Raw genomic sequence first — 115,343 nt, forward strand, 5'->3', positions numbered from 1 at the left:
CGGCGAGCGCCGGGATCGGGCCCAGGACCAGGGGAAACAGCACGCCCGCGAGCATGCCCTGCGCGATCGGCCCGGGAATCCGCTGCACGAGACGCGTGAGGCCCGGCCACAGCCCGGTGAGCACGAGGAGGGCGCCCGTCACGAGGAACGCCCCCACCGCCGCCGGCCAGCCGCCCGCGACCGTTCCCGTCGTGATGAGCAGGGCCGCTCCCGGCGTGGACCAGGCCGCGGCGAGCGGCATCTTGAAGCGCCAGGACAGGAGCAGCGCGGACGCTCCCATGGCGAGCGTCACGGCCAGGAGCCCTGACGCGGCCTGCGCCGGGTTCGCGCCGACCGCGCGCAGCCCGCTGAGCAGGACCGCGAAGGTGGCGGCGAACGCGACGAGGGCGGCGACCGTCCCCGCACTGATCGGGGCCCAGGGGATCTCGCGCGGGCGCGGGGCGCTCGGGGGACGATTCATTTACGGAACGTACCATGACGGCGGGCCGGGGCGCGAAGTCCGGAGCGCGGTCGCGCCGGGCTGGCCACGGGCGGGACCCGAGCGGGGCCCGCTCGGGCCGCGGCGCGGAGGTGCGGGGCCGCTCCTCAGCGACCCTTGTTCTTGCGCTGCACCCAGAGCGCGACCCCGACGACGACGCCGGCGATGACGAAGATCGTCCAGGAGATGACTGCTGCGGTGACCACGCCCCAACGCTAGCAGGCGGCAGCGCCAGCGACGCGGGGTTATCGTGGTGACATGACCCGCGATCAGGAGATTCGGGCCGCGCTTTCGGAGTGGCGGGCGCAGGCCGACGAACGTGTTGCCCGGCTCGAACGCTCGCTCGCGGCGCTGCAGGAGGCGCGACGCGGCTCCTCCGACGATGACGAGCACGACCCCGAGGGGGTCACGCTGTCGGGTGAGTGGTCGATGCTCTCTGGCCTGCTCGGCTCGGCGCGCGAGGACGCGGCACTCGCGGAGGACGCGTTCCGCCGGCTCGAGCAGGGCGAGTACGGGATCTGTGCCGCGTGCGGGGAGCCCATCCCCGCCGGCCAGCTCGAGGTGCGCCCGGCGCGCGAGCGCTGCGTGGCCTGCACGCCCTAGCGCGGCGTGGGCGGACGCGCCGCCCGGTGGCGCCCCGCCCTGATCAGGTTTCGATCTCGCCGAAGCCGGTGAACTTCCAGCCGGGGCCGCCAGGCACCTCGTGGCGCTCGAAAACGGCGATGAACTCGTCATTCGTGTCGGCGTCGCGATAGCCGACCCCGAGCCGATCGCCGCGGAGGGCGACCGAAGACAGCTCGGCCTCTCCGGAGGGGACCGCGGCGAGGAGCGCCCCCAGTTCCGAGAGGACCTCCTCGAGCTCGCCTCGCGCCCCCTCCTCGAGTTCCTCGCGCGACTCGGCGAACACCGCGACATCGAGCTCGAGGGGAGTTCCCACGAGGAGACTTCCCGCCCACTCCGTCGCCCCGTCGGAGCTCTCCTCTTCGAGGAGATCGACCTCCTCGAACGCCGCCGCGTAGTCCACCTCGGGCTCGGGCATGCCGTCGTCCACGCTCATGATCCGCTCAACTCTCGCGAGATGCCGTCGGAGGCGAGCTGCGCCTCGGCGACGAGCTCCGCGTCACCAGCGCGCTCCGGATCGAGCCACTCGTCGTGGAGCTCCCGCGGCAGGACGAGCGGCATGCGCGGCCAGGTCTCGGCCGCCTCGCCGACGGCGTCCCGGGTGACCATCGAGTAGGACAGCCGCTCCGTGCCGTCGGGGAGCGTGACCGTCGAGGTGAGGGCCGCGATCCCGAACAGCTCATCCCCCGGAAGCGAGAACCGCACCTTCTTCTCCACGTACCAGGTGGCCGGCAGGATCGCCCGATGCTGGAACGGCCCCTTCCAGGAGCGCAGCAGCTTGTCGTCTCGGCTGTTAAACGCCGAGTACTTGACGGGGCCGCTGGGATCGCGCCACAGCCACCACCAGCCCAGATCGATGCGACGCTCGCCCTGAGGCGCGTGGATCAGGGGATTCAGATTGACCGCTCGGGCGCCCGTGATCGCGGCCCGCCCATCACGGGCGTCCGCCCACTCGGCGAGCAGTCGCTCGTTCGCGGGATCGCTCATGGGCGGCAGGTCGAGCGGGAGCGGCGCGCCGCTTCCGCCGCCGAGTCCATACGATGCGCACATGCCGCCAGGATACGTGGGACCGCTGACATTCGGGAGGGGCGGAACGCGAACGGTCCGCGCCGCGCCGCGCTACTGTCCCAGGCGCGAGGCGGCCGCCTCGTCGAGCAGCCAGATCACATCGGCGTGCCGGCGCAGGAAGCTCGCGGGGAGCGCCTCGGTTTCTGGGCCCTCGATCGCCGCGGCAACGGCCGCGGCCTTCGCGGCGCCCGTGGCGATCATGAGCAGCGCGCGCGCCTCAAGGATCGTCCCGATCCCCTGCGTGATCGCGTGCGTGGGCACCTGATCGGCGCTCTCGAAGAAGCGCGCGTTGTCCTCCCGTGTCTCCGGCGTCAGCTCGACCGCTCGCGTCCGGGAGTCGACGGCCGACCCCGGCTCGTTGAACGCGAGATGCCCGTTGCGGCCGATCCCGAGGATCTGCAGGTCGATGCCGCCCGCGGCGGCGATCGCGCGTTCGTACTCAGCGCCGGTCTCGGCCGCTTCGGCGACGGTGCGCGCGAACGGGACCCGCACGCGCTCGGGATCGAGGCCAACGACGTTCACCGCGTCGTCGCGGATCACGGCGTGATAGCTGCGCGGGTCCTCGGGGTCGAGCCCGATGTACTCGTCGAGCGCGAAGCCCCTGACCCGGTCGAGTGAAATTTCCCGGCGCCGGGCGAGCCCGCCCCACTCGCGGTATGCGACGACGGGTGAGGAGCCGGTCGCGAGGCCGATCACGGCGTCGGGCTTCCGCTCCACCTGCGCAACCAGGTGTTCCGCGGCGGCGTTTCCGAGGGCCTCCAGGTCGGCGAGTACGCGCACGTCCATTCGAATTCCTTCTCCCAGTTCGCGGTCAGCGGGGGTCACACGAGCGTATCGGGGTCCCGCAGCCGCTCCTCCCAGAACGCGCGCAGCTGCTCGCTCTTGCGGAACACGATCACGTCCCATTCCTCGTCCGTGGTCGAGGAGTCGGCGAAGTCCGAGGGCACCTTGAACATCTGCAGCGGCACACCGAAGCGATCGCACACGCGGGCGAACGCGTAGGCCTCCATGTCGACGAGCGTCGCCCCGAGCGCTGAGATGGTCGCGCGCTGCGCGTCGTCCTTCACGAAGACGTCGCCCGTTGCGATGACGGCCCGGTGCGACTCGGGCAGCACCTGCTCCCCCGCGGGCGCGAGTTCCGGCGACGGCAGCGAGAAGTCGTGCTGCACGACACCGCTGATCTGGTAGATCTCGTCGAGGCTCGGGCGTGCGCTCCCCTCGGTCCCGTCGCCGACGACGCCAGCGGTGCCGAGCACGAGCACCCGCCCGATCTCGCGCCCCTCGGCGGCGGCTGCGGCGAGCGCGGCCGACAGCTCGGTGGCGGCGTTGATCTTGCCGACGCCGGTCACGAGGTGGGGCACGTCGGCGAAGGCCGAGGCCTCGTCGCGGTGGGCGAAGACGATGAGCGTTTCGGTCACTGGCATGGGCCTCTCTCCGGGTCCTCGCGGCGCCCGAGAACGATGTCGCGCCGGACCGGCGCAAACTAAGACTAGCGTTTCTCGAAGAAATGTTCTAAACTGATGAGCTGAGCTTCGAAGGAAGCCTCGCGATCGCTGCCCAGGGAAGGGCGAAGCGGCTCAGGCCGCGCATTCCACGCGGGCGCCTCGAGAGCTCAGCAGCGCGACACCGCGCTCCCCGTGGAACACCCTGGATTCCGCACACACCGCGTCACCCGCGCGCGCCGGATCAGCCGATCCTGCTGCTCGCGGATCGGCTCGCTCGAGCCCGGCGACGCGTGCCATCATCGCCCCGGTTCGACTCCGCGGGCGAGGCGCCGAAGCGGCGCAGTAAGACTAAGGAACACCCGATGATGAATACGATCAAAAACAAGAACACCGACACGACCAAGCGCTTCGAGACCGCGGCTGCGACGGCGCCGTTCGCGGCGACGCCGATCGCCTCGGCCTCGCGCTCCACCGGCTCGACGCTCCGGACGCCCTACCACGCACTCGGAACCGACGGCGAGATGCGCGTCCCCGAGTGGGCACAGAGCCGCTCCGTGTACCGCACGGACGGCCGCACGCTCTACTTCGTCGAGACCGACGATCTCGACGCGGCCCGGCTCGACCTGGCGCGGCTCGACCGCTCAGGCTGGGAGGTCCGCGTGGCAGAGGACGAGGCCGGCGAGGGGGCGCGCATCGCGCTCACCCGTCGCGAACTCGCCCGCGCCGCCTGAGCGACGCCGGCCGGCGACACAGCCAGACCCCAACCGCGGCCCGGATCGACACCCTGTCGGTTCGGGCCGCGGCCGTCTCCGGCCCGCAGCGCGGCGCGGCATCGACCCGTCGCCGGGCGTCACACCCGCGCCCCTCCCGAAACCGCTCGCTAGGCTGATCGCATGAGCGATGTGGAACTTGCCGAGGTCGAGAGCTTCTCCCTGGATCACACGAAAGTGCTGGCGCCGTACGTCCGCCTGATCGGGGTCGAGCACGGCCCCAAGGGCGACGCGATCTCGAACTACGACATCCGGCTCGTGCAGCCGAACGAGCAGGAGATCCCCACGGGCGGCCTGCACACGATCGAGCACACGCTCGCGGCGCTGCTCCGCACCCGCTTCGACGGGCTCATCGACATCTCCCCGTTCGGCTGCCGCACGGGCTTCCACCTGATCGCGTGGGGGGAACCCACGCCCGAGGTGGTTGCGGCCGCGATCAAGGCATCGCTCGAGGACATCGCCGAGCGCATCACCTGGGAGGACGTGCCCGGAACGGAGGCCGTGAGCTGCGGCAACTACCGCGACCACAGCCTGCACTCGGCGCGCGAGTGGGCGCGCGCGGTGCTCGACCGCGGGATCAGCCTCGACGCGTTCGACCGCTCGCGGATCGCCTAGCCCGGATCGCCCGCCCGGGAACCCCGAACCGGGTCTCCTCCGAGAACGCAGAAGCCGGCCACGCGCACGAGTCGCGGGGCCGGCTTCTGCGCTTCGTGGCGCGCGACCGCGCTAGGACACGAGGACGTCGAGCGCGGTCGTGAGCGCGCCGTCCACGGCCTGCGTCACGATCTCGCGGTACGGATCGTAACCGTCCATCGAGTCGTTCTTCGCGGCGAGCGGGTTGCCGTCGATCGCGAACACCGCGCCCGACTCGATCCCGTTCAGGGAAGCGATCACGAACAGGGCTGCCGCCTCCATCTCGACCGCGACGACGCCGGCGCGCTGCCACAGCTGGTGATCGATGCCCGTGATGACGTCGCTCGGGTAGAACATGTCCCCCGTGAGCACGATGCCCGTGTGCACGTCGAGGCCGGTGCGACCGGCGGCCTCGCGGAGCGCGATCGTGAGATCCGGGGTCGCGATCGCGGGGAAATCGCTCGGCACGAGCTGGTGGCTCACGCCCTCCGCGCGCACCGCGCCGGTCGCGACGACGATCGCGCCGTCGACGACCTCGGGCTGGATGCCGCCAGCCGTTCCGGAGCGGATGATCCGGGTGACGCCGCCGCGCGCGAGCTCCTCGAAGCAGACCGCGGCGCCAGCAGCGCCCACACCGTGCGAGGCGATCGTGACGGGAACACCGCGGTAGCTGCCCGCGTACACGTGATACTCGCGGTTCGCGGTGAGCTGGCGGACGTCGTCGAGTCGCTCGGCGACGCGTGCCGCGCGGCCGGGATCGCCGACCACGAGCGCGCGATCGGCGAGATCGGACACGCGAGCGCGGAGCAGCGGGAGTTCAGCGTCGGAGGGGAGCCTCACGGGAGCCATGTGATGTGTGCCTTTCGATTGTGCGGTGCGGTGCGGGTCGCGCCGGGCGGGTGCCCGGCGGCGCGAGGGTCGGGATCGGGATCGGGATCGGGATCGGGATCCGGGCCAGTATCCGGGCCAGGATCAGGATCAGGAGTCGCCGGAGTGAGCGGCATCGGCAGCCGCGGCATCGGCGGCCGCCGAGAGCCGCTCCCGCGCCGTTGCCGCCCGCGCACGGATCGCGGCCGCGTCGAGGGTGAGGTGACGGCCGTTGGCGTAGACCTGGCGCCCGCCGACGAACACGTGGCGCACGTCGGCGCCCGTCGCGGCAAACCCCAGGTGCGAAACGAGCGATGCGGCGTCGAACGGCGTTGCCGCGGAGCCCCGCGCGTCGAGGGCGATCACGTCCGCGAGGCGCCCCTCCTCGAGCGCGCCGGACTCGGGGAAGCCGATCGCCTCGGCGCCGCGACGGGTCGCGATGTCGAGCACGTCGGCTGCCTTCACGATCGCGGCGTCCTGGTGGGCGCCCCGGTGCAGGATCGTGCCCGTCTTGACCTCCTCGAACAGGTCGAGCGTGTTGTTGCTCGCGACCGAGTCGGTGCCGAGGGTGAGGCGGACGCCCGACTCGAGGAACTCGGGCAGCGGGGCGATGCCGTTGCCGAGCTTCAGGTTCGAAACGGGATTGTGGCTGATCGCGACACCGTTCTCCGCGAAGAACGCAATCTCGTCCGCGGTGAGGTGCACGCAGTGGGCGGCGAGCACCTCGGCGTCGAAGAGCCCGAGCGAGGCGAGATGGTCCCCAGGGGTCGCGCCGTAGCGCTCGACGATCTGCGCGACCTCCGCCGCGGACTCCGAGATGTGCGTGTGGATCGGGATCCCGTTCGCCACCGCCCGCTCCGCGATGTCGCGCAGGAACTCGGGCGGGCAGGTGTACGGGGCGTGCGGGCCGTAGGCGATCCTGATCTGGGGATCATCCGCGTAACGCTGCGCGAGCTTCTCCGTGAGATCGGTGACCTCGGCGCCGTTCGCCTGCGAGACGCCCGGGAACCCGACGGCCTCCGGCGCGAACGACGCCGGCGCGACGAGCGCGCGCATGCCCGCGGCGCGGACGAGCTCGACGAGCGCCGCGTCCCAGTAGTACATGTCCGCGAAGGCGGTCGTGCCGGTCTCGATCATCTCGACCATCGCGAGTTCGAGACCCGTCTCGACATCCTCGCGCGTGAGGTGCTGCTCGAGCGCCTGGACCGCCGCAAGCCACGGCATGAAGCCCTCGTCGTCGGACACGGCCCGCAGCAGGGTCATCGCGGAGTGCGTGTGCCCGTTCACGAGGCCGGGCATGAGCACGTGGCCGGCGAGATCGTGAGTGACCACGGAATCCTTTCGGGCCGGGCCCGCGTAGGTGATGCGGCCGGTGCCGTCGAACGCGAGTTCCGCGTCGGCGACCGCCCCGTTCGGAGTGAGCATCGCGTCCGCCCGCAGCACGGTCTCTTGCTCCGTACCCTGACCGCTCGCTCGCGGCGTTTCTGCCTCAAGATCCATGGTGTCCCCCTCGGTTCTCTCTCTTCGCTGTCTCCTGAACGTACCGGATCACGGGCGAGCTACCAGCCCGGCGTCGCGAGCATGCCGCCGTCCACGGCGAGATCCTGGCCCGTGATGAACGACGCGGCGGGTGAGGCGAGCAGGACGCACGCGTTACCGATGTCCGCTGCCGTGGCGAGACGGCCGAGCGGGGCGCGCTCATTCCAGCTCGCGACGCCCTCCGGCCACGCCTCGGCGAGGCCCGGCCGATCGACGAGCCCGGGCGACACGGTGTTCACGCGGATCCCGTCGGGGCCGAGCTGGAGCGCCGCCGCGCGCGCGTGCATCACGAGGCCGGCCTTCGCCGCCGCGTAGTGGGCGTGAGCCATCCCGGGGCGGCTCGCTTCGATCGACGCGATGTGGGTGATCCAGCGGGCTCCGGTCCGGTCCTCGTCCTCCCGCTCCGCCTCGGCCGTCATCGCGGCGGCGGCCTCGCGCGACAGCTCGAACACCGCGCCGAGGTTCGTCGCGAGCACCGCGTCCCAGTCGGCCCGCGAGGTCTCGGCGAGCAGCTGCACGGGCTGGATCCCCGCGTTGTTCACGAGTCCGTCCAGGCCGCCCAGCGCGTGCACCGCCTCGGCGACGAGCGCCGCTGGCGCTCCGTCCTCGCCGAGATCGGCGCGCACGGCAACGGCCCTGGCGCCGCGTTCGCGCAGCTCCTCGACCAGGGCGAACGCCGCGTCGGCCGAGCCGCGATAGTGCACCGCGAGGTCGGCGCCGGCCGCCGCGAAGCGGCGGGCGATCCCGCCCCCGATGCCGCCGGAAGCCCCGGTCACGAGCACTCGCTGCCCACTCAGATCGGGAAGTCCCGTGTCGCGCTGCCGCATCAGCTAGCCTCCGAGTCGTCTCTGCCTGGTCGAATAGTCTCGCAGCGCGCGCAGGAAGTCCACCTCGCGCAGATCCGGATACAGCGCCTCGACGAAGTAGAACTCCGAGTGGGCGGACTGCCAGATCATGAAGTCCGAGAGGCGCTGCTCCCCCGACGTGCGGATCACGAGATCCGGGTCGGCCTGGCCGCGCGTCCACAGGTGCTCGCCGATGAGTTCGGGCGTGAGCCGTTCCCCGAGCGTCTCGATCGTTCCGCCGCCCGCGCGATGCTCCTCGACGACCTCCTGCATCGCTGCGAGGATCTCGCTGCGGCCGCCGTAGCCGACCGCGAGATTGACGTGCAGACCGGTGTGATCGGCGGTTTTCTGCTCCGCCGCGCTCAGAGCCTCGGCGAGTTCCTCGGGGAGCCCCCTGCACGATCCGACGTGTTTCACGCGCCAGCGCGGATTCGCCGCGAGCAGGCCTGCGAGCTCCGCGATGATCCCGAACAGGTCCTGCAGTTCCACGCTGTCGCGGGCCCCCAGGTTGTCCGAGGACAGGAGATAGAGGGTGACGACGTCAACGCCGGCCTCTTCGGCCCAGCCCAGGAACTCGGGAACCTTGCGCGCCCCTGCGCGGTGCCCGAAGGCCGCGCGCTCCTGCAGGCGCTGCTTAGCCCAGCGCCGATTCCCGTCGACGATCATCGCGATGTGGTGCGGGGTGCGCGCCGGGTCGATCTCCCTGCGCAGGCGCCGCTGATAGAGCCGGTAGAGAAACCCGGCGCGGGGTGGGGACGGCTGCGCACTCACCCTCAGAGTCTACCGGGGCGCGGCCCTCCGACGCCGGGGAGTTCCCAGCGGGATGCGATCAGGATCCTCCCCAGCGAGCACCCCGGCACCTGGGGGTTCCCTACACATATGCACCTGCGGTTCTGTGCGGTGCATACACTCGAGAGTATGACCGCCCCCGCAGCGCCAGAGCCCTCCTCAGCCCGCGGCACCGGCACGTTCCCTGAGCCGGACGCGCTCTCGCTTCCCCTGCTCGAGGATGCGCTCGAGCACGGGCCGGGCGGGCCGGGTTCCGGTCCTGACGGCCCGTCACGCAGCGAACCGGTCGATCCGAAGCCGAAGTGGCGCGGCTGGATCCACGCCGCGACGTTCCCCATCGCGGTCGCCGCGGGGATCGTGCTCATCTGCCTCGCCCACGGCGCCGTCGCGAAGTGGGCGTCCGCCGTGTTCACGCTCACGAGCATGCTGCTGTTCGGCGTTTCGGCGCTCTACCATCGCATCAACTGGAAGCCATCGACGAAGCAGCTGTTCAGGCGGCTCGATCACGCCAATATCTTTCTCCTGATCGCGGGCACCTATACGCCCATCGCGCTCCTCGCGCTGCCGCCGTCGAAGGGCGTGCTGCTGCTCGTGCTCGTGTGGATCGGGGCCCTGCTCGGGATCGGTTTCCGGGTGTTCTGGATCGGCGCGCCGCGCTGGCTCTACGTGCCGCTGTATGTGCTGCTCGGCTGGGCGGCGATGATGTACATCGTCGACATCGCGCACGCGAACCTCGCGTCGATGGTGCTCGTGGTGGTGGGCGGGCTGCTCTACACGGTCGGCTCTGTCGTCTACGGGATGAAGCGGCCGAACCCGGTGCCCGGAGTGTTCGGGTTCCACGAGATCTTCCACTCGCTCACGGTGCTCGCGTTCCTCTGCCACTGGACGGCGGCGCTGCTGCTGGCGCTCGATCCGGTGCCGCTGCGGTAGTCGCGGCGACCCCTATTCCGCGGGTGGTGGCGTCTCTCCCGCGAGCACGGCGAGCACGGCCGCGCCGTAGCGCTCGAGCTTGACCTGGCCGATCCCGCTGATCGCGAGGAGTTCCTCGTCCGTGCCCGGCGCGTGCGCGGCGAGCGCGGCGAGGGTCGCGTCGCCGAATACGACGTAGCCCGGCACGCCCTGGCGTCTCGCCTCTCCGGCGCGCCACTCGCGCAGCCGCTCGAAGACTTCTCCCTGCTCGGGGCTGAGGTCGGCGGCCGCGGCCGACTGCTTCGCCTGCCCCGATCCGGATCGGGATCCGCGGGCGCGCCCGCCGCCGCCCGCGCCACGCGCGAGCACTTCCTCGCGCATCCACACCTCTTCCGCACCGCGGAGCACGGGCTTCGCGGCTTCGGTGGGGGCGAGCACGCCCCACTCGCCGCGCGCCTCGAGCATGCCCGTTGCGAGGAGGTGACGGACGATGCCGCGCCACTGCGCGACCGACCACTTCGCGCCGATCCCCCAGGTGGTGAGTTCGTCGAGGCGCATCTGGGTGACGCGGTCGGAGGTGGTGCCGCGGAGGACGTCGATGTGCTGGCCCGCCGCGTAGGTGCGGTTGCGCTCCCGCTGCGTGCGAATGATCGTGGAGAGCAGCATCTGCGCGGGAACGGTGGCGTCCCACAACTTGGGCGGGTTGAGGCAGACGTCGCAGTTGCCGCACGCCTCGGCCGCCTCCTCGCCGAAGTAGCGGAGGAGGAACTGGCGGCGGCAGCCGACGCCCTCGCAGAGGCCGAGCATCTGGTCGAGGTGGCGGGTCTGGTTGGCCCGGGTGGCCTGGTCGCCGTCGCCGGACTCGATGAGCTGCCGCTGCTGCACGACGTCGGCGAGGCCGTACGCCATCCAGGCCTCGGAGGGCAGGCCGTCGCGGCCCGCGCGGCCGGTCTCCTGGTAGTAGCCCTCGACCGACTTGGGCAGGTCGATGTGGGCGACGAAGCGAACGTCGGGCTTGTCGATGCCCATGCCGAACGCGATCGTCGCCACGACCACGACCCCGTCCTCGCGGAGGAAGCGGTTCTGGGCGCGCTCGCGCACCTCCGGAGGGAGGCCAGCGTGGTAGGCGACGGCGTCGACGCCCGCGTCCTGCAGCGCCTTCGCCGTCTGCTCGACGCGCTTCCGGCTGAGGGCGTAGACGATCCCGGCCTCGCCGGAGTGATCGCCCCCGATGAAGGAGATGAGCTGGGCGCGCGCGTTCTGCTTCGGCTCGATGCGGTACCGGATGTTCGGTCGGTCGAAACTGGAGACGAAGTGCTCGGCGTCGCCGAGGTGCAGGCGCTCAGTGATCTCTCGGTGCGTCTCGGGTGTGGCGGTCGCGGTGAGGGCGATCCGCGGCACATCCGGCCACAGCTCGGCGAGCGCCCCGAGCCGCAGGTAGTCCGGTCGGAAGTCGTGGCCCCACTGGGAGACGCAGTGGGCCTCGTCGATCGCGAACAGCGCGATCTTGCCCTGCTGGAGGAGTTCGACGGTGCCCGCGGCGGAGAGCCGCTCGGGGGCGAGATAGAGCACGTCGAGCTCGCCCGCGCGATACTGCCGCTCGACCTCGCGGCGCTCGTCGAGGCTCAGCGCCGAGTTGAGGGCCGCGGCGCGCACTCCCGCGAGGCGAAGCGCCGCGACCTGATCGTGCATGAGCGCGACGAGCGGTGAGAGCACGATGCCCGTGCCCTCGCACACGAGCGCGGGGATCTGATAGCAGATCGACTTGCCGCCGCCGGTGGGCATGAGCACGACCGCGTCTCCGCCCCCGATCACGTGGCGAATGATCGCCTCCTGCTCGCCGCGGAAGGCCTCGTAGCCGAAGACCTCGGCGAGGACGGCGCGCGGGTCGCGGCCCTGCTGCGGGCCGGAACCGGCGGTGGAGACGTCGATCCCCGCGATTGCCTCGGCGGGAGCGGCGACCGTGGCGGAAAGCTCAGAGGCGCGCCCACCCGGGGGGTTCGCCCCACCGGTTCCCACGCTCCGGGTGGCGCCGTACCCCTCTGGCGGGGGCGCGCCCCACGCCTCCCCCGGCCAGCGCTCCTCGTCGCCGAAGGCGTCGAAGCCATCGAAGCCGTCGCCGCGGGAGCCGGGGTCGCCGTCGTACGGCGAGGACACGGGAGGCGCCATGCCCGGGATCAGTTCCGCGTTTCGCCGCCGGCGGCGCCGTCGGACCGATCCGCGGACTCGTCGGCGGAACGCCCGCGGCTCGCGGCGCCGGGGTTCCCGGCATCGCTTCCCAGCTCCTCAGCGATCTGCTCCTGCACCTCGTGCCGGTAGGCGTTCCGGCGCAGGCGGTTCACGAGGAGGAACCCGAGGGTGATGATCGCCGCGGCCATGAGGCCCGTGAAGATGAATCCCTCCACGCCCGGCGTGACCTTGGTCTCATCGAACTTGGTGTCCTCTGCCAGCTGGATGACCGTCGAAACGATCCCGATCATTCGTTCTCCTCCTCGATGCCCTGAAACAGGTCTGCCTCGAATTCACTGGTGGCGACCCGCGAGGCGGCGAGTCGGTAGTCCTCGAACGGCCAGGCTGCGCGCTGCAGCTCGTTGGGCCAGAAGAAGAACGAGCTGTCCGGCGGCACCTGGCTCGCGTGGGCCCGCAGCGCCTCATCCCGCCGCTCGAAGAAGCGGCCGACGTTGATCTTCGCGGTGCCCCGATATGCGCGGCGGGTCATCCACTCGCGCATCTCCTCGAACTGGCCGATCAGTCCGTTCTCCGGATCGTTGTCCAGAAGCCACTGATAGACCGTGTTGACGCGTTCGGCGTTGAAAATCTCTTCGTAGTACAGCTTCTTGATGGCCCAGGGCTCGCCGGCATCCGGGTAGGCGGCCGGATCGCCTGAGCGATCCCACGCAATCTTGCTGATCTCGTGGCAGCGGATGTGATCCGGATGCGGGTAGCCGCCCTGCTCGTTGTACGTGATCATGACGTGCGGGCGGAATTCCCTGATGACGCGGACGAGCACCTCGGCCGAGACCTCGGCGGGGATGTCAGCGAATGATCCGGGCGGAACGGCGACGCCCTCGGGCGGCAGCCCGGAATCCTGGTAGCCGAGCCAGCGATGCTCGAACCCGATGATCTCCTGCGCGCGCGCCATTTCCTCGCGGCGCAGGCCTGCGAGGTCGCGACGGCTCTTCGGGTTGCGCGCGACGAGTTCGTTGAGCACATCACCCCGCTCGCCGCCCGTGCAGCTCACGATGAGCACCTCGGCGCCCTGGTCGAGGTAGTGGGCGTAGGTTGCTGCGCCCTTGCTCGACTCGTCGTCCGGATGCGCGTGAACCGCGATCAACCTGAGCGTCATGCGCGTCCTTTCACACGTGCGTCCCGGGGGTTCCCGATACGCTGGCAACAGTCTGCAAGTTTACCCAGCCCTGATCGGAGGATTCCGTGTCGATGTCAATTCCTGGCGCAACGCCCGGTGGAGACGTCGCAGAAGGGCCTGTGGACGACGATTCGACGGCGGGGAGCGGCGAGATCGACCGAGATTCCGGGCCCCGCGGAGGCGCCGCGACCTCAGCGGCGCTCGAAGACCGCTACGGATCCGGCCGCCGGAATCGCTTCGACCGCCGTTTCGCCTGGTCGGCGGCCGGGATCCTGGTCGCTGCCGGGATCGGCTTCCTCGTGTTCAGCGGGTGGCAGAACCAGAATCAGATTTCTTTCCAGGACATCGGGCACACGGTGCGCGACGACGGCAGCGTCGACGCGAAGTTCGAGGTCAGCGCTCCGGCGAACACCCCCGTCGCGTGCGCGGTCGAGGCGCTGAACAAGGCGAAGGCGACCGTCGGCTGGAAAGTCGTCGAGCTGCCCGTCACCGAGGAACGCACCCACGTCGTCACGACGAACGTCGTCACAACGAACCCGTCGACGGCAGTCTCCACCCGGACGTGCTGGGTGCTCGAGGGCGACGCGGCGAAGCGCTGAGCGGCGGCTCACCGGCCCTGTCAGAGCCCGCTGATAGACTTTGTCCCGCGCCCCGAGAGCTTCGGGGCGTTGCCTGTACCTCCACTCCCGGCGCTGAAGCAGCCCGGGTCCCCACAGAAAACGAGGATCGACTATGGCCGAGCCCACCCAGACCTGGCTGACGCAGGAAGCCTACGACCGGCTCAAGGGCGAGCTGGATGAGCTCGCCGGCCCGGGCCGCAAAGACATCGCCGCCCGCATCGAGGCCGCGCGCGAAGAGGGCGACCTCAAGGAGAACGGCGGCTACCACGCCGCGAAGGACGAGCAGGGCAAGATGGAGGCGCGGATCCGCGACCTCGAGGAGCTGCTGAAGCACGCCGTCGTCGGCGAGGCCCCGAAGGCGAGCGGCGTCGTCGAGGTCGGCACGATCATCACCGCCGACATCTTCGGCGACGAGGAGCGCTTCCTGCTCGGCAACCGCGAGCTCGCGGACGGTTCCGACCTCGACGTCTACAGCGCCGAGAGCCCGCTCGGCGCGGCGATCGTCGGCCGCAAGGTCGGCGAGGAAGTCAGCTACGCCGCCCCGAACGGCAACCAGATCAGCGTCAAGATCCTGAACGTGGAGACCTACTCCGGCTAATCGCCCGGCCCCACGCGAGAGCCCCGCGCCCGACCCGCACTGCGCGGTCGGCGCGGGGCTCTCGACGCTTACTCGCTCATGCCGACGTTCATCGGCCCGGTCAGGTCTGGCGCGTTCGCCCGGAAGCAGCGCGTCTTCACGATGAGATAGAGAAGACCGATAGCGAGCCAGATTCCGCCGATGATCATGGAGATCCGGTCGAGGCTGAACCAGAGCCCGAGGTTGATCGCGACGCCGACCGCAGGGACGAGGACGTAGCCGAGCCACGTGCCGGTCGTGTGCCGCTTCATGAAGCGAAAGAACATGAAGATCACCGACAGGTTCACGAAGATGAAGGCGATGAACGCGCCGAAGTTGATCATCGAGGCGGCCTGATCGAGGTCGACGAAAACGGCGGTCAGCGCGATCGCCGCGACGAGAAGGACATTCCACACGGGCACGCCCGTGTTCGGGTTCACGCTCCCGAAGAGCCGTCTTGGCAGGGCGCCGTCGCGGCCCATCGCGTAGAGCAGGCGCGCTGCACTCATCTGCTGGGTGATCCCGCAGCCGAGCACGGCCATCATGTATCCGCCAACAAAGATCGCCTGGAATGCCGCACCACCGATGTACCTCGCGATCTCGGGTGAGGCGCCCACGATGTCGCCGAGCTGCGATACGTCCGGGAACAGGGTCTGCATGACGTAGGTCACGGAAACGAAGAACGCGCCTGCGACGGCGATGATGATGAAGATCGCTCGCGGAATGTCTTTCGTGGGCCGCTCGGCCTCCTCGGCGAGGGTTGAGACGGCGTCGAATCCCAGGAATGAGAGTGCGAGGATCGCGGCCCCCGCGGTGATCGCGGCGGCTTGCACGTCACTCGAGATGAACGGGCGGATCGTGAACGACGCTCCGTTCGCCCCGTTCACGATGTTCGCCACGGCGAGAACGACGAACACCACGGCGACGACGAGCTGGATCGAAACCAGCAGAACGTTCATCTTCGCGGCAAGTTTCACACCGACGAGGTTGAGGGCCGTACAGATTCCGACCGTGAGCAGCACCCAGACCCAGAACGGCACCTCCGGGAACACCGCGCCCATGTAGATCGCCGACAGGATCGCGTTGATCATCGGCAGGAGCAAGTAGTCGAGCGTCGCCGCCCAACCCACGAGAAAGCCGAGGTGCGCATTGATCGCCTCCTTCGCGTAGGTGTACGCGGACCCGGCGACCGGGAAGAAGCGCACCATGCGCGAGTAGCTGAACGCGGTGAACAACACCGCCACCATCACGACGAGGTAGGCGAGGGGGACGTGGCCGTGGGTGACGTCGGCGACGATGCCGAACATGTCGAAGACGGCGAGCGGGGCCATGTAGGCGAGGCCGATAAACACGAGGTGGCGGAGCTTCAGCGTGCGCTTCAAGCTTCCCTGATCGTGCGCAATTTCGTGCGCGATCTGATCGTCGCCCGCGGCGACAGCTGAGTGGGATGGCAATGTCGACATCGTTGTCTCTTCTTCGTGCGTTTCGGGTGCTTCGTGCGGTGCGCGGAGCGAGTGGGTTTGGTGGGAGTGAATCAGGATCGGGATTGGGGTTTTGTTCGGCCAGAGCGTTCAGCCGGCGGCCGAGCGGAGCGGCGGGGCAACCAAACCCCGCCCCTCCGACTCAGTGAGCGTGCGCGTGCCCGCCGCCGTGCGCGTGATCGTGGCCGTGCGCGCCGTGCGAGGCGTCGCCAGCGGGCTCGCCGCAGGACTGGCCGGCACCGCCCGGGTCCTGGGAGCGCGCCGCGACAGCGACGCCGCCCATCTCGCCGCGGGCGTCGTGGATCGCGGCGCCTCCGACGATGGTGAGGTCGGCCTGCTGCTCGAGCAGCTCGGCCGGCTCCATCGCGTAGAGGTCGCCCGACCAGACGACGAGATCGGCGAGCGCGCCGACCGTGATCGCGCCGAGCCCGCCCTCGTGGTGGAAGGCCTCGGCGCCGCCGAGCGTGTACGCCTGCAGCGCGCGGTCGAGGTCGAGCCGCTCGTCGGTGGTCCAGGCGTCGCTGCCGTCGAGGCGGGCGCGAGTCATTGCACTGTAAAGCCCGATCAGGGGATCCATCTCGCCGACCTGCCAGTCGCTCGAGAAGGTCACGCGCGCGCCGGAGTCGATCATCGACTTGAAGCGCCAGGCGCGATCCCAGCGGGCCTCGCCGACGTTCTCCATCCAGGTGCCGGCAACGAGGTCGGGCGAGGCGTGGCGGGGCTGCATCGCGGCGACGACGCCGAGCTCGGCGAAACGGGCGAGGTCCTGCGGGGCGAGGCACTCGACGTGCACGATGCCGTGGCGGGCGTCGCGCACACCGTTGGCGCGCTGCGCGGCCTCGATCGAGTCGAGCGTGAGCTGGATGCCCCAGTCGCCGGTGGCGTGCGTGTGCACCTGATAGCCGAGGCGATCGAGCTCGACGAACAGCTTCTGGAACTCCGTCGGCTCGAGGCTCGTGTGGCCGCGGTGGCCGGGGCGGTTCGCGTAGTCCTCGAGCATGGCTGCGGTGTGCGGCTCGATCACGTCGTCGGCGTAGAGCTTCACGGGGCCGAGCTTGAAGCGCTCGTGCTGCGGGGTCTCGCGAATCGCGTCGGTGATGCGGCGGCGGAAGTCGCCATCGGCGCCGACGGGGTGGTAGATCGCGGCGATCGTGCGGGAGGTGAGCTTGCCCTCCCGCTCGGCGCGGGCGAAGAGGTCGAGCTCTGCGAGCGGGACCTGCGGCTCCACGACCGTCGTAATGCCCGATCGTGCGGCCATTTCGAGGCTGTTCACGATCTTCCGGTAGCGCCGGTCGGGCGAGTACATGGGGATGTCGCGCTGGAGCTCCGCGAGGCCGTCGATCGTCATGGCGCTCGTGTAGAAGTCGGTCACCCAGCCGGTCGGCTCCCCCGTTGAGGGGTCGATCTCGGGGTTGCCCCAGGCGATGTCGCCGCCGTTCAGGATCCCGAGCTTCGCGAGCGCCGGGCGATTGAGCCACACCGAGTGCTGATCGTAGGTGGTGATGAAGACGGGGCGGTCGGTGACGCCCACGAGGTCGTCCGCGTTGGGGCGGCGGCCCTCGACCACGGAGTAGAGCGCGTTCTCGGCGCAGATCCAGTCGAGCTCGGGGTGCGTCTCGGCGAACTCGGCGATGCGGGAGCGCACGACGTCGAGGCTCTGCACCTGGTCGAGGCTCACGGCGAGGTCGTCGAAGCCGAGCAGGAGATGGTTGTGGGTGTCGGCGACGCCCGGGCTGAGGAGGCGCCCCTCGAGCTGGACCGTGCGGGAGGCGCTCGGGGCGTCGGCAGCTGGACCGGCGTAGGCGATCCGGCCGTCGGTCACCCCGACCGCCTCGACCCACGGGTTCTCCGGGTCGAAGGTCCGGATCGGTCCGCCCGTGAAGAGTGTGTCCACCGCCATGATTGCTCCTGCTTTTCCGCCCGTGCGGGCCACCTCGTCGAGTTCTTTTACTCCAGAGTAAATTAATTTACTCGAATGTCAAGAAACCTCTTTCTCCCGGTCAGCTCGCCGGACTGGGTGCGCAGCGGAAAGTGGCATACTGGCAGGCATGGCACGCCCGAGCACGCAGAAGCAGCGCCGCGCCGAGGTCGTCGATGCGGCGCTCGAGGCGGCGGCGCATCACGGGCTCCGCAACCTGTCCCTCACGGACGTGGCGAATCAGGCCGGCGTCACCAGAGGCGCGCTGCTCTACTACTACGAGGACCTCGACGCGATCCTCGTCGAGGCGCACGCCGCGGGCATGGAGCGCGTCGGCGCCGAGCGGGCGAAGCGCGTGTCCCAGGAGACGGGGGCGGCGGCGAAGCTGCGCGTCGCGATCGAGCACGGCCTTCCGAGCGGCCCGGACGACGCGCTCATGCGGTTGCTCTACGAGTTCGACGTGCTCGCGGGGAAGTCCCCGCTCCACGATGAGCTCGTGCAGCGCCTCTACGGCGAGCAACTGGGGCTCTACCGCGAGATCCTCGCGGAGGGCGCCGCGAGCGGGGAGTTCTCCCTGCGGGGCGCGATCGACGACATCGCGATGAACTTCGTCGCGCTCGAGGACGCGTACGGCCTGCACATCGTGGCTGGCGGCAGCATCACGGTCGCCGATGCCCGCCGGGCGATCGCGCTCTCCGCCGCGCAGGCCGGCGCGCCGCTCGACGAAACCGCCTGATCGCGGCCGTTACCGCGCGCCGCTAATACTTCTCGCCGACGCGGACCGTGTACCCGGCATCGCGCAGCGCCTGCGCGACCTCCTCGCCGTGCTCGTGCCCGCGTGTCTCGATGTGGAGCTCCAGCTCCACCTCGCTGACCGGGAGTTCCGTGGCGTGGCGGGTGTGGATCACCTCGACGACGTTCGCGTTCGCCTCGGCGACGATCGAGGCCGTGCGCACGAGCTGGCCCGGCACGTCGGGGAGCAGGATCCGGAGCTTCATGTAGCGCGCGGATGCCGCGAGGCCGTGACCGATGACGCGCTGCAGCAGCAGCGGATCGATGTTGCCGCCCGACAGGATCGTCGCGACAGGCCCCTCCGAGGTGATCTTGCCCGCGAGGATCGCCGCGACGCCCGCCGCGCCGGCCGGCTCGACGACGAGCTTCGCCCGCTCGAGCAGCATGACGATCGCGCGCGCGATGTCGTCGTCGCTGACGGTCACGACCTCGTCGACGAATTCCTGCACGACCTGGAAGTTGCGGACGCCGGGCCGGGCGACCGCGATGCCGTCGGCGATCGTCGAGCGCGTGCGGATCGTGACGGGCTCCCCCGCGGCGAGGGAGGTCGGGAACGGCGCGGCGTTCTCCGCCTGGACGCCGATGATCTTGACCTCGCGCCCGTTCGCGGCCGCCCACTGCTTCGCGGCAGCCGCGACACCGGCGATGAGCCCGCCGCCGCCGATGGGGACGACGATCGTCGCGATATCGGGCGCCTCGTCGAACATCTCGAGGGCGATCGTGCCCTGGCCCTCGATCACCGCAGGATCGTCGAACGGCGGGATGAACACCGCGCCCGTCTCACGGACGAACTCCTGGGCGGCCTGGTTCGTTTCGTCGAAACCGGATCCCACGAGCTGCACGTCCGCACCGTAGTTGCGGGTGGCCTGCAGCTTCGGCAGCGCGACGCCGAGGGGCATGAAGATCGTGGCCTTGATCCCGAGCTCGCGCGCGGCGTACGCGACTCCCTGCGCGTGATTGCCCGCGGAGGCGGCGACGACGCCGCGCGCCCGCTCCTCCTCCGTGAGGCGGGTGAGGCGGTTGTAGGCGCCGCGAAGCTTGTACGCGCCGGTGCGCTGCAGGTTCTCGCACTTGAGGTAGACGCGCGGAACTCCGAGCCCCTCGGCGAGAAATCGAGAGGACTCGAGGGGCGTGCGACGGGTGACCCGGTGTACGACCTCCCTGGCGCGCGCGAACTCTTCGAGCGTGGGGACCTGGTACTGCTCGCTCATCTACTTGTTCTCTTTCCGACGGAGGCGTGCGACGTTCTTGGCGCGGTGCTTGGCTCGCGAGTGGAGCTTCTCGTGTCTGTGGTATTCGGCGACGGGATCCACGCCGGGGTCCCATCCCTTGTTCACGAGGACGTTGACGATCGAGTTCGCGGCGGCGGTGAGCGGCACGGCGAAGAGCGCGCCGGGGATGCCCGCGAGGAGCGCGCCGGTCGACACGGCGAGCACGACGCCCAGCGGGTGCACGCGCACCGCGTTGCCCATGACGAGCGGCTGCAGGATGTGGCCCTCGATCTGATTGACGAGGATCACCACGCACACCATGATGAGCGCGTTGACCGGGCCGTTGTAGATGAGCGCGACGAACGCGGCGAGCGCACCGGTGGAGATCGCGCCGAGGAACGGGATGAAGGAGCCGAGGAAGACGAGGATCGCGATCGGGATCGGGAGCGGCACCCCGAGGAGCGCCGCACCGATGCCGATGCCCACCGCGTCGACGAAGGCCACGAAGATCTGCACGCGGACGTAGCTGCCGACCGACACCCAGCCGGCGCGACCGGCGGCGTCGACGGGGGCGTGAGCGTTCGCCGGCAGGAAGCCGAGCACCCAGTTCCAGATGCGTTTGCCGTCGATCAGCAGGAAGATCAGGGAGAACAGCGTCAGCAGCGATCCCGTGACGAGCTGGCCCGCCGTCGTGGCGATGCCCAGGGCGCCGTTCCAGATCTCGGACTGGTGGCCCTCAATCGTCTTGACGACCTGCTGCACGGCGTTGTCGAGCTGCTGGGCGGTGATGCCGATGCTGTTGCTCTCGAGCCAGTGTTTCGCCTCCCACCAGACCTCCTCGCTCCGCTTCGCGAGATCGTCGAAGCCGTTTCGGAGCTGCGTGACGATGAGGGTGATGAGCACCCACATCGCGGAGATGAAGGCCGCGAGCGCGGCGATGACGCCGACCGACTTCGGTGCCCCGCGACGCTCGAACCAGCGCACGATCGGCGAGAGCAGCGCGGTGAGGAGGATCGCGATGAAGACGGGGATCACGATGATCCGCACCTGGACGATCAGCCACAGGAACGCCGCGGAGGCGAGCCCGATCGCGACGAGGCGCCACGACCACGCGGCGGCGACACGGACGCCGAGGGGCAGCTCCCCTGCGGCGTCATCGACCGGCCGCTGCGTTTCCGGCAGCCCGTTGCCCTCTTTCCGCTGTTCCACGCGTCAATCCTAGCGACCGGCGTATGCCTGGCTAGAGCAGCTTCCCGAGCCAGCGGCGAACGAGCGTCTCTTTCGCCTGGGTATAGGGCGGCATGATGGTGGGGCCCAGCGTGTCCGGCGCAAGCGGTTTCGTGAGCACGGCCTTCTGGTGGCTGAACACCGTAAAGGAGCGCTCGCCGTGGTAGGCGCCCGAGCCGCTCTCGCCGACGCCGCCGAACGGGAGGCCGGGCACGGACAGGTGCAGCACGGGTGCGCCGAAGCCCAGGGCGCCCGAGCTCGTGCGCTCCTCCCAGGCGCGGCGCGCCGCGGGGTCGTCGCTGAACACGTACGCGGCGAGCGGCTTGTCGCCGGAACGCACCAGGCGGATCGCCTCATCGAGGTTCTCTGCCGGGATCAGGGGCAGGATCGGGCCGAAGATTTCCTCGTTCAGGATCGGGGAGCCCGGTTCGATGTCCGCGAGCACCGTCGGCTCGATGAAGCGCGTCGACCGATCGTGCGTCCCGCCGACCAACACCTCGCCTGCCGAGAGGTACCCGACGAGGCGGTCGAACTGGGCATCGTTGACGATCCGCCCGTAGTCGGGGTTCTGCGCGACGGCGCTGCCGTAGAGCTCGTGGACCGCGTCCGCGAGCAGCGGCGCGAGGCGGCGGAGCACGGCGCTCGGCCCGATCACGTAGTCGGGCGCGACGCAGGTCTGACCCGCATTGAGGAATTTGCCCCACGCAATTCGCTTGGCGACCTCCGCGAGCGGCGCCGTGCCGTCGACGTAGGCGGGAGATTTGCCACCGAGCTCGAGGGTGACCGGGGTGAGGTGCTCTGCGGCCGCGCGCGAGACGATGCGGCCGACACGGCCGTTGCCCGTGTAGAAGATGTGGTCGAAGCGCTGCGCGAGCAGCTCCGTGGTCTCGGGGACCCCGCCCTGCACGACCGAGACCGCTCGGCTGTCGAGCGCGTCGGGGACGAGCCGGGCGATCAGCGCCGAGGTGGCCGGCGCGAGCTCGCTCGGCTTGATGACCACGGCGTTGCCGGCCGCGAGCGCGCCGACCACGGGCGACAGCGCGAGCATGAGCGGGTAGTTCCACGGCGCGATGACGAGCACCACGCCGAGCGGCTCCGCCACGATCCGCGCCGAAGCCGGCTGCAGGGCGAGCGGCACGCCGACGCGCTTCGGCCGCATCCAGGACTCGAGGTGGGCCAGAGCGTGATCGATCTCGGTGACGACGAAGCCGATCTCGGTGAGCTGCGACTCCGTCGGTGCCTTCCCGAGATCCGACTCGAGTGCGCGCTCGAAGTCGGCGCTGCGATCGACGAGCAGCGCGCGCAATCGCGTGAGCTGCTCTCGCCGCCAGGCCGCAGGGCGGGTGATGTCGAGCCCGAAGCCGTATCGCATCCCCCCGACAATGCCCGCGATGCGGCGCACGTCGGTCGCCGCGAACTCCCCGCGGGGAAGCCCCTGTTCACCAGAGGATTTAGCAGCCGAGGCGGGCGACGGCGCGGAAACAGAGGGGGTGGAGGACGAACTCATGCGGCAAGACTAGTGCGGACCACCGACACGCGGCTGATCGAATACCGGGAACCGTGCAACGCGGATCGGCGCCGTCGCGGTCCCGTTCCGGATCACCAGAAGTGGAGCGCGGGGATGATCAGGAAGATCCCGACGAGCACCGCGACGACCGACAGGCCGAAGCAGAAATTCGCCGCGATCGTCGCCCACAGCGGACGGCCGGCGTCGTCGACGTCGTCGTCCTCGTCGTCACGCGACGGGCCGTTCGGCTCGAAGGTGCCGTCGACACGGCGCACGGGAGGAGCGGGAGTCGCGAGGAAGCGGATCCCGAAGGAGTAGAGCGCGACCACGAACACCGCGGCACCGAGCGCCGCGAGGAACACGATCAAAAAGGCCATCCAGTCGATGTTCATCGCGCACCCTCCCCGTGCTCAGCTGCGCCGCCGCGCCCGTCCGGCTCCGCCTGCTGCGAGGCCGCTTCGGCCTCGCGAGCGGCCTTCTCGGCCTCGCGGGCCGCGATATCGGCGCGGACGGCCGACTGTGCGACGGGCGTGAGCGGCGGGATCGTGCCCGTCTTGGTCTTGACCGACTTGACCTTGGACTTGCGGATCCGCACGGCGTAGCCGGACTCGGCGACGTCAGGAACCGGCACGGCCGGGATCGCGTTCGAGGCGTCAACCTGGTTGCGGCGCGAACGCCAGAAGATGAAGAGGATGAAGCCGAGGCCGAGCACCGCGTCGATGATCACGCCGACCATGCCCAGGTGGGCGATCAGCGCGGCGATCGCGCCGACGAGTCCGGCGGCCGGAAGCGTGAAGAGCCAGCCGGACGCGATCCGTCCGACCGTGCGCCAGCGCACGCTCGATCCGCGGCGTCCGAGGCCCGAACCGATGACCGAGCCGGAGGCGACCTGCGTCGTGGAGAGCGCGAAGCCGAGGTGGCTGGAGGCCAGGATCGTCGCCGACGTTGCGGTCTCGGCAGCGAACCCCTGGGCGGGCTTCACCTGGGTGAGGCCGGCGCCGAGCGTGCGGATGATGCGCCAGCCACCCGAGTAGGTGCCGATGGCGATCGCGAGCGCGCAGGCGATGACGACCCAGAGGTGCGGGCCGGTGCCGGGCTGCTGCATGTTGGCGGCCACGAGGGTCAGGGTGATGACGCCCATCGTCTTCTGCGCGTCGTTCGTGCCGTGCGCGAGGGCGATCAGCGAGGAGGACGCGATCTGGGCGTAGCGGAAACGACCGCGGCCGTCCTTCTTGCCGTCGTGGCGGCGCGTGATCGCATACGCGACCCGGGTGGCCGTGAACGCGACGAGGCCGGCGGTGACCGGGGCGGCGAGCGCCGGGATCAGGATCTTCGACAGGAACACCCCGCCGTTGATCGCGGAGATTCCCGCGCCCACGATCGCGGCGCCGATGAGGCCGCCGAAGAGCGCGTGGGACGAGCTCGACGGGAGCCCGTAGAGCCAGGTCACGAGGTTCCAGACGATCGCGCCGATGAGGCCGGCGAAGATCATCTCCGGGGTGATGAGCACCCCGCCGTCCCCCTCGTTGATGAGGCCGCCCGAGATCGTCTTCGCCACCTCCGTCGAGAGGAAGGCTCCGACGAGATTGAGGAGCGCCGCGAGCAGCACGGCCGTCTTCGGCTTGAGCGCACCGGTGGCGATGGGCGTGGCCATCGCGTTCGCGGTGTCGTGAAAACCGTTCGTGAAGTCGAAGAAGAGCGCCAGTACGATGACCAGCAGCACGATGAGAGTGAGTTCCACCGGCGTCTTTCGTTCGTGGGCTTAAGCGTGGTCCACCCGCGAGGTCACCCACTGTTCACCGAATAGTCGATGTGCAACGGTTGACACGCACGCGCGCGCCGGTATTCATGGTTCCACCTTGCTCTGATCAGGTCAAGCCGAGAGCGGCGCGTTCACTCTCCGTTTACCGAGCGGGCGCGGGCGCGGCGAACCGGCGGGGCGGGGCCCGCGGCGGAGCGAACCCAGCCGCGGCGCGGGGCCGCGCAGCGCGGGAGCGGCGCGGGCGCGGCGAACCGGCGGGCGACCCCGATCACCCGAAGTTGAGGCGCGCCTCCTGGTAGCGCTCGTGCGGCACCGTCTTCAAGCGGCCCACAGCGTCCCCGAGCGGGATCAGCTCGATCCTGTTGCCCTGCAGCGCCGCCATCGTGCCCCACGCCCCGGCGAGTGCGGCGTCCGCCGCGGCGATGCCGGAACGGGTGGCGAGCACCCGATCGAACGCGGTGGGCGACCCGCCGCGCTGCACGTGCCCGAGCACGGTCGCGCGGGTCTCGATCCCGGTCAGCTCCTCGATCAGCGGGGCGAGCACCTCGGCGATCCCGCCGAGTCTTGGTCGCCCGAAGCCGTCGAGCCCCGCGCGGGTCACGGCTTCCGAGGGCTCCGCCGAGCTGTCGTGCCCGGCGATCCTGAACCCCTCGGCCACCACGACGAGCGAGGACCGACCGCGGTCGCGCACCTCGGCGACCCACGCGGCGATCTGCTCGATCGACTCCGGATACTCCGGGATGAGCACCAGCTGAGCGCCTCCGGCGACGCCGGCGTGCAGCGCGATCCATCCGGCATCGCGCCCCATGACCTCGAGCACCATGCAGCGCCGGTGCGATTCGCCCGTGGTCCGCAGCCGGTCCACGGCTTCCGAGGCGATCGACACGGCCGTGTCGAAGCCGAAGGTGTAGTCCGTTCCGTCGAGGTCGTTGTCGATCGTCTTGGGCAGACCGACGACCGGGAATCCCCGGTCAGCAAGCATCTTTGCGACCGTCTGCGTGCCGTTGCCCCCGATCAGGAGCAGGCCGTCGAGCCCGTGCTCGGCGAAGCGCGCAGCGAACGCCTCCCACTCCTCCCGGCTCCCGGCGCGCGAGGGGAACGGCGGGACGCGACTCGTGCCGAGCATGACGCCGCCGAGCGGCGAAATTCCCCGCACAGCCGGGCGATCGAGGGGCACGGTGTCGCCCTCGTGAAACCCCCGCCAGCCGTCCATGAAGCCGACCATCTCGAAGCCGTGCACGTCGACGCCGCGCAGCACGGCGCCGCGGATCGCGGCATTCATTCCCGGGCTGTCGCCGCCCGAGCAGAGCACGCCGAGCTTCATGGCACTCCCCCGTTCCGGGCCGTGTCTCGGCGCCGTCTCGAGCCTAGCCGAGCAGGATCGGCGCCTCCACGTCGGCGGAGGGCAGCGCCCGCGCGAGCACGGCCATCAGGGCCTGCAGCTGGACCGAGTCCTCGTCCTCGCGCTTCGCCTCGGCTCCGTCGAGCGCGCGGGCCGCGAGGCCGGCCTTGCCGTCGATGAGCTCCGCGATCTTCGCGTCGATGGTCTGGGCAGCGATGATCCGCCAGGCCGTGACCGGCTCCTCCTGGCCGATGCGGTGCACGCGGTCGATGGCCTGCGTCTGCTCGGCATCGGTCCACGACAGCTCCGCGAGCACCACGTTCGACGAGGCCTGCAGGTTCACGCCGACGCCGGCGGCGGTGAGCGAGCACACCGCGACCGAGACCTCGGGGTCCGTGTTGAACGCGTCGATCTGCTCCTGCCGGAACTGCGCCGTCTGGTCGCCGCGGATCGAGATCGTCTTCAGGCCGGCCTCGGCGAGCTGCGCCTCCACCCGGTCCATGACGTCGATGTGCTTCGCGAAGAACACGACCTTGCCGACCGAGCGGGCGAGCTGCGCCGTGTAATCGGCGGCGAGCGAGGCCTTCGCCTGGCCGATCTGGCGCACCATCGTGAACACGTTCATGCCGTCGGCTGAGGCGTTCGATTCCTCGAGCTCCTGCGTGCACACCATGCGGATGATGGCCTCGTCGCTGAGCTTCTCGCCGAGCTTGCCCGTCTTGATCGCGGTGAAGCGATCGACGAGCTTCCTGGCGAGCTGCGCCTCGGCCTCGCGGATTCCGCGACCCAGCTCGTCGTCGAGCTCGACCGGGAGATCGACCACGCGCTTCGCGGGGAGATCGGCGGCGACGTCGATCTTGCGACGGCGCACGATGCCCATGTCGATGACCGACTGCCGAGCTTCCGGATAGAACGAGGAGTCCGCGGGTGTCCAGCCGTTGTTCTCGAGGCGCGCCATGAGCTCGTTCCCGGGCTTGTCGGCGTCGGTCCACCCGAGGAAACGCCAGATGGCGCGGAAATCATCGATGTCGTTGATGAGCGGGGTGCCCGTCAGCGCGATGAGCAGCGGGGAGACCCCTGGCGTGCGCTCGCGGATGCGCTCCGCGATGGCGAGCACGTTGCGGGAGCGCTGCGACTGCACGTTCTTGATCATGTGCGCCTCGTCGACGACCATGCCCTTGAAACCGAAGCGGCTGATCCAGTCGAGGTGGCGATCCAGGATCTCGTAGTTCACGACGAACACGTCGGCGAAGGCGTCGACGTCGCGGCCGTCGCCGTGGATGACCGTGACCTTGCGCTGCGGCGTCCACCGCTCGACCTCGCGCGCCCAGTTCATCTTCACGACGTTCGGGACGACGACGAGCAGCGGATACGCATCCGCGACGGATGCGGCGATCACGGACTGCGCCGTCTTGCCGAGACCGGGCTCGTCAGCGAGCAGGAAGCTGCGGTGCCCCTCGCGCACGCTCTCGAGGAAGCGTGCCTGGTGGGGCATGAGCTCGCGGCCGCGCGGCGCGAGCCGATCCGGGACCGGGGGCTCGGGGAGCGGCATGCACGCCGAGCCGCCACCGCCCTGCTCGAACGACTTCAGGAGCGGCCCGAGCAGCTCCCAGTTCGCGAGCCGCACGACCGGGGTCGGCTGCTTCGGCGGCGTGAGATCCGGGGCGAGGAACGGCCGCGACAGCATGCGAGCGTCGATCCCGCTCGGCTCGACCTGGCGCTCCGCGAGCTCCGGGGGCACGAACGCCTTCGCGGGCTCCGGAGCGACCGGCTCCTCGTCGGGGGCGACGAGGCCCGCCTGCACGAGCATCTTCCGCTTGAGCTGCCGCGTGGCCTCCGTGATGGGGGCTGCGGGCTCGAGCAGCGTGATGAGGCTCGTGTCCCTGGCCGCCGTCTTCGCGAGGATGGCGGCGACGCCGTCGAGCCGCTTCAGCGTCTCCGCGCGCTCAGCGTCCTTGACCGACTCGTCGGTCTTCACCCTGGCGCGCTCCTCGCGCATGAGCAGCGCGATCACGTGGAACTTGGTGCGATTCGCCGGGGTGGCCTTTCCGCGCTGGGCGGAGGACTCGACCTCGCGAACCGCGCGCGCGAGCAGCGGGATGATGCCCTCGTTGTGGGCGTGCTTGCGGCGCGACGCGCCGCGATTCTGCGCGCTCTCCCGCTTGGCGGACTGGCGTGCGGCAGTGGTGGGTGCCAATGGAACTCCTGGTCGGCGTGGTACGAACTCTGGTCGGGTACCTGGAACGCGGCCTCCCCGCTCGCCCGAGCCTGACCTCATGCTGCGCATGGGGCTCGAGACGCGATCGCGGGAGCGGCCTGGGGCCGATCCTATCAGTCACGCCGCTGCGACGCGCCCGGGAACGCGGAAGAGGGGCGGCTCAGTCGGTGTCGCCGAGCAGATCGCGGGTGCGCTGCACGTCCGCGTCCATCTGCTCGAGCAGCGCGTCGAGCGAGTCATAGCGCTCCATGCCGCGCAGCCGGTGCGCGAACTCCACCCGCATTCGCTTCCCGTAGAGGTCGCCGTCGAAATCGAGCAGGAAGGCCTCGACGCGGGACTGCCCCTCGGGGGTGAACGTCGGGTTGTTGCCGACGGAGATCGCCGCGATCCGGCGCTCCCCCTCGATCGTCGTCCAGCCGGCGTAGACGCCGTCGGCGGGGACGAGCCCCTCGATCCGGCCGCCGAGATTCGCGGTCGGAAAACCGATTTCGCGGCCGCGCGCGTCGCCGCGCACCACCTCGCCGCGCACCGCGGGGGCCCTGCCGAGCATGCGGGCGGCGGCGTCGACGTCGCCCGCGGCCACCGCGGCGCGGACGCGAGACGAGGACACCTGATCATCGCCGTGACCGACCCAGTCGACGACCTCAGCAGTGAAGCCGAAGCGCTCGCCCAGTTCGGCGAGCAGCTCGCCGTCTCCTGCGCCGCGGTGACCGAAGCGGAAGTCGGCGCCCATGATCACGTGCTTCGCGCCGAGCCGGCCGACGAGCACGTCGGCCACGAAGTCCTCGGCGGGGATCCTGGCGAAGTCGGCATCGAACTCGACCATCACGCAGAGGTCGATCCCGGCCTCCTCGAATGCCTCGAGCCGCTGTTCGGGGCTCATGAGCGGCTGCGGGCAGGCCTCGGGCTTCAGATAGCTCAGCGGGTTGTTGCGGAAAGTGACCACGACGGTCCGCAGGCCATCTGCGCGGGCCTCCTCCACGAGCCGCCGGAGAATCGCCTGGTGGCCGAGGTGCAGGCCGTCGAATTTGCCGATCGCGACGCAGCTGCCCGCGCCCGTGTCGGCGGGGATCAGCTCGAGCGCGTCGACCACCTGGGTCACGCCTGCGCCGCCTTGCCGGTGCGGCTCAGCCAGATCAGGCCGAGCACGGGGAGCACGAGGGGGATGTACAGATATCCGCTGCCGAAGCCGGACCACACCGAGGGGTGGGCGAAGAGCTGCGGGGCGAAGATGCTGAGCGCCCCGACGATGAGCACGCCCGCGAGCTCGAAGATGAGCGCTCCCCACGCGATCCGGCGCCAGACGCCCCGGCGCTTGATGAGCGCGATCGAGGCCACGATGTAGACGATGCCCGACAGCGCCGACAGCGAGTACGCGAGGGGCGCCTCGTTGAACTTCGAGATGATCTGATAGATCGAGCGGAATGTGGCGCCGAGCGCGAGAACGATGTACACGGCGATGAGCACGCGCCCGAGGCCGCCGAGGCGGTCGGCTCGGGTCTCGGCGTCGGTCTCCGCGGCGACGGCGGTGGCGTCGCCCTCGGAGGGTGCTGCTGCGGGGCGCTGTGGCGCGGTGCGTTCGGAATTCGACACGCCCTCCAGTGTACCCAGCGGCGCCTCGGCGGTCGCCGGGTGGGTGACTCAGGCCCCGACGGTCGCGAGGAAGACGTCCCCGTGCCCGGTCAGCACGATGGGCTCACCGGCCGAGACGTAGAGGGACTGCCCGCGGCGGGCCGTCGCCACCTCCGCGAGCGCGGCGGACGGCCGCTCGATGCGGACGCGGCCGGAGACCACCACGAGCACGATCGGCCGGTGCGCAGGCACGACCACCTCTTCCGCGGCGTCTCCTGGGCCGATCCTGCGCCACTCGTCCTGCTCGGGTTCGAGCAGGCGGGCGCGCATGAGCTGGAAGTCGGGAACGTCGGGACGCCAGGCGACGAGGCCGGGGGCGAGCACGATGGGGAAGAGCCGAGGCTCGGCGAGCTCGGTGGGCTCGACGACGCGGCACAGCTCGTCGATATCGACGTGCTTGCGCGTGAGCCCGGCGCGGAGGACGTTGTCCGACGCGGCCATCGCCTCGACGGCGACCCCGCCGAGGTAGGCGTGCAGCTGCCGCGGTCGCAGGTAGATCGCCTCGCCCGGAGCGAGGCGTACGACGTGGAGGAGCAGGGAGACGAGCAGCCCGGGATCCGCGGGGTGCGCGGCGACGAGCGCGCCGAGCGCGCGGGCGCGGTCCGCGTCCCAGTCGTCGCAGCCGTCCGCGATGGCGGCGGCGCGCTCGGGATCCCCGTCCCCGATCACGCGGCAGATTGCGGCGAGCGCCGCCGGCACGATCGGGTCCTTTCCGAAGGCCCAGCGCAGAAAGTCGAGGCGGCGCTCCGCCGGGTCTCCCCCGGCGAGGCGATCGCCGCACGCCTCAATCGCGTCCGCCCCGGCCTCGTCGCCGGCGGCGCGCGCCGCGGCCGCGAGCCGCGTGAGATCGCGGCGCGCGTCGGAGACGTCACGGAAGCCGCTCAGCGCCATCACCTCGCCGAGGGCGACGAGCAGTTCCGGCTTGTGGTTCTCGTCTCCGTAGTTGCGGCTCGGATCCTCGAGCGGGATCCCCGCCGCGTCCTCGGCCGCGTAGCCTGCGCGGGCCTGATCCCGATCCGGGTGCACCTGCAGGGACAGCGGCGCCCCGATCGCGAGCACTTTCAGGAGGAACGGCAGCTGCCCGCCATCGACGCCCCACCGCTCCGGATCGCTCTCGATCAGGTCGATGAGGGTGCGCGGCGCCGACGTCGCCTTGGCCACGTGAGCCGGGCTGCCGGGGTGCGCGCCGAGCCAGAGCTCAGCCTGCGGCTCGCCGGTGGGCTCGATCCCGAGCATTTCGGGGAGCGCATCCCGCGATCCCCAGGCGTAGTCACGCGGGGTGTTCTCGATGAAGATGAGCACGTCTCTCCTCGCAAGTGCCGCGCGCTGCGTCCCGTCCAGGGCATGAACTACCATACCCACTATGGCGGAGAGCAAGACCAGACTCGGGATCAGCGCGTTCGCGATCTGCGTCTTCCTCCTCACCCTCGGAGGCAACGCGGTCAGGAACCTCGTGGGCTGGCCCGGCTTCGTCGCGGCCGCGGTCCTCGCGACGGTGGTCGGGATCGTGATCTTCGTGCGCGAGAAGCCGGCTCGCTTCCGCTGGTACCGGCTGCCTGCGCCGATCTACTGGTTCCTCATCCTCGCGGTGCTGTCGATCACCTGGTCCCAGTACCGGCTGGAGAGCGTCCTCGGCGTGGTGGCGCAGCTCGCCACGACGCTGGTCGCCGTGGTGCTCGCGTTCGTGCTCACCTGGCACGAGGTGCTGCGCACCCTCGGGACGGCGCTGCGCTATCTGATCGGGCTCTCGCTGCTCTTCGAGCTGTTCGTCGCGATATTCGTGCGGCATCCCGTGCTGCAGAACTTCATCCCCGAGCCCGAGCCCGGCCAGAAGGTGTCGAAGCTGCTCTACTGGAGCCGTGATCTGCTGTTCTCCGGCGGACCGATCCAGGGGCTCCTCGCGAGCTCGATTCTGCTCGGCTTCGTGGCCCTCCTCGGCGCGATCGTGTTCGGGATCCAGCTCCGCGCCGGGCTCGTCCGCCCCCTCGCTGGCTGGTTCTGGCTGATCCTCGCCGCGATCACGCTGCTCCTGACGCGCGGGGCGACGAACGGGGTCGCCCTCGTCGCCGCGGCATGCGCGCTGGTGTTCGCGATCTGGGCCCGCAGGCTCGGGCAGGAGCGGCGCGTGCCGCTGTACGTGACGGGCGGGGTGCTGCTCGCCGGGGTCGCGGGCCTGCTGCTCTTCGCGCGCGACGTCCTCTTCGGCTTCCTCGGCAAGAGCGGGGACCTGACGGGACGCGTCGAGACCTGGGAGAAAGTGATCGAGCTCGCCCAGCAGCGGCCGTGGTTCGGCTGGGGCTGGGTGAGCTACTGGGCGCCGTGGGCCGAGCCGTTCGCGTCGCTCGACACGAAGGCCGGCATCCAGGTGATGAGCGCGCACAACGCCTGGCTCGACGTGTGGTTCCAGCTCGGGATCGTCGGCGTCCTCGCCTTCGCGCCGATCGTGGTGCTGACGCTCTGGCGCGTCTGGTTCCGCGCGGTCGATCCGCCCCGCCGCGGCTTCGGGCCTCCGCTCCCCTACGCGACGAGCGCGCTGTGGCCGTTCCTCGTGATGGTGGTGCTCGTGGTGCAGTCGTTCACCGAGAGCCGGCTGCTCATCGAGGGGAACTGGGTGCTGCTCATCCTCCTCGCCGTGAAGTCCCGCTTCGATTTTGCCCTGCCCTCCCTCGACGCCGAGCCCAGGCACATCCCGTGGAGGCAGGCGCCGATCGTGCACGAGACCGGCCAGACGGGACTCGTGCGGTGAACACGGGCGGAGCGGTCCCGTGCGCCTGAGCACCGATCGTCTGCAGCGGCTCCGCGAGGACGCCGAGCTGGAGCGCATGACCATGCTCGAGCACCGGGTCAGGAACGGGCAGGATCCCGCGACCGCGTACGCGGAGGTTCCCGAGATCGATGATCTCGTGGTGCGGGAGCTGCGGGACGAGCTGCTCGAGGAGCGCGGGAGGCTCGCCGAGTTCGGGCTCGCACGGCTCGCCGCGCGGGCGGGCGGCGAGGACGCTGAGGCGCACCGCCGGAACGCCGATCGGGTGGAGTTCGAACTGCTCAGGGAGATCGCTGAGTTCGCGCCGGGGCTCACGCAGGCCGTGTGGCGGGCGAGCGCCACGCTCCGCCCCGCCGAGTGAGGATCTGTTCACCCGACGTTTAGCTTCGGCTTTCCCGCTGATTGCGGCGAGACTTCCGAGCATTTTCAGGGCAGGCGCCCCGTTTGCGGGAACCTCCCCGCCTCGCTCCCAAGCCGCGCGGATAGACTGGAAATCCGTGCTGTCACTCCCGGAAGAGGCCCTATCCCGATGCCGACTACGCTGCAGACCGTCGTGTTCCCCGTCGCGAAGGATCCCGACGTCCTCCCGCTCTACGCGGATGCGGAATCGTGGACAAAGTTCGGCCGCAGGGAAGTGCGCCTCTCGCAGAACGCGAGCGTCGACAACGTCCTCTCGCGCACGAGCGCGCGCGTCCGCGCCGGCCAGCGCGTCTCCTACGCCAGCTACTTCAACGCGTTCCCGGCGTCCTACTGGCAGCGCTGGACGGTGGTCGAGCGGGTCCGCCTGACCGTGCGCACGAGCGGGCCGGGCACCGTCATCGTCTACCGCTCCAACTCCGGCGGCACCCAGCAGCGCGTCGACTCCCAGCGCGTCACGGGCAGCGCCGTGTCCGAGTTCGACCTCCCGCTGAGCGCCTTCAGCGACGGCGGCTGGTACTGGTTCGACCTCATCGCGAGCACCGACGACCTCGTGCTCGAGAGCGGCGAGTGGTCCACGGAGGCCGAACCCGTGGTCGAGGGGCTCCTCAGCCTCGGCATGACCACCTACAACAAGCCCGACTACTGCGTCGCAACCCTCGAGAACATCGCGGGATCCCCCGAGCTGCTCGCCGGGATCGACCGCATCTTCCTCGTCGACCAGGGCACCCGCAAGGTGAGCGACGAGCCGGGGTACGCCGAGGTCGCGAAGCGGCTCGGCGAGAAGCTCGCCGTCATCGAGCAGGGCAACCTCGGCGGCTCCGGCGGCTTCTCCCGCTCCATGGCCGAAACCCTCGAGCGCGAAGACACCGACTTCCTCCTCCTCCTCGACGACGACGTGGAGTTCGAGACGGAGAGCGCGCTCAGGGCCCTCCAGTTCGGCCGGTTCAGCCGCGAGCCCGTCCTCGTCGGCGGCCACATGTTCGACCTGCTCGACAAGCCCGTGCTGCACGCCTGGGCCGAGACCGTGCGACCGGATGTTTTCCTGTGGGGCCCCTCCTTCCACGAGCAGCACCGCCACGACTTCCGCGAGCAGAACCTGCGCCAGACCCCGTGGATGCACGCGCGCCTCGACGCCGACTACAACGGCTGGTGGATGTGCATGATCCCGAAGAAGGTCATCCAGGAGATCGGCCTCTCCATTCCGGTGTTCATCAAGTGGGACGACGCCGAGTACGGCCTGCGCGCGAAGGACGCCGGTTTCCGCACCGTCTCGCTCCCCGGTGTCGCGCTCTGGCACGTGTCGTGGCTCGACAAGGACGACTCGCAGGACTGGCAGGCCTTCTTCCACACGCGCAACCGGATCGTGGCCGGCCTGCTGCACGCGAACCCCGCGGGCGGCGCCGGCATGCTCAAGCACATGCAGCGCCAGAACATCAAGATGCTGCTCAACATGCAGTACTACGCGGTGCAGCTCGCGGTCGAGGGCATGGAGTCCGTTCTCGCCGGGCCGCGCGCGCTGCACCGCTCCATGCCGAAGGACATGCCGAACGCCCGCGCCACCGCGGCGGGCTTCCCCGAGACCCGCGTCTACAAGCCGGGCGACCTCGACACCCCCGTGTCGCGGAACGGCCGCGCCCTCCCGCACATCGGGGCGCAGGCGCGCCCGCTCACCGGCCTCCGGCTCGCCCTCTTCACGGCGCGCATGCTCCCGAAGGCCTGGCTCGACCGCTCGAATGAGGCGGACGCCGCACAGCCCGAGCTCGAGTACGCGAAGCGCGAAGCGAACTGGTGGAAGATCCCCCACCACCGCAGCGTGCTCGTGGGCGCGGCCGACGGCTCCGGCAAGATGTGGTACCGCCACGACAGCGCCAAGTTCCGCCGGCTCCTGCGCGAGTCGAACCGCCTCAACCGCAAGATCGCGAAGAACTGGGATCGACTGGTGGATGCCTACCGCGAGGCGATGCCCGAGTTCGTCTCGGTCGAGGAGTGGAAGAAGACGATCGAGGGGCGCTGACCGCCGCGCGCATCGGGCGCGCACTGGGCACGCACCGGGCGCCCACCGGTCGCGCACCGGACGCGCCCAGCGCTCCCGGGGGTAGGCTGACCTGAGGTATTCGCCTCGATCACCCCCTCTGGAGGACCCCCTGAGCTCGCTCTCGGAAACGGCACAGCGGAGTGCCACGCGGGTGCCCTCCAAGAAGCGCGCGCTCCGCACCGACATCCAGGCGCTCCGCGCGATCGCCGTCGGCCTCGTGATCCTCAATCACCTCTGGCCGGAGCGCCTCACGGGCGGGTACGTCGGCGTCGACATCTTCTTCGTCATCTCCGGCTACCTGATCTCGGCGCACCTGCTCAGCGAGTTCACCCGCAACGGTCGCATCCGCTTCGCCACGTTCTACGCCCGCCGCGCCAAGCGGCTCCTCCCCGCGGCGCTGCTCGTCGCGTTCGTGTCCCTCGCTGGCGTGGTCCTGCTGATGCCGTCGGATCGCTGGGCGCGCACCGCCCAGGAGACCTTCGCGGCGAGCGCCTACTTCGAGAACTGGCTGCTCGCGGCCAATTCCGTCGATTACTCTGCGCAGGATCTCGACGCGACGACGGTGCAGCACTACTGGTCGCTCTCCGTAGAGGAGCAGTTCTACCTGCTGTGGCCGCTCGCCCTCACGGGGCTCGTGCTCCTCGCGACCTGGCTCGTGCGACGGGGCGTCGGGCGCGGGCACGGCCCCGACGGGACCCGCACGACGAAGACGGTCCTCGCGGTCGGAATCGCGGCAATCGGGATCGCCTCATTCGCCTTCGCGGTGCTCCTCACCGCGGAGGAACGCTCGCTCGCCTACTTCCACACGCTCGCGCGGGTCTGGGAGTTCATGTCCGGCGCGCTTCTCGCGCTGCTCGCCCCGACGCTCGCCCGGCTCTTCGTGCGCTGGCCCGCGGTCGCGCCGTGGCGGGGCCTCGTCCACTGGCTCGGGCTCGGCGCAATTGCCTGGTCGGCCCTGCGCTTCGACGCGGAGACGCCGTTCCCCGGCCCGTGGGCCGTCGTTCCCGTGATCGCGACCGCCGCAATCATCGCGACGGGAGAGCAGGAGCCGCCCTGGTCGCCGCTGCGCCCGCTGCGCTGGCGGCCGATTCAGTACGGGGGCGATATCTCCTATTCCCTCTATCTGTGGCACTGGCCGCTCATCGTGCTCGCGCCGTTCGCGCTCGCGCGCGAGCTCGGCTTCCTCGACCGGGTGGCGATCATTCTCATCACGGTCGCGCTCGCGGCAGCGACGAAGCGCTACGTCGAGGATCCCGGTCGCTCGCGCCTCCTCGCATCGGCGAGGCCGCGGACGACGCTGCTCGTCACGGCAGGCACGATCCTCGTGGCGGGCGCCCTCGCCGCCACGACCGTGTTCGGCGCCGGCGTGATGCAGCAGCGCGAGGCCGACGACGCCGCGGCCTACGCATCGTCCGAGTGCTTCGGCGCCCAGTCGTTGAGCGCGAAGGGTCAGTGCGATCCCTTCATCCCCGCGGAGATCACGCCGCAGGGCGACCACAACTCACCGTGGGTCGTGCCGAAGGAGTGCGCCCACGCGGAACGCCAGATCATCGGGAACGGCAAGCCGTCCCTCTACGAGTGCGATTTCTCGCCCCGGGACAAGAACCCCGAGGACTCCCCGCTCATCTGGCTGGTCGGTGATTCCCACGCCGATCACTGGAAAGCCGCAGTGTACGATCTCGCGCGCGGGAACGGCTGGCGCGTCAACGCGGTCATGCAGGGCGGGTGCCCCATCGTCGACACGCCCCGGGTCGAGTTCAAGGGACGCAAGGACAAGAACAGCAAGAAGGCCGACGAGTGCCGCCGCTGGAGCAACGAGGTGACCGAGCGCATCTCCGAAACGCACCCGGCCCTGATCCTCGTCTCCACATTCGGTTCGCAGGCCGTCCTCGACGACGGAACCGGCCGCCCGCAGCAGGAACAGTACGACACCGCGGTTCGCAAGCGCTTCGCCCAGTGGAAGCGCTCCGGCGCGAAGATCTCCGTGATCAGGGACATCCCCTACGCGAAGCGGGCGCTCGGGCCGGACTGCGTGGTGCGCGAGGGGAAGAACGAGAGCGCCTGCACCGCCCCGCAGGAGCAGGTGCTCGCGCCGGATCCCGTCGCGGTCGCCGCCAAGCGCCTCAAGGACTCCCGGGTGAGCGTCACGGACCTCACGGACCGTTTCTGCCTCGACGGCCAGTGCCACGGCATCATCGGCGGCGTGCCCGTCTATTACGACGGCGACCACATGGCGCGGAGCTACTCGCAGTCGCTCGCGCCGGCCCTCGGCGAGGCTCTCTCGAAGGCGGCAGGCATGGAACTGGCGCCGCCCCGCAGCAGCGGGGCGACGCCAGTGAAGTGACGGGCGGGAGCGGCTAGAGCAGCTCGCTCAGCTTGTTGTCGTACATCGACAGCGCCGAGCCGATCGCCATGTGCATGTCCAGGTACTGGTAGGTGCCGAGGCGGCCGCCGAAGAGCACGCGATCCTCGCCAGCGGTGAGCTCCCGGTACTTCAGCAGGCGCTCGCGGTCCTCGGGGGTGTTCACCGGGTAGTAGGGCTCGTCGTCGCGGGTCGCGAAGCGGGAGAACTCCCGCATGATCACGGTCTTGTCCGCGGGGTATTCGCGCTCGGGGTGGAAGTGGCGGAACTCGTGGATGCGCGTGTACGGCACGTCCGATCCGGCGTAGTTCATCACGCTCGTGCCCTGGAAGTCACCCGTGGGCAGGACTTCCTGCTCGAAGTCGAGCGTGCGCCATGCCAGCTCGCCCTCGGCGTAGTCGAAGTAGCGGTCGACGGGGCCCGTGTAGACGACGGGCACCTTGCCGACGACGTCGCGCTTGTTGAGCGGCTGCGACTCGTCGAAGAAGTCGGTGTTCAGGCGCACCTCGATGTTCTCGTGATCCGCCATCCGCTCGAGCCACGCGGTATAACCGTCGACCGGCAGGCCCTCGTGGGTGTCGTTGAAGTAGTGGTTGTCGTAGGTGTAGCGCACCGGGAGGCGGCTGATGATCTCGGCCGGGAGCTCCGTCGTGGGCGTCTGCCACTGCTTCGAGGTGTAGTCGCGGATGAACGCCTCGTACAGCGGGCGCCCGATCAGGGAGATGCCCTTCTCCTCGAGATTGCGCGCCGACTTCGACTCGAACTCGCCCGCCTGCTCCGCGATGAGCGCCCGCGCCTCGTCGGGGCCGTAGGCCGCGCGGAAGAACTGGTTGATCGTGCCGAGGTTGATCGGCAGCGGGTAGACCTCGCCCTGGTAGTTCGAGTACACCTTGTGCTGATAACCGGTGAACGAGGTGAAGCGGTTCACGTACTCCCACACGCGCTCGTTCGAGGTGTGGAAGAGGTGCGCGCCGTACTTGTGCACCTCGATACCGGTCTCGGGATCGGCCTCCGAATAGGCGTTGCCACCGATGTGCGGGCGGCGGTCGATGACGACGACCTTCTTCCCCGCGCTGGCCGCGCGTTCCGCAATCGTCAATCCGAAAAGTCCTGAGCCCACGACGAGAAGATCCATGAGCCCCAGTGTATCCGCGGGCACCCGTGCCACAGCGCAATGCGGCCCTTTCACGCGTGAACCACCCGTGATCGGGAGTTCCCGTGAGCCCCACGGCGCGGCTGCCGGTAGGCTAAGGAAATCCCCAATGAACTTCTCGTGAACTCTCGGACCGAATGCAGACAGCAACCTCAACGAATCATCTCGTCGTGCCCGAGCTTCCCGCGCGCGTGGTGTCGATCGATGTCTGCTTCGACAACCGCAGGATCTGGTCGCTCGATCTCAGCGCCGCTCCGATGCCCCGCGACCGCCGGGTGCCCTGGCCGGAACCGCTGCTCCCCTATCTCAAGGGCCGCACCGAACTCGTGATCCGGGACTCCGGATCGGGCGAGGAGTTCGAGCGCCGCGAGGTGCTGTTCGACGCCGGGCCCGGACGACCCGAGGTGGTCGACGACGACGGGATCCCGCTCGCCATCAACAAGTGGGGACGGCTCGGCAAGACCCTCGAGGACGGCAACGCCGGCGTGCAGGATCGCATCCTCGACCGCAGCGAGGAAGTGATCGAGCACCTGCGGGACATGGGGCTCCGACCCTTCGTCGTGGGCGGCACCCTGCTCGGCGCGGTGCGCGAGGGCGCGCTCCTCCCGCACGACGACGACGCGGACATCGCCTACCTCTCCGAGCACACCAACCCGGTCGATGTCGCGCGCGAGGGTTTCGACGTCGGGCATCGCCTCCAGGCGCTCGGCTACGAGCTCGTGCGCCACAGCGCCACCCACATGCAGCTCTACTTCCGCGACGCCGCGGGGACCGCCGACCACTACGTCGACGTCTTCACCGCGTTCTTCACCGACGACGGCTGCATCAACCAGCCCTTCCACGTGCGCGGCCCCTTCCGGCGCGAGCAGATGCTGCCCTTCTCCACCGTCGAGATCTCCGGACGCAGCTTCCCCGCGCCCGCGGATCCGGAGGGATGGCTCGTCATCAACTACGACGAGAACTGGCGCACCCCGATCCCCGGCTACCGCCTCGACACCCCGAAGGCGACGGTTCGCCGATTCCAGTCCTGGTTCGGCTCCTTCCATTTCCGCCGCGACTTCTGGAACGACTGGTACACGGAGTACGGCGAGCACGCCGACGACGACTGGGCCACCGGGCGCGCCTGGATCATGAGCCGCGCCGAGGAGCTCGGCTCACCCGTGATCCTCGACCTCGGCGGCGGCAGCGGGATCCTCGCCTCAACACTGGCGGAACGCCTCCCCGATCGGCGAGTCATCTCGGCCGATTTCGCGCACGACGCGACCGTCCTTGCAGCGCGGCGCGCCGAGACCGCGGGCTTCGAGACCGAGCACATCAACCTCTACCGCACGCTCTCACTCGCCGCCCCGGCGCAGCTCGGCATCGACGGCAGCTTCGACGTCGTCGCCAACCACCTCTTCGAGCAGGCCGGACATCTCGCGCGCGCCAACGCCCTCCGCCTGATGCGGATGGCGCTCCGCTCCGGCGGCACCGCGCTCGCGACCCTGTACGAGCAGCACGCCGAGGACGTCTCGTTCCGAAACCCGACGACCTGGCACATGGACAAGCTCGAGGTCGCGCGCGAAGCCAAGCGCCTCGGCCTCGGCTGCGAGTTCTTCGAAATCCCGGTTCCCGCCACCAACGGCGAACTCGATCGACGCCCCTACGGCGTCCGCTTCACGCTGACCGCCCGCCCCTTCCCACCCCAGGAGGACTCCATGCGCCAACGAATCCGTCGACTCTTCCTGCGCGCCCGCCCGAGCACCACCCGCGAGGCCGTCGACACCCTCACCGCACGGGTTTCCGAGCTTGAACGGGAACTCGACGAGTACCGTAGGGACAGTCTGCGCGTCGCCGAGCTCATGGACCTCGCCGAACAGCGCTTCACCCCCGGCCAGGAGGCACCGAGCGACGCCTCCCAGAAACAGAGTTGAGAACCGAAGCCCACATGTCGAATTCCAGCGCCCGAAATCCCAAGTTCCTGTCGGCGCTTCCGCAGGACGCACGCGTCGCGGCAGTCGTCGTCACCTACAACCGGCTGCCGAAGCTGCCGCACACGCTCGAGACCGTGCTCGCTCAGACGCACGCTCCCGAGTGGGTCGTCGTGGTCAACAACAACTCCACCGACGGAACCCAGGAGTATCTCGACGGGCTCGACAACGAGAAACTCGTGATCCTGCACCTGGACGAGAACCTCGGCGGCGCGGGAGGCTTCGAGCACGGCATGGCGCACGGCGTCAATCTCGGCGCCGACTTCGTCTGGATCATGGACGACGACTGCTACCCGGAGCCCGAAGCGCTCGAGATCCTGCTCGATCAGCGCGAGCGCACCTCCGAGGCGCTGGACCGCGACGTCCCGTTCGCGTGCTCCCTCGTGAAGTTCATCGACGGATCGCTCTGCGAGATGAACAACCCGATCACCACGTGGGACTGGCCGCGCGCCTACCTCACGGGCATGAACTCGATGCTGATCGTCGAGTGCACCTTCGTCTCCGTCCTCGTGCCCCGGTGGGCGATCGAGAAGGAGGGCCTGCCGCTCGGCGAGTACTTCATCTGGTTCGACGACAAGGAATTCACGAAGCGCCTCACGCGCGCCTTCGGGCCCGGCATCATCTCGATGGACAGCGTGGTCGTGCACGACATGGGCGTCAACGCCGGCGTCAATTACCGCCAGGTCGACGAGAGCAACATCTGGAAGTTCGAGAAGGGCACCCGCAACCAGGCGTCCTACCGGCTCCGCTTCGAGGGTCGCGTGGCCTACCTCATGTACTTCCGCCGCGTCTTCCTCCAGATGCGCGAGGGCCGGGTCGCGAAGCCGATCAAGAAGCGCATGTACCGCGCGCTCAGGACCGCGCGGAAGTTCAACCCGAAGCCCCGCTTCCCGAAGGACGCGAAGTACTCGCGGCTCGGGACGACCCGCGTCTGATTCGCGAGCCGCGCGTCAGGCCGCGACCGCGTCCCGAACAGCAGAAAGGCCCTGATCCGCGTCGGATCGGGGCCTTTCTGCGTACCGGGCTGGCGGCTAGTTCGCGCCGATGACGATCCGGGGGACGCCGGTCCAGCGCGCCGGATCGGTCGCGTTGCGACCGTCGGCGAAGAGCTTGATGCCCGGGAAGTCGGCGGGGCCGAGCTCCAGATAGTCGCGGTGATCCGCCTGCAGGATCGCGACGTCGACGGGATCGCCGATCGTGTGCGCCTGGAAGCCGTACGCCGCCAGCTCCTCGTCCGTGAACAGCGGGTCGTGCACCGTGACGACCGCGCCGCGCGCGACGAGCTCCTCGACCGTGGGGAAGACGCCGGAGACCGCGGTCTCCTTCACGCCGCCGCGGTAGGCGGCGCCGAGGACGACGACGCGGCTGCCCGCGAGGTCGCCGATCGTCTGCTCGACCCGATCGACAACGTACTTCGGCATGGTCGCGTTGTAGTTGCGGGCCGTGCGGACGATATCGGCGTCGGGGTCCGTCGACAGGTAGAGGCGCGGGTAGACGGGGATGCAGTGCCCGCCGACCGCGATGCCGGGCCGGTGGATGTGGCTGAACGGCTGCGAGTTGCAGGCCTCGATGACCTTGTAGACGTCGATCCCCGCGGTGTCCGCGAAGCGCGCGAACTGGTTCGCGAGGCCGATGTTGACGTCGCGGTAGGTGGTCTCCGCGAGCTTCGCCATCTCGGCGGCCTCGGCGGTGCCCATGTCCCAGACGCCGTTCGGGCGGGGCAGATCGCTGCGCTCATCGAAGGTGAGGACCGCGTTGTAGAACTCGATCGCCTTCTGCGTGCCGGCCTCGTTCAGGCCGCCGACGAGCTTCGGGTACTTCTTGAGGTCCTCGTAGACGCGGCCCGTGAGCACGCGCTCGGGCGAGAACACGAGATGGAAGTCGGTGCCCTCAGCGAGCCCGGAAACCTCCTCGATCAGGGGCTTCCAGCGGCCGCGCGTCGTTCCGACGGGGAGCGTGGTCTCGTAGGAGATGAGTGTGCCGGGAGTGAGGTGCTCCGCGAGCGAGCGGGTCGCAGCGTCCATCCACTTGAAATCGGGCTGCCAGGTCTCCTCGTCGACGAGCAGCGGCACCACGATCACCACGGCGTCGGCGCCGGGGACGCCTTCCGCGTAGTCGGTCGTGGCGCGCAGCTTGCCCGCGGGGACCTGCTCGGCGAGCTTCTCCGCGAGGCCGGTCTCGCCGGGGAACGGCTCCTCCCCGCGGTTGATGCAATCGACGAGTGCCTGATTGACGTCGATTCCGACGACCTCGTGCCCCATCGACGCGTACTGCGTGGCGAGGGGGAGGCCGATCTTTCCAGTGGCGACAACTGCGATCTTCACGGGGATCAGTCTATCCGCGGCCGACTGCGATTTCGCCGTCCCCGCGCGCCACACTGCTCCGGCGGAAACGCCGCCCCTCGGCGCGCGAAGGCCCCGGGGAGGCCCAGCGCTCAATCGGGGACCGCGCTATAGGCTTGCAGGGTGAAGATCATGAGTGTCGTGGGCGCGCGCCCGCAGTTCGTCAAGCTCGCCCCGATCGCATCGGCCCTGACCGCCGCGGGACACGAGCACATCATCGTCCACACCGGCCAGCATTACGATCCCATGCTGTCCGACGTGTTCTTCCGGGACCTCGGCATTCCCGCCCCCGACGCGCACCTCGGCGTCGGCTCGGGATCGCACGGCGTCCAGACGGGCGCGATCCTCGCCCAGATGGACGAGGTGCTCGAGCGCTTCGCACCCGATTGCGTGCTCGTGTACGGCGACACCAACTCGACGCTCGCCGCCGCGGTGAGCGCCGTCAAGCTGCACTACCCCGTCGCCCATCTCGAGGCGGGCCTCCGATCCTTCAACCGCGCGATGCCCGAGGAGCACAATCGCGTCCTGACCGATCACGCGGCCGATCTCTGCCTGGCGCCCACCGAGGTGGCCATGCGTCACCTCGCTGACGAAGGGCTCGCGGAGAACTCGGTCCTCGTCGGCGACGTGATGACGGACGTCCTGTTCAGCGTGCGCGACCAGGTCATCGCGGCGGGTTCCGGCTATCCCCTGGAGGACGAGTTCGCGCGGGGCGAGTTCTACGTGGCGACGATTCACCGGGCGGAGAACACGGACGATCCCGACCGTCTGCGCGAGGTCGTCTCGGCGCTCGGGCAGGCGGACAAGCCGGTCGTGCTGCTCGCCCACCCCCGGGTCCGCGCGAAGGCCGAGGAGCACGGCATCTCGCTCGACGAGGGCGCGCTCACCACCCGCGACCCGCTCGCCTACCCCGAACTCATCGCGTCCGCTCTCGCGAGCGCCGGCGTGATCACCGATTCCGGCGGGCTCCAGAAGGAAGCCTTCCTCCTCCGCGTGCCCTGCACGACCGTGCGTCACGAGACGGAGTGGGTGGAAACCGTGGATCTCGGCTGGAACGTTCTCGCGAACACCGCTGAGGAGATCACCGCGGCCATCACGAGGCCCGCGCCCGCAGCGACCGACGAGGCGCCGTACGGTGACGGGCGCGCCGCCGAGGCCGCGGTGGCGGCCATCGCTGACCGGATCGGCTAGGCCCTCCGAAGCATCGGGAGTTTCTGAAGTTTCGGCGTCTCTGACGCCACAGAGGAGCGTTCACCACGGCTGCAGGCCGAGGCGGACGCTCCTCCGCTGTTACTCGGCGTGGAGCCAGTGCTCCTCGAGCACCCTGGCGCTGAGCCGGCCGTCGTGGACTGCGCTCGCGAACTCGGCGCTCCGCCGGCCGATCTCGCTCGCGCGCTCCGGATCCGCGATGAGTCCGCGAAGCACCTCCTCGAGCGTGTCCGGCGTCGCTTCGACCACGGGGAGCTCGAGTCCGCTCACCTCGCGGATGTGCTCTCGGACGCTCGGCAGGACGTGGGCGACGACGATCCGGCCGGCGGCCATCGCCTCGATCGCGGTCGTCGCGTAGATCCCGAGCCTGAACTGCTCGAGCACGATATCCGCGGTCCCGATCTCGCCGGGCATCTCGGCGAACGGGATCCCGGAGAGCTGGCGGTACTCGACGAGGCCCTCGTCGGCGAGGCGGGTCATCACCGGGTCGATCAGATCGGTGCCCTTCAGCCAGCCGCGGCTCGGAATATGCGTCACCCGGGGAACGGGTCGCTCGAAGAGCGGCCGGCTCGCGCGCTGCCACCGCTCCTGCTCGACCACGATCGGGCACCAGACGGCGTCCGGGAGATCGTGCAGGAGTTCGGGCGTGGGCACGAAGGACGGCAGGCCGGAGGCGCGCACGAGCTCCCGATTCCGATCCGAGAGCTTCTGCAGGATCTCGACGTCCGGGTTCGCGTCCTTGAACGGCGACCACTCGGTCAGCGTCCGGTGGTTTCGCGGGTTCCGCGTATCCGAGCCGTGCGTGATCAGCGCGACCGAGACCCCAGCGCTGCGAAGCGCCGCGATCTCACGCCGGACGTCGTACCCGAATTTCCGCCCGAACAGGGGGCGCTCGGCCTCGACGAGCACGTGCGAGAACTGGGTGACTCGCTCGAACTGGGCGTCCTGCCAACGCTTATTGAGGTGGAACGCGCCAGCGGGCACGAGCGTGTCAGCCGCGAAGCCGTACCCGCCCGGCGCGTCCACCGCCATGTTGCGCGCGCCCGTGCGCTTCCCGAAGCGCTCGAGGGAGCGCGCCCACAGAAAGCCCTGACCGGCGTAGTTGGCCGGGGCGATATACACGCGCGTCTCGGCGTCGGGCAGCTGCGTCGGCGCGGGCGCCGGATTCGCGCGGTAGCCGGAGGCGCGCAGGATCAGCCGGTACACCGGGCTGTTCGGGTTCCGGCCGACCGAGTCGATCGTCCGCCGGATCGGCGCGGGCAGCGCCTCCTTCTGCTTGATCGCCCAGTTCAGCGGGCGTCGCAGCATCGCCGAGAGGTTCATGCTCCGCCTCCGTCCCGCGCGGCGAGCGCGTCGATCGGTCGCTTCCATCCTTGCACCTGGACATCGGCGGACAGCCGCCGGGCCGCGCCCGTCGACGCCCGCTTCCAGGAGCGCACGAGCTCGGGCGTCAGGCGTTCGAGCTCGGCGGTCAGCCCGGCGACCCCGAAGTCCGCGCTCACCGCGCCGAATCCCTCGCGTTCGAGAATCCGCTGCATCTCCGGTGACGGCCCGATGATGAGTCCGAGGCGCGCCTGCACGTAGTCGAAGAACTTGTTGGGGAGCGCCCACGCGTTGTTGAAGCTCGTCGGCGGCAGCACGTGAAGGCCGACGTCGTAACCGTTCAGCGTCCGCACGAGTTCCGCGTTCGGCACCGGCGGGCGCACCCGGACGCGGCCGCCGGACGCTGCGGCGAGCGCCTCGAGCTCGGCAAGATAGGCGCGGTCGACGGGCATGAGGAACAGGTCGAGCCCCACGGGAGCCGTCGTCGACGTTGCCGCCTCGATCAAGATCTCGAGCTGACGCTCGCGCGCGGCGATGCCGGAGTGGACGAGCCGGATCTCCGAGCCGACCTCAGTGGGTTCGAGATCCTGGTAGGGGCTCGCGTTCGTGACCGTTTCCGCTGCGATCCCGAAGCGGTCCCGATACTCGCGGGCGATCCCCTCCCCCACCGTGGTGACGGAGTCGGCGCGGGTCACGAACTTCTTGCACATCCAGCGCACGAACGGCGCGAAGAACCAGCGCCACCGGCGCAGCTCCTCCTTCTGCCGCGGCGAGTACTCGTGCAGATCGGCGTGGACCCCGAGTCGCGGCCGCAGGCGGAGTGCGAGGCCGACGCTGTCGATGTCGTTCGCGAGCACGATGTCGAAGTCGACGCCGCGCAGCAGTTCGAGCGCCGCGCTGACGGCGGGGTTCCCCCAGTACGCGCGCGAGTACTGGCGCAGCATGATCGGCACCCGCGGATACAGCCAGTATCCCGCCTCATCGGGCACTTGATAGTGCTCTCGGATCCCCTCGGGGGTTCCTCCGTAGCCGCAGGTGATGACCTCGTAGTCCTCCGAGAAGAGCCGCAGCTGCTTGAGCACGCGAGCGTCGTTCTCGAAGTGGGAGAACGAGAGGATGAGCAGTCTCGGTTTCGACACGATCGCGCCTACTTTCCTGCGCGCCGACCGCGCGCTCGGGATCTGAGGGTCCGGCTCAGGAGCGAGTCGGGATGGAAGAGGAACCGCGGGCTGCGCGGCAGCACGCGGGAGAGCAGCGGGGTGGCTCCGCGGCCTCGCGCCGCCAGCAGCGCCCGCGACTCCGCGCTCCGGCCCGCGGCGATCGCCTCGCTCGCGGCCGCGTCCGCCCGCGACAGCAGGCCGGAGACACCGGGCGCCGCGTCGAGCAGGGCGCGCACGACGGGGGCGATGCCGGCGAGATCCTCGTCCGACAGCCCCTCCTCCGCCGCGAGCCGATCGTAGTGCCCGAGAATCTGCACCCGGAGGAACTTCACCGCCGCGCTGCGTCGCCTCGACTCGGGGAGCTCGCGGAACCACGGGAGTTCGAGGAGACGCAGGATTGGGCCGAGCAGGATCGCGGCGGGCAGACGGTCCCCGGTGACCCGCCCCTCGGCATCCGAGTGGATCCGGTAGCCGCCCGCGGCGTCCGAGCGCGTGATGCGCTCCGGGACGTTCCACAGGAAGACGCCGGCCTCCATGTCCTCGCCGACGCGGACGCCCTCGGTGAAGCCGGGCCAGCCCGCTCCGCGGAGTCGGGTGGCGATGACCGCGCCGACCGGCGAGGTCCGGTAGTCCAGGAGGTCTCGGACCGGATCGAGGCCGGTGGTCCTTCCCGTGCGCGCGAGCGGGGCCGGGATCTCCTGCCCGCTCGGCCCGAAGAGCCGCCCGACGTGGACATCGGGCCGCAGCGCATCGACCTCGGAGAGCCAGGCGGCCGCCGTTCCTTGCGCGAGCTCATCGTCGGAATCGACGAAGGTAAAGTAGTCCGCCGTCGTGGCGCGCACCCCCGCGTTGCGCGGGCCGGACGGGGAGGCGATCCCGTCTTCGAATGGCATCACGATCAGCCGTTCATCGCCCGCCAGCTCGCCCAGCATCCCCTCCACGGTCTCCGCGTCGATGTTGTGCGCAACGACCCTGACCGCGATCCTGCGATCGTCGCAGTCCCCGAGGACGCTCCGGACGGCGCGCTGCAGCGGCCTGCGCGCGTCGTGCACCGGAATGATGACCTCGATGAGGGGTGAGGGCGTCTGCATGGGGCGGAACGGTCCTTTGCGTGCTGGGTCGGAGGAAACGGGGAATCTAGCGGAGGAACAGCGAGGCCGTGATGAATCTGAGCGGAGCCTCGCGATCGAGAATCCTTCCGATCCGCCGCGGGATCAGGGCGTCGATCGAGGCGAATCGGCGGCGCGCCTCGCCGAGCGCCCGCAGCCGCGCGGCGTCGGCGTCCGGCCCGAGGATCGCGTCGAGGAGATTCCGATCCGCGCGCGAGAGCGGGCCTTCGGGTCGATCGGCCGCCGCGATCAGCCGCTCTGCGATTCTCCGGAGCGACGCCAGGTCCTCCGGCGCCCAATGATCCCGGTTCTGGCGACCGTGCACCGCGCCGAACACGGAGACCCTGAGCGCCTTGGTCGCGAACGCGCGCCGTACCGGCTCGGGGAGGCCGCGGAACCACGGGTCGTCCAGGATCCGCTCGATGTGCTCGAGGTCGTCTCGGACCGGGGCCTCGGTAAACGTGATGCGGTCCCCGGCGTCGTCGTGCACGAGGTAGGCGGGGCCCCGCCGGTCGAACGCGATCTCCTCGCCGCTCGCCCACAGCCGTAGGACGTAGGAGACGTCTTCTCCCGTGCGGAGTCCCTCGGCGAATCGCAGCTCGCCGAAGCGCTCTCGCGATACCAGCCCGAGCGGCGCGCTCCGGTAGTCGAGCCGGTCGCGCACCGGGTCCAGCCCGGTGGTGCGCAGCGGCCTCGCCACGGGGGTCATCACGCCGCCGCCGCTCGCGTGCCGCTGCCGGGGAATCACGGCGGCGGCGTTCCGCCGATCGGCGAGGCGCAACCACGAGGCGATCGCCCCAGGCTCGAGCTCGTCATCCGAGCCCATCACCGAGGTGAACCGTCCCGTCGCCTGATCAAGGCCGAAATTGAAAGGCCCGGTGGCGCTGCGAATTCCATCGGCGAATTCAAGGATCCGAACGCGCCGATCCGAGGAGAGCGCCCCGAGCCTCGCCGCGATCGGTTCCGGATCGGTGTTGTGCGCGACGACCGTGATCCGCACCGAAGCATCGGACCGCAGCGCGGACCGCACCGCCCGCTCGATCGGCCGGGTCGGCGTGTGCACCGGAATGATCAGGTCGACCTCCGGTGCCGACCCCTCGTTCAGCGCCACAGGGTCACCTCCCCGCCGGCGGTTCGTCGCCGATCAGCCCGGCGAGGCTCGCCTGGATCGCGAAATCTGGCACGTCCGCCACCACCTCTTCGAAGCGGCCGCTCCCGAGGATCCGGCCGGCATCGAGGTAGCAGAGGCGATCGTAGTCGCGAATCGTGGCCAGCCGGTGCGCGATCGTGATGAACGTGACCTCGCCCTGGAGCGACTTCATCGCCTCGGTGACGCGGTTCTCCGTGCGGGTATCGAGAGCGCTCGTCGCCTCATCGAGCACGAGGACGAGCGGATCGCTGTAGAGGGCGCGCGCGATGCCGAGCCGCTGCTGCTGGCCGCCCGAGATCGCGACACCGCGCTCGCCGATCTTCTCCTGGAGGCCGCCAGGGCGGTCGAGGAGCTCCGACAGCTGCGCGCGCTCCAACGCCCACGCGACGCGCTCCTCGTCGTAGTCATCGCCCCAGGTCAAGGCGACGTTCTGGGCGATCGACGCGTCGAAGAGCGCAACCCGCTGCGGCACGTATCCGACGCGGTGCCGCCACTCGGTGAGGAAGCTCTGAATCGGCTCGCCATCGATGCTGATCGTGCCGGAGCTCGGGGTGCTCAGGCCGAGGATGAGATCGATGAGCGTGGACTTCCCCGCGCCGGAAGGCCCGACGACGGCGAGGCTCGAGCCGAACGGGACGTCGATGCTGATGTTGCTGAGGACGTTCTGCTCGCTGCCCGGGTAGCGGAAGCTCACGTCCGCAAGCGCGAGCGACTTCGGGCGCTCGGGGAGCGGGCGTTCCGGCGCCGCGACCTCCGCGTGCTCCGGGGTCCGCTCGACCCGGCCGAGCTCGCGGATGATGTCCTTCGCGAACACCTCGTTCGCCGACGCCTGCGTGAAGCTCGTCTGCACGGCGTTCATCGCGGGGATCATGCGGAACCCGGTCGCCGCGAACAGCGACACCGCGACCACCGCGGCCGCCTGGCCTCCCGTCAGGTAGGCCGCACCGCCGATCAGCAGGAAACCGCCGATCAGCGCCGCTTCGAACGCGTACTTCGGAACGATCGAGAGGAACGAAATGTTCGCTCGGGCACGCGTGGCGATCTTCCGGTTCTCCGTGACGACCTTCCCGATCTCGTCGAGCTTGCCGCGGAGCGTGACCTCCTTCAGGGCCTCGACCATCTCCGTCATGATCGTGGCCACGCGGTAGGCGTACTCCCGATTGTGGCGGCCCGCCAGCTGAGACTTCCTGGTCACGACGAGAAGCATGACGCCGGAGATGAGCCCGAGGTACACCAGCGCGATCAGCGCGGACAGCGGCTGCGCCACCACCAGCACGGCCAGCACCGACACGAAGGTGAGCGCGTTGCCGGGGATCTGGGACAGGGGAAGGATGAACCCGAGGTTCGTGTTCGCCATCGAGCTGTCGACGATGCGCGTGATCTCGGCCGTGCTGAGCTGGGACCGCTCCTCCCAGGAGGAGTGCGTGTAGCTCCGGAACAGGCGATCGCCGACCTCGAGTTCGTAGCGGGCGAAACGGCGCGTCGCGACCCAGTGGAGCATGACCGCGAGGACGCCCTTCAGGACGAACAGCCCGCACACGATCACGACGATCCACACGGTCGCCGAGGCCGGCAGCTCGCCGACGAACGGCAGGGTGATCGGCTGCCCCGAGACCATCGGCGTCACGATCATCGCGATCAGCGCGAGCGCGACCGTGTCGAGGATCGCGAGCATCGAGGTGAGAATCGAGTACCCGATGTAGAAGGGCGTCGCGCCCTTCGGGAGCAGCGGGAACAGCTGCGTCAGTGTGCGCCAGATGCTCTTCATGCTGCCCTCTTCTTCCCGCCGCGCTGCGCACCGGCGGCGAGCCTTCTCGTCATGAACTCCCGCACGCGCGCGGCCACTCCGCGCAGCGTGACGTGCTCCCCGGCCCACGCGGCGACCTCGGGGCGGGGCTCCGGCGACGCCGCAAGCGCTTCGCGAATGGCCGCGGCCGCCGCGGAGGCGTCGAACGGGACGGCGGCGCCGAGCATCGGTTCGCTCCTGAGCGTGTCACCGGCCGGCCCCGGACCGGCGTAGACGACCGGGGTGCCCGTGGCCCACGACGCGAACACCTTGGTGGGGTAGGCGAAGTCGTAGCCCGCACCCGGCCGCATGCTCGCGAGGCTCGCACGGGCCCCGCGCAGCCAGGTCGCCGCTTCCGCTGCGGGAACCGAGGGCACGAAGTCCACTCTGGCGCCCGTGGACTCCGCGAGCTCGCGCAGCTCCGGCCAGGCGCTGCCCTGCCCGAGGAACACGAGTCGCGCGTCCGGAATCTCGTCTCTGAGCTCGGCCATCGCGCGCACGAACACGTCGGCGCCCTGCCACTCGGACGCGGTTCCCGTGTAGATCACGTACCTGCCGTCATCGCGCCGGGGCCCGTCGGGATTGAACACGTCATCGTCGACACCGTTGCCGACCGTCTCCACGACGGCGCGATCCGCGATCTCGGAGACCCGCGCGGTGACGCCGTCGTTGACGGAGAATACCCCGCGTGCGCCGTTCCACGCCCAGCGCTCCATCCCGCGGACCACGCGCACCACGGCACCGCCAGCGCTCGTCCCTTCGGAGGCGTCGGACCAGACATCGGCGGCGTACGGGAAGAACGGGATCCGCCGCAGCCGGCACACGAGGGCCGTCACACACGCGCTCGTGGGCGGCGGCTCAACGATGACCGCGTCGGGGCGCCTGTGGAAGAGGAGCCGGAACGCGAGCGGGATGTCAAAGGACAGATACTGCAGATACCCGCGCACATACCCCGAGCGGTCCCGGAGCACCGGGAAGCGGCTCACCCGGTACGGGAGCGGGGTCTCCGCCACCCCCTTCGGCGGGCGCACCGTCAGCATCGTGACGGAGTCCCCCGCTTCGACGAGGTACCGCGCGAGAGCGTCGAGGCGGAAGCTCGCGGCCGAGGGTTCGGGGAGCGAGATCCGAGTCGCGATAGTGATCCGCACGTTTACGCGCCGGCACCCATCACCGCGTGCATTGCCGTGACGATCCGGTCGAGGTCCACCTGCGTGAGCGACGGGTGCACGGGCAGCGACAGCACCTCGGACGCTGCGCGTTCCGTCTCGGGGAGGTGCAGCCCCTCGGCGAAGCGGGCGAGCGAGGGCAGGCGGTGGTTCGGGATCGGGTAGTACACGCCGGATCCGACCCGATGCTCGTCCTTGAGCGCCTCGCGAATGCGGTCGCGCTCGGCGGCGTCGACGCGAATCGTGTACTGGTGGTAGACGTGCACGGCGCCGTCGCGGACGACGGGGGTGACCACGCCGTCCAGGTCGGCGAGCCCCTCGTCGAGGGCGGCGGCGTTGCGCTGGCGCTGCGCCGTCCAGTTGTCGACCTTGGTGAGCTGGACGCGGCCGATCGCCGCGTGGATATCGGTCATGCGGGCGTTGAAGCCGACGACCTCGTTCGCGTACTGGGTCTCCATGCCCTGGTTGCGCAGGAGTCGGACGTTGCGGGCGATCTCCGCGTTCGCGCAGCTCACCATCCCGCCCTCTCCCGAGGTCATGTTCTTGGTGGGGTACAGGCTGAACATGGCGAAGTCGCCGAGCGTGCCCACTTTCCGGCCGTTCCAGCTCGCGCCGTGCGCCTGGGCTGCGTCCTCGTAGATCGCGATGCCGGCCTCCGCGGCGACCGCGGAGAGCTCGTCCACCATGAACGGGTGGCCGTAGAGGTGCACGGGCATGACGCCCTTCGTGCGCGGGGTGATGGCCGCACGCACGGCCTCGGGGTCGAGGGTGAAGGTGTCCGGCTCGATATCCACGAACACCGGGGTGGCGCCGGTGAGCGCGACCGAGTTGCCCGTCGCAGCGAAGGTGAAGGAGGGGACGATGACCTCGTCGCCGGGGCCGACGCCCGCGGCGAGGAGGCCGAGATGCTGGCCGCTCGTGCCGGAGTTGACGGCCACGGTCTCGCGTCCGTCAACGAAGTGGGCGGCGAACTCCTGCTCGAAGGCTGCGACTTCGGGTCCCTGGGCGATCATGCCCGAACGCAGCACCCGGTCCACGGCTTCGCGCTCCTCATCCCCGATCAGCGGACGTGCGGGCGGAATGAATTCGAGCTGGCTCAACTGAGTACCTTTCACTGGGCGTTACGCCGCGGCGGCGGCGCACAGGACTCCCGGTCCCGCTCCTGCCGTTACCGTGCGGGATCAAGTTTAGCGAATGGAGAAAACGCCGCCCTTGATCTCACCGATCCCCTTCTGGAACTTCATGGTGCAGGTGCTGCCGGAGCAGCTCGCCTTGCCCGCTGGCCAGCCGAGCGGTCCGGCAGCCCCGCCAGTCTTGACATACCCCTCACGGAACGGGCCGTTCTCCATCGCATACGAGCCCAGCGGAGAACTCCACACGGTCCCCCGCGTGAACTCCTGCACCTCGCCGCCACCATTCGCCGACAGCTTCGACGGCGTCTTCGTCGGATACCCGATCGAACCGTTCACAACCTTCCACATGTCGAACGACGCCTGCGACACCAGCACCATCCCCGTATCAGAGGACCACATCCCGATCCCATGCTGGAACGGCATGTAACAGCCCCCACCGGGCAGACCGCACGCGGCCTTCCCCGCAGGCCAACCCCACGAACCCGCAGGACCGCCGGCCTTCAGATACCCCTCACGGAAGGCGCCGGACTCCATGCCGTAGATGCCCGCCTTCGACAGGTACATCGTGCCCCGCGAGAACTCGAGCGTCTCGCCGCCGCCGTTCTGCGGCACGGCGACCGAACCCGCGACGGGGAGGCCGATCCCGGCCTTGACGCCTCCGAGGTCGCGCCAGGCCTGTGCGTAGGCCGCGCCGAACACGCGCGCGCCGCCGGACGGGGTCCAGGCGAGCATCGTCTTCTGGAACTGCTGGACGAGACCGACGCCGGGAACGGTCTCCGCCGAGGCGGTGGGGTAGCCGTAGCTGCCGCTCGCGCCGCCGGCGCGGTTCCACTCGGCGACGAGCTCCTTCGCGATCAGTTTGGCGCCGGTCGCGGCGGAGTAGGCGACGGTGCCGTTCTGGAACGGCATCGTGCAGCCGCCCCCGACGAGCCCGCAGCTGGCGTTGCCGACCGGCCAGGCCCAGGAGCCCTGCACGAACCCTGCTTCTCGGTAGGCGGTCAGCAGCGGACCGTTCCCCAGTCCCGCGCCCTTGCCCGTGCGGTTCTCCGCGAGGATCACGCCGCCGGTGAATTCCTGGACGTAGCCGCCGCCGTTCGCCGCGACGTACTTCGCTTCCGCCTTCGGGGCGCCGAAGCTGCCGTTCACGCCGCCGAACTGATCCCACACCTGCTTGATCGCGCCGTTCACGGGGATCCCGCTCGGGGATCCGAACCAGGTCGTCCAGAAGTTGTAGAAGTTGCGATTCCCGTACGAGGAGCAGGCATCGCCGGTTCCCCAGCCGGCGTTCAGCGCGGCCTGGTTGGGACGGTACGGCGTGTAGATGTAGAGCGAGGCGGTGGCCCAGTTCTCGAGGTACACGTTCGAGGTGCCGCAGCCGGCGTTCGGATGCCACTGGATCCGGTTGGTCTTGAACGGCTGATAGTTGTAGTCGTTGATCCTGGCCTTGTAGACCTTGAGCTGCCAGGCGGCCCGGTAGATCTGCGATACGAAGCCCGTCTGGGAGGGATCGCAGTTCGCGGAGTTGTTGGGGCCGGAGTCCGGGCAGGCGTATCCCATGGCGACGTCGAACTGGCGCACGGTGGGCCAGGTGTCGGTGACGAGGCTCTGCTCCTTCTCGAGCATGACGAGGAGGGTGCGCGGGCTGATTCCGCAGGCGCGACTCACCTTGGCGAGGATCGCGGCTGCTGACTCGTTGCTCGCGCCGGCGTATGCTGCGCAGTAGGCGTTCGCGGCGCGGCTCGGGGTGTTCGCCCGGAAGTTTTTCAGGCACTGGGCGGCGATCCGCGTGTTCCCCCAGACCATTCCGGCGGTGCGGCCGGGGTCGCCGATGGTGCAGCGCGGCACTCGCTGGTTCAGGAAGTTCTGAATCTCGGTCGCGGTCATGGCGTTGCCGTCGTAGAACTGCGAGTCGTCGATGATCCGCCCGGCGTTGAATCCCGCCGAGGGGTTGTCAGCGGCCTCGGCCTCGGCCGCCGGCGCGGAGAGGAGGGCGATGCCCACGCTCGAGATCGCCACGAGGGCGAGCGTGAGTACCCACAGGAGGCTCCGGCCCCGTTTCCCCATGCGCAAACCTTCACCTTCCAGTTGAAGTCAATCTTCTGTACGTTAGCCGACCCGCAGGTCCCGCACAATCGACCCCCCGGTATCGGAATTCAGGCGACACCCGCTGTTCACCCGACCGTCTGCAAGAATGGGGACATGAACTCTGCCCACTCTGGCGAACCCGGGCCAGGCCCTCGACAGGCCGATACCTGGGTTGTGATCCCCCTGTATAACGAGGCACAGGTCATCGGTGGTGTGGTCGAGGAGCTGATCCCGTTCTTCTCGAACGTGGTGTGCATCGACGACGGATCCCGCGACGGATCGGGCGACATCGCGCGCGCCGCCGGCGCGAAGCTCGTCAGGCACCCCATCAACCTCGGACAGGGCGCCGCCCTCCAGACGGGCTTCGAGTACGCGCTGGAGCGGGGCGCGAGATACGTCGTGACGTTCGACGCCGACGGTCAGCACCGCGTCGTCGACGCCCTCGAGATGCTGCGCCGCGCGCGCGACGAGGATCTCGCCATCGTCTACGGATCCCGCTTCCTCGACGACCGGACGAACCCTGGGGCACTGAAGAAGATCGTCCTGAAGACGGCGGTGTGGGTGACGAACATCACCACCCGCACCCGCCTGACCGACGCGCACAACGGCCTCCGCGTGATCCGCGAGGACGCGCTCAGGCAGATCAAGCTGCGCCAGGACCGCATGGCGCACGGGACGGAGATCGTCGTCCAGCTCGGCCGCACCGGGCTTCCCTATGCTGAGCAGCCGGTGGAGGTTATCTACACCGACTACTCGAAGGCGAAGGGCCAGTCGCTCCTCAACTCCGTGAACATCCTCGTCGACCTCATCATCCGGTAGGCACCATGCTCATCATTCAGCTCCTCCTGATCGCCGGCGTCATCGTCGTCGCGCTCCTCGCGATGCGCTTCGTTCCCGGCGCCCGCTCGCTCGCGCTCAAGCGGATCTTCGCGCTGCTCTTCGTGCTCGCGGCAATCCTGGCGATCATCTTTCCGAACGCCCTCACCGCGCTCGCCCACATGATGGGTGTCGGGCGCGGAACGGACCTGCTCCTCTACGGGCTCGTCATCGGCACCCTGCTCTTCGCCGTCGCGACGATCCGTGCCAAGGCACGCAGCGACGCCCGCGTGACCGACCTCGCTCGAGCGGTCGCCCTCATGGAAGCCCGGATCGCAGAGCGCGACGAGGCGCGAGGCACGACCGGCGACCCCTCGTGAGCGCCTGGCTCAGCCTGCTGCCGCCGCTCCTGACGGCGCTCGCCGTGCTCGCGGTGCTCGGCCTGCCCGTTGCGGCGGCGCTGCGCCTGCGCGGCTTCATGCTCGTGGTGGTGGCCCTCCCCGCCGCGTTCGCCGTGATCGCGATCTCCGCGATCATCGCCCCGCTCGCGAAGCTCAGCTGGAGCGTCCTCGTTCCGCTGGGGGTCACGGCGGTTCTCACCCTCGTGCTGCTCCTCCTCGGCCGCTGGCTCGGCCCGCGCGGCCGCTGCGACCGGCCGCATCGCGCCTGGATTCCGCTCGTGTCCGCCGCGCTCGGTGGCCTCGCCATCGCTGCGACCCTCATGATGAGCCTGAAGTCGGCCGACGCCGTGTCGCAGACCTACGACGCGAACTTCCACCTCAACGCCGTCAGGCAGATCCTCGAGACGGGGAATGCCTCGCCCTTCGCCCTGAACCTCTCCGCGCCGGGCACGCAGGTCTTCTATCCCGCGCTCTGGCACGGTTTCGTTGCGTTGATCGTCCAGGTGTCCGGCGCCTCGATCCCGCTCGCCACGAACGCGCTCGTGTTCGCGGTCGTGTGCGTCGTGTGGCCGATCGGAATGGTGGCGCTCGGCCGCGCCTTCGCCGGCCCGAGCACCCGCGTCTCGCTCATCTCCGGCGTCCTCTCGGTCGCGTTCCCGAGCTTCCCGCTCGCCCTGGTGGGATACGGGGTCCTCTACCCGAACCTGCTGTCGATGGTGCTCGTCCCGTTCGTGCTGCTCGGCATCCTGCAGCTGCTCGGACTGGCGCAGGCGCGACGCAGCGAGCGCAGCAGCGCCGGCGTCGCCTGGCTCCTCTTCCTCGGCGCGCTCGGTGCGGCCGTCCTCGCGCACCCGAACGCGATTCACATCACCGTCCTGTGGCTGATCGCTCCGACCATCGCCGTCGCCGTCGCCGCGCTCACCCGCCGCCGGGTGCGCGGATGGGACGGGACGGTGCGCGCGCCGAAGCTACCGACCGGCCTCCGCAGCGTGCTCGCCGTCCTCTCGGTCCCCGCGCTGGCTGTGGCCATCGCTGGCGCCTGGTACCTCGGACGCACCAGCGACAATCCGTGGCGCGGCCTCAACACCCCGACGGGATCGTTGATCGACGCCCTCGGAATGACCCCGCACCTCGAGGGCCACTCGTGGCCGGTCACGCTCCTCTTCCTCATCGGGGTCGTCGTGGTCTGGCGCGCGCCGCGATACCGCTGGCTGTTCGGCACCTCGGCGCTCTTCCTCGTCATGTACGTGATCGCCGACGGCATGCCGAAGTCGGGTTGGCGCACGGCGATCCTCGCCCCCTGGTACAGCGATCCGTGGCGGATTTCCGCACTCGTCTGGATCGGAGTGTTCCCGATCGTCGTGTACGGCGCGAGCGCGATCTGGGCGATGCTCGCGCCCGGCGTGCTGCGCGCGGCGCGCCGATCCTCCCGCCCGCGCGGTTTCCGCGTCGTCGCCGTGGCGGTCGCCGCCGTCATGCTGCTGGCCGCGACGCAGGGGGCAGGAGCGTTCTCCGGGACGCGCTACGTGAGTTCCAAGTACGAGACGGCCAATGAGCTCGCTCCCCTGCTCAGCCAGGACGAGCGAGCGCTGCTCGAGCGGCTCCCGAAGGAGCTCCCGAAGGACGCCGTGATCATCGACAACCCGTGGAACGGTGGCGCGCTCGCCTACGCGATCTCGGGCGTGCGCGTGCTCGTCCCCCACACGGGAGGCACCTACGACCCGCGCATCCAGGAGATGACGCAGGACCTCTCCGAGGGAAGCCCCCAGGCGTGCGCCCTGGTGAAGGAGTTCAAGGCCTACTACGTCCTCGACTTCGGCGACCACTACGTGTTCCCCGGCACGCCGCGCGCAAAACCGTACGCGGGCATCACCGACGTCGAGGACTCCCCGGTGCTCACCGAGATCGACCGCGAGGGCGACGCCGTGCTCTACCAGGTCACCGGCTGCTGAGGCCGCCTCCTACACTTGTCCCAATTCCCCAGATCAGACCACACCCCCGCGAAGGAGATCACATGACCCTCAAGTACGGACTCATCGGGCTCGGAATGATGGGGCGGCACCACGCACGCGTGATCCGCGAGACCGAGGGCGTCGACCTCGTCGCCGTCGCCGACGCGATGGGCGATCCGCACGGGGTCGCGGGGGACACCCCCATGTTCGACTCGGTTGAGGGGCTGATCGGCGCCGGGATCGACGTCGCGGTCGTGGCCGTTCCGACGAAGTTCCACGAGGAGGTCGGCCTCGCGCTGGCCGCCGCGGGCGTGCACACCCTGATCGAGAAGCCGGTCGCCCACGACCTCGCGGCCGCGACCCGCCTGGTCGAGGCGTTCGAGGCCGCGGGCAAGTTCGCCGCGGTCGGCCACGTCGAGCGCTTCAATCCCGCGCTCGTGAGCCTCCGTCAGCGGATCGCCGCAGGCGACCTCGGCGAGGTCTACCAGATCCAGACCCGCCGGCAGGGTCCGTTCCCGGCTCGCATCGCCGACGTCGGCGTCGTGAAGGATCTCGGCAGCCACGACATCGACCTCACGGCCTGGCTCGCCCAGTCCCGCTACGCGACGGTGGGCGCCCAGACGACGCATCGCAGCGGCCGCGAGCACGAGGACATGGTCGCGATCACGGGCAAGCTGGAGAACGGCATCATGGTGAACCATCTCGTGAACTGGCTCACCCCGTTCAAGGAGCGTCTCACCCTGGTCACGGGCGAGAACGGCGCGTTCGTCGCCGACACGCTCACCGCGGATCTCACCTTCTACGAGAACGGGACGCACGGAGCGGCCTCCTGGGACGCCGTTTCGGCGTTCAGGGGGGTGAGCGAGGGCACCGTGACGAGGTTTGCCCTCGAAAAGCGCGAGCCCCTGAAGAGCGAGCACGAGGCGTTCCGCGACGCGATCCTCGGCGTCCGGCAGGACGCGGTCACCCTGGGCGAGGGCCTCGAGACCCTGCGCGTCGCGGAGACCGCGATCGAGTCGGCCCGCATCGGCGAGACGATCCACCTGGATCCGGAGCGCCGCGCGTGACCGACAGCGCTGCCGCGATCAGCCCGCTCGCCTGCATCGGCGAGGGGGTCGAGATCGGCGACGGCGTCGCGATCGGGCCAGGCGCCGTGATTCTCGGCCCGTGCGTGATCGAGGACGGCGTCTGGATCGGACCCGGGGCGCAGATCGGCGCCCCGCCCGAGATGTCGAGCCTGCCGCAGAACGCGGCCTGGACGGGCGAGCTGCTCCACGCCGGCGTGCGGATCAGGGCGGGCGCGGTGATCCGCGAGGGCGCCGTGATCCACCAGGGCTCCTACCGGGAGACGACGGTCGGCGCGCGCAGCTGGGTGCTCAACCGCGCCTATCTCGCGCACGACGTACTCCTCGGCGACGACGCGACGGTCTCCGCCGGCGTGAGCATCGGCGGCCACTGCGTCATCGGCGACCGGGTGAACATCGGCATGAACGCCGTCGTGCATCAGCGCCGGATCATCGCGCCGGGCGCGATGGTGGGCATGGGCACGCCCGTCACGCGGGACGTTCCCCCGTTCGCGAAGGTCTACGGGGCGCCGCCCCGCCTCACCGGCGTCAACGCCGTCGGAGTGGAGCGAGCGGGCCACGCCCCCGAACTCGCCGAGCGCCTCCATTCGCTCTACGCGCGGGGCGAACTCCTCGCAGGGGAGACCGCGCCCAGCCCGGAACTCCTCGCTGAACTGGGAACGCTCGCCGAGCCGATCGCCTGGTGGCGCTCGCACGAGAGCGTACGACCCGTATCCGTATCGACCTCGCTGGGCCCGAAACCGGACCCCGCTCACCGATAGGAAGTAGACTGCTCGATCGTGACGTATGAAGCTGCGAGGACCGATCCGGAGTTCGATACTCCCGGAAAGGGCCAGGGACTGATCGGAGTATTCCGGAACCGGTACCTGCTGTCCCTGCTGCAGAAGAAGGGCCGCACCACCCGGTACCACGGCTCCGTGCTCGGCTGGGTCTGGTCGTATGTGCGCCCCGGCGCGCAGTTCCTCATGTACTACCTCGTCATGGGCGTCATCCTGGACCACAACCGCGAGATCCAGTTCTTCCCCGTGTACCTCTTCGCGGGCATCGTCGCGGTCAACCTCTTCAGCGAGGCGCTCCGCAACACGACGAGCGCGCTCACCGACAATGCCTCGCTGATCAGGAAGATTTACCTGCCGCGTGAGCTGTTCCCCGTGTCAGCGCTCGGCGTCGCCCTCGTGCACTTCCTGCCGCAGGCCGTCCTCCTGTTCGTGGTGGCCCTGTTCTGCGGTTGGACCTTCAGCTGGATGGGGATTCTCGCGTTCATCATCGGCATGCTGCTGATCCTTGTCTTCGCGCTCGGCCTCGGCCTGTTCTTCGGCGCCATCAACGTCGGGTATCGGGACGCGCGCAACTTCGTCGACCTGATCCTCATGTTCTCGACCTGGGCCTCCCCGGTGCTCTACGCGTGGACGATGGTGCACGAGCGCGCGCCGCTGTGGCTCTACAACATCTACATGTCCAACCCGATGACGGCCGCGGTTGAGATGTTCCACACCGCGTTCTGGCTGCCGCTCGCGCCGAATTCGCCCCGCCCGGAGCACCTTCTCGTGTTCGCGCTCATCGGCGGAGCGATCGCAATCTTCACGCTCATCATCGGCCAGTTGGTCTTCCGGAAGCTGGAGGGGACCTTTGCCCAGAACCTCTGATCAGGTGTCGCAGGAGAAGCCTGTGATCGTCTTCAGCGACGCGCGCAAGACCTTCAAGATCAAGCACACGAACTCCATGAAGGAGACGTTCATCGCGTCGCTTCAGCGCAAGGAGCTCTCGAGCGACTTCAACGCGGTCGACGGCGTCAGCTTCGATGTCAACGCCGGCGAGTCGGTCGCCCTCATGGGCAGCAACGGCTCCGGCAAGTCGACCACGCTCAAGATGCTCTCCGGCGTCCTGCAGCCCGACGGCGGCTGGGTGCGCACGCGCGGCAGGATCGCCGGCCTGATCGAGGTCGGCGCCGGTTTCCACCCGAACCTCACCGGCCGGCAGAACGTCTACCTCAACGCCGCGATCCTCGGCATGTCGAAGGAGGAGACGGACGCGAAGTTCGACGACATCCTCGAGTTCTCCGAGATCGGCGACTTCATCGACACCGAGGTGAAGCGCTACTCCTCTGGCATGTACGCGCGCCTCGGCTTCGCCGTCGCCGTGCACACCGAGTTCGACGTGCTCCTCGTGGACGAGGTCCTCTCCGTCGGCGATGCCGCGTTCCGCGAGAAGTGCAACGACCGCATGCAGCAGCTGCGCGAGCGCGGCAAGACGATGTTCATCGTGAGCCACAACTCGGGCCAGGTGCTCCGCCTCTGCGACCGCGGGATCGTGCTCGAGCACGGCAAGGTCATCTTCGACGGCCCGATCGAGGACGCCGTGCAGGCGCTCGAGGTGTCGCAGCGCGGCGAGGGCGCGAAGCCCGCGCATCCGATCCTGCACCCGATCAGCACCGTCTACGATCGCAACCCGTCCGGCTTCGGCGCGCCCACCTCGGCGCAGATCGATCTTCCCGGCGCGGAAGGGTCTTTCTATCAGGAGTTCGAGCGCGGCATCATCACGCACGCCCCCGAGCTCGAGGGGGATCGCCAGACGATCGGCCTCACGAAGGGCATTTTCCTCTCCGCCTATCGACGAGCGGGCGGCCCCGAGGGCCCCTGGGGCGTTGTCGCGGGCTCGCCGAAGGGCCAGATCGAGAGCTTCGACATCCGCGCGATGCCGTTCCAGAACGGCTACGCCTGGTATTCGATCGACGAGGGTCTCGGCTTCGCGGAGCCCGGCTCCCCCGACTACGAGCGCGTCGTCGCAGCGTACGAGCGCACCAGGTAGCACACTCTCGCGTGCCGTACGCCGCTGGGCGTCCGCCGCGGGGTAAACTACCGGGGGCGTTCATGCGCCCACGCTAGTATGCTCCGCCGCCCACAGACAGGGGATCCATGCAGTCCCGCTCCGTGACGATCCTCGTCCCCGTGTATAACGAGCAAGAGGTCATCGAGCTCTTCCTTTCGACGCTCTCCGCAGAACTCGCGGCGATCAGCGATACCGCGTTCGAGATCCTCTTCGTCAATGACGGGAGCAGCGACGCGACGCTGAGCATCATCCAGAACCTCGCGAGCAGCGACCAGCGCATCTCGTATCTCAGCTTCAGCCGCAACTTCGGCAAGGAGCGGGCGATGATCGCCGGGCTCGACGCGGTGACCACCGACGCCGTCATCATCATGGATGTCGACCTCCAGGATCCTCCCGGCCTGATCGCCGAGATGATCGCGGAGTGGCGTAACGGCTACGACGACGTCTACGCGAAGCGACGCACCCGCAACGGTGAGACCTGGCTGAAGCGCACGACGGCGAAGCAGTACTACCGCATCCTCCAGAGCACGACGAGGATCCAGGTGCAGCAGAACACGGGCGATTTCCGGCTGCTCGATCGCAAGTGCATCGACGCCCTGATCCGTTTCCGCGAGAGCGAGCGCTACACCAAGGGCATGTTCAGCTGGATCGGGTTCTCGAAGAAGGAGATCCTGTTCGATCGCGATCCGCGAGCCGCGGGCGAGACGAAGTGGAACTATCGGAGCCTCGTGAATCTGGCGATCGACGGGATCACCTCGTTCACGACGGCGCCGCTGCGCATCTCGACGTTCCTCGGCATCTTCGTGTCGCTCGCGGCGTTCGTCTACCTCGTCGTGATCGTTGCGCGCACCCTCATCTGGGGAAGCGACCTCCAGGGCTACGCCTCGATGATGGCCGTGATCCTCTTCCTCGGCGGCGTGCAACTCCTCTCCCTCGGCGTGATCGGGGAGTATGTCGGCCGCATCTTCAACGAGAGCAAGAACCGTCCGCTCTATCTGATCCAGCACGAGCACCGCGGTGTTCCGCAGTAGCGGCTTCCGGTTCCTGCTCATCGGCGGGATCAACACGGCGATCGACTTCGGCCTGCTGTTCCTGCTCACGTGGGCGGGGCTTCCGGTGTGGGCCGCCAACATGATCTCGACGGGCGTGGCGCTCACCTTCAGTTTCTTTGCGAACCGCTCGTTCGCGTTCCGCTCGACGCAGCGCGGCGCGCTGCAGGCTGTCAAGTTCCTCGGGGTGACACTGTTCGGGTTGTGGGCCCTGCAGCCGCTCGTCATCCTGGGCGCTGAAGCCCTCCTGCACGGACTCCTTCCCGCGCCGATCGTGCTCGGCATCGGGAAGATCGCCGCGACCGTTGTGAGCATGCTGTGGAACTACTTCCTCTACCGACATTTCGTCTTCCCCGACGGCCAGAAAGGTGCCGACCGTGAATCGTGAGACTGCGCTCCCCGCGCTCAAGCGAGGCCTCCCGCTCGCCGCCGCTTCGGCGACTCTCTCGGCCGTGTTCCTCGTCTTCTTCTCGTCGACGACGAGCTTCCTGAACCCCTGGTACGGCGGCGATAGCGGGATCTTCCGGCTGATCGGCACCGCGATGGCCCACGGCAAGTCGCTGTACGTCGACATCTGGGATCACAAGGGCCCGGCGCTCTTCGCGATCGAGTGGCTCGCGCAGGTGATCTGTTCGGGGCGGAACGGGATCTTCCTGGTTCAGCTCGTCAGCCTGTCGGTGGCCCTGTTCCTGCTCGGTCTCATTGCGCGACGGTTCCTCGGCCCGGTTCTCACCGTCGTCGCGCTCGTCCTCTTCCTGGCGCTGCTCTCTCCGCTGTTCGAGTTCGGCAATCTTTCCGAGGAGCTCTCGCTCCCCTACACGATGTTCGTGCTGTGGGCGCTCACTCGGCCGTTCCACGACCGCAGGGGCGAGGTGCCGCTGCCGCTGCTGGCGCTGTCCGGGGGCGCGCTCGCCTTCATCTTCTTCCTGCGGCTGAACAACGCGGCAGGCATCATCGCGGCCTTCATCGCGTATTTCATCTACGTGCTCGTCATGCGGCGCCGGTTCTGGGTTCCGATGCTCGTGTCCCTGGCCGGGTTTTTCCTGGTGTGCGGCTTGTTCCTCGGTTATTTCGCGCTCGCGGGGTCGCTCCAGGAGATGATCCACGCGACGTTCATCTTCAATTTCGAATACGCGAAGGAGTCGCCGTCCGGCTACGCGAAGCTCCTCGCGAACGGGTATCTGTTCGTCACGATCGGCTTGGCAGCGCTGACCGTCCTGGGCGGGCTCGTGGATGCCCAGCGCAATCGCCGGTACTGGTACGTGCTCCTCACCGCCGCGCTCGCCGTGGTTGGCTGCACGGCCGTGCTGTCGTCGACCACCGGCTATTTCCACTATCTGCAGCTCCTCGTTCCCGGCGCCGCGATCGGCGCGATCCTGATCCTGCAGCTGTTCACCGAGTCTCGGGTGTGGCTCGCCGCGGTCGCCGCGCTCGCGCTGTCGGCGATGCTGCTGGTGCCGTTCGGGGCGAGTACGGCTCAGCGGAGCGTCGCGGGGAACGAGGCGCCCTTCGCCGCGAACGTCCACGCGATTCTCGACCGTGTGCCGGAGGCGGAGCGCGGAGAGGTCTTCACCTGGGATCTCCCGTCCACGTACTACCTCGTCGCCGACACCCTCCCCGTGCATCGCTTCTTCATGCTGCAGGAGTGGTGGGGGAACACGGATCCGATCGTCTATTCCGAGCTTCGCGAGTTTTTCGCGAAGACGCCGCCGAAGTGGGTCGTGACGCCGGCCAAGGGGATCGAGCAGCCCGAGTTCAGCGCGCTGCTCCAGGCGGAGTACACGCCGGTCGCGCGCGAGGGCGGCATCGTCCTCCACGAGCGCAAGCCGTAGCGCCCGGCCCGAGCGCAAGCCGTAGCGCCCGGCCCGAGCGCGCCCGAAACGGGGGAGCCTTCGCGAGATTCGATCCTCGGGGGATCGTGGACTGCTAGATTGACGAGCACCGTCTCCTGCTGTTCATCCAATCTTCATCTGGAGTTCAGCACAGCACTCCTCGAAGGAACAGATGCTCTCCCGACTGAAGCGCTCAACCAAGGAACTCCTGACGCAACAGCGGCGTCGGCAGGGGCGACTCGACCGGCTTCGCGCCCTCGTCGACGAGCACGGAGCACAGGCGGAGTCCTTCCCCGAGTTCGAGGAGCTGTGCGCTGAGATCGAGCGGCAGCTGCGGCGCTACCCCGAGCACGCCTTCGAGTACCTGGTGCTGCTGAGCCGGGTACTGCCGCAAACCCGAATGTTCGATCGGGCCCGCGCCCTGGAGGCCGAGCACTCCGACAGCGTGCAGTGGATGACCCAGCTCGGGGAGTTCTGGTTCTCCCTGGAGGAGTACCGGGACGGCGATCGGGCCCTCGGCCGGGCGAAGGTGCTGGATCGCGACTACCTCCCGATCTATCTCGAGGACGCCGCGGTGCAGCGGATCCGTCGGAACTACTTCCGGGAGCGGCAGGCGCTGGAGACGATCCTCAAGCTCGACGCGCCCCCGCAGGAGCTGCGGCGAGCGGAGATCCGGCTCGCCAAGCTCGAATACGAGCGCGGGAACTTCGCGGGGGCCGCCGCCGCTTTCGAGCGGGCGGATCTGGCCGGCGCGCCAGACGCCGCACTGCTCGCGGCGGCGGAATCCGCACGCCGAACGGGGGCTCTCCCGCGGCGCGAGGAACTGATCCTCGCGAGCGACGCAGGCCGGGCGGTCGCGGCCGGAACGGATCCGGGCGCCGTGGTGCGCGAGTATCTCGAGCTGGGCGATCCCGAGGCGGCCCGGTACGCGCTGCATGATCTCCCCGAGTCGGATCCTCTGCACGCGTGGTACGCGCTGCGTATTGCCTACGATCAGGGAAAATGGGCCGAGGCCGCCGAGCACGGCGACCGCTTCGCTGATACCGCGAGCGATCCGTCCGCCAAGCAGATCGCGGACGTGGCGCTCCTCGCCGAGATCCGCGGGGACCTCGCCCGCGCGGCGGAGCTCTTCTCCCGCGCCGCCGGGATGCCCGGCGCGAACCCGGACTTCGCGTATCGCGCTGGCGCCACTCTGCATCGCCTCGGCAGGCACGAGGAGGCCGTGCCCTTCTTCCTCGCCGGTTCCGTCGTCGATCCGCGGGCCTGCCGGAACGAGCCGAGTTACAGCCCGATCGCTGGGCTCACGAACGAGGAGATCGACGCGCTGCCGACCGAGACGCTCGAGCGCGCCGTGTACGGCGTTTCGGCGCAGCTCGGCATCGCGCAGGTCTGCCGCGAGCTCGGCCGCCGGTACGCGGACGCCGGGCGGTTCCGCGAGGCGTGCGAAATGCTCACGCTCACCTCGCTCCGGCGTCCGCCGGGGCTCCCCCGCTTCGACCTCGACGTCCACACGCCTCCCGGCCGCTGGCACCAGCTGTTCTCGGAGGCCGTCGACATGTTCGACATCGATCCGGATCTGGTCATCTACGAGTCCTTCCACGGCGCCTCCACGTCGTGCAACCCGCTCGCGATGTGCCTGCACGCGCTCGAGTCGCCCGAGAACGCGCACCTGCGACACGTGTGGATCATGCAGTTCGATGGGGTGATCGACCCGCGCCTGCTCGCAGATCCGCGAGTCACCTTCGTGCGGCGCACGAGCGCGAACGCCGCCCGGCTGCTCGCGACCGCGGGCACGATCATCAATAATCTCAGCGTCGAAGTCGGGTACTACCGGCGCGAGGGGCAGCGATACCTCAACACCTGGCACGGGATCCCGTGGAAGCACCTCGGACGGCACGAGCGCCAGGAGACCTACGCGTTCGGCAACATCACGCGCAACCTCCTGCAGGCGAGCCACATCATCGCGCCGGACGACCACACCATGCGCGCCCTGCTCGAGGACCATAACGTGGGCGAGCTCGTCCGTCCAGGGGTCGCGCGCCTCACGGGATACCCGCGCGTCGATCTCACGCTGAACGCGTCGGAAGCGCGCAAGGCCGCAGTGCGCGCCGCGGTCGGAGCGCCCGAGGACTCCCGGGTCCTCCTCTACGCTCCGACGTGGCGCGGGAAGCGCGACGTCGAGCACCTGGACCGCGCGGCGACCCTCGAGACACTGCGCGTTCTGCAGGAGAGCGGGGCGCACGTGGTGCTGCGCGCGCACCAGTTCGTCGAGACCGCCGTGCGGGCGGATCCGCGCTTCGCCGACATCACGTTCGCACCGGGGAATCTCAACACCAACGAGCTCCTCGCCATCACCGACGTCCTCGTGACCGACTTCTCGAGCGTCCTCTTCGACTTCGTGCCGCTCTCGCGGCCGATCATCACGCACATTCCGGATCTCGCCGAATACGAGTCCGAGCGCGGACTCTACTTCGCGCACACCGAGGTGCCGGGGCACGCGACATTCACGCTCGCCGAACTCGCGGACGCGCTCGCGCGCACCGCGAGCGATCCGGAGTTCGCTGTCCCCACGGACGCGGACCGGCAGCGCTTCAGCCCGCACGAGGACGGCCGGGCGACCGCGCGCGTGTGGGAGTGGCTGGCGCAGGATATCGATGCGGATCGCCCCCTCGACCCGCCGCGCGGCGATCGCCCCGCGCGCGCCCTCTTCTCCGTTGGCGGACTGAACCCCAACGGCATCACGCGCGCGCTGACGAACCTGTTCCTGAAGCTCGATCCGAGCGAGGTGTCGGCCTATCTCCTGCTCCACAAGAGCCACCTCGAGTTCGCGGAACCGGAGACGAGCGCCGCGATCGTCGAGCACGCGCGCGTCATCCCCACCGTCGGCCCCAACGCGGCCACGCGCCTCGAACTCGACGCCCTCGACCTCGCGTCGCAGCGGAACCGCGTGATCAGCCCGGAGATCGACGAACTGCTCACCGCCGGGGCGCGCCGCGAGGCGATCCGGATGACGGGCCGGGACCGCTTCGACATCGCGATCGACTTCGACGGCTATTCCCTCCCGAGAACGACCCTGTTCGCGAGGCAGAAACCCGCGATCGCGCCTCGCAACGCCCAGTTCCTGCACAACGCGATGCGGGCGGAGCAGCGCATCAGATTCACCTGGCTCGACTCCGCTTTCGCCCACTACAAGCACTTCGACGCGCTCGTCTCGGTGAGCGACGGCGTGCGCGAGCAGAACGCGCACGATCTCGCCGAGTCTCACGGCGTTCCCGAGCACCTGCACCGGGTGATCGAGAACCTCGTGCGCGCGGACGAGGTGCGGGAGCGGGCGCGCGCGCCACTCAGCGCCGATGCCGCGGCCTGGCTGGACGAGGGCGGCCCGCATCTCGCGACGGTCGCGAGACTCTCGCCGGAGAAAAACCACGAGGCCCTGATCCGCGGGCTCGCCTCCGAACCGCAGCGGTTCGCGGACGTACGCCTCGGGATCCTCGGCGACGGCCCCTTCCGCCCCGCCCTCGAGGCGCTCGCGGCCGAGCTCGGCGTCGCATCGCAGGTGCGATTCTTCGGGCACGTGTCGAATCCGTACCCGATCATGGCGGCCTGCGACGCGCTCGTGATGCCCTCGCTCCACGAGGGACAGGGGATCGCGCTGCTCGAGGCGTTGACCCTCGGCCTTCCGGTGGCCGCGAGCGACATCCCGCCGTTCCGCAGCGTCATCCCCGATGCGCGCTACGGCTTTCTGTTCGAGCCGGACGCTGCGGGCGCGGCGTCCGCGATCGCGCGGGCCCTGGATGACGCACTCCCCCGGGAGACGCCGTTCGATGCCGAGGCCTACGAGGCGGCCTCGCTGCGCAAGTACGTCGAGCTGATCGTGGGCGAGGAAGCGGGCTAGCAACGCCGGCGGCGTGGCGCTCGGCGTTCCCGGGCGCCCCCTCCCGGCGGTCAGCCGCCGACAGGCGGGTACCGGCGTAGGGCGAGCCTCCGCATCGGGAACGCGTGTATCATCTTGGCCCGGATGAACCGGTTTCGGGTGCACTCGGGCCGCATCGACAGTGTCGATCGAGGCTTGAGGGTCGCCCACCTGATCAGCGGCGGTTTTGAAGTCGACGGTCTCAGCGCAGGCGCACTCGCACTTGGCGTCGAGCAGCGGAGGCCTCGAGGCAAAACCCCCTGACCCCGGGGCAACCGGAACGATTTCCTCCCCCGTTTGGGGTGTTTGCCACGTTGCGATTCGGTGAATACGGAACTGCCAGCGGCTGAATTGGCGGACTTTCCTGGAACCAGCATTTAAACTACACCCGTTGTTTTGTGTGCTTTCCTAGTCCGTCTCCTTCGCCGCCCGCAGACAGAGGTTCTATGCCGTCCCGCTCCGTCACGATCCTGGTCCCGGTGTTCAACGAGGAAGAAGTCATCGAACTCTTCCTCGAAACGCTCTTCACCCACCTGGCAGAGATCGAAGCCACCGAATTCGAGGTCCTCTTCGTCGACGACGGCAGCCGCGATGCGAGCCTCAGCATCATTCAGAACCTCGCCACCCGAGACTCCCGCATCTCGTACCTCAGCCTGAGCCGCAACTTCGGCAAGGAACGCGCCATGATCGCCGGGCTGGACGCCGTGACCACCGATGCCGTCATCATCATGGATGTCGACCTGCAGGACCCGCCCGGCCTGATCTCGGAAATGATCCAGGAATGGCGCAACGGCGCCGACGATGTCTACGCCAAACGACGCACCCGGCACGGCGAGAACTGGCTCAAACGCACCACCGCCCACGCCTACTACCGGATTCTCCAGCGCACCACTCGAATCGAGGTGCAGCAGAACACGGGAGACTTCCGACTCCTCGACCGCAAGTGCATCGACGCCCTCACGCTGTTCCGCGAGAGCGAGCGCTACACCAAGGGCATGTTCAGCTGGATCGGGTTCACCAAGAAGGAAATCCTGTTCGACCGCGACCCGCGCGCCGCCGGACGAACCAAGTGGAACTACGGCGGACTCATCAACCTCGCCATCGACGGCATCACCTCGTTCACCACCGCGCCGCTGCGCGTTTCCACGGTCCTCGGGATCCTCGTCTCCCTCGCCGCCTTCATCTACCTCATCGTGATCGTGCTCCGTACCCTCCTCTGGGGAAGCGACCTCCAGGGCTATCCCTCGATGATGGTCGTCATCCTGTTCCTCGGCGGCGTGCAGCTCCTCTCCGTCGGGGTCATCGGCGAGTACATCGGCCGCATCTTCAACGAGAGCAAGAACCGGCCCCTCTACCTCATCGGCCAGCAGCACCGGGGCGCTCCGCACTGATGTCTCCCACCTCCTCGGCGCCGACGAGACCGACACCGCCGCGCGCATTTCTCCCAGAAGACACGAACTTGTCAGCACAGAACGGGCACCACCAATGACTCCGAGTACGACCAGGGCAACCCTCAGGCGAACGGTCCCGCTCGTGGCAGGTTCGACCGTCCTCGCGACAACGTTCCTGATCTTCTTCTCCTCCACGACGAGCTTCCTCAACCCCTGGTTCGGCGGCGATAGCGCCATTTTCCGCATGATCGGCACCGCCATGGCCCACGGAAAGTCGCTGTATGTCGAAATCTGGGACCACAAGGGCCCCGCGATGTTCGCGATCCAGTGGCTCGCGCAGGTGATCTGGCCCGGTCGCAACGGGATCTTTCTGATCCAGGTCGTCAGTCTCACCGTCACGCTCGTGCTGTTCGGTCTCGTGGCGCGCCGTTTCCTCGGCCCCGTGCTCACCAGCGCGTCGCTCGTGGCGTTCCTTGCGCTCCTGGTTCCGCTCTACGAGTCCGGGAACCTCACGGAGGAGTACTCGCTCCCCTTCACCATGTTCGTCGTCTGGGCGCTCACGCGACCATTTCACGAGGGGCAACCCGAGGCGTCCCCCCTGCTCCTCGCACTTTCCGGGGTCGCGTTCGGAATCGTCGTCTTCATTCGCCTGAACAATTCGGCGGGGATCATCGCCGCGTTCGTCGCGTACTTTATCTTTCTCCTGGTCACACGACGCAAGTTCGTGCTTCCGCTCCTCATCTCCATCGGCGGCTTCGCGGCCGGGTGCGGCATTTTCATCGTGTGGTTCACCCTCGCGGGATCACTGCCCGAGATGATCCACGCGACCTTCACCTTCAACTTCGAGTACGCGAAGCATCACGTTCCCGACGGCACCACGATCCTCAAGAACGGGTACCTGTTCCTGGTGCTCGGGTACGCGGCGCTCACCATGCTCGGGGGTCTCGTCGACGCTCAGCGGAACGCCCGAACCTGGTATCTCATTCTCTCGGCATCGTTCGCCGTGATCGGGTCCTTCGCGGTGCTGTCGTCGACGACCGGGTTCTACCACTACCTGCAGCTCCTCGTGCCGGGAACCGCGCTCGGCGTGGTGCTGATCCTGCAGCTGTTCACCGGACCGCGCGCGCTGATCGCCGGTATCACCGTGGTCGCGCTCTCCGCCGGGGTGAGCGTGCCCTTCTACAAGCTGGATGCCCAGAAGACAACGGCCTATGACAACGGCGAACTGGCCAGGCAGGCCAAGCACCTCCTCGAGCACGTCCCGGTCTCGGAGCGCAATGAGATCTTCACGTGGAACCTGCCGGCCAACTACTTCTTCGTCACGGACACCCTTCCCCCGCACCGATTCTTCATGCTGCAGGACTGGTGGGCCTCCGTCGATCGCGTCGTCATCCACGAGCTTCGCGAGTACTTCGACAAGACCCCGCCCAGGTGGGTGCTCACGCCGCGCGAGGGCTCCAAGCTTGCCGAGTTCAATGTGATGCTCGCGGAACGCTACACCCAGGTCGAGGCGACCGGGAAGCTCGCGCTCCACCGTCTCAAGGAGTAGCTCGGCGCTCTCGTGCCCGCGCGAGGATCGGGCGCCCGCGGATCGGGCGCCCGCGGATCGGGCGCTCGCGGATCGGGCGCTCGCGGGTCGGGCGGCACCGCGGCCGTCCCGCCAGCGTCCTTCGAGCCGACGCTACCGATCCCCCGGCAGCCCGCCGCCGATCAGCCGCCGGAACAGCACCTTCTTCACACCCGAGGGCAGCAGCCGGTAGGCGCCCTTCATCGCGACGTTGCGCAGGTACTCCCCCGTTGAGATGAAGCCCATGCGGCGCAGCTCACCCTGCAGCCGGATCTCCGTGCGAGCCTCCGCAAGCCCGCCCCTGCGCGCGAACGCACCGGATCCGACCCGGTAGCGCAGGAGCGGCTCAGGCAGGTTCTCCACGCGAGCACCGTCGGCGATGAGACGCACACCGAGCCAGTAGTCCTCCATCCGGCCGAAGGGTTCGTAGCGGCCCACGCGATCGAGCGCGGCGACCCTGTACATCATCGTCGGGTGGTTGAACGGGTTGTGGGTGCGCGCGTGCGCGCGGATCCGATCGGGGCCCACCGGCGGAATCCGCCTGCCGACCACCTGATCGGGATCGGTTTCAAACTCGGTCATCCCGGTTCCGACGAGGTCGAACCCCGAGTCGATGAGCGGCCACTGCCTGGCGAAGCGCTCGGGAGCGGAGACGTCGTCCGCGTCCATGCGGGCCACCACGGGGTACGCGACCTCGTCGAGGCCGCGGTTCAGAGCCGCGGTGAGGCCCTGATTCTCGGGCAGGCGCACCACGCGGACCGGCACCGGGCTCGCCCCCTCGATCCGCGCGAGTTCTGCGGCGAGCGCGTCGGGAACGGGGCCGTCCTGCACGATCACGGCCTCCGCCGGTCGCAGCGTCTGCCGGTCGACGGAGCTCTCGAACGCGAGCCGCAGCGCCCTCGGATCGTCTCCAGCGTAGACGGGAAGCAGGAGGGAGAATCCCGCGCTCGGGGCGCTGGGCGATCGAGTATCCGTCATGATCATCGAGCCTAGCGATGACGCTCGTGAATTCGATCCTGGACCGCTGTCCGAGGACCGCCGATCAGCGATTCGAGGCGCGCGTGAGGCGGTCGATCTCGATCTTCACGTCGACGGGAACGCCCGCGTTGCGGAGCACGTCGCGGTCGGGGCGCGGCGCGGTGCGCCAGCCGTCGCGCCAGCCGCGGCGCAGGCAGCCGAGGAGCTGGCCGCGGTCCGAGGAGGCGCGGAGCGTGCGCAGCCAGCGGCGGGCGGTCGCGCCGATGTAGAGCGCCTTCTCCCAGCCGCGCAGCGCGGGGCTGAGGCGGAATACCCAGAGCTTGTTCCTCACCTCGTAGTAGAAGCGGGGGCCGGGATCCTGGTCGCTCGATCCGCGCTTGGCCGTCTTGTGGGCGACGACGGAGGCCGGCACGAAGAGTCCGCGCGCGCCGCGGAGCATCCGGGCCGAGAACTCGAAGTCGTCGTTCCAGAGGAAGTAGTCGGCGATCGGCAGTCCGAGCTCCCGCACGCGCGAGGCCCTGAGGAACGCGGAGACGAATGAGATCGAGCGGATCTCCATGCAGCCCGCTTTCGCGGCGCGATCGCGCTCCCACTGCGACGCCCCGATCTTCGGCTTCGGCGTGTTCATCGGGTGATCCTCGCCGTCGGTCCAGACGACGCGGGAGCCCATGACGGCGAGATCGTCCTGGCCGCTCTCGAGGTAGCGCTGGTGCGCGTCGAGCGCGCCCGCGAGCGCGTCCGGGCCCGGCACCGTGTCGTCGTCCATGACCCAGATCCAGTCCGTGGACTCCTCGACCTCGGCGGCGGCGATGCCGACCGCGAAGCCGCCCGCGCCGCCCGTGTTCTCGGTGAGGCGGATGAGCCGGCCGCGGCCCTCCCAGGCCTCCAGCATTTCCGCGGCGACGTCGCCGGAACCGTCGTCGGACGCGTTGTCCACGACGACGATGCGATCGACGGGACGGCTCTGCGCGGCGATCGCTTCGAGCGACTCGCGCAGCAGCTCCCGCCGGTTGTAGGCGACGAGCACGGCGGTTACGCGCATGCGTGCACACTCCTTCACGAGAAAACCCTGTCAGTCTATCCGGGCGCGCCAGGCCTCCCTGACGCCAGAAAACAGGCGGGCTAGCCCTTCTGCTTCGGGGGCGAGGCCTTCGCCACGCCCTCATCGACGAGCTGGCGCGCGACCGCGTAGTCGGGCGCCTCCGGGTCGAACGCCGGCGGAACGAGCTCGACGCTGACGGGCTGATGCTCGCGGGCCTTCGTCGCGAGATCGACGAAGCGGCCGAGCATCGAATCCGGGAGATCGGTCTCCACGAGCTCGTTCCCCGCCTTCGCGACCTCCTGGAACCGGAGCAGCACATTGGAGGGGTTCATCTGGGCGAGGATCGCGGCCTGCAGCTCCCGCTGGCGGGCCATCCGGTCGTAGTCCCCTCCGGTCGATCCGTAGCGGGATCGGGCGTACCACTGCGCCTCGTAGCCCGTGAGCTTGCGCTTGCCCGGCTCGACCCAGCCCGTGATGCCGTTGCCGTACTGGTCGCCGCCGATCGGGAGCCGCTCCTTCACGTCGATCTCGACGCCGCCGAGGGCATCGATGAGCGACTCGAAGGCGTCCATGTTGACGAGGACGTAGAACTGGGGCTTCAGGCCCGTGACCCCCTCAACGGCGTCCTTCGTGGCTTCGAGGCCCGGCGACGAGCCGTTCTTCTTCGCGTTCGGGTACAGCTCGGGATAGAAGAGCTCCGCCTCGGCGTAGACGCCGTTGAGGATGCAGTGCCCCACCTCGCAGCCGCCGCCCTCGCCGTACTCGTTGGGCGCGACGCCGAAGCCGTTCGGGTGCATCTTCGCCATCGGCGACTTCTCGGCGAAGGGCACGCCCTCGAGGTCGCGGGGAAGGCCGACGATCGTCGACTGGCCGGTCTCGGCGTCGATGCTCACGAGCGAGATGCTGTCCGGGCGAAGGCCCTCGCGATCTGCGCCGGCGTCGGTGCCGAGGAGGAGGATGTTGTACCGGCCGTCGATGGGCGCGACCGCCGGGGCGCCGCGGAAGAGACCGCCGAGCAGGTTGCGGCCGGCGTCGACCGTGGTGCCGGCCCACGCGGCCCCGAGGGCGGGGACGAGCGTGAGCACGATCGACAGGATCGCGACGGGCAGCCGCCAGCCGCGCTGCACCTTGACGATCCGGGTGAGCCGCAGGGTGTCGAGCCCGAGCACGACCCACAGGATCGCGTATCCGAACAGCAGGATCTGGATGATCAGCAGAACGATCGAGTTGGTGAAGAACGTGAGCGTCGCGACGCGCGCGAACAGGAACCCGAGCAGCGCGAGGATCAATCCCGCGATCAGGGCGAACGTGGCGCCCAGCCCGAAACGGCCGAGCCGCTTGTTCCCGGAGAGCACCTGGGCGCTTCCCGGCAGCAGGAATCCGAGCACGACGAGCCAGCGGGCTCGCTTGCTCATGAGCGGCGGCGAGTCCTGATCTGGGTTTCTGAGCGGCCGCTCGAGGTCAAGACTCATCCGGCGTATCCGCCGGGGTTCTGCGACTGCCAGGCCCAGGAGTCGCGGCACGCCTCGGCGAGGCTGCGCGTCGTCCGCCAGTTGAGCTCGGCGTTCGCGCGGGCGGGGTCGGCCACGACGGTCGCGACGTCACCTGCGCGAGGCGCCACGACGTCGTAGGGCACGGGGCGGCCTGCGGCCTCCTCGAACGCGCGGATCACCTCGAGCACGCTCGAGCCGGTTCCCGATCCGAGGTTGTAGACGGAGACGCCCTGCTCGGCGGCTTCGAGCGCGGCAACGTGACCCTCTGCGAGGTCCATCACGTGAATGTAGTCGCGCACGCCGGTGCCGTCGGCGGTGGGGTACGAGTCGCCGAACACGCTGAGGCGCTCGCGCTTGCCGACCGCGACCTGCGCGATGAACGGCATCAGGTTGTTGGGGATCCCCGACGGATCCTCGCCGATCCGTCCGGACGGGTGCGCGCCCACCGGGTTGAAGTACCGCAGCAGCACGGCCGCGAGCTCGGGCCTGGCGCGCTGCGTGTCCGTGATGATCTGCTCGATCATGAACTTCGACCAGCCGTAGGGGTTGGTGAGGCCCACACCCACGGGCTGGCCCTCGTCGATCGAATCGACGGCCGGATCGCCGTAAACGGTCGCCGAGGAGCTGAACACGAGGCGGTCGACGCCGCGCTCGGCGAGGAGATCGAGCAGCACGAGCGACGAATCGATGTTGACGCGGTAGTAGCGGGTTGGCTGCGCGACCGATTCGCCGACGGCCTTGAGCCCGGCGAAGTGAATCACCGAGTCGAACTCGACGCCCTCGAGCGCCGCGCTCGCTGCCGCCCGATCGGCCAGATCGACCTCGACAACCGGGATCGTCGCCCCGCTGAGCTCCTCGACGCGCCGCACCGCCTCGGGGCTGCTGTTCGAGAAATCGTCGAGCACCACGACGTCGTGCCCGCGGGCGATGAGGGCCAGAGCGGTGTGGGTGCCGATGTATCCGGCGCCGCCGGTCAGAAGAACGCGCATGGATCAAGGATAGGGCGCGTCTCCTGGGGGCCACTGGAGCCGGCTCCGCGGGTCTCATTTGACTGAGTAATCTGCGATTCTGAGAAGAAAAGCCCATTCAGGTGCCTCTTCAGGTCCCGAATTGAGAACATTTCGGACTCACGTTCAGCAAGTGGGAAACTCACACCTGAGGATTCCATAGAATATTCACCAGAAGACTGTCGGCGCGTGGGCGCCGCGACGAGCGAAAGGGGCGAGATGGCCACCCTGACCCTGATCGCAGAACCTTTTCCCGATTGGGAAGCGGCCGTGCACTCCGCCGCCTGCCGTGATCTCGCCGAAGCGGTCGCCCAGAGCGCCCCGCGCAGTTGCAGCGTTCGCTACCTCGTCGCCCGCGGCACGGAGGCCCCCGCCTTTCAGTCACCCGTGCTCGACGTCGAAAGCCTGCCGCTCCGTGCCGGAATGCTCCCAATCGTCTGGCAATCCGGTGCGACCGCGCGCCCGCTCGACGGCGAGTTCGTCCACGCGACCACCCCCATGATCCCGCTCCGCTCCCGCGGCGAGGACGATGGCAGCCAGACCTCGGTCATGATCCCGAACAGCATCGCGTGGGATCACCCCACGCTGCTGCCCGGCAATCAGGCGCGCCTGTTCCGCTCTTTTGCGAAGCGCGCCGTCCGTCTCGCGGACGTCATCCTCGCCCCGACGCACGCCACCGCGCGCGTTGTGCAGGAGCACTACGGCCGCGACCTGCCCATTCAGGTCATGCAGCTCGCTCCCCCGCGCGAGTTCCGCCGGCAGGAGGACAGCGCCGACCGCCGCGCCGCGCTCGGGCTTCCCGAACGCTACGTGCTCACGACCGCGACGGCGACCGAACTCGGCCGTCTCGACTGGGTCTTCGACGCGATGCGCAGCGACCCCGGCCTCCCGCCCCTCGTGGTGCTGGAGGGCTTCGACCCGGTGCCGGCGGACAGCGCGAGCGGCGCGAAGTCGCGCGGCCAGGCCGGAGCAGCGGCACAGGCCCCCGGATCCGAGGGCGCTCCCGCGCCGCACGGAACCCACTCGGCTGCGGACCCCGCTGGGGCCGCGGCAGGCAGCGACGCTGGCGACGTGCCGGCCGAGCTGCGGGGACGGGTCGTTGTGGTGCGCCCGCGCGAGCTGGCCGATTTCGGCGCGATCATCTCCGGCGCCGGCCTCCTGCTCACGCCTCAGAGCTACGCCGGAACGGGCTATCTCGTGCTCGGAGCGCTCAAGGCCTCGGTTCCCGTGCTCCACTCAGGCCACCCCTCGACCGCCGAGCTCGTGCTCGACGGCGGTATCGCGGCCGAGACGCCCGAGGCGTTCGGCGCGGAGCTGCGCCGCCTCTTCACCGAGCCCGGTGCGCTCGCGCGGCTCTCGGTCCTCGCCAGGGACCGCAGCCGCGGTTTCAGCTGGGAGGCCGCGGCCTGGCAGCTCTGGGAGACCCACGCGAACCTCTGATCGAAGCCTGATCAGGATCTTTTCCGCCCGCGGGCAGCGCTCACGGACCCCGGACTACGCGCGGGGAGGACTACGCGCGGGGAGCGTCTGCCAGCCTCGGACCGCCGTTCGCGAGCGCGAAGCCCAGCGACGCCGCCGCGGCGATGAGCACCGCGCACCCGACGAAGACGGCGGTCCCCGGCCAGCCGGCCGCAGCGAAGGCGACACCGCCGAGCCAGCCGAGCAGGCTCGACCCCGCATAGTAGGCGAGGGTGTAGAGCGGAGGCGCGAGCGTGCGTCCCGCACCCGCACGACGCTCGATCAATCCGCTCGCGATCGTATGCGCCGCGAAGAATGCGCCCGTGAAGAGGACGAGGCCGATGATCACCCAGGGCAGCGATGGGAGCAGGGTGAGGGTGAGACCCGCGATCATGATCCCGGCGCAGACGAGCAGGGTGATCGTCGGTGGAATGCGCCGGGTGAGCGACCACACCCAGCGCGAGGCCGCCGCACCGGCGAGGTACGCGAGAAACAGCCAGGACACCTGGCCGAGCGAGAGCTGGAAGGGCGGCTCCTGCAGCCGGAACGCGAGGTAGTTGTAGGCCGCGACGAAGCCTCCCATCAGGAGGAAAGCCTGCAGAATCAGTACGACGACGCCGGGCCGCGCGAGATTGTCCCGGATCGCTGGCAGAGCACGTTCGCCCCGCCTCGCCGGGAGCGCCGGCCGCGGGATTCTGGCGAGGAAGACGATCGTGGCCGCCGCGGCAATCACCGCGACCGCGCCCATGCCCCAGCGCCACCCCAGCTCCTGCGCCACGGTGCCCGCGATGATCCGGCCGAGCAGCCCGCCGATCGTGGTGCCGGCCACGTATGTGCCGACGGCGGGACCGAGCGCCTCGGGACGCACGGTCTCAGCGATCGCGGTCACGGCGATCGCCGGCAGACCGGCGAGCGCGAGGCCCTCGACACAGCGTACGACGGCGAACGCGGGAAACTCCGGGATCACTGGCGCGACCAGGCCGATTGCCAGCGCTAGGACCATCGCGACCCGCATGGCGGGGATGCGGCCGAAGCGATCCGAGACGAGCGCCCACGGGATGACCCCGATCGCCACGCCGATCGTCGTCGCGCCGACGGCCCACGACGAGGTTCCGGCTGACACCCCGAACTCGCGGGCGAGATCGGGAAGAATGCCCTGCGGGGAATACATCTGCGCGAAGGTCGCGAGACCCGCGCAGAAGAGCGCAATGAGCGCGCGCCGGTACGCGGGACTTCCCGCTGCCGCCCGCGGATCCTGCGCGGGGGCCTGCGCCGTCTCCCCGCTCACCTCAACCCGCCGTGCGTCACGCCTCCTCGGCCGCGGCGTCCTCCGCCACGCGCGCCTGCAGGGCCCGGTTCTTCTCCTCCACCATCTCGGTGAGGCCGCGCGCGTACTCATCGAGACGCGCGGCGAGCTCGGGATCGGCGCTGCCGATGATCCGCGCCGCGAGCAGCCCGGCGTTCTTCGCTCCGCCGATCGACACCGTCGCCACCGGGATTCCGCCCGGCATCTGCACGATCGAGAGCAGGGAGTCGAGCCCGTCGAGCTTCGCGAGCGGGACGGGGACGCCGACCACGGGAAGGGTGGTCATCGAGGCGACCATCCCGGGCAGGTGGGCGGCGCCACCCGCGCCCGCGATGATCACGCGCAGCCCGCGCGCGGCAGCCCCGCGCGCGTAGTCGACCATCTTCTCGGGAGTGCGGTGCGCGCTCACCACCTCGACCTCGTGCGGGATCCCGAAGTCGCGCAGCACCTGCACCGCGTCGCTCATCACCGTGAAGTCGGAGTCGGAACCCATGATCACGCCGACAATGGGCGTTGCGCTCTGTGCCATGACCTCCATCGTAGTGCCGGAGGGCCGCCCGCGGCTGCGGCGATTAGTCGAAGACGGCGGCCGCGGCCACCGCCTGAGCGCGCACCTCAGCGAGGTCGTCGCCTGTCACGGTGACGTGCCCCACCTTGCGTCCGGGGCGAGGCTGCTTGTCGTAACTGTGGAACTTCGCCCGAGGGTGCGCGGCGAGCGCCTCGGCGTAGCGCACGGGCATCGGGCCCTCGGCCGGCCCGCCGAGCACGTTCACCATGACCGCGGCGGGGGCGGTCATCGTCGTGTCCCCGAGCGGCAGATCCGCCACAGCGCGCAGATGTTGCTCGAACTGGCTGGTCACCGAGCCCTCGATCGAGAAGTGACCGGAGTTGTGGGGACGCATCGCGAGCTCATTCACGAGCACCCTGCCGTCCGCGGCCTCGAACATCTCGACCGCGAGCACGCCCGTCACGCCAACGCCCTCGGCGACGGCCGTGCCGATGCGGGCGGCCTCCTCGAGCGTCGCGGGATTCTGCACCGGAGCGGGGGCGAGGACCTCGGCGCACACGCCGTCCCGCTGGATCGTCTCGACGACGGGCCAGGTGCGCATCTCGCCGCTCGGGCGGCGCGCCACGAGCTGCGACAGCTCCCTCGTGAAGTCGACGAGCTCCTCGACGAGGAGGCGGCCGCCGTGACCGTCCTCGTCGAGGGCCGTGAACCAGTCCTGCGCCTCGACCGCGCTCGAAACGACCCGCACGCCCTTGCCGTCGTAGCCGCCGCGAGCGGTCTTCACGACACCGCGCCCGCCGTGCGCGTCGAGGAAGCTCTGCAGCTCGGCCTCGTCGGCCACGGCGGCCCAGTCGGGAACGGGAACACCCAGCTCCTCGAGCTTCTCCCGCATCAGGATCTTGTCCTGGGCGTACTGCAGCGCGTCGGGGCGCGGGTGCACCTGCACGCCGCGCTCCTCGAGCTCTCGCAGGATGAACGAGGGCACGTGCTCGTGATCGAAAGTGATCACGTCGACGGTGTCGGCGAAGGCGTGCACCGTGGCGGCGTCGCGGTAGTCGCCGACGGCGTCTGCGGCGCGGGCCGCGCTCGACCCCTCTGCCTCAGCGAGCACGCTGATCCGGAGCCCGAGATGGATCGCCGGGGGCACCATCATGCGGGCGAGCTGCCCGCCACCGATGACGCCGATCGTGATGCTGCCGTTCTCCAGACCCATGCCCTCTATTCTGCCGTACCCGCGGGGCCAACGGCTTCACTCCGCCCGCCTGCACTGATCAGGGATTCGACCGCGTGCTTCTCGGGCGCACGCGAAGGGCCCGGTGCGTGGATTCCTCCTCGCACCGGGCCCTCGCCGTGCTTCCGGGTTCAGGGCGTTGACACGCCCCTACCGGATGGGCACCGGGCTACTCGCCAGCGGCCTTGCGACGCACCAGCAGCAGCACCGCACCACCGATCAGCAGCGCACCGGCCACCGCGCCGAGCATCCAGCCCGCACCAGCACCCGTGATCGGGAGCGTCGGCTTCGCCGGGACGCCGGGCTCGCCGGGCTCGGTCGGGGTGACCGGCTGGTCGACCTTCGTCGCCGTGTTGGTCACCGTGAACTCCGCCGTCTGATCCGCCACGACCGTCGCGTCCGTTGCCGAGTACTCGACGCCCGTCCACTTGTAGTCCGCGCCGTTCTCAGGCTTCTGCTCCTCGATCGTCACCACAGCACCGGCCGGAACCTGCTCCGACTCCACCGCAGCACCATCGGCCGTGACCTTCACGTCACCCTCGCCCGCCTCGTAACCCGGGCCGGCAGGGTAGGTGTAGTGCACCGTGAACTGGGCATCCTTCGCCACGCGATCGGCGCCGTCACCGGCAACCTTCTTCGCAACCGCGATCTTGCCGTACGCCAGCTCGATCGGGTTCGTCACCGTGACCACGACACCCGAGCTGAGCGCACCCATCTCGATCGTGTCCGTCGACAGCTCCGGATCGCCCCACACCGTGTTCGCGATCGCGGCAGGAGCCTGCTCCTGCAGCGTCACCTTCGCGCCGTAGGGGATCTTCGGCGAGGTCACCGCAGTTCCATCGGCCGTGATCACGATCTCACCCGAGCCCGCGGCGAAGCCCTCGCCAGCGGGGTACGAGTACTCGACCGTGAACTCCGTGTCCGCGGGAACCACGCTTGCGGCCTCACCCGTCAGCGCCTTCTTCACATCGAAGGTGCCGTAGAGCATGTCGAGCTGGTTGGTGACGGTGAGCGCGGGCTGCGCCTGATCACCCTCGATCGTCACGTTCTCCGAGGAGTACGTCGGATCGGCCCACACCGTGTTCGCGATCGGGGCGGGAGCCTGCTCCTTGATCGTCACGACCGCGCCGTGCGGGAGCTTCGGCGACGTGGCGGCGGTCCCGTCGGCCTTGACCTTCAGCTCGCCGTTGCCCGCGGGGAAGTGCTTCCCTGCCGGGTAGGAGTACTCGACCGTGAACTCGGCATCGGCGGGGACGAGGCTCGCGGCCTCACCCGTGATGGCCTTCTTCACCGCGAAGGTACCGAAGGTCGGCTCGATCGGGTTTGTCACCGTGACCTCGGTCAGCTGGGAGCCGTTCGTGATCGTGAAACCGTTCTCCGAGTAGGTGGGGGTGCCCCACTTCGCGCCGGCGATCGCGGCGGGAGCCTGCTCCTTGAGCGTCACGACTGCGCCGACCGGGATCTTCGGCGACTCGACCTGCGTGCCGTCGGCCTTGATCTTCACCACGCCCGAACCCGCGGGGTAAGCGGCTCCGGCCGGATACGAGTAGTCGACCGTGAACTCGGTGCTCGCGGCAACCCACGATGCGGCGTCGCCGGTCAGGGCCTTGTCCAGGTGGAACGTGCCCATCGGGACGAAGAAGCCGCCGTCGCGCGCAGTCGTCTCACGCGACTTCACCGTGAACGTTGCCACGTTGTTATCGAAGTCGGAATCGACCTTGTCATCGCTGCCCGTCTTCGGAGTGACCTGCGTCATTCCCGCAGGCGGGTTCACGATCGTCGCCGTGTACTCGCCTTCGCGCAGCGTCGAACGCGCGCGGCCCTTGTCATCCGTGGTCACCATGGTGTCCACGTCAGCGCCGGTGGTCGTCTTCCCGGTGATCTTCACCTGGATATTCGGCAGAACCGTGTCGGTGCCCTCGTCGTAGACGTTGTTCCCGTTCATGTCCTGGAACATCAGCGTTTCAAACGCGCCAGGGGGGAGCTGGCTCGAGGAACCCGAACCCGTTGAACCCGGACGGGCGTTACGGCTCTCATACTTACTGGTCACGTTATTCTGCGTTAGGTCAAGGTACGCGAATACCGCATCGTCGACCTGCCAGGAGTCATCACCGTTTGCGATGCGTTTAATGAACATCCGGAGCACCTGCCCCGACTCAGCGTCCGCGCTCGTCCACGACGACGCCGGCATCTCAAGAGTAAAGGACTGTTTGTCACAGGTGAACTTGTACTTACTCGGATCCAAGAGATACTCAGACGTCGGCACCGATGCGGGCGCCGATCCAATATCAGTCAAGCCGATTCCATAACGCTGGCTCGGATCCTGGCTCAACGCCGAGGCGCAGTCAAAATCGTAACCTGGCCCGGCATAGACGTCCATCTTCACTGCACTCTGGCCGTTCCATGACGGCTTCGAACGCACCTCTACAGTCCCGTTCGGCGTGTTCGCATCGCCACTCCAGGACCCGTAAATCGCCGGAGCAGTCCAGTACGCCGGCGGGATGTGAAGCTTAAGGTCCACGAGATTTTGTCCGCTCCCCGACACGATCGGGGCAACGTAGTCTCCAGCGGGACGGTTCCGATTCGAGTACTCCTGCGCCTGAAAGGAGAAGGACCCTGCCAAGTCAACTCGGTCTTTCACGAAGGCAGTCAACGTGAAAGTTACCGTGCGATTCCCATTCGAGATCGAACTCGTTGCGATCGTGTTCCCGGAGGCGTCAACGAGATTCGCAAAACCCTGTGTTCCACGCACCTTCCAGAACTCCGGAAGAGTGATCGAGAAAGCCTGTCCCGGCTGCGCGCCATCGGCAATTGCCACATCAAACGAGGGAATCACGAAGCCGCCGGCACCCTCAGCGGGGGCACCCGGATTCCAAGTGTTGAACTCGGCGGTGTTGCTCGCAGCCATGTAACCGTCAGCATCGAGCGGCCGGTTGCCCTCGTTTACCCTGACGTTTGAGAACGTAACGCTCGCGGTATCAGCCGCGTGGGCCGCGGTGGAAGCGGCCATTGGCATAGCCGGAAGCGCCAGGGCGGATGCCAGCACGAGCGCTCCAACTTTCAAAACGGTACGCCAATTCAGCCGTCTACGCGGCTTGTCCACACTCTCGTATTTCTGTGTCATGCTCCCTCAATCCATGAAAGGCCTCGGTTCCGCGAGCCGCGGAATAGAGCCACGGCCATGAAGCTCTAAGTAATGCAAATCTGTAAATTCACTCAGTTACATGCCCCAGGGTACCCGGAAATCGTTACTTAGTGTATTTATAGGTTTTGACTATGCGCGACAACGAACCAGACAGTGCCACTTCACCAAGAGCAAAGCACGAGACATTTCTTTCCTCGGCACATTTATGGAGCGAATCGCCAGTCTCGCAAACTCTACTCCAGAAACGTTACTCTACGCAACGTAAATTCACATGGGGCTCAACCCTTCCATTGATTGACATCAATCAACCATTTCCCTATAGTTGATCTTCGTCAACGATGGACCCCAAACCGGGTCCCCGCCCAGACCGCGATGACGGCGCACCGGGCGTTCCGCCTCTGCGGGCCACTCGCCCGCACCGCTGAGCTCCCGTCCCCGCATCACCCACCCGTTCCACCACAGACCCCGAAGGATCCCGCCTCCGATATGTCACGGACCCGCACCGACGAGAAACCGCAGCAGAGCAGCGCCGCCACCGACGAGGGCATCCTCCACGGCCGCGCGAAGAATCTCGCGCTCACCGGCCTCTTCTTGAGCATGGCCGTCTCCATGCTCTCCATGACCGTGGTCGGCACCTCGATGCCGATCATCATCGCCGACCTCGGCGGCAACCAGGCCGCCTTCACGTGGGTCGTCACGGCGACCATGCTCGCCTCGGCCATCTCGACCCCGATCTGGGGCAAGCTCGCCGACCTGACAAGCAAGAAGGTGCTGCTCCAGACCTCGCTCGTCCTGTTCACCGTGGGTTCCGCGCTCGCCGGCATGGCGCAGGATCCCGGCTGGCTGATCGCGTTCCGCGTGTTCCAGGGCCTCGGCGCCGGTGGCCTCGGCGCGCTCGGCCAGATCGTCCTCGCGGAGATCATCAGCCCGCGCGAGCGCGGCAAGTACATGGGCATCATGGGCGCGATCATGGCGGTCTCGACCGTGGGCGGCCCCCTCCTCGGCGGCGCGATCACCGACGCGATCGGCTGGCGCTGGAACTTCTACGTCGCGGCCCCGATCGCGGTCGTCGCGATCATCGTGCTGCAGCGCACCCTCCACCTGCACACGGTGAAGCGGAAGGTGCAGATCGACTACCTCGGCGCCGCGCTCATCTCCGCGGGCTTCGCGAGCCTGCTCATCTGGGTGACGCTCGGCGGATCGCAGTTCGACTGGTGGTCCTGGGAGACGCTCGCGATGGTGGGCGGCGGCATCCTGCTGCTCCTGATCGCCGTGTTCGTGGAGCTCCGCGTTGCAGAACCCCTGATCCCGCTGCACCTGTTCAAGAACCGCACCTTCACGATGTCGGTCATCGCGAGCATCGCCGTCGGCCTCGCCATGTTCGGCACCTCAGTGTTCCTCGGGCAGTACATGCAACTCGCGCGCGGGAAGACCCCGACCGAGTCGGGTCTGCTCACGATCCCGATGATGGCCGGCGTGCTCATCTCCTCCACGCTCGTGGGACAGATCATCTCGCGCACGGGCAAGTGGAAGCGCTACATGGTGGCGGGCTCCTTTATCCTGCTCATCGGCCTGATCATGATGGGTCAGCTCCGCTACGACACGTCGTTCTGGTACGTGGGCGTCTCGATGTTCGTGCTCGGCACGGGAGTCGGTCTCTGCATGCAGAACCTCGTGCTCGTCGTGCAGAACACGGTCTCCCCCAACGAGCTCGGCGTCTCGAGCTCCGCGGTCACCTTCTTCCGCACGATCGGCGGCACCGCTGGCATGTCCGCGATGGGCGCGATGCTCGCCTCCCAGGTCGTCACGTTCATCAAGGACGGCATGACCGAGCTCGCGAAGACGAATCCGGCAGCGCTGGCTGGCGCGGGATCGCTCGAGGGCGGCACGATCCCGAAGCTCGCCGAGCTCCCCGGGCCGATCCGCCTCGTCGTCGAGTCCGCCTACGGCCACGCGATCGGGGACGTCTTCCTCGCGGCCTCCCCCGTCGCGATCGTCGCGATCGTCGCGATCCTGTTCCTGCCGAACATCCCGCTGAGCTCGAAGAGCGCGGCGCAGCAGCGCGCCGAGCTCGAGCGCCGCGAGGCGGCTGCGGCCGCGGGCCTCGAGGGTCCCGGTGCCGCGTCGCTCATCGAGTCGGTCGAGTCGGTTGAATCGGCCGAGTCCGCCGGCGAGGCCGCAGCGGCGAAGACATCCGTGAGCGGCGAACGATCCGGGCGCACCGCCGCGAGCGCGGCGGCCTCCCCGGGTTCTCGCCGGGACCACGGGTCGAGCAACTAGGATTTGAGATCGTGCACGACGACGCATCCGCCGCTGGCGGGCCCATCTCGCCGAAGGACGCGAGGATTACCGAGATCATCTCGGAGTTCTCGGAGATCTTCACCTTCGCGCGTACCCGCTGGGCCCGCTACGCGGAGGGCGTGCACCCCGAGCTCCGGGGTGTCGGCCTCATGGTGCTGCAGCTCATCCTGAAGAAGGGGCCCGTGACGGCCACCGAGATCAGCCAGATGCTCGACATGGACAAGGCCACCGTGAGTCGCCAGGTCGCGAACCTGCGCGAGATGGACCTGGTCGTCGCCGAACCGGCCGCCGAGGACAAGCGCGTCACGCTCCTCACCCCGAGCCCCCTCGCCCAGGAGCAGTTCGTGAAGATCCGGATCGCCTGGGCGGAGTCCTACCACGAGCGGTTCTCGGACTGGTCGATGGACGACCTCGAGGTGCTGAAGCTCGGCCTGCACCGGTTCAACACGGCCTCGACGGATCCCGCCGTCGACGGCCCCGCCGCACGCTGCTCCCGGGAGCAGAATCACGGTCTGGAGGCTCCGCCCCGGAGCGAGCCCGACGCTCCCGCCGCGTAGCCCTCGCGGGCGCACGCTGTCCATTCCCCGCCGCGCGAGACGCACCCTTTCGTTATCTGGATCCGCCAATTTCCGCGGTTGTCGAGACAACATGTCCCCGGCCTTTCGCCTAGCGTTCAGGGGCAATTCACTTTGGGACGCGTCACACACGAACTATTCACTTCGCGGCTACTTCCCGGGCGCTCACCCGGGATTTCCAACTTGTAACCTGTCCCCATGACGAGCCCCTCCCCCCTGCACGTGCAGCTCTACGAGGAGTTCACTCGCCGCATCCGCACCGGCCAGTGGCACCCGGGAGACCGAGTTCCGAGCGAGAAGTCTCTCGTCGCCGAGTTCGGCACCTCCCGCGGCCCGGTGCGGCAAGCGCTCGCCGCCCTGCGCGCCGAGGGCATGATCGTCGGCGGGCGCGGAGCCCCTCCCCGCGTGCAGCACACAGCCCCCACCCAGTCCTTCGGAACCTTCATGTCCTTCACCGAGTGGGCCAACGAGCTCGGCTTCGAACCGGGCCAGCGGGTCGTCGAGCTCACCCGCCGTCAGGCCTCGGAGGATACCGCCAGGGAGCTGCGGATCGCCCCCGACGCCCCCGTCGTCGAAATGATCCGACTGTGCTCGCTCGACGGAAAACCCGCGATGCTCGAGCGGGCCTCGTTCCCCCTCGAGGTCGGCCGACACCTCCTGGCCACCGAGCTCGACAACCGGAGCGTCTCCCAGACGCTCGCCGCGGCCGGCGCCCATTCGATCCGCGCGCGGCACGTCATCGACGCGATCTCGGCCCATCCGCTCGAGTCCGAACAGCTCGAGGTCGAGGTCGGTCACCCGCTCCTGCGGGTGCGCCGGCTCACGTTCAACGAGCTCGGGACCGTCATCGAGACCGCGGACGATCGCTACCTGCCCGCGATGGCGAGCTTCGTGGTCGAGAACAGCGCGGAGCACCGCAACCCGCTCACGCGACGACTCACGCCCTCCTGAGCGCGCTTAGACGCTGATCAGCGGCAGTTCCGGAACGCGATCCTCCGCGCGGTGCTGCGCCGAGATCAGGATCGGCAGGTGGTCCGAGGTCCCGCGATCCAGGGTACGCACGCTCGCGATGTCGAGCCCGGCCGAGGTCGCGAAATCGAAATGCCCGCGGAACATGCGGTAGCGGGTGTAGGTTCGCTTGTCGCTCAGGCTGAGCTCGTAGCCGCTGTCGCGCATCTCAGAATCGAGACGCCCCTTGAACACCGGGTAGTTGTAGTCGCCGACCATGAGCGCCGGCAGGCCGGGCCCGAGGATGCGCAGCTCAGCGAGAGCGGCGTGAATCTGATGGCGGCGCAGCGAGTTGAGCGCGGTGAGCGGCGCGGCGTGGAAAGAGGCGACCACGAGGTCGCGGCGGGCCTCGAGGTCGTGCAGCCTGACGCCGAGCAGCCGCTCGTGCGCGGGCGCGAGCAGGCGATCGTGCAGCGACTTCTTCAGCTGGAACGTGTTGGCCGAGCGCGCGTGGAAGCGGTCTGACCGCACATACATGGCGAGGCCCAGCCGGTTGCGCTCGGTGGCGTGGACGAGCTCGAGGTGACCCAGCCGGGTGGGGAGCGCGACCGCCTCAGCTTCCTGCAGGCACAGCACATCGGCCTCGTGGCACTCGGCGAGCGCCCCGAGCTCGGTGACGGCCCGGTTCTTTCTCAGGTTGTAGCTGATGATCTGCAATGCTCCCCCTCGGGGTCCCTCTGCTTTCATTCCGACCACGCCCACACTACGCGCATCAACCCGGGAATGTGGCGAACGGTTCGTTAATCGATCCTGATCAGACGCACTTCGAGCGTGCCGATGACGAGCTGCTCGGTAGCCGGGCGTTCATCTCCTGCATCGAGCGGCACCGTGTCGCCGTTCGAGGCGACGAGCGCGACGCCGTTCGTCGAGGCGAGATCCTCGATCGTCCAGTCGTCGCCCATGCGGCGCATGCGGGCGTGCGACTTCGACATCGTGCGCGTCGGGTCCGCGATCTGCAGCACGACGGCGCCCTCGCGGGGAGTGGGCTTGCGGCCGACGATGATGTCGTCCCCCACGAGCTCGACGATCTCCCCGTCGGGCAACTCGAGCCCGTAGCGGGCGCGGCGCGCGACGACGACCGTGCGATCCTCCTCCGCTTCCTCCTCCGCCGCAGGCATCGGGATCGACACCGGGGCGGGCTCGGGCGCGGGAGCCGCGGCCCTCGCCGGGGCCTGGGCCGCGGGGGCGTGAGCGGGTGCGGGAGCGGGAGCGGGAGCGGGCGCCGGGGCGGCGGGGACGGCCGGGGCAGGAGCCGGGGCGACAGCGGGAGCGGCCGGTGCGGGCGCGGGAACGCTCGGCGCCGGAGTCGGCACCTCGGCGGAAACCGCCGGTCCCGCTGGCTTCACCGCGCGTCGCGGGGAGGCCTCGCGCGCCGGGCTCCGCACGGGCTCGGAGGCGGCCGCGGGAGCGGCCTCGCTCGGCGCGGGCTGGGGCTCGGCCGGTGCCGCTGGCGCCTGCTGCTGGGGCTCCCGCTCAGGGGCTGAGTGGTGCGCCGGGGCGTGCGCCGCACCCGGCTCGGAGAATCCGGCATCCGCGCGTTCGGGCGCCCCCTGGCTCCGCTCCGGATCGGAGTGCGCGCCCGCGGGCGGCTCCGGGAGCACGAGCGGATCGACGATCGCGGGCATCATGCCGGTCTCGTCCTGCGGCTCGGGCCAGGAGAAGGGACGCAGCGGTTCGCTCGCCCCGAGCGGGGGAATCACCCGCGGCGGGGCGCCCTCAGCGGCGAGACGCGCGTAGTCGCCCTCGGTCGTGCGGCTGAAACCCCAGTCGTTGCCCCCGACGGGCGCCGCGGGAGCGGCGGGCGTCCGGGGGCGATCCTGGGCGTGATCCTGCTGGGCGAAGCCGAGCTGATCGAAACCGCTGCCGTGATCAGCGGAGGAGTCCTGCGCGGGTGCGGGTGCGGGCGCGGCCGGAGGCACCGCGGGCTGCGGCGCGTAGGGCTGCGGCGCGGGCGGCTGCTGGGGGCTCCCGAAGTCGTGGTGCTGCGCCGAGGCCGGAGCCTCCTGCGCTGGTGCGGGCGCGAACCCCGGTGCGGGGTGCGGCGCGGGGTGCTGGGGAACCGCGGGCTGCGGCCACGCCGCAACGGGCTGCTGCGGCGCGTGGACGGCTGCCTGGGGCGGAGCCGCGTGGCTGGCCGCGGGAGACCCGTTCGGGCCGAAGATCCCGCCGGGAGCGTGGCTCGGCGCTACCTGCGACGGTGCGCCGGGGTAGGCGCCCGGCGTTGCGCCAGAGTATCCGCGATCGGCGATGTGATTCGCGAGCAGCATGGCCCAGAGCGGCGGCAGGAAGAAGCCCAGCACGGTGAAGCCGGGTCCCTTGCCGAACTCGGTGTTCAGGCGGTGGATGGCGATCACGCTCACCACGGCGACCACGATCCCGAGGCCGGGGACGAAGCCGAGGAGCACCATCCAGCCGGGCAGGCCACCGCGCTGGATGAGCTGCCACTGGTTCCAGACGGGGATCCAGCCGTGGCTCGACGGCAGTCCGAGATACGGGAACAGCCGCGAGAGCGCCCACAGATACCAGACGTAGATTGCGAGGCCGAGGAGGCCGCCGATCAGCGAGAGGGCCGTCACCGCTGCGAGGCCGCCGGCTGCATCACCGTTCATCGTTCATCCATTCGCTCAGGGCGCGCTTGTCTGCACCAAAGATACCTGTTCCCGCGCCGGTACGCGCCTCGGGTCCGCTTTCGCTCATGATCCGAACGCCGTTACCGCGATCCACCAGAGGCCGGCGACTCCGACCACCACGAGCGCGGCCCCGCCGATCAGCGTGACCAGGCGTTCCCGCCGGTTGATGCGCGCGGTCGAGGGGAGGCCCGTGCGATCCGCCGCCGGGGGCGCTTCGGCCTCGCTCCCGGAGGGGGGCGCCGGTGCTGCTGCCACGCCGACGGGGAGCGCCTCCGGAGCTCGCGGGCCGTAGACCACGGGAATGCCGCGGCTCACGCCCTGCCGCGGCGAGGCGTCCTCGGCCCCGGCGACCGAGGTGTTGCGCACCCTGCGGCGCGGGTCGAGCGGTGACTTGAACATGAGCGCGGCGACATCGCGCGAAACATTTGTGACCAGGGGTTCTTCAACCGGCGGCGCGGGGTTTCTACTGCCCGTTGTCGCCCCCGTTCGGGTGACCGTGGACGGGCCGCCGACCCCGGGGAACTCCCGTTGCACGGGGCGGAGCAGGCCGCCGGGGGCCGCGGCGTCGCGCGCCGACTGTTCGCCGCTTCCCGCGGGGCGCGGCGCCTTCCGCGTCGCATCGTCCTCGTCCTGCTGCGCAGCGGGGCGCGGAACAGCGCGCGTCGCGTCGGGGTCCTCCGGCTCCGCAGAGCGCCGCTGCACCACCCGCGTCGCGTCGTCGTCCGGCACCGCCGCGGGACGCGCCACTGCGCGCGTCGCGTCGTCCACCTCGCGATCGTCGCCAGGATCGGGGGTTACCGGGGGTCGCTCGGTCATTCGTGCCGCCTCCGCGGGATCGTCACCGTGAGCGTCTCATCGCCGGTCTCCCCCACCTCGACGTCCGACTTCACCCACTGGGAGCCGCCGGCGATCGTGTCCACCACGAGCACGGTGATGTTGTCGCGTCCCCCGGCATCGTTGGCGCGCTGCACGAGCTCGTCGGCGACCGCGTCCGCGGCGCCGCCCATTGTGAGCGCGGCACGCAGATCCTCGTCGGGGACCTCGGTGGTGAGCCCGTCCGAGCAGATCAGGAGGCGCGTCCCCGTCTCGACGGGAACGAGCCACGAGTCCGCAGTGCTGTCGGCGGAACCGAGCGCGCGAGTGATGATGTTGCGCCCGGGCAGGCGAGCGTCCTCGGCGCCGTCGGCCGACATCTCGGCCCTGAGCGAGTGATCGATCGTGAGCTGCGTGAGCTCCGAACCGCGATGGAGATACACGCGGGAGTCACCGATGTTGAGCACGAGCCAGTGGGGGTGCCCGTCGGATTCCACGAGGACCGCCCCGGTCAGCGTGCACCCGGCACCGCGCTCGTGCCCCTCCGAGATCGCGGCAACGGCGGCTCGGGCCGCGTCGAGCGCAGCGGAAACGTCCTCGACCGTTGCGCGGCTCCCGAGCGGGAAGCGGTCGCGGAACGCGGCGACGGCCGCCTGGCTCGCGAGGTCCCCCGCCTCGTGCCCGCCCATCCCGTCGGCGACGATGAAGCACGGCTGCACCGCGAGGCCCGAGTCCTCGTTGACCTCGCGCTTGCGTCCCGGATCCGTCCGGAGCGCGTACTGCAGCTGCGGGCACCCTGACGGTGCGGTGTGTTCGCGGATCATCCGCTTGTCCCCTTCGTTTGGTTCGGTTTTCCAGGCCCCCTGGAAACGAAGCGGCGACGCCGGGAGGCGCGTCCGCTCCGATACGACGCGAGCGAAAAGCGGGCCCGGATCCGTCCCCACGGACTCAGGCCTGCGCGCAGCTCGCGCTCGGCGGTGTCGACGCGACGCCACAGGGCGTCCGCCGCGGGCGCGTCGATTCCCTCGCGGGAGAACACGGCCCGATCGACCTCGCGCGCGATCCAGTCGGCATCCTCGATGCCGAGATCGGCGGCGGCGATACGACGTGCGACACCGGAATCAACGCTCCTGCCCGCGTCGCGGTGGGCGTCGAGCAGCTGATCCCATGCCCCGATCGCACGGATCTCCGGCGACGGCGCCGAGCGCCGCCTGTTCCGCCGGAAACGCTTTGCGAGCGGGATGAACAGCGAGAGAGCGGCGAGGATCGCCAGGGCGCCGAGGCCGAGACCCGCGTACTTGAGCACCTGCCAGAAGATCGCTTCTCCCTCGGGCTTGGTGCTGTTCGCCGGCTTGCCATCGGCGTCGCTCGTGCCGATCGGCGGGTCGCTCTCCTGCGCGTCGCGCTCCTCAGGAACGGTCGGATACTCGGGGAGCTGCTCGCCCTCCTCGAGCGAGGTCGGCGGGATCTCGACCTGCGGGGTGACATCGAACGGCGCCCAGACGCCGTCGGCCCCGCGCACCTCGATCCACGCGGCCATATTCTCGCCCGTGCAGCTCTCGGCGCACGCCGGCACCCCCGGGACGCCGTCGCCGCCGAGGCGCACGCCGAGCGCCACCCTGGAGTCGAAGCCGAGCGACTGGGCGAGCAGCGCGGCGGCGGCGGCGAACTGCTCGTCGTCACCGATCCCCGCGACCAGCATGCGGTCGTCCGCCTTCGGCCCCGCGGCGTGCTGCTGGTCGTTGAGCTGCTTGAAGAGCTGCTCAACGCGGGCGATCGAGTGCCCTCCCGTGCTCGTGACGAAGCGCGTGCCGTAGTCCTTCTGCAGGGCGGCGAGCCACTGCTGCTCCCCCGGCCCCTCGGTGAGCGAGTGGCTCAGGTAGCCGCGATCGCGCAGCCGCTTGATACCCTCGGCGAGCCCGCTGCCCGTCGGCGAGAGCCCCTGCGCCTTCCACCACTTCGCGAGCTCGGGCATCTTCTCGAGGTCGATCTGGGATTCCGGGTTCGCCGGATCCTCCGCGAGCGTGCGGTCCCCCGCGATACTCATGTCCGCCGAGAAGGAATCCCCGTTCACGAGGCCGCGCTTGGTGGGGACCGCGACGGCGCCCCCGGTGTCGCGATTGAGGTAGAAGGCGTCGGCGAGCGCGGACGCGCGCGGTCCGCCGAACTGCGGCGGCGAGGCGAGCGGGGTACTGACGGGCACCCAGATGTCGGAGTAGCCGCCCGCGATGCGCACGGTGACCCGGCTCGACATCGAGACCGCTTCGCCGCTCGGGAAGCGGGTGAAGCGCTCGCTGCTGCCGCCGGTGCCCACCGAGAAGTCGACGCCGTCGTAGCGGTCCATCACGGCGAGGTGCACGCGACCGGGCAGTGCGCCATTCGCGCGCACCTCGAAGAGGTCGGCGCCGAAGTTCGCGTCTCGCTTCCACTCGCGGTAGCCGGCGAGGGGGCTCGTGCGCTCGGCGATCACGAGCTCGGGATCGATGCGATCGCGGGCGACGCTGCGCTCGGGCCCGGCGATCGCTGGGGCCGCGAACGAGGCGATGGCCAGCGCCAGGACCACGACGGCCGCGCCGATGATCCCGCGCTGCGCTCCGCGGCGACGCACGGGCGCCCGGTCCATTCCGGCCCGTCCCCTGCGGAGTGCTGCCCGCCGGTCGATGCCGGACGACCAGGCGATCCAGATCGCGATCCCCGCGAACGCGAGGATCCAGATCGCCAGCTCCCGCGGCGCGATGATCCGCAGCGCACCGAGCCGCAGCGGATCGCTCAGGTTCGATGAGCCGAACGCCGTGCCGAACGCGACGGGGAGCACGAGCGGCAGCGCGGCCCACTCGGCGAAGCGGCCGGCGCGGAGCGCGAGCCAGCTGGAGATCGCGGTCGCGCCGAAGGCGATCACGTAGAGCGGCACGAGGACGCTCTGATACGTGCCGACGGGGAGGGTGAGGGTGAGGAGCTGTTTCCAGCCGAGCGCGACGGCGGCGAGCCCGTCGCCGAAGCCGCGCACGATGCCCTCGGGGCCTGAGGCAAACGCCCCGGGCACTGCCACGGGCACGAGCGTCGCAACAAAAATCCCGATCAGGGCGACAAGCGTGAGCGGACCCCAGCGGAATCGACGGCCCAGCCAGACCACCCCGAACGCGAGCCCAGCGCCCACGAGCGACACGACCCACGCGCGCGCATCGGCGTAGATCGGCGCGCTCGAGAGCGCCGCGAACACCCCGATCCCGAGCGCGAGCACGCCGGCACCGACCGTCAGTCCCGGCCCGGGGCCGCGCGAACGCCTCCCCGGCTCCGCGGCGATCTGCACGGGGCCCGTCACGACCGGCTCCCGTGCAGCATGAGACGGGGCAGATCCCCGAGGGCGCCCACCGTGAGCAAGGTGCACACGTCCAGCAGCTTCGCGCTCGGATCGGCGAGCAGTTCGCAACGAACGCCGATCACCGTGACATCACCGGGGAACGACACCGCGGCGCGGCGCAGCCGCGACGGATCCGGAAGCGACCCCGTGATCACGAACACCACCGAGAGCGGCCGCCGCGACTCGGCGAGGCTGCGCGCGAGCCACTCGATCGGGCGCGGATCCTCGGCCGGCTCGAGCTCCGACCAGGCGTCGAGCACCTGGGTGAGCGTGTCCGACGGCAGCTCCTCGAGCCCATCGATCGCCGCGCGCAGCCTGCCGGGGGTGAACTGCGAGGCGACGAAACGCTCCCGCCCCTCGCGGACCGCCTGCATCGACAGCGAGGCCGCCGTGCTCACGGCGAGCTCGAACTCCTCGTCGCTCGCGTACTCCGCGCGATTCGCATCGAACAGGATCGCGGCGCGCGCCGTCTGCGTCTCCTCGTACTGGCGCACCATGAGCTTCCCCGTCTTCGCCGTCGACCGCCAGTGCACGTGACGCAGCGCGTCGCCGTGCACGTAATCGCGGACGGCGTGGAACGAGAGATCCGAGTCGGTGAGGCGCTTGCTCGGCACGCCCTCGAGGTCGCGCACGAGACCGGCGGACCCGGGAGGCAGCAGCACCGTGCGCGGGTGCACGTGCACCAGGTGACGGTCACGCCAGGTCACCTCGCGGCGCAGCAGGCCGATCGGGTCGCGGCGGGCGAGCGTGAGCGGACCCACCTCGATGACGCCGCGCGCCTGCGTTGGTACCTCGACGGGAAGCATGATCGCGCCTCGCGGGGCGATGAACGGGATGTCGAGCTCGCGAAGCGCAAGACCGACGGGGAGTTCCGCCGTCGCGGGCAGGGCAGGCCTCCCGCTCGCGTTCTCGATCTCGATCGCGAGATGCACATTGCCGCCCGCGACGACGCGCAAGCGGTCGAGCGCGATCTTGATCAGGTAGGCCCGGCTGCCGATGAGGAACGGCAGCGCGGCAAGGAGCAGGAACCCGCCGACGAGGGCCACGGCCCACGCCTCGACCCAGCCGAGCGTTGCGCCGAGCACGCTCGCGAGGATCGTCGCCGCCAGCACGAACCGCCCGGTCGGGGTGACCGTCTGCGCGGCTCGCCGGAAATCGCGACGCACCCGGCGGCGGTTGCGGCGCCACCAGCGTCGGGCCTTCGTGGCACGCGACTGCGGACGTCCCCGCGCAGTATCACTGCGCCGGGTCGTCCCGAGCGTGCCGCCGTAGGTCCGGCCGCGATCGGTCTCCCAGCTCACGCCGTGCCGTTCTCCTGCGGCGGTGCGACGTCGAGAATGATCTGCCCGACGATCTGCTCAGCCGTGACGCCGTCGAACTCGGCCTCGGGCTCGAGGACGAGACGGTGCGCGAGCACGGGCAGCGCAAGATCCCGGATGTCATCTGGGGTGATGTAGTGGCGGCCGTTGGCGACGGCCCAGGCGCAGGCGAGCCGCACGAGCGACAGAGCGCCGCGAACGCTCGCACCGAGGCGCACGGCTTCGGCACGGCGGGTGGCCTCGACGAGACGGACCGCGTAGTCCGCGACGAGCGGGCTCACGTGCACGCGGTTCGCAAACTCCATGGCCTGCGTGATCATCGCGGTCGTGACGACCGGCTGCAGCGGTTCGTGCGCGGCGCGATGCCCCTGCAGGATGCGCGCCATCGCGGCGCCGTCCGGGTAGCCGATCGAGGTCTTGATCATGAAGCGGTCGAGCTGCGCCTCGGGCAGCCGGTAGGTTCCCGCCTGCTCGATCGGGTTCTGCGTCGCGATCACGAGGAACGGGGACCCCACATCGTGCGTTGTGCCGTCGACCGTGACCTGGCCCTCCTCCATGACCTCGAGGAGCGCGGACTGCGTCTTCGGGCTCGCCCGGTTGATCTCGTCGGCGAGGACGACGTTCGCGAAGATCGGCCCGGCGTGGAACTCGAACACGCCCGCGCGCTGATCGTAGACGGAGATGCCCGTCACGTCGCCGGGCAGCAGATCGGGCGTGAACTGGATGCGCGACGACGTGCCCTGCACGACCTGGCCGAGGGCGCGCGCGAGCGCCGTCTTGCCCGTTCCCGGAACATCCTCGAGGAGCACGTGGCCGCCCGCGAGCACGGTGGCGATGACGAGCTCGATGACGCGGCGCTTGCCGTGGATCGTCTGCTCGATCGCGCCCGCCGTCGACTGGAACACCTGCGCAACCCACTGGGCCTGGTCCGGGGTGAGCGCTTCCTCGCGGCGGGAGGGCTGGTTGGCAACCTGGGTGGTGCCTGCCGTGTCCTGGTTCTGCATGTTCATGGGGTCCTCGCGTGAGTGGGCGTTCTCGGTGAAAATCTGATGGGATCGGGCGATCGGCGCCTAGGGCGTCGGGGGCGGCGGGTCCGCGGCCTTCGGTTTGAAGCAGACGCTGAAGGTGGCGGGCTGCAGGTCCTTGAAAGCCTCGACCCAGCTGACCTCGATCGTGATCTTCCCGTTCGCTCCCGGGCCCACTGCCGCCGCCCTGGCGTACGGAGCTGCCGCGTTGGAGACCGTGAACAGCTCGATCGCGTTCGCGGGCGGAGCCTTGTCGTCCCAGCACGCGTCACCATTGACGTCGACCCTCGCGGGGGCCGGGGCGCCGCTCGACGTGGCCGTGGCCCATGGCGAGCAGGTTCCCTCGTCGCTGGGGTCGACGCACTGCCGCACCGTGTAGGTGTTGATGCTGTCGTAGTCGTCGACGCTGGGCGCGTTGCTCCCGACCTTCGCGCCGTTCACGGCCCACTCGAGCTTCGTGCCGCCCGTCTTGCCGACCGCGGTCAGACCGCCCGCGACCTTGTAGTTCGCGCTGCTGCCACCGGGAGCGGGAGTCTTGTTGATGCTGTAGTTCGCGGTGAGCGCGCCGGGCACCGTGCCGATCCGGATCGTGTCTGTCGTTGCCATTGTGACACCGTAATCGCTCCGCGCGCAGGCCGCGCCACCGTAGGATTTCCGCCAGGTCAGGTTCTCGAACTTCGGATCTGAGTCGCCCCCTCGCGTGCAGTCGGCGCCGCCGCCCTGCTTCATCGCGTAGCTCATGGTGATCGATTCGCCGGCGTGCGCCGACGCGGACGCGTCGATCTTGGCCGAGGTGTCTCCGGTGCTCACGATCGACGCACCCGACATTCTCGGCGCCCCGATCACGGTCACGCTCGTCGATCCCTCGGAGCCCGTCGATGAGCCGGTGCCGATGGAGGGCACGTCGAACGAGGTCACGGGGACGGCGGTGACGGTCGTCGCGCCCGCGCCGATTCCCGAGTACTCGCGGTTCCCGCTCGGGCCGGCGAGCGTGCCGTGATTGGTCCCGCCGATGGAGATCCGGAACTCGCGGGTATCGCTCGAGCCCTTCACGGTGACCTTGATGGCGCCGTGCCCCTGGTCGGTGTTCGAACGGTCCTTGACCGGTTCAGCCGACACTGTGGGCGTTTCGGGGGCCTTGTACGCCCACGCGGTCACCGAGTTCGACGGGGCCGATTCCCCGACGGCGTTCACGGCGCGCGCCGAGAACTGGTGTTTCTCACCGTTGCGGAGCCCCGTTGCCACGCACTGGTACGAGGAGGGGCCGCTCGCGGAGCAGCTCGTGGATCCGGCGCCGGAGAGCACGACCGACGACACCGCGGGGTGCGCCTGGCCGCCGAGGGTCACGGCGAAGGTTGCCGAGGAGTCTGAGTAGGCGGTCTGGGTGATGCTCGTCGGGGCGTCGGGTCGGCCCTGCGCGTCGAGCTCGATCGAGCCGGTGCCCGTGCGGCCCTGCGCGTCCTTCACGGTGAAGCTTGCCGTGCAGGTGCCGCCCGTGACGCGGCCGCCCTGCCACCCGACCGAGACCGTGTCGCCGCCCGCGGAGAACGTGCCGACCGCGCAGCTTCCGGCCTGCACCGACACGAGGTGGAGCCCGGCGCCCTGCTTCCCGGCGTAGGGGTCGAATTCGCCAGGGACGCCGATCACCTTGGTGCTGCACGCGGAGCCGACGGTGCAGCGCAGCGAGACGGTGCCGCCGCGCGGCAATTCGCTCGCCGCGGGGCCGACCCGGAGCGTCAGCGTGGAGCTCGAGGTCCCTGCACCGCTCACGTTCACGGAGACGACCTGCTGGGATCCCGGCGTCGCGTTCGCCGCCGCCGACACCTGGGCCGTCGAACCGCTCGCCGCGATCTGGAACTGGGAGCCGCCGCCCGAGACGGAGAAGCGCAGCTTCGACGGGTCGCCCTGGCGTCCGCCTGGCCACTCGACCATCTCGGTGAGGTTGACCGTCTCGGTGGTGCCTGGCGACACGGTCCGGGTGATCGGCCGCAGCTCAGCGACCGGATCCTTCGGCGTGATCGCGACGGGGACGGCGAGTGCGGTCCAGGCCTTCTGGCCATTCAGCCTGACCTCCATCTGGCACGTGTCCACCCACGGCGCGTCCTTGCCCGCGGCGTAGCGTAGCGTCGTTGCGCCCGCGGCGTCGCAGCGAGCGTTGGCGCGGCTCACGGAGAACGGGCCCGAGCCGAGCTCGACGCTGTCCTCGGGGCCGACGTCGACGAGGCTCGCGATGTTCGCCTCGACGCTCTTGTCCTCGTCGACCTTCAGCGGCGCGATGCCGGGCTTGAGGGTGATGCGGAGCTCGTCGAGCGGCGGGATCTGGAGGAACCCGTAGCTCGACACCTTTTCGCCCGAGGAGTCCACGCCGGACACGTTGAACACGACGAGGTCGCCCTCGGGGTTGTACGTGCCGAGGATGCGGTTGCCCTCGACGCGGTACTCCCCGCGGTTGCCCTTCCACACGCTGAGCTTGAGTTTCGACGGGTCGCCTGTGGCCCAGCGCACCTTTCCGGTGAGCACGTCGACGCCCTCGCTCGACAGGAGCGCCCGGTCCCGCACGTTGAGCACCGTGTCGGAGACGGACGGCGCCTGCGTGCCGACTCTCGCCGAGGTCTGCACGACGATCAGGCCTTCCGCCGTGCTCTTCGATTTGTCGGAGCGCACCTTGTACTTGTAGGAGACGATTCCGGGGGCGCTCGCGGGGCTCACGAGCACGCGCCCCTCCTTCATGGCGCTCGCGTCGATGCGCTTGGCGAGCCGCTCGTACTCGGGGCTGCCCTTGCCGCCGGGCACATTGGGGACGACGCTCTGGATCGAGAGTTTGCCCCGCGACGGATCGAGGTCGTTGTCGAGCGGTTTCACGACGGCAGGAGAGCCGCCGGGAACGAGCCGGACGCTGTCGGTGAGCGCGATCGGGGGCTGGCCCGTGTCGGTGCCGTCGGTGACGATGACGCGGAGGGCGCCCTCCGCGGTCCCGCCGCCGGCATCTCTCACCTCGTATTTGAGGGAGCGCACGCCGGCCTTCGCGGTCTCGGATGCGGCCACCTCGATGGCGGATCCGGTGCTGGCGATATTTGCCGTGACCTGCGGATCGTCCGAGGCGGACACCCCGATGAGACGCACGCGGTCGCCGTCTGGGTCGACACCGGACAGCGGCACCTGCAGGCTCGTATCCCCGCCGGGCGCGACGCGCGCGGTGAGCGGTGTGGGGTTCGGGGCCCGGTTGGCGCCCTTGGGCACGACCGTGACGAGCACGCTGCCGACGTCGCTCTGCTGGGGCGCGCTGGCGCCGTAGGCCGTGTACTGGATCCGATAGGTTCCGGCCTTCTGCGGGGCGAGGTAGCGCAGCGTGCTGCCGCTCGCGAAGGCGAGTTCGCCCTTCGCCCCGGAGCCGACGACCTCTGGCCGCAGCATGAGGCGCTCGCCTGGAGCGGCCACGTCGTTGTCGAGCACGCGGATATCGACGACCTGACCGGCGCGAACCGTGGCGTGATCCGCGACGGCGATCGCCCCGGAGGCGGAGTTCTCCGGGACCTGGAACACGGTGAGCGTGCCGTTGCCCTTGCGCCCGTCCTCGGAGACGGTGAGGTTGACCGAGCCGATCCGCCCCGGTGCGCCGGTCTTCGTGGCGCCGGCGACGCGCACCATCGAGTAGTCGATGATGTCGGCGCTCAGGTTGCCGTCGGTCACCTCGGCGCCGACGACGCTGAGGGCGCGGGCCGAGGCGCCCGGCAGCGCGTTGAGGACCTCGACCGTGGAGTCCGCGAGCGGGCGAACGAACGCGCGCAGCGGGGGCAGCACGAGCGACGACGGCGTCGAGATCGCGGTGACCTTGATCGAGCCGGTGATCTCTCCCCCGGTCACGGTGTCCTTGACCGACACGGACACGGTGGAGACGCCGGCGTCCTTCGCGGTGAGTGTGATCGTGCCGTTGCTGGTGTTCGTCTTGACGGTGGCCGCGCCCGACTGCACCGCGGCATCGAGCAGGGCGAAGGATCCGGAGCCGCCGGCCACCCGCTCGAGCGGGTTCACCACGAGCGCGCGGCCCGTCGAGACGGTCGCCGCGGAGTTGGTGAACTTCGCCACCGCGTCGGGTTGCACCTTGACCTGGAGTTCCCTGTGCTGCTCCGCGCCCCGGCTGTCGCTCACGACGATGTCGAGCATCACATCGGACGCACCGGCGTTGGGGTCGAGGTGCCGGAGGGCGAGCCTGCCGTCGGCCGTGACGATCGCGCGCACGGGATCGTCGGCGCGCAGCGGGCGCGCCGAGACGAGAGTCATGACGTCACCGTCGGGATCGACCCACCCCTCGAGGATCGGGGCGACGAGCGTTCCGCCCGGCACGATCGCCGGGACGCCCCACGTCCGCTGGCAGCCCTCGACCGGGCACCACTGCGGGGCGGTGTTCTTCTCCTCCGGCACGACTCTGAGGGTCACCTTCGCGGGCTGGGACTGCAGCGATCCGTCGGTGATCCGATACGAGAAGGAGGCCGTCCCGCGCGCGTCCGCTGCGGGGGACAGCATGAGCGTCTGCCCGTCCGGTGAGATCTGGAGGGTTCCGAAACTCTTCGGCAGACCACCGTTGCCGAGTGATTCCGGAACGATCGTGAGCACGTCGTTCGTGTTGGGATCGAAGTCGTTGAGGAGCACGGGCAGCGGGGTCGGCGTTCCCGCGCGCACGCCGAAGTCGTCGGGAACCGCGGTGGGAGGGAGCTGCTCGGTGACCTCGTCGACGACGACCTTGCCGCGGTTCTCCTTCGGCGGATCGGAGATGCTCCACTGCGAGACGGGGATCATCTTGCCCTCGGGCAGCGTCCACAGCATTCCGGAGCGTTCCTCGCTGAGCACCCCGCGCTCGCCGTTGGAACGGATGAAGGGCTCCCAGTCGCCGCCCGTCTGCACGGACTCGTCGAAGGAGAGCCGCACGGGCTCGCCCTCGCCCGTCCACAGGCTGCCGCTCGACGGGCCGAGCCAGGCTGCGTACAGCGTGCCCTTCACCTCGGCCGGTTTCGCGGGAATCCCGTTCGCCTCGGCGATCCGCTTCGGCGTCCCGCCCTTGGGGACGCTCCACAGCCCGTTCTCGTCGGCGACGAGGACATCGGCTCCCGGCTTCGAGCTCGGGGCCTGCAGGCGCACGGAGGCTCCGGCGGTGAGCTTCGATTCGTCGGCGCCCTGCCGCCAGAGCCTGCCGTCCCTCGTGTCGAGCAGGGCCCACTCGTTCCCCACGAGGGTGAGTTGGGGGTCGGCCGCCCGGCCCGAAACCGCCTCCCCGCCGTTGATGAACTCGCCCTTCGCGAGGTCGAAGCGGTGCACGGCCTTCTCCGTGGCCGAGTACATGGCGACGACGCCATCGGCCGAAACGGAGACGGCGTCGGCCTTGTAGTCCGTTCCTTCCTCGGCGCCCTTCTCGGGCTTTTTCTCGGCGTTCGCTGCCGCGATCGGGTCGATCGGCGAGAGCGACTGCAGATTCCGTGCGATCTCCGCCGGGGTGGCCCGCGCGGGGAGCTCGTTCTCGGCGTCGCGGGTGAGCGAACCGGCGTAAACCGCGCCGGACTCGGTGCGGACCGCGACGTAGCGCCCGACGGAGGTCACGTCCCTGGTGCCCTCGGGCATGCTCACGGCCGCGTTGTCCTCGGCGTTCGCGTCGGACTCGGTGCCTGCGCCCGATCCGGGCCCGCCCGCGCCCTGCTGCTGCGCGGCGCCGCCGGGATTCGAGGCGGTCTGCGCGTTGTCCGCGCCGGACCGATCGTGGTCGTTGAGGTCGACGGGGTTCGCGTCGTCGACGGGCCAGGCACGCCCGTTGCCGTGGCTCAGCACGAGCGTGCTGTCCCCGGCCTGCATGACGCCGGACGGCTCGGACACCTTGCGGACGAGGTCGAGCTCGCCCGTGTCCGTGTTCACGCGCGCGTACTGGCCGGCGTCGCGCGCGACCCAGACCCCCGGCTCGACGCGGGGCGTCTCGCGCGCGTCGTACCCGTTCGCCACGACCGCGATCGTTGCAACGAGCGCGAAGGCGACCGCTCCGGCCATCCACAGCCTGATGTTGCGGGTGCGCTCGGCCTCCGCACGCGTGCGCGGCGCGGGGCGTCCCTGCCCGCGCGGCTTCCGCTGCTTCGCCTTCCAGGCCGCTCCTCGCGGCGCGGCTGCTCCCGGTCCTGGTGAGGGCGGCATACCCGCGCTCATCCTCCCCCTCCGACAAGCGCCCAGATCAGGAGGCCGATCCCGCCGAGGATCGCGATCGCGGATCCCGCGCCGATGATGCCTGCCTTCATGGGCGAAGTGGGGCGGTCCAACAGCACGCCGTCGCTGTCGGTGCCGTTGCGGTCGGCCAGCATCGCCGCCCTGGCTTCCGAGCGCGATACCCGGCCGGGCACCGCGCTCATGACGGGTCCGCGGGTCCCGACCGGCAGGGTCTCTGCCCGCGGCAGCCAGGCCTCAGCGACGATCTCGAGCGGGGTCACGTCGTAGCCGTAGTACCGCTGCAGCCCCTGCAGCGCCTCCCCGAACTCCGACATCGAGGTGAATCGCTCGGCAGGATCCTTGCGGAGCGCGCGCGTGAGGAGCTGGTCGAACGCCTCGTAGCCTTCGACGCCGGGGATCGGGCGGTACGGGGCCTTCACAATGCGTTCGATCAGCTTCGACCGCGTGTTCTGGGTGCGATCAGGCATTTCAAAGGGCGCCTGGCCCGCGGCGAAGGAGTAGAGCGTGGCGCCGAGCGACCACACCTCGCTCGCGGTGCTGCCGGTGCTCTGCAGCCGGACCACCTCGGGGGCCGACCACGGGATCGACATGGCGACCTCGTCGTCGACGTGATCAGGGTGGTTCACCACCTGAGCGATGCCGAAGTCCGCGAGCGCCGGGCGGCCGAGCGTCGTGAGGAGGACGTTCGAGGGTTTGATGTCGCGGTGCAGCACACCGGCGCGGTGCGCGGTCTCGAGCGCCCCCGCCATGCGCACACCGGCGTCGAGAACGTCGCGGAGCGCGGCCGGCCGACCCTTCGTGAGCGCGCCCATCGAGGCCGGGCAGAACTCCATCGCGATGTAGGGGTGCCCGTCGAGCGAGATGCTCGCCTGATGGATCGACACGATCGACGGGTGGCTGCTCAGTCGCGCCATGACGTCCGCCTCGCGCTCGAACACGGCGCGCAGTTCGGCCTCATCGGGTCCGATCGCCTCGCCGCTCAACACCTTCACGGCGACGACACGGCGCGGCATGTCCTGTTCATACAGATGCACCTGGGCGAATCCGCCGCGTCCCAGAGGGCGCACATAGGTGAAGCCCGGGATCACGGGCCTCGGAGGCGCCGCCCGCTCAGCCATTGCACTGACGAGAGCGGGATCCCGCTCGGGGGCGCTGCACGGGCTGGGGACGCATACCACCCATGATATGCGGCCAGGACCCCGGGGCCGAAACGTGATCCTGGGAGCGGTTGCCCCACCGCCACACCGAGAACGGCCCCCGCTCCACTGAGGGAGCGGGGGCCGTTCACTGCGGGGAACTCGCCCCGACGATCCGGACTGCTTACAGGCCGGAGACGTCGAGCGGGATGCCCGGGCCGAAGGTCGTCGAAACGGCGCCCTTCTGCACGTACTTGCCCTTGGCCGACGACGGCTTCAGACGCGAGATCTCGTCGAGCACCGAGGTGATGTTGTCGGCGAGCTGCTCGGCGGTGAAGGAGGCCTTACCGACGATGAAGTGCACGTTGGCGTGCTTGTCGACGCGGAACTCGATCTTGCCGCCCTTGATCTCGGTCACGGCCTTAGCCGGGTCCGGGGTCACCGTGCCGGTCTTCGGGTTCGGCATGAGGCCGCGCGGGCCGAGCACCTTACCGAGACGACCGACCTTGCCCATGAGCTCGGGGGTCGAGACAGCCGAATCGAAGTCGGTGTAGCCGGCGGCCACCTTCTCGATCAGCTCGTCGCCACCGACCTCGTCGGCGCCGGCGGCGAGAGCCGCCTCAGCCGCGGGGCCGACCGCGAACACGATGACGCGGGCGGTCTTGCCCGTGCCGTGGGGGAGGCTGACGGTGCCGCGCACCATCTGGTCAGCCTTGCGGGGGTCCACACCGAGCTTGACGGCGACCTCGACGGTCGAGTCGGTCTTGGTGGAACCGGTCTCCTTCGCCAGGGCGACAGCCTCGGCGGGAGTGTAGAACTTGTCTGCCTGAATCTTCTCGGCAGCGGCGCGGTACGCCTTCGACTTCTGTGCCATATCCGTTGCCCTTACTCGACCGTGATGCCCATGGAGCGAGCGGTGCCCGCGATGATCTTCGACGCAGCGTCGATGTCGTTCGCGTTCAGATCGGCCTGCTTCTGCTCGGCGATCTGGCGAACCTGCTCGGCGGTGACCTTCGCAACCTTGACGGTGTGCGGGGTGCCGGAGCCCTTCTGCACGCCAGCAGCCTTCTTGAGGAGCTCGGCGGCCGGCGGGGTCTTCAGGATGAAGTCGAACGAGCGATCCTCGTACACGGTGATCTCCACCGGGACGATGTTGCCGCGCTGGGACTCCGTGGCCGCGTTGTAGGCCTTGCAGAATTCCATGATGTTGACGCCGTGCTGACCCAGCGCGGGACCCACGGGGGGTGCCGGGTTGGCGGCGCCGGCTGCGATCTGAAGCTTGATCAGACCGGTAACCTTCTTGGCCTTTGCCATGATTGTTTCCTTTCGCTTCGAACCCGCGCGGATGCGCGCGTTCTCCCGCAGATCCGGCCGATCCGGAACGCGGTGATGATTTGCGCACGGCGAAGCCAGGCGCAAACCACACAATCATACCCGATTCCGCGAGAATCCGCACCCGGAGGCGCACCGGCAGCGTCTCCCCGGAAACACGAAGGGCCCCGCACTCGGCGGGGCCCTTCGTCGCAGATCCGCGCGGGATCTAGACCATCTTGGTGACCTGATCGAAGCCGAGCTCGACCGGGGTCTCGCGCTCGAACAGCGAGACGAGGACGGTGAGCTTGCCAGCGGCAGGGTTGATCTCGCTGATCGTGCCGGGGAGGCCCTCGAAGGATCCCGACTTGATCGTGATCGTCTCGCCGACCTCGAAGTCGATCTCGACGTTGCCCTGCGCCGCAGCGTTCGCGGCGGCCTTGCCCTTGGCGGTCGCGGCCGGCTCGAGCTCGACCGTGCTCTTCAGCATCTCGAACGCCTCGTTGATCCGGAGCGGGACCGGGTTGTGGGCGTTGCCAACGAAGCCCGTGACACCCGGGGTGTGACGCACGACCGACCAGGTGGTCTCGGTGAGGTTCATGCGGACGAGCACGTAGCCGGGGATCCGCACGCGGGTCACCATCTTGCGCTGGCCGTTCTTGACCTCCATGACCTCTTCCATGGGGACCTGGATCTCGTAGATGTCGTCGACCGCGCCCATCGTCTCTCGACGGTTCCACAGGTTCGACTTCACCTTGCGCTCGTAGCCGGCGTAGGTGTGGATCACGAACCACTTGCCCGGGCGGCGACGCAGATCCTTCTTGAAGGCCTTGTAGGGATCCTCGGCGGACTCGGCAGCGTCTGCCTCGCCGTCCTCGGTCTCCGCGTCGGAGATCGCCGCCGCTGCGGCATCGGCCTCCTCGGCGGTGTCGATATCGAGCGCGTCCTCGACGGCGGCATCGGCAACCGGGTCGACCGACTGCACCAGCGCGTCGAGGGCCGCGTCGAGATCGGCCTCGGGAGTGTTCTGGTTCTCGGTCGTCATGTTGCTGCTTTCCTTGCTCGGGGTTCGAAGTGGGGTGCGCTCCGGGCTGCTGCCGGGCTCCGCCACCCCGTTCGCCGGGGTCGTGCGGAGGTGCCTACTGGAGTGGCGTTCCGAAGATGAAGATCGTGACGAAGCCAAACACCTGATCGAGTGCCCACACGAGCGCCATCATGATGAGGACGAACGCGATCACCACGATCGTGAAGTTGATGAGCTCCTTGCGGGTCGGTGTGACGACCTTCTTCAGCTCGGCGATGACCTGCTGGATGAAGAGCACGATCCGGCTGAACCAGTTCCGCTTTGCGGCGCGATCCGCCTTGGCGCGCTCGACCAGGCCGCCGCCGCTCTCCTCGACTTCACTGCTGCTCACTCGGCTGTCCTTTCGATTGTCTCCCCCGGTGCCTGACACCGGGGGAGATCGGCAGGGCGGACAGGACTCGAACCTGCAACCTGCGGTTTTGGAGACCGCTGCGCTACCAATTGCGCCACCGCCCTATGGAGTTCCCATCGGGTTGAACTTCGCCGCTCAGCCGACCCAACGTGGGGCCTTCAGGCATGGGAAATTCTGGCAGATGTCAACTACCTCGCACTACTGTACGCGATCCCGGGCGGGTTGTCGAACCAGTGCGCGACGGCCGCGCCTCCGAATCCCCTCACCGTCTGCGAGGGGATCGCGACGCGGACATGCGCGCGAGGCTAGGATCGACGTGTGACCAACAACTCCCGTCTTTCGAAGAAGATTGCCGCCATCGCAGAGTCCGCGACCCTCAAGGTCGACGCCAAGGCGAAGGCCCTCCAGGCCGAGGGTCGGCCCGTGATCAGTTACGCGGCAGGCGAGCCCGATTTCGCCACCCCCGCGCACATCGTCGACGCCGCTCGCGTCGCGCTCGACGACCCCAAGAACTTCCGCTACACCGCGGCCGTCGGCCTGCCCGAGCTCCGCGAGGCGATCGCCGCGAAGACCGCGCGTGATTCCGGCTGGGCGGTCTCGCCCTCGCAGGTCATCGTCACCAACGGCGGCAAGCAGGCCGTCTACCAGTCCTTCCAGGTGCTCCTCGACCCGGGCGACGAGGTCATTGTGCCCACCCCGTATTGGACCACCTACCCCGAGGCGATCCAGCTCGCCGACGGCGTGCCCGTCGAGGTCTTTGCCGGCGCCGATCAGGGCTACAAGGTCACCGTCGAGCAGCTCGAGGCCGCGCGCACCGATCGCACGAAGGTCCTCCTCTTCGTCTCCCCCTCGAACCCCACCGGCGCCGTCTACTCCCCCGAGGAGACCAAGGCGATCGGCGAGTGGGCCGCGGCGAACGGCCTGTGGGTCATCTCGGACGAGATCTACCAGAACCTCACCTACGACGGCGTTCGCGCCACCTCGATCGTCGAGGCCGTCCCCGAGCTGCAGGATCGCACGATCCTCGTGAACGGCGTCGCCAAGACCTACGCAATGACGGGCTGGCGCGTGGGCTGGATGGTCGGCCCCGCCGACATCATCAAGGGCGCAGCCAACCTGCAGTCGCACCTCAGCTCGAACATCAACAACATCGCGCAGCGCGCCACGATCGCGGCCCTCACGGGCCCGCAGGAGCCGGTCGAGGAGATGCGTCTCGCGTTCGACCGCCGCCGCCGCCTGATCGTCGAGGAGCTCAACAAGGTTCCCGGCTTCGAGTGCCCCGTTCCCGAGGGCGCGTTCTACGCCTACGTCGACGTCGCTGGCGCACTCGGCAAGACGTACCGCGGCGTCACCCCGACCACGTCGCTCGAGCTCGCGGACCTCATCCTCTCCGAGGCCGAGGTCGCCGCGGTTCCCGGCGAGGCCTTTGGCCCGTCCGGTTACCTGCGCTTCAGCTACGCGCTCGGCGATGAGCCGCTGGTCGAGGGCATCCGCCGCATTCAGGCGCTGCTCTCCGAGTAGCCTCGGCCCGGGATCCGGCCTCGGCGCCGGATTCCCGCGCACTGCACGGGCGTTCACTCCTCACGGAGTGGACGCCCTTTGCGTTCTCGCGCTCGACCGGCGGTCGCTCCGGAGACCCTCGACCGGCGGTCGCTCCGGAGACCGAGGCGGAGACTACGGCGGCGGGTCCTGGGGTTAGCTCGGCCCCCGTCTCTGCCGAACCATCAGAGACGGGGGCCGAACCCAACCACCCCCGTGGAGGTCCATCCGCGACGCGCTCACCAGTGGGGTGGCGATCCATCGAATCATCGGATGAACAATCACGATGCTAGATTCGCTTTTCGCTTCTGTCTAGATGTGCGCACCGACTTATTTAGATTCGCTCCATATGGAGCTTCACCGTCACGGTATTTGACCCAAATTCGCGCAAAGAGACCGGGAATAGATCCGAGGGGTCGGTGTTATCTTTATATGCAAGCGCATATAACGGAGGCATTCATCATGGAATTCGGCATCTTCTCGGTCAGCGACGTCACCCGCGACCCGGTCAGCGGCGTCACGCCCAGCGAGGCCGAGCGCATCACCGGGCTCACGGAGATCGCGGTCCACGCCGAAGAGGTCGGCTTCGACGTCTTCGCGATCGGCGAGCACCACAACCCGCCCTTCTTCTCCTCGAGCCCCACGACCTTCCTGTCCTACGTGGCGGCCAAGACCAAGACGCTGCGGCTCAGCACCTCGACGACCCTGATCACCACGAACGATCCGGTCCGGATCGCCGAGGAATACGCGATGCTCCAGCACCTCGCCGGCGGCCGCATGGACCTGATGCTGGGTCGCGGCAACACCGCGCCCGTCTACCCCTGGTTCGGCAAGGACATCCGCACGGCGCTCCCCCTCGCCCTCGAGAACTACAACCTGCTCCACCGCCTCTGGACCGAGGACGTCGTGGACTTCGAGGGTAAGTTCCGCACGCCGCTGCAGGGCTTCACCTCGACCCCGCGCCCCCTCGACGACGTGGCCCCCTTCGTGTGGCACGGATCGATCCGCACCCCTGAGATCGCCGAGCAGGCCGCCTACTACGGCGACGGCTTCTTCGCGAACCACCTGTTCGCGCCGTCTGAGCACTTCATGCGCCTCGTCAAGTTCTACCGCGAGCGCTACGAGCACTACGGACACGGCACGCAGGCGCAGGCGATCGTCGGGCTCGGCGGCCAGACCTTCATCGCGAAGAAGTCCCAGGACGCGATCGACGGATTCCGTCCCTACTTCAACGAGGCCCCGGTCTACGGCCACGGCCCACGCATGGAGGACTTCACGAGCCAGACGCCGCTCACGGTCGGCAGCCCGCAGGAGGTCATCGACAAGACGCTCACCTTCCGCGAGAAGTTCGGCGACTACCAGCGGCAGATGTTCCTCATCGACCACGCCGGCCTTCCCACGAAGACCGTCATGGAGCAGCTCGATCTGCTCGGCAGCGAGGTTCTCCCGACCCTGCGCGCGGAGATGGCGAAGGGCCGCGACCCCGAGGTCCCCGAAGCACCGACGCACGAGAGCCTGGTCAAGGCCAAGTACGGCGACGCCGAGCCACGCCAGCCGCGCCCGAACGCCAACCGCGGCGACAACGTTACTGGCGGCTCGCCCTACCAGGACTCCCCCGCCAAGCGCGGCTCCTCCTTCGGGCTGTAGACCATGGTTCCCACGGGAGAGCGCACCGATGTGCGCCTCGCGAACCACGCCTGGGAGGCGCTCATGACGGCCCACTCGGCCCTCATGAGCGTCTTCGGGGCGGAGGGAATGTGGGGCGACATCAGCATGCGCGAGTACGACGTGCTCTACACCCTGTCCAAGGCGGATGCCCCGCTCAAGATCTGCGACGTCCAGAGCGGCGTGCTGCTCAGCCAGCCGGCGCTCTCGCGCATGCTCGACCGCCTCGAACAGCGCGGTCTGGTCAGCAAGCATCCCGATCCCGAGGACCGTCGGGCGGTGCGGATCTCGCTCACCGAGGCGGGCGCCGCGCTGCAGCGCCGCGTCGGCCTCGCCCACGCGAAGAGCGTGGCGCGCGAGGTGGGCGGAGCGCTCACCGCTGATGAACTGCAGGATCTCGCGAGGCTCTGCGGGAAACTCGCAGGCCGCTAACGACACCGGGCAGATCGCCCACCAGATCAGATTCACCCAGGAGACATCATGACCGCACCATACGATGGCGAAATCGCCGCCTCACCGAGCCCCGGATCCGGAACAGCCGACGCCCCGCGCGAAATGACCCTCGCCCTCGTGAGCGCGGGCACGAGCGATCCCTCGACGACCACCATGCTCGCGGGTCGCGTCGCGGAGAAGGCCACGACGATCGCGGCGGAGCAGGGCATCGCCCTCACGACGCGCGTCGTGGATCTGCGCGCGCTCGCCGAGGACGTGACGACCGCGCTCGTCACCCAGCACATCTCCCCGGCGCTGCAGGAGGCGAGCGACATCATGCGCGACGCCGACGCGATCGTCGCCTCGACGCCCGTCTACAAGGCCGGCGCGAGCGGGCTGTTCACCGCGTTCTTCCAGGTGCTCGACAACGACCTCCTGATCGGGACCCCGGTGGTCCTCGCCGCGACGGCGGGCAGCGCCCGCCACGCGCTCGTGGTCGACGATCAGCTCCGCGGCCTCTTCGCCTACCTGCGGACGATCGTCGTTCCGACCGGCCTGTTCGCCGCCCCCGACGACTGGAACAGCAGCGAGTTCGGCAAGCGCATCGAGCGCTCGGCGACGGAGCTCGTCGCGCTGCTCGCCGGCGGCTTCCGCGCCGCGGTGCGGGGCGACGCCTGGGGCTCCTACCAGCACTCCTACGGCAGCGCCGGCGGCACGGAGCTCGGCATCGACCTCGACACCGACCTCATGCGGCTCGCAACGGGCGGCGCCTGATCCTGCGCGGGATCGGTCCGGCCGCAGCCGTGTCGATCCGCATCGGGCGCGATCCGCGCGGCTGATCGTGCCGGATCCCGATCCCGTCGCACCAGCGCGAACGGCACCGGTTCCCTCGCGGGACCGGTGCCGTTCGCGTCTTCTGGCCGCGTGGGGCGCCTAGCGCGTCGGCTCGAACGGGGCCGCGGAGCGATGGTCCTCGCGCTGCGCGGTCTGCCGGCGCGCCTCCACGGCGTCGGGGCCGAAGAGCTCGGGGTGCTGCGCCTTGTAGGCGATCAGGTCGCGCACGTTCTTCTGCACGACGATCACGGCGAACACCGCCATCGCGAAGGTCATGCCGTAGAGGCCGTTCTCGCTCGGCAGGAGCGGGCTGTTCCACAGCCCCCAGGCGAGCATGCCTATGCTGATGAACAGGCCGAGCCAGGAGACGCCGAGGTAGATGGAGGTCACCGGGACGCCCTCGTGCCGGTCGCGGACCGACTTCTGCAGGCCGACCGCGCTGACGAGGCCGAAGAAGAAGGAGCCCAGGAAGAAGCCCTTCTCGAAGGGATCCATGTCGGCGCGCCAGAGGCTGATGAAGTACACGATCGTCGCGAGCGCGAGTGCCGCCCATGCGGCCCCGACGAATGCCGCCGTCGGCTTGCCGAACTGGTCGCGTCGCAGGTCCGAATTGCCGTTCTCCATGATGTTCTCCCTCGAATCAACGTGCTGGATCAGCATGCGCCGAGTCTATGGAGGACTGAATGCAAAACGCGGAATATGCGTTACAATCCGTCCCGGAAGGGCTCGTATCGTCGCGAAGTCAGCCGCCGAGCCCGGCGAGCATGGCCGCCGTCGGAACGAAATAGGTGCTGCCCGTCGCGGCCGTCGAGAAGTCGAGGATGCGATCGTACTTTCCGGGCGGGTCGCCGATGAACATTCGCTCGAGCATCTGCTCGATCACGGTGAGCCTGCGCGAGTACCCGATGAAGTAGGTGCCGTGGATCCCGCTGCCCGGCGTCGCGAACGGCATGTTGTCGCGGACGATGTCGTGTTCGACGCCCTCGGCGTCGGTGATCGTCGCGAGCGTCTTGTGCGAGCGCTGCCCGCTCTCCGCGTCGGGGAGCTCGACATTGTCCGACTTCGTGCGCCCGATCACGGCCTCCTGGTCCTCGACCGTGAGGCCGCCCCAGGCGTCGAGATTGTGGAGGTACTTCTGCACGACGACGTAGCTGCCTCCCGCGAAGCCCGGATCCTCGTCGCCGATCAGCGCCGAGACCGGCAGGTCGGGGCCGACCGGGTTCGCGGTGCCATCCACGAACCCCAGCAGGTCCCTGCCGTCGAAATAGCGGAAGCCGCTCACCTCGTCCTCGACGCGCACATCGGTGCCGAGGGCCCCGAGCAGGAGCCGCTCGAACTCGTAGGCGAGATCCTGCCGGTCGGCGCGGATGTGGAAGAGCAGGTCGCCAGGGGTCGCCCGTGCCGCGTGCACCTCGCCGACGAACTCCTTGAACGGGTGCAGCTCGGCGGGGGCTGCACCCGGATCGTCGCCGCGCATCGCCCGCCACGCGGTCGCGCCGATTCCCACCGTGCAGGACAGTCGCGCGCCCGGGTTTCGGAATCCGACCGTCTTCACGAGGTCCTCGATTCCCGCGAGAGTGTCGACGACGCCCTGCGGGATCCTGCCGGGTGCGGAGCCGCCCCCTCCGCCCGCGGTCGATCCGCTCGCGGCGCTCGAAGCGGCGTCGGATCGCCCGGAGCCGCCGTGCCGCGCGGCCCTGCGGCCGGCCGCGCGCCTCGGGGAGCCCATCGCGAGGGATGGGACACTCACGACGAGGAAGATGGCCGCGCTCGTGAGCGGTCCGACGACGTTTTGCGTGCTCGATTCGCCCGGCTGCATACCCTCAAAACTAACACTAGATATTGGGTGCGACCAGCCATTCTCGCCTTGCTCATGCGTCGCCGGCGGTAATCGCCCCGGCTTCTTCCTCCGCGGACTCGTGCGGGCGTCCGATATGCGCCAGGTGCTTGCCCGCGATCGCGAGCACCAGGATCGAGACCAGGATCGAGGCGGCCCCGACCCAGTAGGGCACCCCGTCGCCGAACGCGACGGCGATCGGACCCGCGACCGCCGGGGCGATCGCCCCGCCGATGAAACGAACGCCTGAGTACGTCGAGGAGGCGACGCCGCGGGGAAGATCGGTCGCCTCCATCACGGCCTCCGTGAGCGCCGTGTTCATGACGCCGAGGAGCAGGCCGCTGATCACGACCAGCCAGACGAGCACCGGAAGCGAGTCGACGAAAACTCCCAGCAGCACGAGGCAGACGGCGATCCCCGCGAGCATCGTGAACAGCACGGGACGCAGCCCGAGCCGACGAGTGAGCACCGGCGCAACCAGCACCGACGTGATCGCGAGGGCGAGGCCCCAGCCGAAGAACACGAGACCGAGCTCGTGCGCTCCGAAGGTCACGCCGAGCGCGTGCGCCGCCGCCTCGATGGGGTACGGGCTGTAGGCGAGCAGCACGAAGAAGCCGAAGTTGTAGAAGAACGCGACGGCCGAGAGCGAGAGCAGCGCGCGATTACGCAGCGCGGCGAAGCCGGAGAACAGCGAGGCCTTCGCGGGCTTCGACGGCGCCTGCGACGCGGACCCGGCCGCTGCCGCGGCTCCCTCGGCAGTTCCGCCAGCCGCTCCCGCCGTGGCGGGCTTGCGGAGCAGGACCAGGATCGCAATCAGCGCGATCGCCATGAGCACCGCGGTTCCGAAGAACGGCCCGCGCCAGGAGACGCTCCCGAGCGCCCCGCCGACGAGCGGGCCCACCGCGAGCCCGACGCCGAGCGCGGCCTCGTAGAGCACGATCGCCTGGCGTGAACCGCCCGTGGCGGCGCCGACGATCGCGGCGAGCGCCGTCGAGATGAAGAGCGCATTGCCGAGGCCCCAGCCCGCGCGGAAGCCGATCACCGCGCCGACCGAGTCCGAGGCTCCGGCGAGCGAGGCGAACAGCACGACGAGAGCGAGGCCGCTGAGCAGCGTCGCCTTCACCCCGATCCTCGTCGAGACCCAGTTCGTGAAGAACATGGCCGCGCCGGTGATGAAGAGGTAGCTCGTGAAGAGCAGCATGGTCTCGCTCGGCGTGGCCCGCAGTTCCCGGCTGATCAGGGTCAAGATCGGATCGACGAGGCCGATTCCCATGAAGGACACGGCGCAGGCGAAGGCGATCGCCCAGACCGCTGTCGGCTGCCGGAAGATCGATGCCGGCTTCGCCGCCGGGCTGCGGTGCGCGCTCGCTTCGCGCGCGTGAGTTTCGGTGACGGTTGCCGCCATGACTGCTCCTGTTTCCTGCTGTGTGTGCTCCTGATCCGTGCTTCCGCCCTCGGCTCCGCCGAGGTCACGCGGCTAGGGAACGGCCGCGCCGCCCTCGAGCTGCTCGGCGAAGTCGGCGAGCAGCTCGGCCGCACGCGCGAGCGCCGACCGGTCCCGGGGCGGGAGCGCGGCGATCATCGGACTGAGCCGGGTGGCCACGGAGGCGCGGTAGTCGGCGAGTGCGCGGGCGCCGGCGTCGGTGATCGTGACGAGGGAGGCGCGGCCATCGGCCGGATCCGGGTCCCGGCGCACCCAGCCATCCCCCTCCAGGCGGTTCACGAGCGACGTGGCGCTCGGCTGGGCGACGCGCTGCAGCCGGGCGATCTCGCTCACGCGGAGGCCGGCGGGGGCGTTGGATCCGGGCGCGGAGGAACTCCCGGCGTCACGCGCGCCGTTGCGCGCGGCGTCGAGAGCGGCGAGCGTCCGCCAGGCGACGGACGAGTAGTGGGAGCCGACGGCCAGGCCGGCCATTCGGACGAAGCGCGTGGTGCCCTGCACCACGGCGACGGACTCGGCGTCCGCGTTCCCTGTTTCGTTCTGCACAGGAGCACTCTACGCCCGATTACATAGTTTGTCTATATAGATTGACGATGTTCTGCGCGCGCCCCGGACACGCGAGCGGGCCCCCGGGAACGCGTGGTTCCCGGGG

Annotated in this window: 94 protein-coding genes, 1 tRNA gene and 1 pseudogene (1 of these 96 only partly in view); 35 read left to right on the forward strand and 61 right to left on the reverse strand. The window is 69.4% G+C overall.

The window, feature by feature from the left end:
* Positions 1-460, reverse strand: the 5' portion of a protein-coding gene (locus tag JD292_RS05815; protein WP_200131799.1) for a benzoate/H(+) symporter BenE family transporter. The gene continues 758 nt to the left of window position 1, outside the view; only the first 460 of its 1,218 coding nucleotides appear in the window; its start codon is at positions 458-460; its stop codon lies beyond the left edge, outside the window.
* Between the two features lie 276 nt (positions 461-736).
* On the opposite strand from JD292_RS05815, the gene JD292_RS05820 reads away from it, so the two are divergent.
* Positions 737-1,081, forward strand: a complete 345-nt coding sequence (locus JD292_RS05820; protein WP_200131800.1) for a TraR/DksA family transcriptional regulator — start codon at positions 737-739, stop codon at positions 1,079-1,081.
* Between the two features lie 43 nt (positions 1,082-1,124).
* On the opposite strand, the gene JD292_RS05825 is transcribed toward JD292_RS05820, so the two are convergent.
* The 4 genes from JD292_RS05825 to JD292_RS05840 all read right to left on the reverse strand — a co-directional run bounded on the left by JD292_RS05825 (position 1,125) and on the right by JD292_RS05840 (position 3,591).
* On the reverse strand, positions 1,125-1,535 hold the full coding sequence (locus JD292_RS05825) for a hypothetical protein (RefSeq protein ID WP_200131801.1): 411 nt from the start codon (positions 1,533-1,535) through the stop codon (positions 1,125-1,127).
* Positions 1,532-2,149 (reverse strand): SOS response-associated peptidase family protein, encoded by a 618-nt coding sequence (locus tag JD292_RS05830; RefSeq protein WP_200131802.1) that lies wholly within the window; start codon positions 2,147-2,149, stop codon positions 1,532-1,534. The genes JD292_RS05825 and JD292_RS05830 overlap by 4 nt, the downstream gene beginning before the upstream one ends.
* 69 nt (positions 2,150-2,218) lie before the next feature.
* Entirely contained in the window at positions 2,219-2,953 is a 735-nt protein-coding gene (locus JD292_RS05835) for a glucosamine-6-phosphate deaminase (RefSeq protein WP_200131803.1), read from the reverse strand.
* Between the two features lie 35 nt (positions 2,954-2,988).
* Positions 2,989-3,591 carry a phosphorylase family protein gene (locus tag JD292_RS05840; RefSeq protein WP_200131804.1) on the reverse strand — a complete coding sequence of 201 codons (603 nt, stop codon included), beginning with the start codon at positions 3,589-3,591 and terminating at the stop codon, positions 2,989-2,991.
* Between the two features lie 383 nt (positions 3,592-3,974).
* Here JD292_RS05840 and JD292_RS05845 point away from each other — a divergent pair, with 383 nt between their 5' ends.
* Together JD292_RS05845 and JD292_RS05850 are read left to right on the forward strand one after the other, a co-directional pair.
* Positions 3,975-4,343: a hypothetical protein gene (locus JD292_RS05845; RefSeq protein ID WP_233613653.1), complete on the forward strand. Its 369-nt coding sequence runs from the start codon at positions 3,975-3,977 to the stop codon at positions 4,341-4,343.
* A 162-nt stretch (positions 4,344-4,505) separates the two neighbouring features.
* Positions 4,506-4,997 (forward strand): S-ribosylhomocysteine lyase, encoded by a 492-nt coding sequence (locus tag JD292_RS05850; RefSeq protein WP_200131805.1) that lies wholly within the window; start codon positions 4,506-4,508, stop codon positions 4,995-4,997.
* A gap of 111 nt (positions 4,998-5,108) precedes the next feature.
* Here the strand turns inward: JD292_RS05850 and JD292_RS05855 are convergent, their stop codons facing one another.
* The 4 genes from JD292_RS05855 to uppS form a co-directional block, all read right to left on the reverse strand.
* Entirely contained in the window at positions 5,109-5,864 is a 756-nt protein-coding gene (locus JD292_RS05855) for a nucleoside phosphorylase (protein WP_200131806.1), read from the reverse strand.
* Positions 5,865-5,993: 129 nt separating this feature from the next.
* On the reverse strand, positions 5,994-7,382 hold the full coding sequence (locus JD292_RS05860; protein WP_200131807.1) for an amidohydrolase: 1,389 nt from the start codon (positions 7,380-7,382) through the stop codon (positions 5,994-5,996).
* Between the two features lie 59 nt (positions 7,383-7,441).
* Positions 7,442-8,248, reverse strand: a complete 807-nt coding sequence (locus JD292_RS05865) for an SDR family NAD(P)-dependent oxidoreductase (protein WP_200131808.1) — start codon at positions 8,246-8,248, stop codon at positions 7,442-7,444.
* Between the two features lie 3 nt (positions 8,249-8,251).
* The gene (gene uppS / locus JD292_RS05870; protein ID WP_200131809.1) at positions 8,252-9,037 is read right to left on the reverse strand and encodes a polyprenyl diphosphate synthase; all 786 of its coding nucleotides are present in this window, start codon (positions 9,035-9,037) and stop codon (positions 8,252-8,254) included.
* A 147-nt stretch (positions 9,038-9,184) separates the two neighbouring features.
* On the opposite strand from uppS, the gene trhA reads away from it, so the two are divergent.
* Complete coding sequence (gene trhA, locus JD292_RS05875) at positions 9,185-9,985, forward strand: PAQR family membrane homeostasis protein TrhA (RefSeq protein WP_200131810.1); 801 nt, start codon at positions 9,185-9,187, stop codon at positions 9,983-9,985.
* Positions 9,986-9,997: 12 nt separating this feature from the next.
* Here trhA and recQ read toward each other — a convergent pair whose 3' ends face one another.
* Genes recQ through mca form a run of 3 tightly spaced genes read right to left on the reverse strand, consistent with a single transcriptional unit; the run spans position 9,998 to position 13,310 of the window.
* The gene (gene recQ, locus JD292_RS05880; RefSeq protein ID WP_200131811.1) at positions 9,998-12,133 is read right to left on the reverse strand and encodes a DNA helicase RecQ; all 2,136 of its coding nucleotides are present in this window, start codon (positions 12,131-12,133) and stop codon (positions 9,998-10,000) included.
* 8 nt (positions 12,134-12,141) lie between these two features.
* Positions 12,142-12,444, reverse strand: coding sequence for a hypothetical protein (locus tag JD292_RS05885; protein ID WP_200131812.1), 303 nt, complete (start codon positions 12,442-12,444; stop codon positions 12,142-12,144).
* Positions 12,441-13,310 carry a mycothiol conjugate amidase Mca gene (gene mca / locus JD292_RS05890; protein WP_200131813.1) on the reverse strand — a complete coding sequence of 290 codons (870 nt, stop codon included), beginning with the start codon at positions 13,308-13,310 and terminating at the stop codon, positions 12,441-12,443. Before mca ends, JD292_RS05885 begins: the two co-directional genes overlap by 4 nt.
* A 92-nt stretch (positions 13,311-13,402) precedes the next feature.
* Between mca and JD292_RS05895 the strand changes: the two genes are divergently transcribed.
* Both JD292_RS05895 and greA read left to right on the forward strand, forming a co-directional pair.
* Positions 13,403-13,930, forward strand: coding sequence for a DUF4307 domain-containing protein (locus JD292_RS05895; protein ID WP_200131814.1), 528 nt, complete (start codon positions 13,403-13,405; stop codon positions 13,928-13,930).
* 133 nt (positions 13,931-14,063) lie between these two features.
* Positions 14,064-14,549, forward strand: coding sequence for a transcription elongation factor GreA (gene greA, locus JD292_RS05900; RefSeq protein WP_200131815.1), 486 nt, complete (start codon positions 14,064-14,066; stop codon positions 14,547-14,549).
* Between the two features lie 68 nt (positions 14,550-14,617).
* Here the strand turns inward: greA and JD292_RS05905 are convergent, their stop codons facing one another.
* The gene (locus JD292_RS05905; RefSeq protein WP_200131816.1) at positions 14,618-16,030 is read right to left on the reverse strand and encodes an APC family permease; all 1,413 of its coding nucleotides are present in this window, start codon (positions 16,028-16,030) and stop codon (positions 14,618-14,620) included.
* A gap of 160 nt (positions 16,031-16,190) precedes the next feature.
* Positions 16,191-17,948, reverse strand: a complete 1,758-nt coding sequence (locus tag JD292_RS05910) for an amidohydrolase (RefSeq protein ID WP_200131817.1) — start codon at positions 17,946-17,948, stop codon at positions 16,191-16,193.
* A gap of 148 nt (positions 17,949-18,096) precedes the next feature.
* Between JD292_RS05910 and JD292_RS05915 the strand changes: the two genes are divergently transcribed.
* Positions 18,097-18,702 carry a TetR/AcrR family transcriptional regulator gene (locus JD292_RS05915; protein WP_200131818.1) on the forward strand — a complete coding sequence of 202 codons (606 nt, stop codon included), beginning with the start codon at positions 18,097-18,099 and terminating at the stop codon, positions 18,700-18,702.
* Between the two features lie 22 nt (positions 18,703-18,724).
* On the opposite strand, the gene ilvA is transcribed toward JD292_RS05915, so the two are convergent.
* From ilvA to manA, 10 genes are all read right to left on the reverse strand, one after another.
* Positions 18,725-19,969, reverse strand: coding sequence for a threonine ammonia-lyase (ilvA, locus tag JD292_RS05920; RefSeq protein ID WP_200131819.1), 1,245 nt, complete (start codon positions 19,967-19,969; stop codon positions 18,725-18,727).
* Positions 19,970-21,178, reverse strand: coding sequence for an AI-2E family transporter (locus tag JD292_RS05925; RefSeq protein ID WP_369411162.1), 1,209 nt, complete (start codon positions 21,176-21,178; stop codon positions 19,970-19,972).
* A gap of 31 nt (positions 21,179-21,209) precedes the next feature.
* The gene (locus JD292_RS05930) at positions 21,210-22,568 is read right to left on the reverse strand and encodes an aldehyde dehydrogenase family protein (RefSeq protein ID WP_200132012.1); all 1,359 of its coding nucleotides are present in this window, start codon (positions 22,566-22,568) and stop codon (positions 21,210-21,212) included.
* 227 nt (positions 22,569-22,795) lie between these two features.
* Positions 22,796-23,095, reverse strand: a complete 300-nt coding sequence (locus JD292_RS05935; RefSeq protein ID WP_200131820.1) for a hypothetical protein — start codon at positions 23,093-23,095, stop codon at positions 22,796-22,798.
* A complete protein-coding gene (locus tag JD292_RS05940; protein WP_200131821.1) occupies positions 23,092-24,444 on the reverse strand; it encodes an inorganic phosphate transporter in 1,353 nt (450 codons plus the stop codon). The genes JD292_RS05935 and JD292_RS05940 overlap by 4 nt, the downstream gene beginning before the upstream one ends.
* A gap of 289 nt (positions 24,445-24,733) precedes the next feature.
* Positions 24,734-25,789 carry a 6-phosphofructokinase gene (locus JD292_RS05945; RefSeq protein WP_200131822.1) on the reverse strand — a complete coding sequence of 352 codons (1,056 nt, stop codon included), beginning with the start codon at positions 25,787-25,789 and terminating at the stop codon, positions 24,734-24,736.
* 43 nt (positions 25,790-25,832) lie between these two features.
* Positions 25,833-28,004, reverse strand: a complete 2,172-nt coding sequence (locus JD292_RS05950) for a DEAD/DEAH box helicase (RefSeq protein WP_233613655.1) — start codon at positions 28,002-28,004, stop codon at positions 25,833-25,835.
* Between the two features lie 181 nt (positions 28,005-28,185).
* Positions 28,186-29,127: a bifunctional riboflavin kinase/FAD synthetase gene (locus JD292_RS05955; protein ID WP_200131824.1), complete on the reverse strand. Its 942-nt coding sequence runs from the start codon at positions 29,125-29,127 to the stop codon at positions 28,186-28,188.
* A complete protein-coding gene (locus JD292_RS05960) occupies positions 29,124-29,618 on the reverse strand; it encodes a hypothetical protein (protein WP_369411163.1) in 495 nt (164 codons plus the stop codon). The genes JD292_RS05955 and JD292_RS05960 overlap by 4 nt, the downstream gene beginning before the upstream one ends.
* A gap of 48 nt (positions 29,619-29,666) precedes the next feature.
* Positions 29,667-30,959: a mannose-6-phosphate isomerase, class I gene (manA, locus tag JD292_RS05965; RefSeq protein WP_200131825.1), complete on the reverse strand. Its 1,293-nt coding sequence runs from the start codon at positions 30,957-30,959 to the stop codon at positions 29,667-29,669.
* Between the two features lie 61 nt (positions 30,960-31,020).
* Between manA and JD292_RS05970 the strand changes: the two genes are divergently transcribed.
* The 4 genes from JD292_RS05970 (at position 31,021) to JD292_RS05985 (ending at position 37,220) form a co-directional block, all read left to right on the forward strand.
* On the forward strand, positions 31,021-32,403 hold the full coding sequence (locus JD292_RS05970; protein ID WP_200131826.1) for an O-antigen ligase family protein: 1,383 nt from the start codon (positions 31,021-31,023) through the stop codon (positions 32,401-32,403).
* Between the two features lie 19 nt (positions 32,404-32,422).
* On the forward strand, positions 32,423-32,782 hold the full coding sequence (locus tag JD292_RS05975; RefSeq protein ID WP_369411164.1) for a hypothetical protein: 360 nt from the start codon (positions 32,423-32,425) through the stop codon (positions 32,780-32,782).
* A gap of 168 nt (positions 32,783-32,950) precedes the next feature.
* Positions 32,951-34,855 carry a glycosyltransferase gene (locus tag JD292_RS05980; RefSeq protein ID WP_200131827.1) on the forward strand — a complete coding sequence of 635 codons (1,905 nt, stop codon included), beginning with the start codon at positions 32,951-32,953 and terminating at the stop codon, positions 34,853-34,855.
* A gap of 172 nt (positions 34,856-35,027) precedes the next feature.
* On the forward strand, positions 35,028-37,220 hold the full coding sequence (locus JD292_RS05985) for an acyltransferase family protein (protein WP_200131828.1): 2,193 nt from the start codon (positions 35,028-35,030) through the stop codon (positions 37,218-37,220).
* 13 nt (positions 37,221-37,233) lie between these two features.
* Here JD292_RS05985 and glf read toward each other — a convergent pair whose 3' ends face one another.
* The gene (glf, locus tag JD292_RS05990) at positions 37,234-38,373 is read right to left on the reverse strand and encodes a UDP-galactopyranose mutase (RefSeq protein ID WP_200131829.1); all 1,140 of its coding nucleotides are present in this window, start codon (positions 38,371-38,373) and stop codon (positions 37,234-37,236) included.
* A gap of 155 nt (positions 38,374-38,528) precedes the next feature.
* Between glf and JD292_RS05995 the strand changes: the two genes are divergently transcribed.
* Positions 38,529-40,304, forward strand: coding sequence for a class I SAM-dependent methyltransferase (locus JD292_RS05995; RefSeq protein ID WP_200131830.1), 1,776 nt, complete (start codon positions 38,529-38,531; stop codon positions 40,302-40,304).
* A 14-nt stretch (positions 40,305-40,318) separates the two neighbouring features.
* Positions 40,319-41,296: a glycosyltransferase family 2 protein gene (locus tag JD292_RS06000; protein ID WP_200131831.1), complete on the forward strand. Its 978-nt coding sequence runs from the start codon at positions 40,319-40,321 to the stop codon at positions 41,294-41,296.
* A 96-nt stretch (positions 41,297-41,392) separates the two neighbouring features.
* Here the strand turns inward: JD292_RS06000 and JD292_RS06005 are convergent, their stop codons facing one another.
* Entirely contained in the window at positions 41,393-42,685 is a 1,293-nt protein-coding gene (locus tag JD292_RS06005) for a nucleotide sugar dehydrogenase (protein WP_200131832.1), read from the reverse strand.
* A 141-nt stretch (positions 42,686-42,826) separates the two neighbouring features.
* Here JD292_RS06005 and wecB point away from each other — a divergent pair, with 141 nt between their 5' ends.
* Positions 42,827-43,894, forward strand: coding sequence for a non-hydrolyzing UDP-N-acetylglucosamine 2-epimerase (gene wecB, locus JD292_RS06010; protein ID WP_200131833.1), 1,068 nt, complete (start codon positions 42,827-42,829; stop codon positions 43,892-43,894).
* Between the two features lie 99 nt (positions 43,895-43,993).
* Here the strand turns inward: wecB and JD292_RS06015 are convergent, their stop codons facing one another.
* From JD292_RS06015 to JD292_RS06050, 8 genes are all read right to left on the reverse strand, one after another.
* The gene (locus tag JD292_RS06015; RefSeq protein ID WP_200131834.1) at positions 43,994-45,235 is read right to left on the reverse strand and encodes a glycosyltransferase; all 1,242 of its coding nucleotides are present in this window, start codon (positions 45,233-45,235) and stop codon (positions 43,994-43,996) included.
* Positions 45,232-46,374: a glycosyltransferase gene (locus tag JD292_RS06020; RefSeq protein ID WP_200131835.1), complete on the reverse strand. Its 1,143-nt coding sequence runs from the start codon at positions 46,372-46,374 to the stop codon at positions 45,232-45,234. The genes JD292_RS06015 and JD292_RS06020 overlap by 4 nt, the downstream gene beginning before the upstream one ends.
* 8 nt (positions 46,375-46,382) lie before the next feature.
* Positions 46,383-47,486: a glycosyltransferase family A protein gene (locus JD292_RS06025; RefSeq protein ID WP_200131836.1), complete on the reverse strand. Its 1,104-nt coding sequence runs from the start codon at positions 47,484-47,486 to the stop codon at positions 46,383-46,385.
* A gap of 46 nt (positions 47,487-47,532) precedes the next feature.
* A complete protein-coding gene (locus JD292_RS06030; protein WP_200131837.1) occupies positions 47,533-48,615 on the reverse strand; it encodes a glycosyltransferase in 1,083 nt (360 codons plus the stop codon).
* Between the two features lie 4 nt (positions 48,616-48,619).
* A complete protein-coding gene (locus JD292_RS06035; RefSeq protein ID WP_200131838.1) occupies positions 48,620-50,422 on the reverse strand; it encodes an ABC transporter ATP-binding protein in 1,803 nt (600 codons plus the stop codon).
* The gene (locus JD292_RS06040; protein ID WP_369411165.1) at positions 50,419-51,588 is read right to left on the reverse strand and encodes a glycosyltransferase family 4 protein; all 1,170 of its coding nucleotides are present in this window, start codon (positions 51,586-51,588) and stop codon (positions 50,419-50,421) included. The genes JD292_RS06035 and JD292_RS06040 overlap by 4 nt, the downstream gene beginning before the upstream one ends.
* 2 nt (positions 51,589-51,590) lie before the next feature.
* Complete coding sequence (locus tag JD292_RS06045; RefSeq protein ID WP_200131839.1) at positions 51,591-52,706, reverse strand: DegT/DnrJ/EryC1/StrS family aminotransferase; 1,116 nt, start codon at positions 52,704-52,706, stop codon at positions 51,591-51,593.
* An 87-nt stretch (positions 52,707-52,793) separates the two neighbouring features.
* Complete coding sequence (locus JD292_RS06050; protein ID WP_200131840.1) at positions 52,794-54,803, reverse strand: LGFP repeat-containing protein; 2,010 nt, start codon at positions 54,801-54,803, stop codon at positions 52,794-52,796.
* 135 nt (positions 54,804-54,938) lie between these two features.
* Between JD292_RS06050 and JD292_RS06055 the strand changes: the two genes are divergently transcribed.
* The 13 genes from JD292_RS06055 (at position 54,939) to JD292_RS06115 (ending at position 71,641) form a co-directional block, all read left to right on the forward strand.
* Entirely contained in the window at positions 54,939-55,643 is a 705-nt protein-coding gene (locus JD292_RS06055) for a glycosyltransferase family 2 protein (RefSeq protein WP_200131841.1), read from the forward strand.
* Positions 55,644-55,648: 5 nt separating this feature from the next.
* On the forward strand, positions 55,649-56,020 hold the full coding sequence (locus JD292_RS06060; RefSeq protein WP_200131842.1) for a DUF2304 domain-containing protein: 372 nt from the start codon (positions 55,649-55,651) through the stop codon (positions 56,018-56,020).
* Positions 56,017-57,993: a DUF6541 family protein gene (locus JD292_RS06065; RefSeq protein ID WP_200131843.1), complete on the forward strand. Its 1,977-nt coding sequence runs from the start codon at positions 56,017-56,019 to the stop codon at positions 57,991-57,993. The genes JD292_RS06060 and JD292_RS06065 overlap by 4 nt, the downstream gene beginning before the upstream one ends.
* Positions 57,994-58,055: 62 nt before the next feature.
* Positions 58,056-59,060 (forward strand): Gfo/Idh/MocA family protein, encoded by a 1,005-nt coding sequence (locus JD292_RS06070; RefSeq protein ID WP_200131844.1) that lies wholly within the window; start codon positions 58,056-58,058, stop codon positions 59,058-59,060.
* Positions 59,057-59,839, forward strand: a complete 783-nt coding sequence (locus JD292_RS06075; protein ID WP_200131845.1) for an acyl-ACP--UDP-N- acetylglucosamine O-acyltransferase — start codon at positions 59,057-59,059, stop codon at positions 59,837-59,839. The genes JD292_RS06070 and JD292_RS06075 overlap by 4 nt, the downstream gene beginning before the upstream one ends.
* A gap of 18 nt (positions 59,840-59,857) precedes the next feature.
* Positions 59,858-60,724 (forward strand): ABC transporter permease, encoded by an 867-nt coding sequence (locus JD292_RS06080; protein WP_200131846.1) that lies wholly within the window; start codon positions 59,858-59,860, stop codon positions 60,722-60,724.
* 22 nt (positions 60,725-60,746) lie between these two features.
* Positions 60,747-61,886 carry an ATP-binding cassette domain-containing protein gene (locus JD292_RS06085; RefSeq protein WP_369411166.1) on the forward strand — a complete coding sequence of 380 codons (1,140 nt, stop codon included), beginning with the start codon at positions 60,747-60,749 and terminating at the stop codon, positions 61,884-61,886.
* A 107-nt stretch (positions 61,887-61,993) separates the two neighbouring features.
* Positions 61,994-62,938 (forward strand): glycosyltransferase family 2 protein, encoded by a 945-nt coding sequence (locus JD292_RS06090; protein WP_200131847.1) that lies wholly within the window; start codon positions 61,994-61,996, stop codon positions 62,936-62,938.
* Positions 62,925-63,344 (forward strand): GtrA family protein, encoded by a 420-nt coding sequence (locus tag JD292_RS06095; RefSeq protein ID WP_200131848.1) that lies wholly within the window; start codon positions 62,925-62,927, stop codon positions 63,342-63,344. The genes JD292_RS06090 and JD292_RS06095 overlap by 14 nt, the downstream gene beginning before the upstream one ends.
* On the forward strand, positions 63,334-64,788 hold the full coding sequence (locus JD292_RS06100) for a hypothetical protein (protein ID WP_200131849.1): 1,455 nt from the start codon (positions 63,334-63,336) through the stop codon (positions 64,786-64,788). Before JD292_RS06095 ends, JD292_RS06100 begins: the two co-directional genes overlap by 11 nt.
* Positions 64,789-64,960: 172 nt before the next feature.
* Positions 64,961-68,683: a glycosyltransferase gene (locus JD292_RS06105; RefSeq protein ID WP_200131850.1), complete on the forward strand. Its 3,723-nt coding sequence runs from the start codon at positions 64,961-64,963 to the stop codon at positions 68,681-68,683.
* A 464-nt stretch (positions 68,684-69,147) separates the two neighbouring features.
* The gene (locus JD292_RS06110) at positions 69,148-70,092 is read left to right on the forward strand and encodes a glycosyltransferase family 2 protein (protein ID WP_200131851.1); all 945 of its coding nucleotides are present in this window, start codon (positions 69,148-69,150) and stop codon (positions 70,090-70,092) included.
* 142 nt (positions 70,093-70,234) lie between these two features.
* A complete protein-coding gene (locus tag JD292_RS06115) occupies positions 70,235-71,641 on the forward strand; it encodes a glycosyltransferase family protein (protein WP_200131852.1) in 1,407 nt (468 codons plus the stop codon).
* 132 nt (positions 71,642-71,773) lie between these two features.
* Here JD292_RS06115 and JD292_RS06120 read toward each other — a convergent pair whose 3' ends face one another.
* From JD292_RS06120 to galE, 4 genes are all read right to left on the reverse strand, one after another.
* Positions 71,774-72,637 carry a glycosyltransferase gene (locus tag JD292_RS06120; RefSeq protein WP_200131853.1) on the reverse strand — a complete coding sequence of 288 codons (864 nt, stop codon included), beginning with the start codon at positions 72,635-72,637 and terminating at the stop codon, positions 71,774-71,776.
* Positions 72,638-72,701: 64 nt separating this feature from the next.
* A complete protein-coding gene (locus JD292_RS06125) occupies positions 72,702-73,679 on the reverse strand; it encodes a glycosyltransferase family 2 protein (protein ID WP_200131854.1) in 978 nt (325 codons plus the stop codon).
* Positions 73,680-73,759: 80 nt separating this feature from the next.
* Entirely contained in the window at positions 73,760-75,151 is a 1,392-nt protein-coding gene (locus tag JD292_RS06130) for an LCP family protein (protein ID WP_200131855.1), read from the reverse strand.
* Positions 75,148-76,161, reverse strand: coding sequence for a UDP-glucose 4-epimerase GalE (galE, locus tag JD292_RS06135; protein WP_200131856.1), 1,014 nt, complete (start codon positions 76,159-76,161; stop codon positions 75,148-75,150). Before galE ends, JD292_RS06130 begins: the two co-directional genes overlap by 4 nt.
* Positions 76,162-76,398: 237 nt before the next feature.
* Between galE and JD292_RS06140 the strand changes: the two genes are divergently transcribed.
* The gene (locus JD292_RS06140; RefSeq protein WP_200131857.1) at positions 76,399-77,619 is read left to right on the forward strand and encodes a glycosyltransferase family protein; all 1,221 of its coding nucleotides are present in this window, start codon (positions 76,399-76,401) and stop codon (positions 77,617-77,619) included.
* 70 nt (positions 77,620-77,689) lie between these two features.
* On the opposite strand, the gene JD292_RS06145 is transcribed toward JD292_RS06140, so the two are convergent.
* From JD292_RS06145 to JD292_RS12445, 5 genes and pseudogenes are all read right to left on the reverse strand, one after another.
* Positions 77,690-78,925: an MFS transporter gene (locus JD292_RS06145; protein ID WP_369411167.1), complete on the reverse strand. Its 1,236-nt coding sequence runs from the start codon at positions 78,923-78,925 to the stop codon at positions 77,690-77,692.
* Between the two features lie 16 nt (positions 78,926-78,941).
* Positions 78,942-79,472: a 5-(carboxyamino)imidazole ribonucleotide mutase gene (purE, locus tag JD292_RS06150; RefSeq protein ID WP_200131859.1), complete on the reverse strand. Its 531-nt coding sequence runs from the start codon at positions 79,470-79,472 to the stop codon at positions 78,942-78,944.
* A 43-nt stretch (positions 79,473-79,515) separates the two neighbouring features.
* Positions 79,516-80,664 carry a 5-(carboxyamino)imidazole ribonucleotide synthase gene (locus JD292_RS06155; protein WP_200131860.1) on the reverse strand — a complete coding sequence of 383 codons (1,149 nt, stop codon included), beginning with the start codon at positions 80,662-80,664 and terminating at the stop codon, positions 79,516-79,518.
* Positions 80,665-80,851: 187 nt separating this feature from the next.
* A complete protein-coding gene (locus JD292_RS12145; protein WP_233613656.1) occupies positions 80,852-82,639 on the reverse strand; it encodes a DUF5979 domain-containing protein in 1,788 nt (595 codons plus the stop codon).
* 648 nt (positions 82,640-83,287) lie between these two features.
* A pseudogene (locus JD292_RS12445) lies at positions 83,288-83,806 on the reverse strand (Ig-like domain-containing protein); the annotation flags it as partial.
* Between the two features lie 507 nt (positions 83,807-84,313).
* On the opposite strand from JD292_RS12445, the gene JD292_RS06165 reads away from it, so the two are divergent.
* From JD292_RS06165 to JD292_RS06175, 3 genes are all read left to right on the forward strand, one after another.
* Positions 84,314-86,107 carry an MDR family MFS transporter gene (locus tag JD292_RS06165; protein WP_200131862.1) on the forward strand — a complete coding sequence of 598 codons (1,794 nt, stop codon included), beginning with the start codon at positions 84,314-84,316 and terminating at the stop codon, positions 86,105-86,107.
* A gap of 11 nt (positions 86,108-86,118) precedes the next feature.
* Positions 86,119-86,685, forward strand: a complete 567-nt coding sequence (locus tag JD292_RS06170; RefSeq protein WP_369411168.1) for a MarR family winged helix-turn-helix transcriptional regulator — start codon at positions 86,119-86,121, stop codon at positions 86,683-86,685.
* 216 nt (positions 86,686-86,901) lie between these two features.
* Positions 86,902-87,654, forward strand: coding sequence for a GntR family transcriptional regulator (locus JD292_RS06175; protein ID WP_200131863.1), 753 nt, complete (start codon positions 86,902-86,904; stop codon positions 87,652-87,654).
* Between the two features lie 6 nt (positions 87,655-87,660).
* On the opposite strand, the gene JD292_RS06180 is transcribed toward JD292_RS06175, so the two are convergent.
* From JD292_RS06180 to JD292_RS06245, 14 genes are all read right to left on the reverse strand, one after another.
* Entirely contained in the window at positions 87,661-88,368 is a 708-nt protein-coding gene (locus JD292_RS06180) for an endonuclease/exonuclease/phosphatase family protein (protein ID WP_200132018.1), read from the reverse strand.
* Between the two features lie 83 nt (positions 88,369-88,451).
* Entirely contained in the window at positions 88,452-90,320 is a 1,869-nt protein-coding gene (locus tag JD292_RS12370; protein ID WP_200131864.1) for a DUF5684 domain-containing protein, read from the reverse strand.
* Positions 90,321-90,404: 84 nt separating this feature from the next.
* Entirely contained in the window at positions 90,405-91,157 is a 753-nt protein-coding gene (locus JD292_RS06190; RefSeq protein ID WP_200131865.1) for a hypothetical protein, read from the reverse strand.
* Complete coding sequence (locus JD292_RS06195) at positions 91,154-91,978, reverse strand: PP2C family protein-serine/threonine phosphatase (RefSeq protein WP_200131866.1); 825 nt, start codon at positions 91,976-91,978, stop codon at positions 91,154-91,156. Before JD292_RS06195 ends, JD292_RS06190 begins: the two co-directional genes overlap by 4 nt.
* On the reverse strand, positions 91,975-94,476 hold the full coding sequence (locus JD292_RS06200) for a TgpA N-terminal domain-containing protein (protein WP_369411169.1): 2,502 nt from the start codon (positions 94,474-94,476) through the stop codon (positions 91,975-91,977). The genes JD292_RS06195 and JD292_RS06200 overlap by 4 nt, the downstream gene beginning before the upstream one ends.
* Complete coding sequence (locus JD292_RS12450) at positions 94,473-95,816, reverse strand: DUF58 domain-containing protein (protein ID WP_200131867.1); 1,344 nt, start codon at positions 95,814-95,816, stop codon at positions 94,473-94,475. The genes JD292_RS06200 and JD292_RS12450 overlap by 4 nt, the downstream gene beginning before the upstream one ends.
* Complete coding sequence (locus tag JD292_RS06210; RefSeq protein ID WP_200132020.1) at positions 95,813-96,838, reverse strand: AAA family ATPase; 1,026 nt, start codon at positions 96,836-96,838, stop codon at positions 95,813-95,815. Before JD292_RS06210 ends, JD292_RS12450 begins: the two co-directional genes overlap by 4 nt.
* Before the next feature lie 66 nt (positions 96,839-96,904).
* Positions 96,905-103,030, reverse strand: a complete 6,126-nt coding sequence (locus JD292_RS06215) for an Ig-like domain-containing protein (RefSeq protein WP_200131868.1) — start codon at positions 103,028-103,030, stop codon at positions 96,905-96,907.
* 8 nt (positions 103,031-103,038) lie between these two features.
* Positions 103,039-104,178: a serine/threonine-protein kinase gene (locus JD292_RS06220; protein ID WP_200131869.1), complete on the reverse strand. Its 1,140-nt coding sequence runs from the start codon at positions 104,176-104,178 to the stop codon at positions 103,039-103,041.
* Between the two features lie 202 nt (positions 104,179-104,380).
* Entirely contained in the window at positions 104,381-105,070 is a 690-nt protein-coding gene (rplA, locus tag JD292_RS06225; RefSeq protein ID WP_200131870.1) for a 50S ribosomal protein L1, read from the reverse strand.
* 11 nt (positions 105,071-105,081) lie between these two features.
* Positions 105,082-105,510: a 50S ribosomal protein L11 gene (gene rplK, locus JD292_RS06230; RefSeq protein WP_166321341.1), complete on the reverse strand. Its 429-nt coding sequence runs from the start codon at positions 105,508-105,510 to the stop codon at positions 105,082-105,084.
* 226 nt (positions 105,511-105,736) lie between these two features.
* Positions 105,737-106,552: a transcription termination/antitermination protein NusG gene (gene nusG / locus JD292_RS06235; RefSeq protein ID WP_200131871.1), complete on the reverse strand. Its 816-nt coding sequence runs from the start codon at positions 106,550-106,552 to the stop codon at positions 105,737-105,739.
* A 94-nt stretch (positions 106,553-106,646) separates the two neighbouring features.
* The gene (gene secE / locus JD292_RS06240) at positions 106,647-106,922 is read right to left on the reverse strand and encodes a preprotein translocase subunit SecE (RefSeq protein WP_200131872.1); all 276 of its coding nucleotides are present in this window, start codon (positions 106,920-106,922) and stop codon (positions 106,647-106,649) included.
* Positions 106,923-106,974: 52 nt separating this feature from the next.
* A tRNA-Trp gene (locus tag JD292_RS06245) sits at positions 106,975-107,047 on the reverse strand.
* A gap of 214 nt (positions 107,048-107,261) precedes the next feature.
* Between JD292_RS06245 and JD292_RS06250 the strand changes: the two genes are divergently transcribed.
* From JD292_RS06250 to JD292_RS06265, 4 genes are all read left to right on the forward strand, one after another.
* Positions 107,262-108,464, forward strand: a complete 1,203-nt coding sequence (locus tag JD292_RS06250; RefSeq protein ID WP_200131873.1) for a pyridoxal phosphate-dependent aminotransferase — start codon at positions 107,262-107,264, stop codon at positions 108,462-108,464.
* A 480-nt stretch (positions 108,465-108,944) separates the two neighbouring features.
* Complete coding sequence (locus JD292_RS06255) at positions 108,945-110,129, forward strand: CE1758 family FMN-dependent luciferase-like monooxygenase (protein WP_200131874.1); 1,185 nt, start codon at positions 108,945-108,947, stop codon at positions 110,127-110,129.
* A gap of 3 nt (positions 110,130-110,132) precedes the next feature.
* Positions 110,133-110,579, forward strand: a complete 447-nt coding sequence (locus JD292_RS06260) for a MarR family winged helix-turn-helix transcriptional regulator (protein WP_200131875.1) — start codon at positions 110,133-110,135, stop codon at positions 110,577-110,579.
* A gap of 48 nt (positions 110,580-110,627) precedes the next feature.
* Positions 110,628-111,353: a CE1759 family FMN reductase gene (locus tag JD292_RS06265; RefSeq protein WP_200131876.1), complete on the forward strand. Its 726-nt coding sequence runs from the start codon at positions 110,628-110,630 to the stop codon at positions 111,351-111,353.
* 159 nt (positions 111,354-111,512) lie between these two features.
* Here the strand turns inward: JD292_RS06265 and yiaA are convergent, their stop codons facing one another.
* From yiaA to JD292_RS06285, 4 genes are all read right to left on the reverse strand, one after another.
* Positions 111,513-112,073 (reverse strand): inner membrane protein YiaA, encoded by a 561-nt coding sequence (yiaA, locus tag JD292_RS06270; RefSeq protein ID WP_233613659.1) that lies wholly within the window; start codon positions 112,071-112,073, stop codon positions 111,513-111,515.
* 82 nt (positions 112,074-112,155) lie between these two features.
* Positions 112,156-113,232 (reverse strand): Dyp-type peroxidase, encoded by a 1,077-nt coding sequence (locus tag JD292_RS06275; protein ID WP_233613661.1) that lies wholly within the window; start codon positions 113,230-113,232, stop codon positions 112,156-112,158.
* Between the two features lie 52 nt (positions 113,233-113,284).
* Positions 113,285-114,655, reverse strand: coding sequence for an MFS transporter (locus JD292_RS06280; RefSeq protein WP_200131877.1), 1,371 nt, complete (start codon positions 114,653-114,655; stop codon positions 113,285-113,287).
* Positions 114,656-114,727: 72 nt separating this feature from the next.
* Positions 114,728-115,237 (reverse strand): MarR family winged helix-turn-helix transcriptional regulator, encoded by a 510-nt coding sequence (locus JD292_RS06285; RefSeq protein ID WP_369411170.1) that lies wholly within the window; start codon positions 115,235-115,237, stop codon positions 114,728-114,730.
* Positions 115,238-115,343 lie beyond the last annotated feature (106 nt).

The organism is Leucobacter edaphi (assembly GCF_016522535.1).
Lineage (GTDB): Bacteria > Actinomycetota > Actinomycetes > Actinomycetales > Microbacteriaceae > Leucobacter > Leucobacter edaphi.

Bases quoted from the DNA above. Each gene is read 5' to 3' on its own strand.
- JD292_RS06175 (WP_200131863.1), top strand. From the start codon at position 86,902: ATGACGAGCCCCTCCCCCCTGCACGTGCAGCTCTACGAGGAGTTCACT.
- JD292_RS06155 (WP_200131860.1), bottom strand. From the start codon at position 80,664: ATGGGTCTGGAGAACGGCAGCATCACGATCGGCGTCATCGGTGGCGGG.
- yiaA (WP_233613659.1), bottom strand. From the start codon at position 112,073: ATGCTGATCCAGCACGTTGATTCGAGGGAGAACATCATGGAGAACGGC.
- JD292_RS06130 (WP_200131855.1), bottom strand. From the start codon at position 75,151: ATGAGTCTTGACCTCGAGCGGCCGCTCAGAAACCCAGATCAGGACTCG.
- JD292_RS05885 (WP_200131812.1), bottom strand. From the start codon at position 12,444: ATGATCGGGATCGTTTCGACGGTCATCCAGCTGGCAGAGGACACCAAG.
- glf (WP_200131829.1), bottom strand. From the start codon at position 38,373: ATGGATCTTCTCGTCGTGGGCTCAGGACTTTTCGGATTGACGATTGCG.
- recQ (WP_200131811.1), bottom strand. From the start codon at position 12,133: ATGGCGCCTCCCGTGTCCTCGCCGTACGACGGCGACCCCGGCTCCCGC.
- JD292_RS05830 (WP_200131802.1), bottom strand. From the start codon at position 2,149: ATGTGCGCATCGTATGGACTCGGCGGCGGAAGCGGCGCGCCGCTCCCG.
- JD292_RS06105 (WP_200131850.1), top strand. From the start codon at position 64,961: ATGCTCTCCCGACTGAAGCGCTCAACCAAGGAACTCCTGACGCAACAG.
- JD292_RS06195 (WP_200131866.1), bottom strand. From the start codon at position 91,978: ATGATCCGCGAACACACCGCACCGTCAGGGTGCCCGCAGCTGCAGTAC.
- JD292_RS06140 (WP_200131857.1), top strand. From the start codon at position 76,399: ATGGCCACCCTGACCCTGATCGCAGAACCTTTTCCCGATTGGGAAGCG.
- JD292_RS06035 (WP_200131838.1), bottom strand. From the start codon at position 50,422: ATGAAGAGCATCTGGCGCACACTGACGCAGCTGTTCCCGCTGCTCCCG.
- JD292_RS06000 (WP_200131831.1), top strand. From the start codon at position 40,319: ATGTCGAATTCCAGCGCCCGAAATCCCAAGTTCCTGTCGGCGCTTCCG.
- JD292_RS06125 (WP_200131854.1), bottom strand. From the start codon at position 73,679: ATGCGCGTAACCGCCGTGCTCGTCGCCTACAACCGGCGGGAGCTGCTG.
- JD292_RS05995 (WP_200131830.1), top strand. From the start codon at position 38,529: ATGCAGACAGCAACCTCAACGAATCATCTCGTCGTGCCCGAGCTTCCC.
- JD292_RS05845 (WP_233613653.1), top strand. From the start codon at position 3,975: ATGATGAATACGATCAAAAACAAGAACACCGACACGACCAAGCGCTTC.
- JD292_RS06265 (WP_200131876.1), top strand. From the start codon at position 110,628: ATGACCGCACCATACGATGGCGAAATCGCCGCCTCACCGAGCCCCGGA.
- JD292_RS06210 (WP_200132020.1), bottom strand. From the start codon at position 96,838: ATGCAGAACCAGGACACGGCAGGCACCACCCAGGTTGCCAACCAGCCC.
- JD292_RS06055 (WP_200131841.1), top strand. From the start codon at position 54,939: ATGAACTCTGCCCACTCTGGCGAACCCGGGCCAGGCCCTCGACAGGCC.
- JD292_RS05970 (WP_200131826.1), top strand. From the start codon at position 31,021: ATGGCGGAGAGCAAGACCAGACTCGGGATCAGCGCGTTCGCGATCTGC.
- JD292_RS05835 (WP_200131803.1), bottom strand. From the start codon at position 2,953: ATGGACGTGCGCGTACTCGCCGACCTGGAGGCCCTCGGAAACGCCGCC.
- JD292_RS05855 (WP_200131806.1), bottom strand. From the start codon at position 5,864: ATGGCTCCCGTGAGGCTCCCCTCCGACGCTGAACTCCCGCTGCTCCGC.
- JD292_RS05850 (WP_200131805.1), top strand. From the start codon at position 4,506: ATGAGCGATGTGGAACTTGCCGAGGTCGAGAGCTTCTCCCTGGATCAC.
- JD292_RS06275 (WP_233613661.1), bottom strand. From the start codon at position 113,232: ATGCAGCCGGGCGAATCGAGCACGCAAAACGTCGTCGGACCGCTCACG.
- JD292_RS06110 (WP_200131851.1), top strand. From the start codon at position 69,148: ATGCCGTCCCGCTCCGTCACGATCCTGGTCCCGGTGTTCAACGAGGAA.
- JD292_RS12370 (WP_200131864.1), bottom strand. From the start codon at position 90,320: ATGAACGGTGATGCAGCCGGCGGCCTCGCAGCGGTGACGGCCCTCTCG.
- JD292_RS05840 (WP_200131804.1), bottom strand. From the start codon at position 3,591: ATGCCAGTGACCGAAACGCTCATCGTCTTCGCCCACCGCGACGAGGCC.
- greA (WP_200131815.1), top strand. From the start codon at position 14,064: ATGGCCGAGCCCACCCAGACCTGGCTGACGCAGGAAGCCTACGACCGG.
- JD292_RS05895 (WP_200131814.1), top strand. From the start codon at position 13,403: ATGTCAATTCCTGGCGCAACGCCCGGTGGAGACGTCGCAGAAGGGCCT.
- JD292_RS06215 (WP_200131868.1), bottom strand. From the start codon at position 103,030: ATGCCGCCCTCACCAGGACCGGGAGCAGCCGCGCCGCGAGGAGCGGCC.
- JD292_RS06255 (WP_200131874.1), top strand. From the start codon at position 108,945: ATGGAATTCGGCATCTTCTCGGTCAGCGACGTCACCCGCGACCCGGTC.
- JD292_RS06165 (WP_200131862.1), top strand. From the start codon at position 84,314: ATGTCACGGACCCGCACCGACGAGAAACCGCAGCAGAGCAGCGCCGCC.
- JD292_RS05980 (WP_200131827.1), top strand. From the start codon at position 32,951: ATGCCGACTACGCTGCAGACCGTCGTGTTCCCCGTCGCGAAGGATCCC.
- purE (WP_200131859.1), bottom strand. From the start codon at position 79,472: ATGGCACAGAGCGCAACGCCCATTGTCGGCGTGATCATGGGTTCCGAC.
- JD292_RS06070 (WP_200131844.1), top strand. From the start codon at position 58,056: ATGACCCTCAAGTACGGACTCATCGGGCTCGGAATGATGGGGCGGCAC.
- JD292_RS05915 (WP_200131818.1), top strand. From the start codon at position 18,097: ATGGCACGCCCGAGCACGCAGAAGCAGCGCCGCGCCGAGGTCGTCGAT.
- JD292_RS06025 (WP_200131836.1), bottom strand. From the start codon at position 47,486: ATGCAGACGCCCTCACCCCTCATCGAGGTCATCATTCCGGTGCACGAC.
- JD292_RS05935 (WP_200131820.1), bottom strand. From the start codon at position 23,095: ATGAACATCGACTGGATGGCCTTTTTGATCGTGTTCCTCGCGGCGCTC.
- JD292_RS05910 (WP_200131817.1), bottom strand. From the start codon at position 17,948: ATGGCGGTGGACACACTCTTCACGGGCGGACCGATCCGGACCTTCGAC.
- JD292_RS06190 (WP_200131865.1), bottom strand. From the start codon at position 91,157: ATGACCGAGCGACCCCCGGTAACCCCCGATCCTGGCGACGATCGCGAG.
- JD292_RS06280 (WP_200131877.1), bottom strand. From the start codon at position 114,655: ATGGCGGCAACCGTCACCGAAACTCACGCGCGCGAAGCGAGCGCGCAC.
- rplK (WP_166321341.1), bottom strand. From the start codon at position 105,510: ATGGCAAAGGCCAAGAAGGTTACCGGTCTGATCAAGCTTCAGATCGCA.
- JD292_RS06260 (WP_200131875.1), top strand. From the start codon at position 110,133: ATGGTTCCCACGGGAGAGCGCACCGATGTGCGCCTCGCGAACCACGCC.
- trhA (WP_200131810.1), top strand. From the start codon at position 9,185: ATGACCGCCCCCGCAGCGCCAGAGCCCTCCTCAGCCCGCGGCACCGGC.
- JD292_RS06120 (WP_200131853.1), bottom strand. From the start codon at position 72,637: ATGACGGATACTCGATCGCCCAGCGCCCCGAGCGCGGGATTCTCCCTC.
- JD292_RS12145 (WP_233613656.1), bottom strand. From the start codon at position 82,639: ATGTTCCAGGACATGAACGGGAACAACGTCTACGACGAGGGCACCGAC.
- nusG (WP_200131871.1), bottom strand. From the start codon at position 106,552: ATGACGACCGAGAACCAGAACACTCCCGAGGCCGATCTCGACGCGGCC.
- JD292_RS05945 (WP_200131822.1), bottom strand. From the start codon at position 25,789: ATGAAGCTCGGCGTGCTCTGCTCGGGCGGCGACAGCCCGGGAATGAAT.
- JD292_RS05930 (WP_200132012.1), bottom strand. From the start codon at position 22,568: ATGCGATACGGCTTCGGGCTCGACATCACCCGCCCTGCGGCCTGGCGG.
- JD292_RS05905 (WP_200131816.1), bottom strand. From the start codon at position 16,030: ATGTCGACATTGCCATCCCACTCAGCTGTCGCCGCGGGCGACGATCAG.
- JD292_RS06050 (WP_200131840.1), bottom strand. From the start codon at position 54,803: ATGGGGAAACGGGGCCGGAGCCTCCTGTGGGTACTCACGCTCGCCCTC.
- JD292_RS06090 (WP_200131847.1), top strand. From the start codon at position 61,994: ATGCAGTCCCGCTCCGTGACGATCCTCGTCCCCGTGTATAACGAGCAA.
- JD292_RS05820 (WP_200131800.1), top strand. From the start codon at position 737: ATGACCCGCGATCAGGAGATTCGGGCCGCGCTTTCGGAGTGGCGGGCG.
- JD292_RS06015 (WP_200131834.1), bottom strand. From the start codon at position 45,235: ATGAACCTCTCGGCGATGCTGCGACGCCCGCTGAACTGGGCGATCAAG.
- JD292_RS05865 (WP_200131808.1), bottom strand. From the start codon at position 8,248: ATGCGGCAGCGCGACACGGGACTTCCCGATCTGAGTGGGCAGCGAGTG.
- JD292_RS06060 (WP_200131842.1), top strand. From the start codon at position 55,649: ATGCTCATCATTCAGCTCCTCCTGATCGCCGGCGTCATCGTCGTCGCG.
- galE (WP_200131856.1), bottom strand. From the start codon at position 76,161: ATGCGCGTTCTTCTGACCGGCGGCGCCGGATACATCGGCACCCACACC.
- JD292_RS06220 (WP_200131869.1), bottom strand. From the start codon at position 104,178: ATGGCTGAGCGGGCGGCGCCTCCGAGGCCCGTGATCCCGGGCTTCACC.
- JD292_RS05825 (WP_200131801.1), bottom strand. From the start codon at position 1,535: ATGAGCGTGGACGACGGCATGCCCGAGCCCGAGGTGGACTACGCGGCG.
- rplA (WP_200131870.1), bottom strand. From the start codon at position 105,070: ATGGCACAGAAGTCGAAGGCGTACCGCGCCGCTGCCGAGAAGATTCAG.
- mca (WP_200131813.1), bottom strand. From the start codon at position 13,310: ATGACGCTCAGGTTGATCGCGGTTCACGCGCATCCGGACGACGAGTCG.
- JD292_RS05860 (WP_200131807.1), bottom strand. From the start codon at position 7,382: ATGGATCTTGAGGCAGAAACGCCGCGAGCGAGCGGTCAGGGTACGGAG.
- ilvA (WP_200131819.1), bottom strand. From the start codon at position 19,969: ATGAGCGAGCAGTACCAGGTCCCCACGCTCGAAGAGTTCGCGCGCGCC.